The sequence below is a fragment of the Evansella vedderi genome, from assembly GCF_030813435.1.
GTDB lineage: Bacteria > Bacillota > Bacilli > Bacillales > Salisediminibacteriaceae > Evansella > Evansella vedderi.
The window spans coordinates 1-93779 of sequence record NZ_JAUSUG010000023.1; the positions used below are offsets into that span (position 1 = coordinate 1).

Here is a 93779-nt window from a genome sequence, read left to right on the forward strand (position 1 = left end):
CGGGTCACCAATAATGTGGAGGATTAGCTCAGCTGGGAGAGCACCTGCCTTACAAGCAGGGGGTCGGCGGTTCGAGCCCGTCATCCTCCACCATTAATTTTTATAACGCCGCGGGGTGGAGCAGTCTGGTAGCTCGTCGGGCTCATAACCCGAAGGTCGGTGGTTCAAATCCGCCCCCCGCAACCAAACCATAAACATCCTCGAGTAATCTACCATGTAGGTTTTGCGACGAGGAGCAAATACAAGTTTTTGAAGATAACTCTAAAGAATTAAATTAAATATTTTAACTTTAAACAAAAAATTATTAGGTCCCGTGGTGTAGCGGTTAACATGCCTGCCTGTCACGCAGGAGATCGCGGGTTCGATTCCCGTCGGGACCGCCATTTTAATTTAGTTTAATATTTTTTTGGCTCGGTAGCTCAGTCGGTAGAGCAATGGACTGAAAATCCATGTGTCGGCGGTTCGATTCCGTCCCGAGCCACCATTTAATGTGCTGGCCTAGCTCAATTGGTAGAGCAACTGACTTGTAATCAGTAGGTTGGGGGTTCAAGTCCTCTGGCCAGCACCATTAAATTTTTCTTGACTAATTGTCAATTTTTCTGTAACATGAAAATTGTCTCTTATGGAGGGGTAGCGAAGTGGCTAAACGCGGCGGACTGTAAATCCGCTCCCTCAGGGTTCGGCGGTTCGAATCCGTCCCCCTCCACCACTTTTAGGGGCATAGTTTAATGGTAAAACGAAGGTCTCCAAAACCTTTGATGTGGGTTCGATTCCTACTGCCCCTGCCATTATAAAGCCCTAACATTTAAAATTAATATGGCGGCTGTGGCGAAGTGGTTAACGCACCGGATTGTGGTTCCGGCATTCGTGGGTTCGATTCCCATCAGCCGCCCCATTTAAAACATTGGGCTATAGCCAAGCGGTAAGGCAACGGATTTTGATTCCGTCATGCGAAGGTTCGAATCCTTCTAGCCCAGCCATTTATTTGCGGGAGTAGTTCAGTGGTAGAACACCACCTTGCCAAGGTGGGGGTCGCGAGTTCGAATCTCGTCTTCCGCTCCATAATTAGGCGGCATAGCCAAGTGGTAAGGCCAAGGTCTGCAAAACCTTTATTCACCGGTTCGAATCCGGTTGCCGCCTCCAATAAAATACTTTAAAGTCCTTTATACCCTTGCCGGGGTGGTGGAATTGGCAGACACACAGGACTTAAAATCCTGCGGTAGGTGACTACCGTGCCGGTTCAAGTCCGGCCCTCGGCACCATTATATATATCTTTTTAGGACAAGCAATTTCAGTTTTGCCGGTGTGGCGGAATTGGCAGACGCGCGGGACTCAAAATCCCGTTCCTTCACGGGAGTGTCGGTTCGACCCCGACCACCGGTACCATCTACATAATTTGCATCAAGTTTAATAATTCATTATTAGCTCGTAATCCTTGATATATAAGGGTTTGCGAGCTTTTTCTATAAATTGAGTTTACGATAGAAAACGATTGATTTTGAATCGTTTTTACACATTTTTACACAAGATTTACACCACCATTTGCTCGAATGTGTGGACTGTTCCGAGCTCATCTTCCTCGCGTAACTCTTTGATGACGTGTGTGTATTGTTTTAAGGTGGTATCAATATCGCCATGACCTAGTCGTTCACTTACATAGTGAATGGAAACTTTTTTATACAATAAGAGACTTGCATGTGTATGTCTTAAGCCATGAATGGATATTGGTGATATACCAAGTTCCTGTAATGTTTTCTTTAGTAGATTGTTTGCATTAGTATTGCTTATTACTTTATATTTGGAACTAGGGCTGTAGAAAACCAACTGGTGTATATTTGTCGGCGTAGTTTTAAATAGCTTTTTAAAATGCGCCATCGTTTGGCTATCCATTTTTATCGTGCGATTCGATTGGTCATTTTTTGTTGGACCAAAACCTTCAGGATGTCGCTTTAGATAACCCCAGGTTTTGTTAATAGTAATTGTATTCTTTTCAAAATTAAAGTCTTTTCTAGTCAGTCCTACCATTTCTCCGAAACGAAACCCAGAGGTTAATCCTAAGAGTAGTAATGAATAACCCAATCCTTTATCAAGCTTCTTCCAGATCTCTTTTAGCAACAATTCGCTTTCCTTATAGCCTAGATGTTTCTCTTCAGACTTTTTAGCTGCTACTGTCCATCTGATTACTGCATTTCTTGTGAAGTCACGATGAATGATTTGCTCATCTACAGCATCTTTTACACAAGCACGTATATGAGTGTTTACCTTCTCTACAGTTTCTTTAGCTTTATTAGAACCGAACTGATTGATAAACATCTGGTAATCGTGTTTAGTAATCTCTTGTAGTGGTTTACTACCAAAATGCTCTTTAATAGCACGAGATGTATACTCATAGTGATTTCGTGTTGTTACAGAAATGTTCGTTTTATAAAGCTTAAACCATTTGTCAAAATAATCATCAATTGGAACTGGTTTCAAATGTGGGAGTAATCCTTTGTTCAATTGCGATTCTATCTCTGCAGCAGCTATTAGAGCTTCTTTCTTGGTTTTAAAACCTCCTTTTCGTATCGGTTTGGGTTTACCATCGACGATACGACTTATTATATATTGATAAGTTTTACCTCGTTTTTGAATGCTGGCCATTAATTTCCCCTCACTTTTTATTTGATAAGGATGGCCGGTCGAAATAGGTCACCCTTATCTTACTAAATTTTTAATGATTTTTCATTGGTAGTGTTACTAAGAGTAAATTTTCTTGAAATTTTGATCTAAGAACTCAGCCATTTTTGAGGCGTGGAAGGACCATGTTTGTCCTTTAACTTTCGGATAGAATACGAAGCCTCCATTCTCTACATCAAGTATTTTTCGAAATTGAGTGGGATAAAGAATATGTTCTTTAATCCATTCATTTTTACGGTTAATTCTTGCTTCAAGATCCTTCATTGACCAATAAACTCCGGTTAATTGGTGCTGCTTTAGTTCTTCCAGTTCAATTTTTGAGATAAGGACTGAGTCTGCTGGGATTGGAATCGTTAAGTTAACTGAGAGTTGTTGCATATAGTTCTCCTCCAGATTTTTAATGAGTTTTCGTATTAAAACGCTTTTATCTGAAGTGTTTTATTTGTTTTGTATATGCTCATTAGTTAGGAATATAAACAGCAGTATCCTTTCTTTGTGCCATATACTAAACTTTTCTTATGTGTTTTTCTCTAAACAAATAGCGCATCTGCTGATAAGTGCAGACTCCATGTAGGAAGTCTAACAGTGTCTTATCGCAAATGCGCTTTATCATAGTGTGTTTCATTTTTATTGTTTCTTAAGTGTTATTCAGTTTGTAAATTCAATTTATAGTATTTATTATTTTTTGTCAATATGGTTTGCTCAGAGCATCAATTAACTTATATATCGTTTTGGTGTTGTAAGGTCTTGACTGTAAGACTACTATTACAGTTAGAATTGATGTATAGAGTACTAGAACAAATTGGAGGGGAAATTTATGTCTGAGAATTTGAAAATGTCTGATGCTGTTAGGGTTACTGGAGTATCCAAAAGTCGAATAAATGAAATGATAAAACGAAAACTTATTAACCCGGAGAAAGACAATAGTGGGTATGTATTTACCGATGAACTAATAGGTTTGATCAAAATGTATAATGGTTTAAAAGTTGATATTAAGATGCCATACTCTACTATTAAATCGCTTAGTAGATTTCTCGAAGACTCACCTTCGTTTGCTGAGAGAATTAAAGAAATATATAAGATCTTTCAAAACTATGATTGTTCAGCAAATTACATGGCTACCAAGAAACATTTCTATTTTTATTGTAGCGGTTTGTTAGAGTCGGTTGATGAATTTGATGAGTTACTAGAGGAAATAATAAGTGAAAAAATATCATATCCAGAAAAAGAAACTCTAAAATCTTTGTATAATTATTTTTTTTACAAAGCGAATGTCATTGATGTATACATGGATCTTTATAATATTGAACAAGAATTTGAGTCGGAATTTTGGAGTCAAGATGTTGTGGAGGGTTTTGATGAATATATCTTCAATGTTGTTTTTAACAGACCTTTAATTACTGAAAAAATAAATGAACATCTTATGCGTATCTTGATGAAGGATCACTATAATTCTGAATCAAAAAACAACCCTCTCATAAAAAAGTTGACTCTTTTGTTAAAGAAGGTCAATAAATACCGTGATGATACAAATATTGATTATGATACATGTCAATATATATTTTCACATGCAATTATGTTATTAAGCTTCAATATCTTTGACGATCAACAATTATCTGAGCTGTGGAAAGACATAGATCATGTCAATCATTAGTATTGGAGGTTAATATGTCAATTATTAAAGGTGGTGCAGCAGGGTTTAATAGTGTATTATTTTATTCCGATAATTTTAGTTCTAAAGCAATAAGAGAAAAAGATGGAACATTAAAAATAGAATTATCTAATCGAAAGAGTGTCTCTAACTTTGAAAGGATGATAAAGCGAATACCCATAATTCGTGGATTATTCATCTTTGTGAAACCTGCTATCGTTATGTGGAAGGTTATTTTAATAGTTTTTCTTCCAGTTTTAGTTCTTCTTTTATTGAGCAGTGGTTCTTCAGAAAGTGCTACAAACAGTTCATTTATTCAAATCTTATCAATAATGACTAATGTCATAGATAATCACTTTTGGTTGCTAATTGCTATCACATTGATGATTTATGCAGCAATTATCAAACTTAGTGATCTTGGCAAGTATCATGGGGCTGAGCATATGACAGACTCCTGTTTTAATTCATTATCCAGCCTTGTTATATCAGACGTTGCTAAACAGCCGAGAATACATAAACATTGTGGAACTAACTTTGTAATCTTCTTATTTGTAGTTGTTTTTATACTCTCGTTCCTAATTTCAAATTATATTGTAATAGCTTTACTGAGTGTTTGTTTAGCGTATGAAGCATTTCTCATTCAGTCGAGAATTATGACACCTTTTTATTGGATTGGAGGTTTGTTTCAGTATCTATTCTTTACTTCTAAGCCCTCTACAGAGCATTTAGAAGTTGCCGTAGCATCATATGAAGCACTCATAGAAGCCGAAATAAAATATAGTAAGGGTAAGGCATAGTATTTGTATGGAAAACTATCGAAAAATCTGGAGACTTTTTTTCAATAAATAAAAATATTGACCCTCTATGGTAATCCTTGTATGATGAGTTTACACGAACAGATAAAAATGAATATAAAACACTCAGATAAAACGCTCAGGCGTCAAGTATTAAATAGTTCAACAGTTTTGTTGTGCTATTTATTATATTTTGACGTACTGGGCGTTTTTTGTTCCATTAAAAAATAAAAATTAGGAGGTTAAATTATGAATCTAGTCGATTTGTTGAATGAAAGACTTAACGAAAGTCCAGAAGAAAAAATGGTTCGCACCAAAATAGTGAGAGAGATGAATTGGAAAAAAGAAGGTGAAAAATTCTTAGAAAGAAGAAATAGATTAAATTTATTTCGAGCTGACATTTCTCGTGCGATTAATGTGAGTTCTTCAAGATTACGCCGCTTCGAGTTAGGAGAGGGAGTTAGGGAAGCAAGGCTAATTGCTAGAGCATATGCATTGGCTATAGAAAAAGAGGAGTTGAACATTGAAATAAGATTATTACGCCAACGATTGGCAACTCTAACAAATAAGGAAACTTAAAAGAACTGGTGAATAAATCTTAGAAACTAGGTTCAAACGGAAAAAATAATACTATTTTGAAAAAACGGAGAATACTAGATAAAATCAGGGTTCTTATTTCAAGCAAAATCCCTTATAATACGTAGCCTTATAGTTATTGAGTTCAGGGTAAAGAGGTTCAAGTATTCTGCACTCTATGTGTATTGTGTAAGAACGAAGAGGTAATAAATAGATTTAGCTCTAACCATGTGAAAATTGCAACGAGTTATTGTGCTTATAGCTTCTTTTGCTACGTAATACCTTTTTGAAAGCTCACATCAAAGGAGGAATCTTTATGCAATTCAACACCTATAAACTTAAAGCTGCTCGTTGCCTGAAAGGTTACAGCATAGAAGAAATGGCAAGACGAATTGGTATCGATGTACATGCTTATTGGCGTATCGAGAGTGGGAAAACTCAATTGAAGGTTCAATCTCTTCTAAAAATTGCTACAGTGCTTGAACAGCCTCTCACTTACTTTGTAGAAGAAGCTGAGGGGATTACTGACATAAAGGATCGTGTAACAGAACTACTAATCCTGTTTGATCGTTTAGATGATGAAGCAAGAGCACAATATTCAACATTAATACAATCGTTGGAATCAGTTTGTTAAACATAATTGCAAAAGATAAAAATAAAATTTGCAATTATTGTGAAGAAAAGACAATCTAACAAGTAACTTTAAAAGAAGTGCGAAATACACCGGGAAAACTAGAGGGGGAAGCGAAGGAATGATTGATACATTTGAGATTGCTTTATTAACGGGGTACTCAGCTATTAACCTATTAGAAACTGAGTTAGAAGAGGATATAAGGTTTAAGGGAAACTTTTGTAAGATCATTGATCCACTTGGAAAACCAGGAGTTAGAGCAATTAATATTACAAGATTAAAGAACAGCAAGAAATATAGGATAGCCATTGAGATAAATCCAACGGAGCTTATAGGAGAGGTTGCAAGCATTGAACTCTTCGATTGCAGTCAGGAGAATTTAGAATCCTTAGAAAAAGCGTTAAATGCAACACTAGAGTACATTCATCCAGAACTCGCACTAACAAATGAGAAATGGAAACTATCTCGAATTGACTTTGCACTACAGTTCTACACATCGCATGTAGAGTTGTATACTATACTTGAAAGTAAAGGCCCGATCCCTTATCGATTTAAAGGTCTACAGATGTCAGGAAGTACCTACAATAAGTGTAAAAGTTCCCGAATTAATGCCTATAGTAAGCAAGATCAGATGTCTAAAACAAATTGTCCAGTAAACTTAAAAGAAAAAGCTAAAGACCTGTATCGCTTTGAATATCAATGTCTAAACACGGATTACCTACTAAAAAAATACAACATTGAAAAAAGCAACTTGTTTGGCTTATTCCGTGAAGATATTGCTCAGGCTGTTTTGAAAAGACAACATGGACGTCACATTAAGACAGGTGACTACTACACATACAACGAAGCTGTGAAACTAGTCATGAAAATGAAAAAGCAAGAGAGATCAAAACAGACAGTAATAGAAGTATTGAAGTTTATTGAAGTTTCTGGATCCTTTCCTAATGCATTACAAGCAATCGAAACAGGTGCTGAGAGCGTACCAGACCCTTTTAGAGATGCAAATAGTCAATGTAGCTATAACACCCTTAAGGAGAAGTTTAACGAATTTGTCAGAGAACATTTATGTAAGGCTGGCATTAACCCAATTTTACTTCCTGTTGAAAGCAACATCTTATTCTTACCTAATACTTCAACCAAACTGTTTATAGCTTAACTTAACATAGATCCTTAAGGTATGTAGACTACCATAGGGGTCTATTTTGCTTATTTAACCAAAATTCATTTACCTAATGAACAGAAAGTAGTGTTTAAGGTGGACATCGAGGACCGCCTTAGCTATAGATTAAATACCAATTTACAATAAAAACTTTATTTGATCACGCACTTTCCTCTCTATCTCAAATAGAGAGAATTCATAACCAATGTAGTTGTATTGGTCTTCGACAAATTGCAAACTAGATGCGAGTCTAGGTACTGCTATCCCTATCCTTTATCAATGTGATTTTTGAGGAGTGGTCGACAATTAAAAGGTAAACATTCAAAGAAAAATCACCCTATTGCCCGTTACAGCTAAGGGTGATTTTGCTATTCAAAATGTTTAATTTAAGTAAATTGTTTTAATAGCCTACTCCTAATAGTTATTTAGAATAAGAAGCAAGATCAAGGCAACAACCTCTAAATTTCTATAATGATTACTTATCTACTAGAGAAATAAGTTATGATCAATAAGGACTTTAAAGAATACTAGAGCAATCATAATGCAAAACTTAATTAGGTGAATAAAATTCACTGAACTGTATGAAAAGAGTCAAATAAGTAGGTAAAACAACGTGCATTTATCGCACGTTGTTTTTATTCTTTTAAACGAATATCACAAGGTTCAATGACTAATGCAATATCTTCATATGTTAGAGTTGTATCTTGGACGAGCTCGTCTTTTAAAAAGCTTAGAAAACCTTCCTCATAAGACTTTAAATAGACTCTTGCAAGTTCGTTACCATCTTTGTCATAAAAGGCCACGGTGTCGTCTTGCTGAATTTCACGTATGCCAAACATAGGATAGTAAACAAGCTCCTCATCAAACTTAAACGGCTTCAGAGTTTGAATGAAACATTTAAAACAAGAGTGGACTTTTCCTTCGTTTTTTGAACCTACAAAAGCTTCAGTAATGCTAGAGTTACAGAAATGACAAGTATACATAGATAATTCTCCTTCCAATTGTTTGGTTTTTTTTGGATGTTAGTTATTATTAAGATATGAGTAGAATGCAAACACCTCCTTTCAAGGTGGTAAAAATACATTAAGAAGATGTTTATTGTGATTTTTGTTCATCACAATAGAAAGTATGAGGGGAAGGTTTTGAGGTTTAAAAAAAGCCATGTCTAATCGGTAGGATAAAAAGAGCAGAGAGAAATTTTATTTCCGTAGGACTCCTCCGTTTTCCCCGAAGGGGGAAATTCTTGAATAAATGCCAGAATTGTAATGTTATTTCACTCCATAATTGGCATACCCGGGGCTCAAATTTTACAAGACAATAAAATCACTAATACCTAGTAGGGTCAGAAAATTTTTATAATTTTCCCTTTTTATATTAGATTTACTAGTTGTACAAAAAAACTTTACATATATAGACAAAAATATCAAAATGAGAAATTAAAAAGAATTCTCTTTATTAAAGAGAGGCAGCAGAGGAATAAGAATTGGTTTTGAGCCAAATCTTAATGACACTGCTGTTTTTTAAATCTCAGAATAAATCTCCAAATATCAAAAGTAGTTTTGTTATTTTATTACTTAACTTTAGACAAGGATTCACTTAATATGTTCAGTTCACTAATGTCTCCTACTGAAAGCAAATGTGACTATTGGAAAAAATTATGTGGTTTAGTAGAATAAATGAGAGAGAATTGTAAATGAAAGAAAATAAAGTATAGGGAAAAAATAATAGAATATACGCCAAGTTTGAATAGGGGGCAAATATAAATGTTTGAAATTGAGGGTAGAGATATTAGTGAATTGAGTGACAGTGATTTAAGGTCGCTTATCGGACTTCTTTGTGAGGCCGAACTCCGTTCTATGAATTTACCAACAGCAGGTGTTACATGGGGTGGTCACCAAAATGCGAAAGACGGAGGAATTGATGTACGAGTTGAATTGACAGCTTCAGTTCATAGTGACGGGTTTATTCCTCGTTCTAACACAGGATATCAGGTTAAAAAGCCGGATATGCCTCGCAGTGCTATTTTTAAAGAGATGATGGTAAATGGTGAGCCGAAACAAGTTATTAAGGATTTAATAGCTTTAAATGGTGCATATATTATTGTAAGTAGTCAAGGGTCAACTGCTGACTCTGCTTTAAAAGATAGAAAAGATGCAATGCAGGAAGTGGTTGATAACTTTTCAAATACGACTAATTTTAAAGTCGATTTTTACGATCGTGAGCGAATAGCTGGATGGGTGCGAAGCTTTCCTGCTCTAAGTATCTGGGTAAGGGAAAAAATTGGAAGGCCAATTAAGGGGTGGAGGACTTTTGGGAATTGGGCCCGTACTCCTGGGGGGCTTAAAGAAGAATACATTCAAGATGAACAAATACGTCTATACAGCAGTGGTAATACCCACTTCGATGGGTTATCTGCTTTAGAAGGATTAAATAAACTAAGATCAATTCTAGAAAGGCCAAAGTCGAATATTCGTTTAGTCGGTCTCTCGGGTGTTGGAAAAACTAGATTAGTACAAGCCTTATTTGATGATAGAATTGGCAATAGCCCATTAAATCCCTCTACTGTTTTTTATACAGATATAAGTGATGGGCCTAATCCTGATCCATGTACTCTTGCTCAGCGTTTAGTAGATTTAAATAGTCATGCTACTCTTATTGTCGATAATTGCCCACCAGACTTACATAATCGTTTAGTAGCAGTAGGGGGAGAACCTAATAGTTTAATAAGCATAGTTACTGTTGAATATGATGTTCGGGAGGACCAACCTGAAGAAACTGAAGTTTTTCGCTTAGAGCCAGCATCTAAAGAGTTAATTAGTCATATTTTAAAGTTACGCTTTTCTCATTTAAGTGATGTAAATGCTAGTACTATAGCAGAATTCTCAGGAGGAAATGCACGTATTGCGATAGCTTTAGCCAATACTGTTAAAAGAGGAGAGAACCTTACGGGGTTAAGAGATAATGTTCTTTTTAATAGATTATTTGAACAAAGAAATGAACCCAATATCCGTTTATTACAAGCTGCTGAAGTTTGTTCATTGGTTTACTCATTTGATAGTTCAATAGATGAAACAGAAAGTAATGAGCTATGTACATTAGGGTCATTAGTTGGAATGTCAAAACAACAAATTTATGAAAATGTGAGTGAACTGAGACGTCGTGATCTTGTGCAAAAGAGAAGCATATGGAGAGCAGTTCTGCCTCATGCAATAGCAAATAAGCTTGCACAAAGGGCTCTTGAAAATATACCTATTAATATTATCTGTAATAGGTTTGAAAACAGAGAAAATGAAAGATTATTAAAATCTTTCTCAAGAAGGTTAAGCTTTCTACACGATTCTGAGGAAGCAAAAGAAATTTCAAATAGATGGCTGAAAGAAGGAGGACTTTTGGGCAGTGTTAGTAATTTAAATGAGCTTGGTATTAGTCTTCTCAAAAACATTGCTCCAGTAAATCCAGAATTAGTTCTTACTTCTATTGAAAAGGTTCTACTTTTAGAAGAAGCGAATACCTTCTTTTCTCGTGATAACCCTAAGTATATTGAGTTCACCAGGCTTCTTTGCTCTATTGCGTATGATAAAAATTACTTTGAGAGATCTGCTAGTTTGCTTTGCCGGTTTGCACTATCTGAAAGACCAAAAGAAAATGTTAACTCAATTAGAAGAATGGTGAAGACACTATTCCATATATACTTGTCTGGTACAAAAGCCGCACCTGAACAAAGACTGAAGGTAATTGACAAATTGGTGACATCTAAATTTCACGATGAGATGGAACTAGGTCTTTTATTGTTAGGGGCTGCACTAAAAACTGATAGTTTTATTTCCGATCATTATTTTGAGTTTGGAGCGCACTCTAGAGATTATGGACTTCAACCTACTACTATGAAGGAAATACAGCATTGGTATAGGGTTTTTATCCAATATTCTCTAAAACTTATTATGAATCAAAGTCCAGTTTCAGATAAAGTAAAAGTAATTCTCGGGAGGAAATTTGGTAGGTTATGGCTTAAAACACGTTTGTATGATGAACTTGAACTTTGTGCAAATAAAATATCTGAAAAAGGTTTTTGGGGTGAAGCATGGGTAGCTGTTAAATCTATTAAGAAACGGAACCAAGAATCTTTGGATTCAAGTATTGAATCACGCTTAGGTAAATTAGATCAAATTCTAAAACCAACAAGTTTAATTGAACATGTAAGACTTTATGTTTTATCTGAAGATTCTTTTGCTTTAGTCGATACTTTTGATGAAAATAATAGCGATGATGAAGATATTAAAATTGAGGATAATGCAAAATCTTTAGGTATCGAAGTTGGATCCAATCAAGAGATTTTAAAGGAATTATTGCCTGAAATTTTATGTTGTAATAACTGGGTGATGTTTAATTTTGGCCAGGGATTGGTAGAGGGAACATTGAGTTCTAAATTGATCTGGGAGGAATTTATAAGCCAATTACCTACTCTAGAAAGAACAAGTATAAACTATCAAGTAATTCGAGGTTTTTTAAATGCACTATCAAAGAGTAATCCAATTCTTTGTAACAGAATTTTAGATGATGCTTTGACGAACAAAATTATAGCAGAAGTATTTCCTTTGTTACAGACAAGTATTGAAATTAATGAAAGCGGTGTGAATAGGTTAATTAATTCGCTTGAATATGGTCATGCACCAATTTGGCAATATAGTAATTTAGGTTATGGCACAGCACGTGAAACTATTAATGATGTTGACTTTTATAATTTGATAAAGTTAATTTCTTCCCAACCTCAGGGTTTAGAAGTAGCTATTGACATACTTCATATGAGACTTCATGGACAAAAAAAGAAAGGTCAATATAATAAAACAATAATTGGATTGGGGCAAGAGTTGCTTTCTATGTATGAATTTCAAAGAAAGACTTCCAGAAACGACAGAAGTGATTATGAACTATCGCAAATTATTAAAGCCTGTTATGTTACTGAATGTGCCAAAAAGAATGCGGAAATCCTAGGAGAAAAATTAATAAAGGGTTTTAATAATTATGATATTTACTCTTGGGACTATATTCAAGTATTAGAAGCTCTGGCTGATACTCAACCAATAGCTTTTCTTGAGACATTTGTAGAAAGTAAAGAAGGTAGAGAAATAGATATGTTATTTCGTGATGAGATACGAACCAGGGCGAATCCAATTTCTAAAATTAATGAGGAAGTTATTATTGAATGGTGCGAAGCTAATCCTAAAACAAGATATTTATCATTGGCGAGAATAATTATGCCTTATTGCACTTGTAAAAGTGATAATAGTTTACAATGGACGCCTTTAGCATTAAAGGTCATTGATAAGTCCAATGAGCCTATCGAAATATTAGAAACTTTTAGTTATTCTTTTTTTCCAATGTCTTGGAGTGGGTCTCTAGCAGCTGTAATGGAAAAACGTTTAACTTTAATTGATGAGTTAAAGGTACATCCTGATAGAGCTGTAGTGAATTGGGCGACCAAACAACAATTAGTATTAGAGGGCGCAATTAGACAAGAGCGTGAGAAAGAATTAAATGAAGAAAGAAGAAGAAATGAGCGATTTGAATAGTCTTTGAGAAGTAGAAACTTTGTCAATAAAAAAACTCTATTCATTGTTACTAATAAGGCTTGTGAAGCACAGAGAAGGGCTGCCATTTGTTTATTTCGCTAAAAAAACATAAGAGTCGCCCACTCGCTTCCTATTTCCTAACATATTAGAGTACAATACATTCAAATGTCAAAATAGCCTTGTTCATATAGCTAATGTGAAATTATAAAATGTATATTATATATGATTTGCAATTTTTTATCCAGTTAGTCTTCGATAACTAACACTTCTCATATGCTTTTTATAGTTCATCCAAGATGACAATAACATAATCAATAGAGGAGAATTTAAAATAGGTATTTTGGAAAAGTATTTACATTTAAAAATATTAGGTTCATACCGTTGTACATTCTTTTGGTATAATGGACCTAATAAAATATGTTGATGTTTTAATTAGTTTTTATCAAAGGAGAAATATGAATGGAAAACATAGAGAGTATTGAAAAACGATTATGGGAAGCGGCCGATGATTTACGTGCTAATTCGAAGTTAACTTCTACCGAATATTACATGCCTGTTTTGGGACTTATTTTCTTACGGCATGCCTTTAACCGATATTTAAAGGTTGAAGCAGAGATCAAAAAATCTTTACCATCTAGAGGTGGAGTAACACGCCAAATTACCAGGGAAGACTTTTTAAGTAAAAATGCATTGTTCCTACAGGAAAATGCTCGTTTTGACTATTTAATAAACTTGCCAGAGGATCGAGATCGTGGGCAAGCAATTATAGAAGCTATGGATGCAATAGAAGAGGATTATGATGACTTAAAAGGGGTTTTACCTAAAGATTATCATATATTTGAGAATGATTTACTTACTAGACTATTAAAGGTATTTAATGATGAAGCTCTAAATGAAGTAAATGGTGACGTATTTGGACGTATATACGAATATTTCATCATGAAATTTGCCCTACAAGGGGCACAAGACAATGGAGAATTCTTTACTCCAGTTTCACTTGTTCAAATGATCGTAAATACTATTGAACCTGACCACGGCATTGTTCTTGACCCTGCATGTGGCTCCGGGGGGATGTTTGTACAAACAAGCCATTTCTTAGATGAACACGGACAAAATGCAAACTCTGCTGTTACATTCTATGGACAAGAAAAGACATCTACAACAATACGATTAGCAAAAATGAATTTAGCAGTACATGGGTTAGAAGGAAAAATTGCGGAGGCCAATACATTTTATGAAGATCAACATGAGTTGTTAGGTAAATGTAACTTTGTAATGGCGAACCCGCCGTTTAATGTTGATAAAGTAGATGCTGAGAAAGTAAAAACAGATCCACGATTACCTTTTGGATTACCGGGAGTAAGCAAGAGTAATGAAGTTAATAATGGTAACTATCTGTGGATGTCTTACTTTTATAGTTATTTAAATGATAAGGGTCGTTCTGGGTTTGTAATGTCATCACAAGCCTCAAGTTCTGGTGGTGGTGATAGGGATGTAAGGAGAAAAATTATTGAAACAGGTCATGTTGATATAATGATTTCTATAAGAGGTAATTTTTTCTATACCCGCACGGTACCTTGCGAGCTATGGTTTTATGATAAAGGAAAACCAAAACATATGAAAAATAAAGTTCTTATGATTGATGCTAAGAATATTTATAGGAAAGTAACCCGGAAGGTGTTCGACTTCTCACCAGAACAACTTAAGAACTTGACAGCAATCACTTGGCTATATAGAGGACAGGAAGAGAGATATTTAAATCTTATAAAAGATTATTTTAATAAGGTAATCTTTAGCATTAAGGCACTTCCAAGCGTGTTAAATGAATTTGAGATTTCGTACTCCCCACTTATCTCAAGATTAAGTACTTTTTCAAGCCTTGTCTATGACAGTAAAGAGGTAGATGATAGTAATAAAATAGCATTTACCAACAAGATAGAAGAGATAAATATAGCTACCAAAGCTTTTAAAGAAACTTATGCTAAGTTAATGCAAGAACTTGTTAAATGGGAAGAAAAATTAGGGGAATTAGGGAGCGATACCAATAGTTCGCAATTAAAGCTTTCAAAAATAATGGAGCCTATTTCAGTTGATATTAAAAAATTGTCAAAGCAAGTCGATGATAATTATAAAATACTAATGCGTACATTTGAGTTTGTTGAAAAGGAAATTAAGGCAAAGTTAGTTGATGCAGACTGGAAAAGTCGTGCTATAAATAAACAATTAAAAGAACTTAATTCACGTAAAAGTAATTCTACAGAAGAATTAAAACAAGTAAATTACTTCTTGCGTCAAATAAATTGGCTGCAATCTAAGTTTCCTAATGCAAAATATCAGGATATAGAAGGATTAGTTAAGTTAGTTGATCAATTAGAGATGGAGAAACAAGATTGGAGCTTAAATCCAGGACGTTATGTTGGCGTTGCACCAGAACAGGTTGACGATGAGTTTGATTTTGATGAGGTAATGAATGATATTCACTTGGAATTAAAAGGGTTGAATGATGAGGCGGAAGAGTTAGCAAAAATTATTCAATTAAATTTCAAGGAGCTAGGATTATGAAAAGAATAACTATTGGAGAAATAGCTGACGTAAAAGGTGGCAAACGTCTCCCAAAGGGAAAAGATGTACAAGATGAAGTAACAGAACATCCATATATTAGGGTGGTGGACTTAGGTGAATATGGCGTAAACTTACAGACAATAAAATATATTACTAAGGATGTTCATGAACAGATAAAAAAATATACCATTACTTCAAATGATATCTATATAAGTATTGCTGGAACAATAGGAAGAGTAGGAATTGTACCACAACATTTGTCAAATGCGAATTTAACTGAAAATGCAGCGAAAATTGTCATTAAAGACAAAAGGGTAAATCATAAATACCTGATGTACTTTTTAAAGAGTCCTTTGGGTCAAGGTCAAATAGCAAGTAAAACAGGTGGTACATCTCAACCCAAATTAGCTCTTTTTAGGATAAAAGAAATTGAATTTTTATTACCGGACTTAACAACTCAGGATAAAATAGTTTTTTTTCTTTCAGCATATGATGAATTAATAGAGAATAACTTGCGCAGAATTACACTTTTAGAAAAGTCAGTACATTTATTGTTTAATGAATGGTTTATTAAGTTAAGATTTCCTGGATATGAACATTCACAGATTACTGACGGCGTTCCAAATGGTTGGGAAAAAATTAGTGCAACAAGTATTATGGAAATCAATCCAAAAACAATCGTGGTAAAAGATAATATTAATAAATATGTAGAAATGGCAGCATTATCTGAAAACTCTATGGTTATAACAGAAGCCGGTAAAAGAGAAGGAAATAGTGGTTCAAAATTTCAAAATCACGATACTCTTTTTGCAAGAATAACACCATGTTTAGAAAATGGGAAAACTGGTTATGTTAATTTTCTTTCTGAAAATGAAACAGCGATTGGTTCTACTGAGTTTATTGTTTTAAGGGCAAAAGGTATACCTCCGGAGTTTGTTTACTGTTTAGCTAGAACATATAGTTTTCGAGAAAATGCTATTAAGAGTATGATAGGTTCTTCAGGAAGGCAAAGAGTACATGTAAGTTGTTTTGACGATTTTCTAACTTTAAAACCTACTGATACAATCTTGGAAATGTTTAGTGAACTTGCTAATCCAATTTTTAATCAAATAAAAACTTTAACATTAATAAACCAGAAATTAAGAAAAACACGTGATTTATTACTGCCGAAACTGATGAACGGGGAGGTTAAAGTATGAGTGGATCTATGTCTGAAGATAAGCTAGTACAAGAAACTACAGCAAATTATTTTCGAGATGAATTAAAATGGGATTCTGTGTTTGCTTACAATACAGAAATACTTGGACTAGACGGAACCCTAGGAAGAACATCTGAAAAAGAAGTGGTCCTATTACGCTACCTTAGACATGCACTCAAGACTTTAAATCCTGGGCTACCAGATGTAGCTTATGAAGATGCGATACATCAAATTACTGAATTAAATGTTTCAAAATCAATGATACAAGTAAATCGTGATAAATATTCCATATTTAAAAATGGCGTACAAGTATCTTATAGAAATAACAAAGGATTAATAGAGAAAAAAAGGCTTCGGGTTTTCAACTTTGGAGACCCGAGAGCTAACCATTTCTTGATTGTAAGAGAAATGTGGGTAAAAGGTAAGGTATATCGTCGACGTCCAGATATTATTGGTTTTGTGAATGGTATTCCCTTACTTTTTATTGAATTAAAAAATGTGCACCGTGATATTCGACAGGCTTATGAAGGCAACTTAAGCGATTATAAAGATACCATTCCCCATTTGTTTGATCACAATGCTTTTGTATTTTTAAGTAACGGTGATGAAGGTAAAATAGGGTCAATTTCGAGTAAATACGAGCATTTCAATGAATGGAAGCGTTTAAGTGAAGAAGATGCTGGTGTTGTAGATTTTGAAACATTACTCAAAGGAATGTGTACAAAAGAAAACTTCATGGACATATTTGAAAACTTTATTCTGTTTGATGATAGCTCAGGAAAGGCTATTAAAATTGTTGCTCGTAACCACCAATATCTTGGTGTAAATAGAGCGATTGAAGCAGTAAAGAATAGAGAATCATTAGATGGTAAATTAGGGGTATTTTGGCATACTCAAGGAAGTGGAAAGTCATACTCTATGGTTTTCTTTACCGAAAAAGTACATCGGAAAATAGAAGGTAACTTCACATTTTTAATTGTTACTGATAGAGAAGATTTAGATAGTCAAATTTATAAGACTTTTGCAGGAACAGGAGCTGTAGGTGATGAGAGCTCTAAAGCAGGGTCAGGCAAGCATTTAGAACAACTATTAAGCTCTGATCATGAATATGTTTTCTCAATGATTCACAAATTTAACCAAGAAGTAGATCCTAATAAGCCTTATTCAAAACGTAATGATATTATTGTTATCTCAGATGAAGCTCACCGTACACAATATGGCCGACTGGCTTTAAATATGCGAAATGCACTACCTAATGCACACTATATTGGTTTTACGGGTACACCATTATTTAAAGATGACCAAATTACTAAAAGGTTATTTGGTGACTATGTATCTACCTACGATTTCCAAAAAGCTGTTGATGATAATGCTACTGTACCGTTGTTTTATGATAACCGTGGTGAAAAACTCAATCTATCAACAAGGGATATAAACCAAAAGATTGCAGAGAAGTTAGAAGAGACGGAGCTAGATCAAGATCAACAGGCAAGATTAGAAAAAGAGCTGGCGCGCGAGTATCATATTCTTACTGCTGAGAAACGGTTAGAAGCCATTGCAAAGGATTTTGTAGAGCACTATTCAACTCGTTGGGAAACAGGAAAAGCAATGTTGGTTTGTTTAGACAAGATTACAGTTGTAAGAATGTATAATCTAATTCAAAAATATTGGAACGAAAAAATACAAGATGTTGAAAGAACTATAGGTACAATAGAAGACGAGCAAGAAGAAGCATTTGCTAAGAGGAAGCTCCACTGGTTAAAAGAAACAGAAATGGCTGTTGTGGTCAGTGAAGAACAAGGTGAAATTCAGAAATTTAAGAAGTGGGATTTAGATATTATTCCACATAGAGAAAAAATGAAAAACGGTTATGAAACTGATGATGGTAGACGAATAGATTTAGATACTGCTTTTAAAAATCAGAATCATCCATTACGAGTTGCACTAGTTTGTGCCATGTGGTTAACAGGTTTTGATGTACCAAGTCTCTCAACTTTGTATTTAGATAAACCATTAAGAGCACATACGTTAATGCAAACAATTGCAAGAGCAAATCGTGTTCATGAAGGAAAAAACAATGGTTTAATAGTGGACTACTGTGGAATTCTAAAAAACTTAAGAGAAGCCTTAGCCACATTTGCTACAGGACAAGAAGGCGGTAACGATGGTAAAGATCCAGTTAAACCCGATGAAGAGTTGCTAGAAGCTTTAAGGGAGACAATTGAGGCTACAAAAACTTATCTATTAACGAGACGGTTTAGTTTAGATAGTATGTCAGAGAAAAAAGGTTTTGACTTAATAGCAACAATAAATAAGGCAAAAGAAGCTGTTAATGAAAATGAAGAAACTAGAAAAAGGTATGAAATTCTCGCTCGACAAGTATTTAAAAAGTTTAAGGCTTGTATCAATATTAAAGAGGTTAACCAGTTTAGAGGTGACTATAATAATATTGATATTATTTACAAAAAACTACAGGATGATAAAGAAAAAGCTGACATTTCGGAAGTATTACGGGAAATGCATGCAATTGTAGATAAATCAATTACAATATCATCACATCAAATAAAAGAAGATAGCCGCTTATATGATATCAGTAATATTGATTTTGATAGGTTAAAAGAGGAATTTAAAAAATCACCTATCAAAAATACGACTGTTCATAATTTAAATGAAGTAGTGGAAAAGCGACTGAGTCAGATGATAAAGAAAAACCCATTACGTATCGACTATTATCAGAAATATCAAGAAATTATAAACGATTACAACAAGGAAAAAGATAGAGCGACAATAGAGGAAACCTTCGAACAAATCCTTAGATTCGTAAAGGATTTAAATGAAGAAGAAAAGCGTGGAGTTAAAGAAGGTTTGGATGAAGAAAAATTAGCACTCTATGATTTGCTTATTTCAGAAAAAAAGCTTACGAATAAGGAACGAGAAAAGATTAAAGAAGTCGGAAAAGAATTACTTGAAGTTTTGAAGGCAGAAAAGTTAAACATGAGTAACTGGAGAGAAAAAGAATCTACAAAAGCAGATGTGAAAACTTTTATCTATAACTATCTTTATGATGAGAATACTGGATTGCCAATAGAACAATATACTCCCGAAGATGTTGAGTATAAAGCTAACGTTGTATTTGAACATATATTTAATCAATATAGTAGCTCTAGTGATCATGTATATACTGCATAAAATTAATTAGGATAATCTAAATACAACTTAAATATTATTCGGACCCTATCTAAATCTGCAAGTGTTTTTAGTTTGCAATTTGAAAGTTATTAGCTTTAAATAGCTAATATAACCCTCTTTGTCAAAAGAGGGTTATATTAGAGAGTCTATTTTTCTGGCCATCCATTTGGGATTAACCCATTTTCTCCTTTTTTCCACCTATATCTAACAGAAGATTTATATTTATCATGATTTTTAAAATATGCATGCTCTAAAACTATAACCTGTAGGGATTCTTGTCTATCTACTTCTTTAAATAATAATTCAAAGAATTGTAATAAAGATGTCCTCTCATTATCAAGTTCTACTTCACCAGGCTCCTTATCAGGTGGAAAATATGGACGACTTAATTGATCAAACAGTAAAACTCCTGGAACTGGGGAGTTAACCTTAGCAAAATGTCGATGCATTGCTAACAAAAGTGAAACGTGTAATGAAAGGTAGTTCTCATCCGAACCTACATCACGCATGCTCTCACTGTGTGTAGAGAGAGAAACACCGACATTTAAGTTTTTCAAGTTTATATATACGGGAGAATCTTCATATCTTTTTTCAAAAGGTAAATCTTTAATTATACTGGTAGCTGTTAAAGAAATACGTCTCTCGATGTTATCTAATGCTTCTTTCTTTTCTAATAAATTTACTTCATCTTCCAATTTATTAAGTTTTTCCTTTAAGTTTGCTAATGTTTCCTTTTCCTTTAGTCCATTTTCATTAATATTATTCTCTATACTTTCCATGTATAAACTTATTCTACCAATCGTTTTATACCTTCGTTGTAAGATACTGAACTTATTGTGTGCATGTTCATTCTCTTTTACTAATGTTTCAATTTGGAGTTTATAATCTTCAACTTGTATTTCGGACTTTTCAACATCATTTTTTAGGCTTTGAATATATTTATCTAGTTTAGGTCTATCCCGTTCTACTTCTTTTAAATCATTATTAACGTTATTTACTAACTGTTTAATAGTTTTGATAGGAGCTACAACTCTTGTTAAATTACTATCGCACAAAGGACATGAATTAGGATCAGAAGGATTTTTAAATACATTGACTATTTCTAGTTTTCTTTTTTGTTTTTGTACTGTTTTATCAAAGTCATTAACTGCTTCCATTTTATTCTGTGCTGTACGAATTTTATTTTTTAACTCTACTATCCTTGCATGTTCTTCAGCTAAGAGCTTATAGAGTTCAGGTAATTTATCTTCTACAACTTCTGTATTTTGTGTAAAATCCCAATTCTGCACTTTATTTAATATAGACTCTAATTCTGCATTACTTACTGAATTTTCAGGTGCATCACATAAACCCAACTGGGCTGCTTCTTGAACTAGGCCTAATGCTTTAGAAGCTCCTCCATTCACTATACTAGATTCAATGATTAATTTCTTTTCGAGTCTTTCTACAAGTTTTCTAATTTTTTGATACTCTAACTCTGCCTCCAATGTTTTTTCATCAACAACTCCAAAGAAATAGGGGATAGACTCAATAATACTTATCTTTTTATCTGGTTCATTTGCACCTCTTAACAATGTATTTTTACTTATGATTACATCATCATCTTGTAACAAATAAGGCATTGTATTTCTTAAAGTTATTCTTCTGGAGATTGTACTTTTTCCAAAGGATTCTGAGTTTACATTACCAATACCTATTAAACGTTCAAAGTGAGCAAGTCCCCCTTCTAAATTTGTTTTTTTACTAAGATAAGAAGCATTTTCAGGTATTTTAATGTTTGAACCGATATCAAAATGCACTTCTTGACTTGACTTATAACCCGGCTTAGGAATTTTCCTATAAAAAGAAAATTGGGTACTTCCTTTTACCCATAGTATTCCTACCCAACTTAAACAGGATCGTACATAACTAGGTATATGACATTGACTTGCTCCCATAACGTAATCAATTATTTCAGGTATTGCAGATTTACCAGTTTGAGAATCGCCGGTGATAATATTAACAGTCTCTAATTCAAACGTAACTTCACTCTTTTCACCGTGATGACTATAAAGTATTATTTTTTTTATATTCCATCTTTTCATAACGATAACCCCATTACATTATAAATAATTATTGATGATTGAAGCTGGCCACACCAATTTCCAAATCTTTTAGAAATTAACATTATGTCTTTTAATTCTGATGCTTTTTCTGACTTAAGGATGTTATTTAATTTACTTTGAGTTAAACCTGAATTATTTGATTTTAGTTTACCTGTCTTATTATCAATATCTATTATTTTATTGTTGATTCCAAATATAATAGCATCTTTTGTAAAACTACTTGATGTTTCTATTCTTTGTGGTAATCCAATTAGAGACTGGGGTCCCCTTGATAGCCAGGTTAATAGTCCTGTTGCATTAGACGTACCTTTAAATGTTTCTCTTACCTTATTTGACAATGATATAGGTAGTGTTAATAAAATAATGGGAAATTCACAACCATCTTTATTCTGCTCTTCAAACCCTTTTAGAAATGACCAAAGAACTATAGAGCAAAGTGCGGGGTTTGTGGATGAGTAAATGTCAGTTGAAATCATTAATCTTACTCCTCACTGCTTATTCTTTCTTTAAAATTAATATGCCAACCTACTTCTAATTCCTCAGACAATTGTTGGTATGTACCTTGAACTAAAAAGGGTTGTTTCCAATTTGTTCGAATTGGAACTATGTCTAATGGGGCTTTATTATGTGACCAATCTAACAATTCTCGTCCTTTAATAATCAATTCATTTTCTTCCTTATCAGAAAGGTCTTCTCTCATCGGATGAAAAGTATCTCCCCATACCTTTATCAAACGCTTATCTAGTCTATCTAGGTCTGTACTGTTAACAAAATCCTCTTCTAACCACTTTTCTCTTTGGTTACGTGCTTGCCATCTTGAGATTGCAGCTCTTTTTTTTCGATATTCTCCTCCTTTTACAAGATCAATTTGTTTTGACATTATTTGACCAATCTCTTCTTCAACATTGATTTCATCTTCAATTTCACTAAAATCATCTGGGAGATTTTCCTCTTGAAAACTAGAAAGTAAAGTAAAGATGTGTTGAGTTAATTCTTCTTTTTTTATCTCGCGCTCAGTCTCATTAATAAGTCCTAACACAACTCTTCTATCCCACCATTCAATTAGTCTTTCAATTAGATTATTTCTTAAATTGGTTGGAACAGTATTTTTAATTCTTTTTTCTACCTCTATATTTATGTCGTTAACATTAAAATTATCTGCATGAATTGTTATCCTATTGACTAATTCTTCTTTTTGCTTAATTGTTAAGTTGAAAAATGCTTCACATCCTGCTGCTCTTTTGTTATAGGGTAATTCTTTTTTATCTTTTTTAGCTTTTTCTCTAGCTTCTATAACTCTTTTTGCTTCGGTTTCGAGTAGATCAATTACATCTTTACGATCCAATGCTTTATTAGAGAGTTTTTTTAAAGGACAGGTTTCCTCAATTTCGTTAGGTGTAACAAATATAAAGTAAGTGATTTCATCCATTTCTTGCTTTTCAAGTTTATTTGCCCAAATTCTAATAGTCTTCCACAAACCATCGTTCTTTTCATTTAATTTACTTTTTTTCAATACACTGTGTTTTATTTGATAAAGTTTCTTTTCTTCAGTAGCTTCTACATAGACATCATCTTCTGTTTCAATGCTAACTCTGTCATGATCACCAGCATCTAAGAGACATATTAGTCCATACATTCCTTGAAAATAATATCCTAAAAAAGAGTGATCAGCTGAATGAGGATTAGACATTTCATCACCACCATATATAATAGTATTTTACTAGTTACTATTATACAAAAAAATATTTGTAATATCTTGGTTTATTATCAAGAAAATTGCTAAAATAGATCATAATATGATTTTAATTGGAACGTATTAACTTAAAATACATTTGAGGGAGGAAATGATAATGGAGGAAGTAATAAGAAAATTAATAAAGAATATAGATGGTGAAATTGATATGAAATTTGATTATGAAAACGTAGACTCTAATATAAGATTATCTAAGGCTAGGTGGAAAGTCGTTTTTTATATTATACTATCTGATAATGAAGAAACTAATCTGTCTATGATAGACGAATATATAGCTAATTTAAGTGATATTGATAGCTTAATAGAAGAAAATAATACCGAGATATGGATAGGTAATGAATCATTGACTATCTATCACGAAGATTGGCCAAAAGAATATTACATTGAACTTGAAAAAAGTGATTTCACAACAATATTCAGTATTATAAAAGACTTTATTTCTTTAAAATATATACCGGTACTAGCATGCTATAGAGAAGATTACTTTGAAGTATTAATAAACCATTCTGAAATAGTATGGGGCGATGGTTTATCTCACATTTCTGTTGTTGCAGATAAAAAAGAAAATATTAAAGAAAAAATTTTTTATGAAATAACACCAATTTCGAAAGAATTCTCAACAATAATAATGAATAATCAATTTTATAGTCATATTGAAGTTGAAGATAGTTTTACCACATTAAAGGTTTATAATGTTAACACAAATACCAACATTTCTATGGACTCACAAGAAATTGAAGAAAAGCTATTATATTATGCTAAATGTATATTGTTTGACCTATCTTATAAATACTCAGTGACAATAACTTTTGAAGAATTGCCTATGGACGATGAAGACGAAGGGGACTTTGAATATATTTCTGAAGAATTAAATGAAATAAAAGCACCTTATTTAAAAAAAGAATATGATCCCGATTTGCTGGATTACTATCATAGAGCTTTGGAAATGTCAGAAAGTGAATTTAAATATTTAGCATATTATCAAGTATTAGAATGCATATTTGATGAAGTTTACTTGCATGAGACAGTGCAGGATGTAAAGCAAATTATGAATTCCAATTGGTTCTCCTCATATAAAGATAGTGATATTAGAGAAGTAATAGAAACAGTGGACAAATACAATAAATCAAAAAATGATAGAGAAAAATTAAAGTTGGTATTAGAGAGATATTTTAAAGGTGAGGTTCACGAAGAAGCCTATCTCTTAGCAAATAGAGACATTACTAAAATATTAAAGAATGAACTTAATAAAATTAGTCAAGATAAGGATGTAAAAGATTTACAAAAATTAGCAACAGTTCTATATGATTTTAGGTGTGCTTGTACTCATTCAAATAGAACATTCCCTTTTAGAGCTAGTTATGATAAGACGAATGAAGAGTTAAAGGTATATATTAAATTAATAAAGCAGGTTGTAGAAAAAGTTATTCAAAATTACGTATATATCTCATAATAATAGTTGTATGAGTTTTACTTTTATAGTTAAGAAATAAAAATGGGTCATATCAACTCAATACATGTGAAGTGTGGAAACTAAAGAAAAATGTAATTATTCACCAGGATTAAAGATTCAAATCCCTTTACACAAATTTTACACATCACCCACACAAAACCTTATAATATCAACACTTTAAGACCTATATCGACCCCGACCACCGGTGCCATTACAGTAAGTTAGGTTTAGTTTAATAATAATTAATGACTCACAAGTGTTGTAAATCAACGTCTGTGAGTTTTTTGTTTTTTGAGGAAAGGATATAGTTTAGGATACCTGTCCCAAGCTTTGGTAAAGGCGTTAGTGTACTAGAGCGACTTACTCCACTTTATGGTAACCAAGCTTTAAGGAACAATTGGTAAAGCGAATTTCGGTTAAAAATTATCGACCGTGAAGGTAATCAGTTAACCCTTGCTTGATACGAAGACAAGCAGGACTTCATGATAAACTGGCCAAACTTATGTAGCATATAAGAAAAATGTGTTATATAGGTAAACAGGGGGATGGTCCCCCGCTTGTTTAAAGCGTTAGTATACTGGAACCTGGTACCGTTTCCTACTATTGATAGTCCAAAGTTTCTACCGGTATGATATCTGAAACGAGTGGAGAATTTATTGAAAAAAGACAATATAAGTCAGTAAAACCATTTTGGAGTTTGCAATTTCGAATGACAAAGCCTTCGTATCCCTGATCAATAAGGGTGTTACGAAATTTTTCATTCGCTTCCTCCTTATTTAAAAGGATAGCCTCATCTTTCCAGGTGGGGTTCCTTTTTTTGGCATGAAAATAATCACAATATTTATCACGATCACTCATGAACAAATCATACGAATCAGCGGTAGTAGAATGATATACCTTAAGATTTGGTTCATCTAAAAATATTTTGTAAATAAAGCCAATCACTGGTTTTTCAACTTGAATGACCTTAGGTTCTCCGTCTTCCCAAAACTCCGTTTCTGACTTTTCATAAACAGTTTTCGTTCCTATTGCAAAAGGTTTTGCTGAATTAATATCAGATGTAAGCCAAAACCCAATTGTACCAACAACGTTATTTGCATTTTGAACCTTTATTTCTTTATTAAAATCTTCAATTTTATTCATGGCTCCAAAAAAAACGATCATTTTTATCCCTCCTCTTTTTAAATTACCCAAATCTGAGGGTAATAAGTATATTGCTGATGATGAAGCGGTTCGATTTGAATACATCAAGTGGATGAAAGGTTACGGGGGATGAAATTAATAAGTATGGCTTTATGGGTTACTGAGAAAAGCAGGTTTATTAGAACATATTGATCGTAATGTCATAGAGAAGTTTGATGACTATTATCCCTTAGAAGGTATAGAGTCGATATTTAACAAGGTATTCGATATCTTATTTAAATCGGAGGTATAATAATGACATACAGTATTGGTTTTTCGGCAGATGGTGCAGTTTTTTTGTTAGCTAGTAAGGAACCAATAAATAGGGAACTGGAAGATTAATGAAGTATCAATAGACAAGGAGGGCGTAATGGAAAAGCTCATTCTAAGTAGAAAAGGGTTTGATTCAGCCTCTGGCAATGGTTATTCTCCTTTTGATCCTAAAACAGGAAAATTTATTGTATTGCCTATTCCCGAGGACGAAGGAAAAGAAGGCTTATATAAATATAATGAATTATTCCTTGTTAATCAGTATTTTGAAGGTATAAATGCAAAAAGTCTTCAAGGACTAATCACCCATCCCAAAATGTACTTCGGAAATAACACAAAAAAAGAAGTGAGAAAGAGAAGTGCCCATTATGATCCAATTTTGGGGAGATGCCCTTGGTTAAAAAATGGTCCTGAGATTGGTGCATTTGGGCAATCAGAAGCAGCTGCTGGGCATCTAAGAAACACTCAAGTACAAGAAGGGAGTATATTTCTCTTTTTTAGTAGATTTATGCCAATAAAAGAGAGAGTTCATCCTCTTGACCCTATTGGAGCTTGGTCACAAGGTGCCTATTTTATCTATGGGTGGCTTAAGGTAAAGAAAGTAATAACTAAAGAAAACAAATCAGAACTACCTATTGAAGTTAGAGATAGACACCCCCACGGATCTGATTATGATTTTATGAACCGAGATAATAACACCATTTTTTTGGCAGACGAAAAATTATTTGAAGACATGGATATACCAGGTTGTGGTTATTTTCCGAAGCTAACCAGTGATTTGTTACTTTCCTCTGAATTACATAAAAACCAACCAAGTATCTGGAAAATACCAGCATTTTTCAATTCGGATGACTTTCGTCCGACTTACCTAAATGTAGAAAAAAACTTATCCACACGCTGGCTTGCGTGTCCTGATAATAGTAACTATTGCTATGTGCAATCAACAGGTCGTGGTCAAGAATATGTATCTAATTTAAAAGATCAAAGCTATAAATGGTTGCGTTCATTATTTACAAATAACTATAAGTGATGGATAAATTTTTTTAATGTTAGAAAAATACACAAAGAAGGTAACGCTAAATTAGGATTCCTGACTTTCGGCATAAACGAAACCTTTTTATGTTTGAAACGTAAAAGATGTATAACGATAAAGCTGAAGGTGATCTTAATGTATTTTCCATCAAAAAAAGACGTATGGTTAACCCTAATTGTTTGGGGATCGATCCTAGTGGTGGTAGTTCCAGCGATTATCGAGCAACAAATCGTTGGGCTATTTATTGCATTGCCGATAGCGTTCTTTATAGGATGGTTATGGTTTACAACGGGATATACGATTGAAAAGGCTAACCTTAAAATTAAATTTGGTCCATTTCGAAAAACGGTTCACATACAAGAGATAAGGAAGATCAACAAAACAAAGAACCCCATTTCTGCTCCTGCGTTATCCATCGATCGGATCGAAATTATCTACGGTAAGTTTAATGATATGGTGTTTATTTCTCCTAGAAAGGAACGTGAATTTGTTCAATTATTATTAAAGGAGAATCCGGATATCGTTTTGGATGAGAAACTGAAAGATATAATAGGGGAGTGATACTTTATCTAGGGTCAGTCCCATTTTTGAATATTTTTGTCTCATATCGGCATACTTAAGGAAAAAAGAGGTGCTTGTATGAAACGTATATTTGGGCTTTCTTTCATATTATTGTGTAGCGTCCTTTTTGTTATCTCATGATGCGCTTCCGATTATAGTACGAATGAACCGAACGTAAATGGTAAGATTACCAGTGCTAATGATAATACTCCAGCAACGAAATTTCCGGCACTTAAAGAATTAAGGGAATTTGACCTTGAAATTGACTTTGTAAATAGAGATGAGTTAGAAATGGAATACCATAGCAGGGGGGAGTTTCCAACAGCTGAAATTGAAAGGAGAACGGCAGAAGGAAGAGAAGAGGTAAAAGGGGAGGCAGCTTTAGAAGAAATCGAAGAGCTAATTCAGCAAATTTCTCTCCACTCAGAGCTTTTACCAGAAGAGGTAATAGATAAAATATTGGCTTATTTAAACATTTCGAAGGAAGAGGTTAAATCATTGGAACTAGAAGTGGACTTTAAAAAGGGTGATAAAATTAAAGGAGATATATAAAGTTTACGAGACCAGAACGATAAACAAAGAGAGAATGACAAAGGGTTCTCTCTTTTCTTCTGTCATAGCGTAAGGGATGGCAGTCTCCTCAATGTAATGAATGCAGTTTTCACTGATTACCAACCGTCCCCTTTTCTCCCCTTTCTGACCATACTTACCCTTATACATACAAGACTTGTAACATAATTCTTTGTTATCCTCTTTATCTTTTCGGAAATCAAGAATGTTATTATCAGAAGGCTCTTTTCGTAAACTTTGTTGCTTTTTTAGATAAGCTTGGAGAAGCGAAAGGCGGCGACTCCAGCGGGAAAAGCAACGGCTGAAGACCCCGCAGGGACGAGCGACTCTTCACGAGTAAGCTTCGAGTTGTCTCGACGAATGCATCTCCGAAGCGAAGCTAGTAGAGGAAGAGACACAGTTTTTTCCCGAGGAGGCTGAAGCGTTGCCCGCGGGAGCCAGGATGGCGACATTACGCCGTTGCCCACAGGACGTGGGCTTCCTTTAGGCGTAATTGGTCCGCCTGTAGCGTATCCAAGCTAAAAATTAATTTCTAAAAACAACAATCTAGAAAAGAGCCTATCAGAAAAAACAAACTATTCTAAATTCATATATTGTATAATTGAATGGACGATAAAGGAACAGTGGCCTCTGAGGTTATTTGTATATTGCTTTTATTCCCTTCGCTTCCCCTGTTGGTAAAATCCTAAACTACACAAGTTAAATTAATGAATAAGGTAAAGGTGGTAAGAAATGAATACAAAAAAAGACGAAAGAAAGATTCAATTAGAATATCTTGATCGTGGGTTAGTTGCAGTAGCCACGACAGAAGGTGTGTTTCTTAGTTGGAGACTGTTAGGAAATGAAGTTACAGGTTATTCTGAAAACGGTTTAATCGGAAACGATTTTAATGTTTATCGTAATGATACTCTTATTGCCACTGTAAGTGACAGTACGAATTTTTTGGACAAAGAAGGAACATCTTCATCAGCGTATCATGTATGTGCCGTTGAGGATGGTCAAGAAGTAGACAAAAGTAAACTGGTAACCCCTTGGAAACACGCTTATTACGATCTCCCATTACAAAAGCCAGCAGATGGGGTAACACCTGCAGGTGAAACTTATACCTATTCTGCCAATGACATGAGTGTTGGCGATATAGATGGTGACGGCCAGTATGAGTTTTTTGTAAAGTGGGATCCGTCCAATTCCAAGGATGTGTCACAAAAAGGATATACGGGGAATGTCTTTATTGATTGTTATAAGTTTGATGGAACATTGCTGTATAGGATTGACTTAGGTGTAAATATCCGTGCGGGTGCACACTATACGCAGTTTATGGTGTATGATTTTGATGGAGACGGGAAAGCAGAAATGATGATGAAAACAGCACCTGGTACAAAAATCATAAACGTTGATAAAAACGGGGAAGTCTTATCTGAAAACTATATTACTATCCCACAAGAGGATAAGGATGCTGGATATACGCATCAAGATGATTATCGTATGAGCAGTAAGGATTATTTTCATTATATTATAAACCTATTCATGGGATGGCATGAGCATGAAGAGGTTATGAATGGTAATTGGCCAAAAACACTGGAAGCATGCTTCGGAATAGATAACCTATATGAATATCCTCTTTCTTTCGAAGATGCAACGAAACTAGCAACCTATTTTATTGATGAATACGCTCCTAGCAGACATCAACGAAATAATCTCCGAGACTTTGAAGGTTTCATTCTTGAAGGTCCTGAATATTTATCTATTTTCGAAGGAGAAACTGGTCAAGAGTTAGAAACAATCCCTTATAAACCCGGTCGTCATGAAGATGGCTTAATGTGGGGAGATTATGCTATGCCACGAATTGAGCCTGGTAATCGTGTGGATCGATTCTTAGCTGGTGTTGCTTATCTTGATGGTGAAAAGCCATATGCGATTTTCGCACGAGGTTATTATACAAGAGCCGCTATTGTTTCCTATAGCTGGGATGGTCGTCAGCTGCAGGAGTATTGGGCAATGGATAGTGGTTGGACTCCAATGAATAATCCATTCAATGATAATCCTCACCCAAGAGATGGCACGTCGAAGGAATTTGGCTCCATTACAAATCAAGGTGCCCATTCCCTTAGTGTCGCAGATGTGGACGGTGATGGAAAGCAGGAAATTATTTATGGTTCTGCTACCATTGACCATGATGGCACGGTTCTTTACAGCTCAAAGGATGTGATGCCAGAGCAAAGTGCAGCACCAGGTACGATTGCGAAATTAGGTCACGGGGATACCTTGCATGTGGCAAATATTGACCCAGATAGGCCAGGTCTTGAAATATTCATGGTTCATGAAAATGGAAGGTGGGCCCCATATGGTTATACATTGCGTGATGCTGCAACAGGAGAGGTTCTATTGGGGGAATATGCGGATGAGGACCGAGACCGCGGGATTATTGGGGACGTGGATCCTGAGCATCGTGGATTGGAAACTTGGGCAAATGGCTTTGGTTTGAAGACGGCAAAAGGAGAGCAAATCAGTATGGATGCTCCTGGTACCAATATGAACATTAAGTGGTCAGGAGATATGACGACACAAATAGTAGAAGGTGCAATAAATGAAACACCTTCAATAGTAGATTGGAAGAAAGGTTGTTTGCTGACAGCAACAGACACACAAACAAATAATGGCACAAAAGGGAACCCATGCTTAGTAGCAGATATATTTGGCGATTGGCGAGAAGAACTCCTCGTTCGTAAAACAGACAGCTCTGCGATTCGAATTTATATAAATACGGAAATAACAAATCGAAAGCTATACACATTAATGCATGATGCCCAATATCGAACGGGGATTGCCTGGCAAAATACAGTGTACAATCAGCCTTCCTATCCAAGTTTTTATTTCGCATCGGATATTGATTGGGCGAACGTACCAATTCCAAACTATTGGGCACCACGTCTTGAAAAGACATTAAAATAAGTTTAAGGAAGCAGCGGGACGGATAGAGACTGGAGAAATAGGGTGCTTTTCCCTTTTTCTCCAGTCCGAATGGCAATGAGCTGAGCCGTTGCCAGCTCTTTAAAGCTTAATATGAGCGGTTTTCTCATATCAAGCGCGCAACGAGCGAAGCCATTGCAACAAAGTTTATATGCTTTTTCACTGGTTTTGGACGGATCTCTTGCTTCCAAATCGCACTCCTTTTTTGGTGAAAAAATGTATTTAATAAGTTATGGGGAATTTATCAGAAAAGTGGGTGAAATGAAGAAAAAACACAAAAGTCAATAAAGAAGAGATGGCAGGGGAATGGGGGATTACAAGCTACTACAAAATCCTGAATCGAAAATATTGATCTACGCTACTATTTCAAAGTGCGGGTGTTAACGTTGTTGGAGATAAGGGGAAGTTTGTATGTTTTTAACTACATAGCTAATTGGGGGATCAGTGTGCCTATTCCCAATTAAGGGGGCAGGCACCTTGTTCTGTTATCTTACTTTGATTTCACTTCTTAAATTTCCACTACTTACCCTACCATAATAATTTAGGATGTTTTTATAACATGTTCTCTCCTAACACACTTTATTTTTTCTTTATTAAATTATCTCTATCGGATGCTAGGGGAGATTGTTCCATCCATCCTTTTTCCACCATCAATTTAGCCCCTTCACTTGCATATTCGATTGCTTCACCAAATAGACGGAGAAATGCAAGTCCTACATCTTTTCTTTGACTTTGGGCAACGGCTAATCCATAGTTCCCTATTCCAGCAGTTCCTACTAAGCTCACCTGAAACAGCATTAGTCTATCGGAAAAGGGTGACACTGTAGATTCAGTGATTTCACCATCATAGGTTTTAACGGTAGGGATATCGGCTTCCAACAATAGGTCATTAAATAGTTTAACATTTTTATGTGCCGTTTCTTTTCCTTTTAAGAAGTAATCCCGGACTTGTTTATCACCAGCAATCTGTGAAAACGCCATGTTTGTTGCTTTTCCAAGGGCATTTCCTTCTGCAATCGTGAAAATTTGGGTTATTTCTTGGGCTGATAATGGACGTTTTGAGTCGAAGAAGTTGCCGAAAAAGTTATCGTTGTTCACAAACTCCACACTGTTAGGAATAGGTACATTAGGCGGTCGAGTATATAAACCTTTTGAGAGCATCAAATCAGTCGTTGTTAGTTCAATTTCTTTTAAATTATCAGCCATATCTTTAAAATGATTTTTAATGTCATCTCTCGTCACTTCGGTAAATGCCGTAGTATAAGTGATCAAAGCAAATTTCGCTACATTTTTAATAAAATTGGTATAGTAAATATCAGAAAATAGCCTTGGAGCATCTAAGTTGACATCCTCTATTTGAGTTTCCCTTGGGATAGGGAAGCCTTCTTTATTAAAAATAGTAAGATACAATTCCATATGTTTTTTCGCCAACGAATGACAAGTGTTTACAAGAGCTTTAATATCGGGATCATCCAAGTGTTGTAAAAAATATTTAAACATATGGTGAACCATCGTTTCCATTAAATAAACATTCCAAAGGCTCGCCATTTCAAAAGAAGTTAAGTTAGTGCTCAAATGAGAAATTGCAACATCTTCTTTCATTATAAACCCCACTTTGTATTCTTATTTGTTTTAACAATAAAGTTTGTTAATTATTTACAATTTATTTCCCGTTTATTTTTTAAGGTTCACATTAAAATGAGTCCAAAATGAAGTGAGGAGAGAAGTCCAACATGAGCTATTGAAAGAACAGCGTATTAGATTGAAGCGTAAGGTGTTTAGGTTATCAGTTACTAGTATGGGTTATTTTACCAATTACAAAAACCAGTAAAATATATCGGAAATCTAGAAAAAAATAAATGACTTTTTCTCTTTTTTTTGAAAGCGTTTTATTTTACACTTCTATTATTACATTGCCATGTTGCTTTTGTTTGAAATCAAAAAAGTAGATTACTTATGGAAATTATTAGAGTGCTAACTTTCGCGAGAGGTGATTAATTTGAGAGTAGTTGGAAATGAGCGAACTTTTTTTGGAGAAGGTCCATTTTGGGATCATGATAATCAATGTCTATATAGAGTGGATATAACTAACAAGAGGATTATTTCCGTTAATCTCATAACGGAGGAGGAAAAAACGTTTGAATTTCCAGAACCAGTAACTTCCATGGTGAAATATTCAAAAGATGAATTAATTATTACGATGAAAGATGGTCTTTACTTATTTCACACAAAGGATGAAACACTAGAGGCCTTTGTAAAACCTGAAGGTTTAAATGAAAAATTACTACTAAATGATGCCAAATGTGACCCAGAGGGAAGACTCTGGGTAGGTTCGGTGAATGATGATTTCAAGCTTTATAAGGAACACATTATCTCAGAATTTATAGGTGGAAATGCAACGTTATATAAAGTAGATACAAACTTGGATGTTCAGCCAATGAAGGATAAAGTTACTGTATCTAACGGAATGGATTGGGATAGAGAACGTAACTTTTATTACTATGTTGACTCGGCTACAGAAGGAATATCTCGTTTTGACTACGATCCTAAGACAGGGAAATTAAGCAATGAAGAAGTTGTATATAAATTTAACGAGCTCGATGGTTTTCCAGATGGTATGACAATCGACCAGGAAGGGATGCTTTGGGTCGCCCTCTTTAAAAGTGGGCAAGTAGCAAAGAAGAATCCTTCAAATGGGATCATCGCAAAGATTAATCCATTCGAAAAGAAATGGGTAGATTCCATTACTGTGCCAACCACACATGTCACATCATGTGCTTTTGGCGGCGAAGATTTATCCACCTTGTTTATTTCTACAGCGATAGACTTATTGCCAGAAGAAGAACGAAAAAAACAACCACTAGCAGGCCGGTTATTTGCCGTAGACCTTGATGTGGGGGGATATGCGCCAAATGTATTCCGTAGCAATGTAACGTTTAATCGAAGGTAATTGGTGAGTGGTTTGATTATTTACAGCCAAAAAAGCTAGTTTGGACGGATCATCCTTCCTATACTAGCTTTTTTAATTTCCTTTGCTCTAATAGAAACGGTAAAAGAAAAGGTGACTTCAAAGGTATAGCCTCATTGCTGGAGTTTGTTCATAATTCTACTTTTTTAATGTCTAGTGAGAATGAAATAGTGAACAAATAATGTGGTAATATTTTACTATGGAGCACGGGCCTGTTAACTATTATGGGTTCTTTTTCTTTTCTTTGAAAAAACCAATAAAAATTATTCAAATAAGAATGAAAAATCAATAATTTTTCACCTTACATTCAAGGTTATAATCGAATAAACTCATTAGTAATCAAGTGTTACAATCTTTTTTCTTTGATTTGTACAGAGTTATTTTTATACGAATCATTGCCAACGAACTAAATATTAAAAATTATCAGAATTTATTGACACATGTCTAACGTTCCAAGTAAAATTATAGTTGGTAAATGGAAGCGCTTAAAAAAGGTATTTTATAATAAGAACAATGTCTAATGCGTTAACTAAAATTCTAGTATGCTAAAGTTTCAAAATATTTTGCGAAGTGGGGTTGTTAGGATGGGAAATATTTCTACTAGTAAAGTTCAAACGGGGGACTATCAAACATTTTTCTACGAAGCTGGGGAAAAAACAGCACAAACGGTTATCTTTCTTCATGGAAGTGGGCCGGGAGCAAGTGCAAAAACAAATTGGGAAGGTGTTTTACCTGCTATAGGTGAACATTTTTATGCAGTAGCTCCTGATTTGCTAGGATTTGGTGATACGGATCATCCAGAAGAATATCCAGAAAATGGAGCGAAATGGATGTCTGCAAGAGTAGATCAAATAATATCTCTAATGGATACGTTAGAAATAGAAAAAGCTCACTTAGTTGGGAACTCTCTTGGTGGAGTTATTTCCCTTAATCTATTAATGTATGCTCCAGAGAGATTTAATAAAGTGATCTTAATGGGGGCAGGTGGTGGGTTAACGGAACCTACACCAGAACTTGGGAAACTTGCAAATTTTGCAAGTGATCCAAGCCCAGTAAATTTTAAAAATTTACTACGTTGGTTTTTATATGATGAGACATTCCTTGAGGCGGAGTTAGACAAAATTGTTGCAGAAAGAATGGAGAACTTTAATAGACCTGAGGTACGTAGATCCTATGCAGCCAACTTCAAGAATTCTCACTTATCCGATATGCTTGTTCCTCCTTCAGCACTGAAACGAATGGAAAATGAATTTCTTTTAATTCATGGACACGAAGACCGATTTGTTCCTCTTGAAAGCAGCTTATATGTAATGAAATATTTGCAAGATGCACAATTACATGTGTTTAAGCGTTGTGGACATTGGGCTCAAGTGGAACAAAAGGATAGATTTATTAAACTCACTACTGACTTTTTCAATGATGAGTTATAACATGGTTACAAAAAATTAGAAAAGGTGTAGCAATTATGAAAAAAGATGAAGCTTATCGATACATTAAGAATCTCATAATCCAGGGGAAGTGGCATCCAGAAAAAAGCATCAATGTGACAGAGCTTGGAGATTATTTAAATATGAGCCGTACACCTATACACAGAGCTTTATCACAGTTAGCAGAAGAAGGATATTTGGACATTATTCCTCAAGTTGGGGTTTTCGTAAAGAGACCTGATCCAAAAGAAGTGCTTGAGCGTGTCTATGTGTGTGCTAATTTAGATGCCCTAATGACGGAAGAGGCAGCAAGATTAATGAATAAAGAGGATTTAGCCTACTTAGAAAAATTATTACAAACGATGGATAACCCTCATCTGTCACCTGAAGATTATGCCGCACTCAATATAAAGTTTCATAAGACAATATATCATGCATCAGGTTACTCGTATACGATTAAATTAGCAAAGCAGCTGTGGGATTATTTAAATTATTTAGGTACACCCGAATTATTATTTATTTCAGACAGAAGAAAGCGTTCACAAGTAGAGCATTGGTTAATCTATTACGCCTTAAAGGACAAAAACAGTAAATTAGCAAAAGAATTGGTGGAGCTTCATATGCGCCGTGTTGCAGATGTTATCGATGAAGTAATAACTAAATCAAAACAGGCAGTGTCATCTTAAGTTAAAAGTTGTAGGCGAGAAATTGAAAAAAAATTTAGGAGGGGTATCATGGAACAGAGTGTATTGGAAATCAATAAGGAATTAGTTACGAGGGCAAGAAATCTCATACCAAAACTGAGGGAGCATAGCAATGAGATTGATAAGAACAGTCACCTACCAGATGAAATCGTAGAGTTATTGAAACAGGAAGGTCTTTTAAAGGTCCTCCGTCCAAAAATGTTTGGTGGATACCAAACAAACATGAGAACATTTACTGAAGTTGTTACAGAAATTTCCCGGGGGAATGGAAGTGCAGGCTGGTTTGCGTGCCTTAGTAATATAAGAGATTATATGATTTCCTATGTCTTTGGTGAAAAAGCATTGGATGAAATCTATGGCCCAGGAAAAGATGTGGTATTAGCAGGAAATTTTAAGCCGATAAAATGTGAGATTAGAAAAGTAGAAGGCGGCTATTACATTGAAGAAGCGCAATGGCCTTTTGTATCTGGTAGTCCACATGCTGACTGGTGTTATTTTGGATTTCCATTAGATGACGGCAATGGTGGAATCGAAATGGCCATCATGGTTGTGCCAAGGCATGAATTAGAAGTTTTGGATGACTGGTTTGTAATGGGACTAAGGGGTTCCGGCAGTAACAGTGTGAAAATCAAAGATGTATTCGTCCCTGAATATCGTGTGTCATTAGATCGCTTAGCAAGTAAACGTCATTATATGATTGAACCGCTCAGAGATGTCCCTTTATACAGGACGCCATTTGTTCCATCACTAACGCTGTCGATTGTCGGACCTGCATTAGGGCTTGCACAAGCTGCTATGGACTTCCATATGGAGCGTGTGGAAAAGGCGGGGATTGGAAATACATTCTATACAAAAATGAATGAGGCAGCAGTTACCCACTTACAAACAGCACAGGCACAATTAAAAATTGATTCAGCAGAACTTCATTTGTATCGGGCTGTTGATAAACTAGATGCTTATTCAGAAGAAGATCGCACGATGACAATGGAAGAAGTTATTCAAATGAAAGCTGATTTTGGTTATGTCAACCAACTCTGTAAGGAAGCAATTGATTTAATGGTTGCTGGGGCAGGGTCCGTGTTTACTTACGAAAATAATCCATTCCAGCTGGTTTACAGAGATTTCTTAACGATGCATTTACATGGATTTATTACTCCTTCAAGTTTAATTGAAACATATGGTAGAGTGTTGTGTGGGCAAGAACCTAATACGTATTTTGTATAATTTCTAGTATTCTATTTTAGGATTTAAATCTTTACGATAAATTATTGGAATCTTCAAAATGTTGTAAGCGTGTTCAAAACAATAAAATTTTAGGGAGGTTATATTATGAGTTTACCAGAAATCGCGAAACTAGGACATGTGGCATTAGTAACGACAGACATGGAGAAGTCACTATGGTTTTTTAAAGAAATTATTGGTTTAGAAGAGACAGAAACGGTAGATGGAACCGTGTATATGCGTGCATGGGGAGACTTTGAACACCACACACTTTCATTAACGGAAGGGGAAAAGTCACGAGTAGATCATATTGCTTGGAGGACGAAGCGTCCAGAAGATGTTGAAAGATTTGCAGAACTTCTTGAAGAAGCAGGTGCTGAAGTGAAATGGGTAGAAGCTGGAGAAGAAGCTGGGCAAGGAAGAGCCATTCGTTTTAAATTACCAAGCCAACATAGCTTTGAAATCTACTATGACGTTGAAAAACCATTGGCAGAACCTTCGAAACGATCTGTTCTGAAGAACCAAACATATAAATCATGGGCAAGGGGTATATCACCACGAAGAATTGATCATGTCAACCTATTAACATCTTTAAAAGCAAACGAAATCTCAGATTTTCTACAAGAAAAACTTGGCTTTAAAATGCGTGAATTAATTAAAGCACCAGATGATTCCTATTTAGGTACATGGTTAAGTGTTACACCACTAGTTCATGATATTGCCATAAGTCATGACCCATTTGCTCCGACCACACATCAGATACATCATTTTTCTTATTGGTTGGACAATGCACAAGATTTGTTAAGAGCAGCGGATATTTTAACAGAGCACGGTATTGAGTTTAAAGGGCCAGGGAAGCACGGTATCTCTCAAGCGATGTATATTTATGCTATTGATCCAGGTAGTGGCGTACGTGTGGAGTTATTTACGAACGGATACCTTATTTTCGAACCAGATTGGGAGCCAATCGAGTGGACATTAGATGAAATGGATGTTGGTTTTACATTCTGGGGAGATCAAATGGACACTAAACCAGAGAATAACCCTACAATCGAAGCATAAGGGTTACGTTATTTTATAGAATCATAGTTTAATAGTCGAGTTGGAAAGGGGTATCTAGTGTGGATGATCGTCAATTTCGAAATGCAATGGGTAAATTTGCAACTGGTGTTACTGTAGTAACTACCGAATTAAATGGGGAAGTACATGGCATGACCGCAAATGCCTTTATGTCCGTTTCCCTTGATCCTAAACTTGTTGTTGTTTCTATAGGAGAAAGAGCACGTCTTCTTCCAAAATTAAAGGAAGCAAATAAGTTTACAGTAAATATTTTAGCTTCGGATCAGCAAGAAATTTCAATGATTTTCGCTGGTCAATTAAAGGATCAGAAGAAGACTGTTTCCTTCGAACGGCTTGAAGGTCAAGCAGTTATTCCAGGTGCATTAGCACAAGTAGTATGTGAAGTATCTGCTGAACATGTAGAAGGGGACCATACGTTATTTATTGGAAAAGTTATCGATATTCGTTTGGAAGAAGGAGATCCACTTGTTTTCTTTAGTGGTCGCTATCGAACATTAGCAGAGGAAACAAACTAAGACTCTTAAGAGGGAAAAGGAGCATTTCCAATGGATATACAAAAAGCAGCAAATGCGCTATTGAAAGCGGAAATAACAAAACAGCCCATTGAACCATTCACATCATCAGCAGAAGAAATTTCTGCTGATGATGCTTACCTTATTCAATTAGAGCAAATACGACAAAAGGTGGAAAAAGGTGCTGTTATTGTTGGGAAAAAAATTGGCCTTACAAGTAAAGTAATGCAAGAAATGTTCAATGTGAATGAACCGGATTATGGTCATATTCTTGATAATATGGTTTACAAAAATGGAGAAACTGTTTTACTTGATAGTTTCCTACAACCAAGAGTGGAATTTGAAATCGCCTTCGTTTTAAAAAAGGATCTAACGGGTCCAAATGTGACTGTCGATGAGGTGATAGACGCCGTTGATTATATCGTACCTGCTATTGAAATTATTGACAGTCGTATAAAAGATTGGAAATTTAAATACGAAGATACCGTTGCTGATAACGGATCTTCTGGTGGTGCAATTGTTGGTGGAAAACCGATTAAATTAAGTGATGTTGATTTACCAGCTATTCGTATGAATGTATATAGAAATGGGGAATTGATGGATACAGCAACAGCAGAAGCTGTAATGGGAAATCCCTTACACGCTGTTGCATGGCTTGCAAACGCCCTTAGCCGTTATGATATATCTCTTCATAGGGAAGAAATCATCCTTTCTGGTGCCCTTTCAAAGGCAGTTCCTATTCAAGATGGCGATACTTTTATAGCCGAATTTGATCATATTGGAGCTGTATCTGCAACATTTAAAGAAGGAGGGCAATAAAAATGACGAAGTATAAAGTCGGGATTATCGGATCAGGTAATATTGGTACTGATTTAATGTATAAAGTGGAACGATGTGATCATTTAGAAATGAGTGTTATGGTTGGCATAGATCCAACATCGGAGGGGCTTAAGCGTGCCCATAACCATGGTTACGTGACCATTGATAATGGTATCGATGGCCTTCTTGAACAACCTGATTTAGTGGATATCGTTTACGATGCTACTACGGCAAAGGCTCATAAATCTCATAGTGAAAAACTCATAGCAATTGGTAAGAGGGTGATAGATTTAACCCCGGCAGCCATTGGGCCTTTTACTGTACCTCCGGTAAATTTATTACAAAACCTCGATCAGCGGAATGTTAATATGGTCACTTGTGGTGGTCAAGCAACGATTCCTATTGTCCATGCAATTAATCGTGTTAGCCAAGTAGAGTATGCGGAAATCGTTGCAACCATTGCAAGTAAAAGTGCCGGTCCAGGAACGAGGGCAAATATCGACGAGTTTACAAGGACGACTTCTAGAGCATTAGAGATTGTCGGTGGTGCTAAAAAGGGGAAAGCGATTATTATTTTAAACCCAGCGGAACCTCCTATCATTATGCGTGATACGGTTCATGCCCTTGTAGCAGAAGTAGAAAACGAAGAAGAAATTATCACATCCATCGAACAAATGGCAGAAGAAGTGAGGACATATGTACCTGGTTATCGTCTCCGTGGGAAGCCTATGTTTGATGGTAAGAAGATTTCCGTATTTATCGAAGTAGAGGGGGCAGGGGATTTCTTCCCACCATACTCTGGTAATTTGGATATTATGACAGCTGCCGCAGCTCAGGTAGGGGAGGAACTAGCAAAACAGTTGTCTAGAGAGGCTATCAAGTAAAGGAGGTATAAAGATGGGAAAACGCAGTTTTGAAATTTTAGATGTAACCCTTCGGGACGGAAGCCATGCAATGAAGCATGCATTTACGGAGGAACAAGTAAGAGAAACAGCAAGAGGTCTTGATCAAGCTGGTGTTACTTACTTTGAAGTTACTCATGGCGACGGTCTTGGTGGATCGTCTTTGCAATACGGGTTGTCTGCTGTAGATGAATTAAAGCTAATTGAAGCAGCGGTAGAGGAATGTAAAAGTTCGCAAGTATCCGTTTTATTACTTCCTGGAATAGGGGTTAAAGAGGATCTTCAAGAGGCGGTTAAAGTTGGGGCAAAAATGGTACGTGTAGCAACACATGTGACTGAGGCAGATGTTGCAGCACAGCATATCGCTCTAGGACGTGAACTAGGGTTGAAAACGATTGGCTTTTTGATGATGGCCCATATGGCACCCGTTGAGAAAATTGTGGAACAAGGAAAGTTATTTGAGAGTTATGGAGCGGAAGTAGTATATGTTACCGACTCTGCTGGATACCTCTTGCCCCATGAGGTAAAGGAACGAATCGCCGCACTGAAAAATGAGCTCACCTGTGAAGTTGGCTTCCATGGCCATAATAATCTTTCTATGGCAATGGCTAATACTATAGCAGCAGTTCAAGCAGGGGCAACCTATATTGATGGGAGTCTCCGTTGTCTAGGTGCAGGTAGTGGGAATACACAAACAGAGGTAATGGTAGCAGTATTAGAACGACTGGGATATAACACAGGAATAGATTTATATAAAATTATGGATGTAGCAAATGATGTGGTTGCAAAATATATGCATCGACCCCAAGAAGTGACAGGATCTAGTTTAATTATGGGCTATTCAGGTGTTTACTCTAGTTTTCTTCTACATACGCAGGCAGCTGCACAAAAATTTGGTGTTGATGAACGGGATATATTAGTAGAGTTAGGAAAGATGAAAGCAGTTGGAGGCCAAGAGGATTTAATATACGACGTAGCTCAAAGATTTGCACTAAAAAAAAGTTCTCTCGTGTAATAACCTATGAAATACTTGTTGTTATGGGGGAATTTTCTATCTATCTAAATCCTTACTTCTTAAAAGGGAGGATATTATGAACATTCATTTAGATGAATATCAAAATGTCGTTAAAGATGGAAATAAGAAGATTTTATCTACCACTGCTGGATTTGGGCTTCTTCGTAAGGGATTGATTGAAAACTTAGGGCAAAAAAGAGCAAAAGGTTTTCTTCTTCGCTATGGGTGGAGTTTAGGTGTAAGTGTCGCCCAGGAAGCGATGAAACAAAGCTCCGACATTGTTGAATTAATCAAACAAGCATCCACCTTACATTTGAATACTGGACATATTAGTGATATGAAGTCTGAAAGATTTATTGAAACAGACGATTCGGGGAATATAAAGTCCATTCGTGCACATGGAACGTGGATGGATTCTTTTGAAGCAAATGAGCATCTTAAGCACCATGGTATATCTGACTCCCCCGTTTGTCATACGTTGACCGGATATGCCAGCGGTTATATGACTACGATCTTAAATAGAGAGATCATATTAATCGAGACTTCCTGCATTGGTAACGGAGATGAACAATGTAGATACGAAATGAGACAATTGGAAGATTGGGGAAGTGAAGTAGAAGAAGAACTTGCCCTTTATAACGAAATGAATATTATAGAAGAGTTGAATGAGACATACGAACAACTGTTGGAACAGAAAAATTATATTGATAAAGTAGCAAAATTCCATACAAAATTAACGGAAAGTATTTCGGATGGAAGGAATTTACAAGATATTGCTGATACAACGTTTAAATTGTTAGGGATTCCCGTATCTATTGAAGATTTGAATTTCCAGAAAATTGTCTACTCGGGGACGAATGAAGAAGATTATGTCCAATTAAACCAAGACTTATTGAAGTATTTAAATAATAAATTGTACAGGAATCATCATTCATTTCCTTTATATAAAGAGACAATTCGGTTAAAAACAAAGTTACAAGATCGTCTTATTACTCCTATCTATGTTCAAAAAAAGGTTATTGGATATTGCACCTTTTATCAATTTATCGATTCAACCACCATTTCAGAGAATGATGTACTATTCGTAGAAAGAGTGGCAAATGCAGCTTCTTTATATTTATTAAATGAAAAAACTAGTTTTGAAGCGATTGAAAAAATGAAGGGATATTTTTTAGAACAAGTTTTGAAGAGGCAATTTATGTCTAAAGAGGATGTCATTAGTCGTGGTAGATATATGGGAATAGATCTTCATTCTCCATTTTATATAGCTGCAATTGATTATACGGAAAAGAGAAAATTAGTGAAGAATAATCCGGATCATTTTGATCTATTTTTGGAAACCATTGTAAAATTCCTTGATATTAAAGGATATAAAGTACTAATTGGTCAGCATGAAGGACACATAATCATGCTATTACCTGAAGTAGACAATAAAATATCTATATTTGAGTCCATTTTAAAACATATAGAAAAGAGCTTTCCTAACTATCGATATCAAGTTGGAATTAGTGACAAAGCGGATGATATTGACGATATACTAGACTATTTGGAAGAGGCACTTATCGCTTTACGCATGTCTACAGATCAAAAGATTATTTACTTTAAAGATTTAGGGATAGTAGGTGTGTTAATTAATTCAAAGAATGTAAGCGGTATTAAAAAGATAGCAAAACAAGAGCTAGGGCCCCTATATAGTCTACGAGAAACAAAAAAGAAGGAGTTATTAAAAACACTTTATGTATTTCTCGCAAATGGCGGGAAACTACAGCAAACTATGGATGACCTTGCATTATCCATGAGTGGGCTTACGTACCGTGTAAATAAAATAGAGCAGATGATTAATAAGGATTTACGGGACCCTACTCAAAGCTATCAACTCTTGCTTATTTTGGATTCACTTATTGCTTTAGGGGAGTTGGATTTGTAACCCATCCTAGCTGTAGTGGACAATAGTAACAATGTCTAAGGCGAAAAATTATTGTCAAGGACGTTGTTACTATATCTATGATTAGAATTACCAAGGGCTGCATTAAGTTGCTAGCTTTATTTTTTTATTTATTATTAGAAGAATCTCCACCCTTATGTAACCCCAGCGTTAAAACTAAGAACTCTTAATAAATAGCAGACTCATATTTAGTTTAAATGGAAATCCAATAAAAAATATTGAAAATTCATAAGAAAATGACTAGTTTTTCTCCTTTAAATTGAAAACGCTTTATTATACACTTCTGTTATTACTAAGATTAATATGATGGAAATAAAGTAAATGCTAAATAGCTTGTTTTTATTTTAGTTTGCTTATTCATTTAGTATTTATAGGCGAAGTTAATTATTTATTAACTTTGTTAACATTATTAAAGTTCAAAAATTCTAAATGTTCAAACTTGATAAGGGGGTAGGAGAATGGGGGCATTTATTATTAAAAGGTTGTTTCAAACTATAGCAGTTTTATTTTTTGTTACTTTAATTGTATTCATGATAATTCAAATATTACCGGGTGATCCAGCTCAAACGATGCTTGGCGCTGATGCAAGTCAAGAACAAATCCAAAAATTACGTGAAGAATTAGGATTAAATGACCCATTTATTGTTCAGTATTTTAACTGGGCAGCTGGAGTAATAGGAGGGGACTTAGGGCATTCCATTTTTTATAAAGAAACAGTTATCAACTTAATGAGTTCACGATTTCCAATTACTCTAACCATTGGTATATCTGCGTTAATAGTTACAGTGATAATTGGTATTCCATTAGGAGTAATTGCAGCGGTTAATCGAGGTGGAGCTATTGATTCAGTTGTAGTAGTTCTATCGAATATTGGAATTGCTACACCAAATTTTTGGTTAGGTATTTTAGGAGTATATTTTTTAAGTTTAAAGTTAGGCTGGTTGCCAGTACAAGGCTATGTATCGCCATTTACGGATCCTATAGGTGGATTGAAAACAATCATAATGCCTGTACTTGTTTTGGCGGCTACAACAATTGCATCAGTAATGAGACAAACGAGATCAGCAATGCTTGAAGTAATACACCAAGACTTTATTCGGACTGCAAGGTCAAAAGGACTTAAGGAAAGGTTCGTCATCATTAAGCATGGTTTACGCAATGCGCTAATACCAGTTATTACGTTACTAGGATTACAGTTAGGGAATATAATTGGCGGTACAGTCCTGATTGAACAAGTATTTAATATACCAGGAATGGGATCTCTTTTAGTCAGTTCTGTTTTTATGAAGGATTTTATTGTCGTTCAAGCATGTGTACTAGTTATTGCTGTATTAGTTGTTTTTGCAAATTTATTTGTTGATTTAGCTTATCGATTGATTGACCCACGTATTAAATATAACTAAATAGAAAGGTGTGAATAAATACTGTGGAAGCTACTCAAAAAGTAGAAATAAATGTTCCCCGTAGGAAAAGTGAATTTCAAAAGTTTATAAAAGTGTTACTAGCTAGGAAAGTAGTTGTGATAAGTTTAAGTATCCTTTTCTTATTGGTGGTAGTAGCTATATTTGCTCCTTGGATTGCTCCTTACAATCCATATACTCAAAACATAGCAAATTCGTTACAACCACCAAGTAAAGAACATATATTAGGAACGGATCAATTAGGTAGAGATGTATTAAGTAGAATTATTTATGGTTCGAGAGCTTCCTTAATTGTAGGATTTTCCTCTGTAGCTTTAGCTGGTGTTATTGGGAGTACATTAGGCTTGGTTGCTGGATATTTCGGAGGAATTCTTGATTCGATAATAATGCGGTTTATGGATGCTTTACTTGCTATTCCTCCAATTGTTTTAGCACTTTCATTAGGAGCTGCTTTAGGGGGCGGTTTAGTCGGGGTAGTTGTTGCGTTAGGTGTCGCACTAATCCCCACGTATGCACGTTTAATGCGTGGCCAAGTAATGGCTGTTCGAGAAATGGATTATATAAAAGCTGGTGAAATAAGTGGTATTAGTAACTTACGTAATATCCTAGTTCATGTAATGCCAAATTGTATCTCACCAATAATTGTATTAGCTACATTAAATCTAGGTATAGCGATATTAGCAGAAGCAGGACTTAGTTTTCTTGGGTTAGGTGTAAATCCACCTCAAGCAGCATGGGGATCAATGGTAAATGACGGATATCAATATCTATCTAGGTTACCAGGGCTATCATTTGCTCCAGGTTTATGCATTGTTTTAGTAGTTATGGCATTTAACATCGTAGGTGATGCATTAAGGGATGCACTAGATCCGAAGCTGAGGGGCTCATTATAGCTTTATAGACGATAAGTAAGGTGAATTTTTCCATAGATAGCCGTCTAGTCAAAGGTACGTTTAAGCGGTGTCAATGAGATCCGTGGTTGCCTTACGTTTTCATTTATAAATTACGGTACAGCCTATCTTAACAGAGAATGGAGGTAACAATAATGAGTCATTTATTAGAAGTAAAGAACTTAAAAACCTATTTTAAATTAAATGATCAAACGGTAAAAGCAGTGGATGATGTTTCTTATCATGTAAATGAGGGTGAAATTGTTGCTATTGTTGGAGAAAGTGGTTCAGGAAAGTCTGTTACTCAATACTCTGGTATAAAATTGATCCCACAATCTGCAGAAATTGTTTCAGGTGAAGTTATTTTTGAAGGATCAGATTTACTAAAATACAAAGAGAATAGCGAAGAGATGAGAAAAGTTCGTGGAGGGAAAATTGGAGTCATTTTTCAAGAACCTATGACATCATTAAATCCCGTATTAACGGTCGGAGAACAAATAATGGAATCGGTTATGCTTCATAAGCAATTTTCTCGAAAAAGAGCAAAGGAAAGAGCAGTTGAATTATTAAATATGGTAGGAATTCCTGATGCTCAAGAACGAGTAAACCATTTTCCTTATCAATTTAGTGGTGGTATGCGTCAGAGAATTATGATTGCAATGGCTATGTCGTGTGATCCTAAACTATTAATAGCAGATGAAGCAACAACTGCTTTAGATGTTACTACTCAGGCACAATTGTTGGAGTTGTTAAAAGATATTGTAAAGAGAACGAATACATCAATTATATTAGTTACTCATAATTTAGGAATTGTTGCACGCTATGCAGATCGCATCTATGTTATGTATGCAGGAAGAATTGTAGAATCAGGTGAAAATAAGGATATTTTTATAAAACCAAAACATCCTTATACAATCGGCTTACTAAATTCAGTACCAAGACTAGATGATCCGAAAGATCGTAAACTAATACCTATAGAAGGATTACCTCCTGATTTAGCAAACAAACCAAAAACTTGTTCCTTTCTTGATAGATGTCCTTTTAAAATGGAGGCTTGTGAATATTCTCCTGCTCCTCAATTGGTTGAGGTAGATAAAGGACATTATGTGTCTTGTTACGCAGATATAAAAGGGAATGATTGGAATCTTAAATTTGAAGAAGAGTTTGCTAGTGCAAGCGAACAAGTAATTATGAAAAAGGAATGGAAATCCAAAGAGAATAACGGTGTCATCCTTGAAGTGCAAAATTTAAAAACATATTTTCCATTTACTAAAGGAATATTTAATAGAAAAATAGCGGATATAAAAGCGGTGGATGATGTTTCTTTTAAAGTTTATAAAGGTGAAACTTTAGGATTAGTTGGAGAGAGTGGTTGCGGGAAAACTACAGTTGCAAGAAGTATTATACGTATGTATGAGCCCACAGACGGTAAGATTATTTTTAATGGTACAGACATTGCAAAGATGTCTAAACGAAATCTGAAAAATATTAGAAAAAACATGTCACTCGTTTTTCAAGATCCTAGTAGTTCACTAGATCCTAGACAAAAGGTGTTTAATATAATTGGCGAACCTTTAATCATCAATAAATTAGTAGATAGTAAAAAGGAATTACATGAACGGGTTGAAGAATTAATGCGTCTTGTTGGGCTAGATCCTAACTTAAAAGATCGAGTACCACATGAGTTTAGTGGTGGACAACGACAACGTATTGGAATTGCCCGTGCTCTAGCGAGTAACCCTTCTTTTATTGTATGTGATGAGGCTATTTCAGCTTTGGATGTATCAATTCAAGCACAAATTATTAATTTGTTAGAAGAGTTACAGGAAAAGTTAGGATTAACTTATTTATTTATAGCACATGATTTATCTGTAGTTCGTCATATCGCTGATCGAGTTGCAGTTATGTACTTAGGAAAAATAGTGGAGATAGGTGATTGGAAATCTTTATATGATAATCCGAAACATCCATATACAAAAGCTTTATTAGATGCGGTTCCAATACCTGATCCACTCATTGAAGAACAACGGGAACACAAAGTGTTAAAAGGAGAAGTTCCAAGTTTATTATCAAGGCCTAAAGGATGTGTTTTCTCTAACCGTTGTCCAATTGCTACCGATGAGTGTAGAGAAATGGATCCACCACTAAGTGTAGAAGAAAATGGTCATGGTGTGGCGTGCATAAAAGTGTAGCGTGTACTAGGTAAAATGTTTTTTGTTTATGTGAATAAGGAGGTGTTAATTAAACCCTATGAATACTAATGGTTTGCAAAACGTATTCTGAAGATTCAGTCTTTTGTGATGGTTAAAAATTTATTGGTGTTTATTAATCGTGAAAGAACAATGAATTTTAATTATTAATAATTAGGGGGCGATACAAGATGAAGAGAAGGAATGTAAATTTTGTATTATTTATTATCACCATGATTATTTTCGTACTAACTGCTTGCTCTGATGATAGCAGTACTGAGGTTGTAGAAGGTGGAGAAGAAAATAAGGAGCAAGGTGTAACAGAAACAAGTGAAAATGACAAGTATGGAGGGACAGTGAAAGTCCGAATTGCACAACAGCCAAGGAGTTTTGGATTTCCTCCGGCAATAGCAAATAATCCGACACCTTCCATTCCCGTAGCATTACCTGCATTGGAAACTCTCGGTCGTTTTGATCAAGATGGTAATGTTCAGCCATGGCTTGCCAGAGACTGGGATATGGATGATGAGGCAGAAACAGTAACTGTTTATTTAGAAGAAGGTATTAAATTCCATGATGGTACGGATTTTAATTCAGAAGCTGTTAAGTGGGTCTTTGACCAGATAATTGATACTCACCCTTCATTGTCTGCCATTGACAGCGTGGAGATAATAGATGACCATACTTTAGTTTTTCATTTTGAAGAATATATTTCTGGTGCTCATATAAATATGTTTACCATTGTTCCAATTGGTTCTCCAACTGCATACGAGGAATTAGGTGAAGAAGGGAACTGGAATCACCCAGTTGGTACAGGGCCATTTAAGTTTGACAGTATGGAAAATAATCATTATATCAAATTTGTTAGAAATGATGATTATTGGATAGATGGATTACCTTATTTAGACAGTTTTGAATTTAGAATTATTCCAAATGAAACAACTGCTATAAATACATTTTTAGCAAATGAAGTAGATATTGCCTTACATTTAGGAGCTAATAGTATCGCCGAATTAAATACCTCTTCAGATATTTTAGTGGTTGATCCGACAACTTCAATTGGTCTAAGGGGGATAGGTATTATACCAAATACGAGTGACCCAGATTCTCCATTAGCAGATATTCGAGTTCGAAAGGCGATATCGCACGCGATTGATAGAGAACAACTTGCTGAATCGATTTTTCATGGATATGCTACAGCATCAAATCAACTCACTTTACCTAATTCATGGAGCTATAATCCCGATTTAGATCCATTTGAGTATAATCCAGAAAAAGCTAAGGAGTTATTGGCAGAAGCTGGTTATCCTGATGGGTTTCAAACAACCATATATACACAAAATGTGAGAAGCTTTTTAATGCAAGCGGTACAAGGGTATTTAGCCGAGGTGGGAATTGAAGTTGAAGTGGATGTAGTTGAGCAAGCTCGGTTTATGTCCATGATCTATGAAGAAGGATGGGATGGATTTACAGAGTTTATTTACTATAGTGCAGGTGATGAGTTAGGTACATTACTAAGACCATTCTTTGGTCCAAGTCCAGTTTTGTGGGGAAATATAATAGGAATTCCAGAAAATGTTGTGGATTTAGTTGTTAATTTTGATCTTGAGATGGAGGAAAATAATCGTCAAAGATTAGCTCATGAACTTCAATCTGCAGTTATGGAAGAACATCATCTGTTTACACCATTATTTATTACACAAGAACCGTACTTGAAGTACAATTATGTACACGATGATGGGTATTATACGCTACGTGCCGACTTCTTTACTCCTGAAAAATTATGGATCGATAAATAATTTCAAAGTATGAGGATGAATCAAAAGGTATGATAAAGTAATGTAGAACTCGATGGTACGTTCATTACTAGTTTGAAATGACAAACCTATTTCTATCAACCTTTTTAATAGAGTGTAAAGCCATCGTATCGGAAGTTGAGCCATAAGGTAAAATCAGCCTTATGGCTCAACTTAATAATAAAAATGATTTTTCATTAATTTCTGTATTTCTATTCTTCCTATTTCCACCTAATTTCTTGCGGTTTTGTCGATAAGAACTATGTTAGACAGAATAACTTGAGAAGAGCATTATCTGTAGTGCCAGGAGGTATATAAAATGGCTAAAATAAATGAGACAATTAAAGGTAGTTATAAAAATAAAGACAAATTGAATGTAGTCTATATCGTATTAGATGACTCTGGATTTTCGGACTTTGGTTGTTTTGGATCAGAAATAGAAACACCAAACTTAAATTGGTTAGCTGAAAATGGACTTAGGTTCACTAACTATCATTCACCTCCCACCTGTTCACCAACACGATCCTCTTTGCTAACTGGCCGAAATCATCACGCAGTTGGGATGGCAACTGTAGCAAATTTTGATTTTGGCCCTGAATTTCCTAACAAACGCGGGAGAATAGTACCAGAAGCTGCAACTATTGCAGAAGTATTAAAGGGCAATGGATATAACAATTATGCCTTAGGGAAGTGGCATTTATCACCATCACACCAAGCAACACCTGCTGGTCCATATGATAATTGGCCTTTAGGTAAAGGGTTTGATAGATTTTATGGATTCCTTGAAGATTCTACTGATCAATATAAACCAGAAATGGTTAATGATAATACGTTCGTAGAAGACAACGAAGAGGGTTACCATGTATCAGAAGCGATTGTAAACAAAGCCAATCAGTATATTACTGATCATGTATCCATTGACCCGAATAGGCCATTCTTCCTGACTCTCAATTTTGGAGCACAGCACCAGCCGGTTCAAGTGTTTAAAGAGTATATAGATTTATACAGTGGAAAATATGATGTAGGTTGGGATGTCATTCGTAAACAGAGATTTGAAAAGCAAAAGGAGTTAGGAATTATTCCAGAAAACGCGGAATTTATCGCAAGAAATCCAGGAGTCAAAGCATGGGATGAATTAAGCTCAGAGGAACAGAAGGTTTTTGCGCGCTTCAAAGAAGTTTATGCAGGATTTTTAACACATACAGACGAACAGATTGGGAAACTTTTGGATCATTTACGAGCTGTAGATGAGTTAGATAAAACTATAGTTGTTGTTATATCTGATGATGGGGCTAGTTCTAGAGGTAGTACGAATGGATCCGTTAATCATACACTTTCCTATAATGGTATTGACCAAGATTTTGACTATATATTAGAAGATTATGATGATATGGGATCAGAAAAATCAAAAATAGAATTTCCAAACGGCTGGGCACAAGTGAGTAACACCCCTTTTAAGTTTTATAAAGCCACAACATTTGAAGGGGGATTACGGAATCCTTTAATCATTTATCATCCAACAAAAATTGAAGAAAAAGGTGGAATCCGTAATCAATATCTCCATGTAAGTGACATAACTCCAACGATATATGACTTATTAGATGTAAAGATGCCTGAAGAAGTAAAAGGTGTTAAACAAATGCCTCTTCATGGGCAGAGCTTTCTACAAGCTTTTCATAATCCCGAAGCCAGAGGGAGAGAAATACAGTATTACGAACATAATGGAATGCGGGCGATCTATTATAAAGGTTGGAAAGCAATTGGTATTCGTCGTCCAGGACAGCCGTTCGAAAATGATCCGTGGCAATTATATCATGCAGAAGTAGATTGTACAGAAAATCATAATTTAGCGGAAACAAATAAGGAAAAGTTAGTGGAATTACAAAAAATTTGGGAAGTAGAAGCAGAAAAATATAATGTTTTTCCAATGAGTGATGCAGGACCAGATGGTTTTTCCAAGATTGCTGATGATACATTACGGGCTAGAAATTATTTTGTGCTCTACCCTGGAATGTCCCATCTACCAGAAGGTGCAGCCCCATTTATAATAAACCGTTCGTATTCAATTAGGGTGCCAATTGAAAGGAAATCAGGAGCAGAAGAAGGTGTATTAGTTGCCCTAGGTGGCAGTGAGAGTGGGTATACATTGTATATAAAAAATAATCGTCTTGTCTATGAATATAACATTGGAACGATGCTGTACCGAGTGGAATCAAGAGAGGATGTTCCTAAGGGAGAAATTACGGTAGAATTATACTTCAAACGTACTGGAAATTATAAAGGAGTAGCTTCTTTATATATAGACGATTGTAAAGTTGGAGAAGGGGCAATCGAACAAACACACCCTTATAAACTATCATTTGAAGGCCTAGATATTGGAAAGGATAGTAGGTACCCTGTAAGTCCAGTTTATCGGAACTTAGGAGAATTCTCTTTCACTGGGATTATTAAAAAAGTAATTTATGATATTGTAGCGGAAAAGTAAAACAAATATAACGAGACCAAAAATGATAAGTTTTTGTAACTTATTTCCTTTTTGGTCTCATTTTCACTATGAAAAAAATTTATTTTTCACAGAAAGAGGGTTTATATTGTCACTAAGTATGAACATAATACAAGCTATTCGTCTCAGACAAGAAAAGGGGATTCCAGAGAGTATTCGTGAAAAGGCGAAACTGCATATTTTAGATACGCTTGCCATTTCATTCGCTGCATACAAAGGCGCACCAATTGCAAGGAAATCTATATCTAGTATTCTTTTAGGGTCAGGAGGTGGCCGGGGTCGTATTCTTGGAAGTGAGCAACTACTACCTCCAGCCTATGCGGCGTTTGCTAACACCGTTTTAGCACACGCCTTAGACTATGATGATATTAATGACGAAGCGAGAATTCATCCTACACCAATCATACTGGCCGCTTCCTTAGCTGCCGCTGATTTAGAACAGGAGGAAGCAACTGACCTTGTTGCTATGGTAGCTCTGGGGAATGAACTGCTTTGTCGCCTTGGTTATGCCATTGAACCTAAAGGTATTGGTACCGATTCCAATTGGTTTTTATCGCAACTATTTGGTTATATTGGAGCAGCAATTACAGCAGGACTGGTCCTCCGTTTAGATGATTCTCAAATGGCTCATGCAATTGGTCTAGCCTATATGCAAGCAGCAGGTGGAAAGGAAGCAGGAGTAGGAGTTGGGTCTGAAGCGAGGTCCATTTATCCTGCTTTTGCTTCGATGGGCGGTGTTCAAGCGGCGTTCCTTGCCCGAGGGGGAGTAACAGCACCATTGAGCAGCTTGGATGGGAAGACAGGGCTTTTTCCTATTTATTTTGGAAAAAACTTAAGTGATACTCAACGAAATATATTGTTAAATACAGAAACATGGGCATTTTCTTCTACTTCTATTAAGCTATATCCTAGCTGTCGTTACTCTCACTCTTATATCAAGTCAGCTTTGCTACTTCGAGAGGATGTGAGACTCGATCAGGTCGAAAAGATAATTATAGGGGTAAATGAAACGGCACGTATGTTATGCCAACCCTTAAAGGAGCGTTGTTACCCTCAGACACTACAAGATGCAAAATTTAGTATTCCATTTATGGTTGCTTTTGCTTTCGTTCACGGACGGGTTGACTTGAACAATTTAACGGAGTCTGCTCTTCATGATTCATTAGTACTACGTATCGTTGAGCTTATTGAGATTGACGATACACAACCTAATAAACTAGGATTGCCTTTAGGGGATATAACATGTTTGAGCTCTCAAGGAGTATTTAGCCGAAGGGAAACTATTGAAACGGAAGTAACCTTCGATGTAGTTTATAATAAATTTTTACAATGTTGTTATTTTTCCGAGATAGAAGATCCAAAAAAATTGTGGCGTACGCTTTATCATAATATGGATTTTAACTTGCTAGATAAAGTACCTATTTTTGAGTCTTTCGGAAGCGGAATTCAATAAAAAGTATTGGAAAAGGAATGAATCTCAACTAATTTTTAGTCTAGAAAATGTCTCTAGAATTTTCTAAAATTTCAGTAATAACAGTCATTATACATGTTTAAAATGAGGTATTACATATAGGAAGTTTTTTTCTTATATATGAAGAGGAGGAGATATATTGTGTCTACAGTTCAACAAACGTTACTAAAAACGGACAATTTTACAACGTATTTAAATCGGACGGGGGAAGGAAATGAACAAGCTATTTTATTTCTTCATGGTTCAGGTCCCGGTGTCACGGCTTTGGCTAACTGGAAATATGCTCTAAAAGCATGCAGTGAAACGTATGATTGTCTTGCACCTGATTTATTTGGATTTGGACAGAGTAGTCATCCAGAGAATCTTCCGAAAAACAGACAAGGTTGGATGGATTGCTGGGTGAAGCAAATGATGGAGTTGCTTGATAATCTAGGTCATAAAAAAGTCCATGTTGTTGGGAATTCGTTAGGATGTTCCATTGCATTGGAATTATTACTAGAGTATCCTGATAGATTCGATAAAGTTGTGTTAATGGGTCCTGGTGGCACTCCAAACACAAAATTAAGTCATGAATTAGCACGTGCAAAAGGATTTTACGATAACCCTTCAGAGAAAAAGTTAAAGCAAATTCTGAGTTGGTTCGTCTACGATGAAAAGAAAATGGCTCCTGAAATAGAAGGCCTTGTAGCTTCCAGGTTTGAAACGGCAATGCGACCAGAAGTACGTCGCTCCAATGATTCTATTTTCTCTACGGCTGCAGTACCAGTTCCCGTGACAGCACTCAACAGAATCGTAAATTCTGTTTTACTCGTACATGGTCGTGATGACCGAGTATGTTCTGTGGAATCTAGTTACTATCTATTGTCTCACTTGCCTAATGCCCAACTTCATGTTTTTGGGAAATGCGGACATTGGACACAAATAGAACATCATGAAAGCTTTAATAATTTAATACTAAACTTTTTTTCTAGTACGATTTAATGTAATAGAGGGGGATAAAAATGAGTTTACCTGAGATTGCAAAGTTAGGTCATGTTGCACTAGTTACACCTGACCTAGAAAAATCACTATGGTTCTTTCGAGATGTTATCGGATTGGAAATAACGGAAGAAAAGGAAGGAACGGTTTATTTACGGGCGTGGGGAGATTTTGAACATCATACACTATCTTTGACAGCAGGAGACAAGGGGTATATTGATCATATTGCATGGAGGACAAAACGCCCAGAGGATGTGGAAGGATTCGCTGATTTACTTGAAAAGGCCGGTACAGAAGTGACGTGGAAGGAAGCTGGCGAAGAAGCAGGACAAGGAAGAGCGATTCGATTTAAACTACCGAGTCAACACTCCTTTGAAATTTACTATGATATGGAAAAACCAAAAGCAGATGAAAAATCGAGGTCAGTATTAAAAAATCAATCACATAAGTCCTGGAATCGAGGTGTGTCCCCAAGAAGGTTTGATCACGTAAATATTGCTACATCGATGGATGTTGCCGACATAATCGATTACTTAGGAACACAATTAGGGTTTAAGCTCCGGGAATACGTTAAGTACAATAATAAAGGTGTAATGGCTGGTTGGATGAGTGTGACACCATTAGTCCACGACATTGCGGTTATTTCAAGGCCAAATGCGGAAACACCGAATCAATTACATCACATCTCCTATTGGGTAGATAATGCCCAAGATATTTTACGGGCAGCTGATATTTTAAAAGAATCAGGGATTAATTTTATTGGACCTGGTAAACATGGCATTTCCCAAGCCTTTTATTTATATGTGATCGACCCTGGAAGTGGTTGTCGCTTAGAGCTCTTTAGTGGTTCTTACTTAATTTTTGAACCAGATTGGGAACCTGTTGAATGGACAGAAAAGGATCACTCTATTGGCAATACGTATTGGGGAGATACTGTCATGGATAAAGAAATGAATAAACCTACCATTGAAGCTTAATAGAAAAGGTAAATTACCATGATTTATAGCCCTCTTTTGAGATGTAGCAAAAGCTATTTTTCTCAAAGGAGGTTTTTTTACAAGAATTTACGAGAAAGTAGGTAGTAATAATGAGTGATTCAGTGAAGTTTGAGACGGATATTGTTGTCATAGGTGCTGGAAATGCTGCCATGTGTGCGGCTATTGCAGCTCAGGAAAATGGGGCAGATGTTATCGTTCTTGAAAAAGCTCCAGAATCAGAGAAGGGTGGAAACACAACGTACACCCATGGCTCTATTCGTTTTGCTTATAATGATGTAACCGATCTCCAAGAGATAATGCCGGACTTGAGCGAAGAAGAGTTGGCAATAACGGACTTTGGTTCGTATCCAGAAGAGGAGTTCTTCGATGACATGTGCCGTGTAACGAATTATCGGACGGATCCTGAACTAGCATCTGTATTAACGAGCAAGAGCTACGAAACGATGAAGTGGCTCCATTCTCACAAGGTAAGATTTATTCCTATTTATGGACGCCAAGCATTTAAAATAGATGGAAAGTTTAAGTTTTGGGGTGGCATGATCGTTGAATCGGCTGGGGGCGGCCCCGGTTTAGTGGAATCCTTGCATAAAGAGGCCAAGCGCTTAGGTGCCCAAGTGCTATTTAATGCGATGGCAACGGAGCTTATTCATGATGACGATGGCGTTCATGGAGTGATGTTTAAACATCATGGGAAAACAAAAGCGATTCATGCTAAGTCGGTGATCATGGCCTCTGGAGGATTTCATGCAAACCAAGAGATGCGAACACGTTATTTAGGTCCAAAATGGGATCTTGCCCATGCGCGTGGAAGTCGTTACAACACAGGAGAAGGTATTCAAATGGCATTAAATATTGGGGCATCACCTTACGGAAATTGGTCAGGTGCACATGCTGTTGGAGGAGACCGCTACTTACCAGATTATACGGAAGGGTTTCAAAAACTAAGTTATCCCTTTGGAATTATGGTGAATGCAGAAGGGAGGCGCTTTGTGGACGAAGGAGCAGATTTTCGTAACTATACGTACGCCAAATACGGGAAGCTAATTCTAGAACAGCCGGGTCAATTTGCATGGCAGATTTTTGATAAAAAGGTTTCTCATTTACTACGAGATGAATATAAAATCAAGCAGGTTACCAAGGTGAAGGCAAATACATTAGAGGAGTTGGCAGAAAAACTTGACGGTGTGGATGCGGAATCATTTTTACGAGAAATCCATGAATATAATGCTTCTATTCGTGACGATATTCCCTTTAATCCAAATATTAAGGATGGTCGTAGAACGGAAGGACTGGGTGTACGAAAGTCTAATTGGGCAAATCGTATTGATGAAGGCCCATTTGAAGCCTATGCCGTCACCTGTGGTATTACCTTTACATTTGGAGGATTGAGAATTAATACAGAGTCGGAAGTGCAAGATATCCTTTCCCAATCTATCCCAGGTTTATATGCAGCAGGAGAGCTCGTTGGAGGGCTTTTCTATTTTAATTATCCAGGGGGAACAGGATTAATGGCTGGGTCGGTCTTTGGCAAAATTGCAGGTGAAAATGCTGCTAAACTTGTGAAGAGAGCAAAAGTAAGATAATGGATTCATTTGCATGAAAAACTAATAAAGATTATTGAATAGACGAAGAAAATCCAATTATTTTTCCCCTTTCATTTATATTCTTAATTTTCTAATATTTAGAAAAGGGATATTTAATGTATTGTCTATTAGAAGGAGAGGTTGTTTTATGACAAAAGTAATGGAGATAGATGTATTGCTCCAAAGGGCAAGGGAAATGGTCCCAGGTTTGCGAGAGAGAGCAAAAGAAACAGAAGAAATGCGTCGTATACCAGAGTCCACTATGAAGGAGTTAAAAGAGGCAGGACTATTTAAGATGCTTCGGCCAAAAAAATATGGCGGTTTTGAAGCAGATATGAAAACGTATTCAGATGTGGTTGTTGAAATATCAAAGGGATGTGGATCAACAGGCTGGATTGTAGCCCTATGTGCCATACGTGAACTTATGGTTGCTCAATCTTTCTCTGAAAAAACCCATTTAGAGATTTTTGGTCAAAATGAGGAAGATGTGTTGTTTGCGGGAGTCTATGAGCCAAGAAAATGTTTGGCACGTAAAGTAGATGGTGGCTATATCGTTGAAGAAGGATTTTGGATGTTTTGCTCAGGGTCGTTACATGCAACATGGGGTTACTTTGGCTTACCAATTACAGACGAAAATGGGAAGCTAGTGGATCAAATTCTGCTAACCCTTCCATTTAATGAAATGGAAATTATGGATGATTGGTACACAATGGGCCTCAGGGGGACAGGAAGCAACAGTGTAAAAATGAATAATGTGTTTATTCCAGATCACCGTGCTACATCGTTTGTGGAAGCGTTAGAAGGGAGTTTTCAATCAAAGCATTTAAGGAGTATTCCATTATATAATACCGCACTTTTTCCAGCATTAATTTTATCATTAGGGTTACCAGGGTTAGGGTTAGTGAAGCATGCCCTAGAATTTTTCCAAGAAGTACTTCCAAACCGGAAGGCTGTGCATATGGGGGTTGACTATATAAAGGATGCAGCAAGTACCCATGCCATCGTTGCAGATGCTTCCCTCAAAATTGATTCTGCTTCCATGCACTTTTACCGCGTTGCTGACGAACTAGACAAATGGGCGGAAAGTGGGAAATACATGGACCGCCATGAAAGGGTAAAGGCTTTAGCAGACATTGGCTATGCTAACCAACTGTTGAAGGAAGCACTTGATTTATTGTTGCTTGGCAGCGGTTCAGGGTATGTATATGAAGGACACCCTCTTCAACGAATTTTCCGTGATTTTATGACGTTGTATTCCCACAGATCCCTTTCTCCAACGGTGACAAAAGAGAATTATGGAAGGGTTTTGTCTGGTTTAGAATCGAATGCAATCAGATATTGAGAATAGGTTTGATTTCTTCCGGGGGGTGTCATGAAACATTTTTGACACACCCCTATTCTATTTTCATAGATTTCTATTCAACTTTAAAAAAAATCCACCTTTATTCCTTATAAAACCAATAAAAAATAGCGGAACGAACGTGAAACTTCACATGTTTTTACTCTAGAAACGATAGATGGAATTTTCTAAAATTTATGTAAGAGTTTTAGGGCATGAAAGATTTCCAACTAGAATGACAACATCTATTAGTTAGGAAACTTTTATGAATAGAGGGGGAGGATTCATGTTTACTACTACAGTTGAAAAAAATACTAATCTTGTACAAAAGGCACGCTCCTTTGTACCAAGATTGCGGGGACGAACCAAGGAAACAGAGGCCATACGAAAAATTCCTGATTCCACAATCAAAGAATTAAAAGATACAGGCTTATTCCACATTTTACGCTCGCAGAGGTTCGGTGGGTTTGAATCAAATATGAGAACATACACAGAATGTGTAACGGAGATTTCTCGGGGCTGTGGATCAACTGGATGGGTTTATGCTCTTTGTTGTATTCGGGAATTAATGATTTCGGAATCATTTTCAGAGAAAACACATGAAGAAATTTATGGATCAGGTGAAGAGGTTATTTTTGCTGGGGTATTTGAACCTAGAAAAATCAATGTTCGCCGGGTTGAAGGCGGTTACATGATTGAAGATGGGTTTTGGCCCTTTTGTTCAGGCTCTCTTCATGCAACATGGGGATACTTTGGAATGCCCATAGTAGACGAAGAGGGAAAAGTAGTGGATCAAGGATTAATTACAGTTCCTATGTGTCAAGTGGAAATCGCAGATGATTGGCATGTCGTTGGTCTCCGTGGAACTGGTAGTAACAGTATTTATATGAAGGATGTGTTTGTACCAGATCACCGTGTAGTATCCTTTACGGAAGCTATTCGTGGAAAGTTTCAATCCAAACATTTAAGGGATATTGCCCTCTATAATACGGCTTTATTCCCTGCACTGGCAATGTCATTAGGTGTACCAGCATTAGGGATGGCGAAAGCTGCATTAGAATTATTCACTGAAAAACTACCTTACCGGAAAGCAGCCAATTTAGGAGTGGAAAACTTAATGGATGCTACTGTTACTCACCACCAGTTAGCAGATGTATCACTTAAAGTGGAAACAGCTGCGATGCACTTTTACCAGGTTGCTGACAACTTAGATGCTTGGGCAGCAAGTGGAAAATATATGGACAAATCGGAAAGGGTAAAGTCATTAGCGAACATCGGATATGCAGTGCAGCAGTGTAAAGAAGCCATCGATATTATCATCCTTGCTAGTGGATCAGCAATTGTCGCGGATGGGAATCCAATTCAGCAAATTTCACGAGATTTTTCAGCATTATATACACACCGAACTATTTCGCCAGTAACTTCGAAAGAAAATTACGGTCGAACCCTTTGCGGATTACATTCAAATACGAAAAATATTTAACAATATACGAGTTGGAGGAAGGAAAATGAGATTGCCTGAAATTGCAAAGTTAGGACATGTAGCCCTTGTAACCCCTGATTTAGAAAAATCTCTCTGGTTTTTCCGCGATGTCATCGGTTTAGAGATAACAGAGCAAGTGGGGGATACGGTTTATTTACGGGCATGGGGAGATTTCGAGCATCACAGTTTATCATTAACTGCCGGGGGAACTGGATACGTAGATCACATAGGATGGAGAACGAAGCAACCAGAGGACGTGGAAGGATTTGCTGAACTAATTGAAAAAACTGGAACAAATGTAGAGTGGGTAGAAGCTGGAACAGAGGCAGGGCAAGGAAGAGCAATTCGTTTTAAGTTGCCGAGTCAGCATACATTTGAAATTTACTACGATGTGGAAAAGCCAGAAGTGGAGGAGAAACGTCGATCCCTTTTAAAAAATCAATCATATAAATCATGGAACCGCGGTGTTTCTCCGAGAAGGTTTGACCATGTTAACATCCATACATCAACGGATGCATCGTTAACTTATAAATTTTTAGAAGAACAGCTAGGGTTTAAAATGCGAGAGTTTCTTCGTGATGATGATCATAATACGCTAGCTGGCTGGATGAGTGTCACACCTTTAGTACACGATGTGGCAGTATTAGCAAAGCCGCAAGCGCCTACTCCTGCAAGATTGCACCATATTTCATATTGGTCGGATAATATGCAAGACATTTTGCGAGCGGCGGATATTCTATGTGAGAATAATATCGATTTTATCGGACCAGGGAAACATGGGATTTCCCAGGCAATGTATTTATATGTGATGGATCCAGGGAGTGGATGTCGCGTGGAACTATTCAGTGGGGGATATTTAATCTTTGAACCAGATTGGGAGCCAATCGAGTGGACGATGGCGGAAAGATCCCTTGGAAATACGTATTGGGGAGATTCTGTTCAAGATAAACCGGAAAATAACATTACGATAGAAGCGAAGTAATTCATTATTATTAATGATTATGTTTAAGGAACAAAAATAATTTTGAGGGGGGAGTTGTATGAGAACAATATATTTAAACCCCGAGAATTTAGCTGAGTGGCAAAAAGCAGCCAAGCCAACCGTTATGGCTTTAGGGTTTTTTGATGGTCTTCATAAAGGTCATCAAAAAGTGATTGAAACGGCGAAGAAAATCGGATTGAAAAAAGGTCTATCTGTATCTGTGATGAGCTTCTTTCCTCATCCGAAAACAGTGTTATCAAAGGGGAAAAAACAATTTAACTACTTAATGCCACTCTCTATGAAGGAGAAAGTATTACAGACACTTGGGGTAGATACATTCTATATCGTTGAATTTGATAGAGAGTTCTCCTCTCTTTCCCCAAAACAATTTGTTCATAAATATCTTATCAACCTTGGTGTGGTTCATGCAGTGGCTGGGTTTGATTATACCTATGGATTCAAAGGTGAAGGGAATATGGATCGGATCCGGAATGATTCTGGAAATGCTCTTGAAGTATCAAAAGTAGCAAAAGTAGAGTGCAAAGGGGAAAAAATAAGTTCCACATGTATACGAGAAAAACTACTAACTGGAAATATAAACGATCTTCCCAGTTTTCTTGGAAGGTTGTACGAAGTGGAATGTTGTTATGATGGTAAATCCCTTCATCTAAAGCCTTATTACACTCTACCTGCTTCCGGGAGATATATAGTGACTTTCCATACTCGTTTTCTTTCTAAAGAAGGAGAAGTGATTGTTTCGGAAAAGGGTGACATTATAACCCAAAGTGATTTCTCCACATTTCTGCGACCTCAACAGAATGTGACGATTACTTGGCTAAAGCGAAGTGGAGAGATAAAGGATTATCCATTATATAAAAATGAATGGAAGTATTCTGAGGTACATTACTCATCTTTATAGTTAGAAAAAGATAAATGAAATAATAAGTAGAAAAGGTGATTAGTAGGTATGACTAATTCAACGAAAACGGAAAAATTTCAATATTTATTGCAACAACCATCGTCATTTATTTTACCAGGAGCTTATGATTCTATGTCCGCTAGATTAATAGAAGAAATGGGATTCAGCGCCATTTATGCAACAGGTGCCGGAATATCCAATGCCCAACTAGGTTGGGCTGATGTAGGATTAACCTCGTTAAAAGAAATAGTAGATATTGTTGGAAGAATGACGGATGTAACGACCGTCCCTATTGTTGTAGATGCGGATACTGGTTTTGGCAATGCCATAAATGTCATACGTACTGTCCGTGAATTTGAAAGAGCCGGAGTGGCCGCGATACAAATGGAAGACCAAGTATCTCCAAAGAAGTGCGGACATTTCAATGGAAAAGATGTGATTTCAAAAGACGAAATGGTCAACAAAATAAAAGCAGCTGTGGATACGAGACGAGATGAAAATTTAGCAATTATCGCACGAACGGATGCATTAGCGGTGAATGGAATAGGAGATGCGCTCGAACGGGCTCATGCCTATGTAGAAGCAGGAGCGGATGTACTCTTTGTGGAAGCGCCAACGACTTTGGAACAGCTAGAACAAATAACCACGTCACTAAAAGGTATCCCGCAGATTATTAATTTAGTGGAAGGCGGGAAAACCCCTTTATTGTCATTAGACGAAGCAGAAAAGCTAGGATTTAAAATCATGCTTTGTGCAAATACTGTTCTTCGATCTGCGATTAAGGGGATTACCAATTCGCTGAATGTATTAAAGGAGGAAGGTTCACAAAAAAATCTTTCCGACTTGATTTGTACGTGGGAAGAAAGGCAGTCACTCTTTAAACTCCATCAAGTAAAAGAATGGGAAAAAGAGTATCTATATAATTTAAATCAAAAATAGTAAAGGTGGTAATAAGAATGGAAAAGTTTGTAGAATCAAAAAATATCAGTTTAGAACTGGCGAACAAAATGTTAGAGGCAGCAAGGGCAAAAGGAGAAGAGTTAGGAATGCCATTTAGTATTGCTATTGTAGATAAACCAGGTAATTTAAAGGCATTTCAAGCGATGGATGGTGCACCAGTATTAAGTTTAGATATTGCTCAAAATAAAGCGTTTTCTGCAGCAGCCTATAATCGAGCAACACACGAATGGTATGACAGGTTAAAAGACGATCCACCACTTCTTCATGGACTTGTTCACACTCCAAGGCTCGTTATTTTTGGGGGAGGGTATCCCATTAAAGTGGATGGAGAGCTTGTTGGAGGAATTGGTGTCAGTGGTGGTCACTACACACATGATATGCAAGTATGTGAAGCGGGTCTTAAAGTATTAGAAAACCTAGACTAAGGAAGTGGGTATGAATGGAATCCTATGATTTGATTATTTTAGGTGGGGGCTTAGCTGGTATGTGTGCTGCTGTTGAAGCAGCAGCACATGGAGCCAGCGTCCTGCTCCTTGAGAAACAAGATGAATTAGGGGGAAGTACCGTTCTCAGTTCCGGATATATGGCCTTTGCTGGTACAGATATGCAAGCAAAGGAAGGGATTAGTGACTCCACTCAGTCACTTATAGAAGACATGTTGGAAGTGGGGGGGGGAGTAAATGATCCGTCCCTTATCGATATGTACGGTGAACATCAATTGGAAACGTACCATTGGCTCATGGAACATGGGGTAGAATTCAGGACACTGCAAGCGGTGAGCGGCCACAGTGTACCACGGGGGCATACGATTGATCCCCATCAAGGTATCCAGTCCCTTTATAAACGAACAAAGGAGCTTTCCCACGTCACGATAAAATTTCAAGCACCAGCGAAAAGGTTGTTAAAAAACAACGATGGAAGAATTGATAAAGTTTTATATGAAGTTGATGGAGAAACACAGACGGCGCAAGCAATTAAAGGAGTATTAATAGCATCTGGAGGGTTTGCGAAAAGCGAGGAACTCTTAAAGCTATTTGCACCTCATCTCGACGGTGCTATCCGAATTGGTGGGGAAGGTAATCACGGTGACGGTTTAAAAATGGCCTGGGAGCATGGAGCTTGGGCTTTAGATCTCCCCTATTTAAGTGGAACATACGGGTTTCATCCATCTGCAAATAGTCGAGTAAAGTCACAAGGGTTAGCCTATTATAAGGGAGGCATTATCGTCAATCAAGAAGGGAAACGATTTGTGAATGAATCTCTCTCTTATAAATTATTAGGGAATGCTGCACTGCGGCAACCGGATGGAATCTCTTATCAAATTTGGGATAAAACAGTCATGGATCAAGCAGTAAAAGATGATCCATTATATGATTTTGAACTGCTGAAACGTAGACGGTTGTTATATGAAGTAGATTATCTAGAAGAGCTGGCAGACTGTATTGACGTACCACTAGAAGTACTAAATGAAACGATCAAGACGTATAACGAAGGTATTCAAACTGGAGCCGATCCAGATTTTGGACGTAAATCGTTGACGCACAACTATGGGAAACCAACACCGATTGAAAAATCCCCTTTTTATGCGTTTGAGTCAACGGTAGCCATGCTAGCAACCTATGCAGGAGTAGCAGTAGATGCCAAAGGAAGGGTGCTAAATTCCTTTGGAGAACCTATTTCAGGCTTGTTTGCAGCCGGTGAGGTGACAGGAGGATTCCATGGTGCAGGGTATGTCACCGGATCATCTCTCGGTAAGTGTGCTATCTTTGGCCGATTAGCTGCCCTCGAAGTGTTAAAAAATGAAACAGCTGCTATTTAACAAGGATAAACGAACCATCATTTAAAAAAATTTCGATAGTTTTTTTACAAGGAGGGATGCACGCATGAAAATCTGGCATCAAAGTTTAACAAGTATTGAATCCGTTATTCCTTATAGGGATGCTGTTATCAAACATATCGACCGAGTAGCTCGCCCAGATGTAGAAGTGGTATTACATGGGATGTCCAAAGACACATATCCTACCAACTATCCAGGACACTTTATTACTTATTCTTACTTGCAAAATTTGCATAGAGAACAATTCATTCGAGGTGCGTTAATGGCAGAAAGTGCAGGGTATGATGCCATGTTTATTGGTACCATTCCAGATGTGGGCTTATTAGAAGCGAGAACCCTCGTAGATATCCCTGTTGTTGGTTACGGCCAAGCGTCGTTTCACATGGCTTCGATGTTAGGAGATCGTATTGGGATCGTCAATTTTTTAGAACCCCTTGCAGATGAACTCCGAGAAAATGCAGAGCGGTACGGTCTTGGGAAAAAACTCGGTCCAATCATCCAAACGGAAGTTGGATTCAATGAGGTATTAGCAGGCTTCGAAAATCCGGAGCCGGTTATCGTATCCTTCCAAAAAGCGGCGGAAAAAGCGATTGAGGAAGGGGCAGATGTGATTGTTCCTGGGGAAGGTCCGATGAATGTCTTCCTTGCAACCAACGGAGTCTCCCGAATCGGGGATGTACCTGTTGTAGACTCTTTTGCCGCAGGGGTTAAGTTGTGTGAATCTTTAGTCGATTTACGGAAAAACTCGGGTGTTTATATGACTCGCCGAGGATACTACAATGCGAAACCACCGAAAGAAGCAGTGGCAAGGCTCCGGGAACTGTACGGATTGGAAGCTATTCCAGACCCTAAAAAAGACGATGGTCTCCCAGTAAGGGGCAGGAAAAATACTTCAGCCGTTACTTGATCGTTAGAGGGGTCTTCCTTAAACAGAGCCTTAATTTAGTAAACAAAAAACAAGTTTTTCATAGATTTTGTCGTTTGACGTTCGTTTTATGTTTTTCTAATCAATTGAACAGTAAGGGGTGAACGAGATGCATATCGTCGTGTGCTTGAAACAAGTGTTAGACCCAGAAATTCCACCAAAATATTTCAAGATAGATCCTGAAACAAATCGGCCAGAAGATGATGGGGATATGGTCATGGATTCCTACGCAGAGAATGCCCTCGAAGCAGCAATACAGTTGAGAGACAGTGTAGAGGAAGCAAAAGTAACGGCCCTTTGTCTTGGAGATGAGGAATCAGAGGATGTGCTTCGTCGAGCACTTTCTTTTACCGCCGATCGTGCTGTGCGGGTGTGGGATGATGAATGGGAAGATCTTGACGGGCAGGCAGTTGGACATATTCTCGCACAAACGATTAAGACAATTGGAGGTGCAGACTTTGTACTAACGGGCTACCAAGCCAGTGATATTGAAGAAGGCATTGTGGGACCTGTAATAGCAGAAGAATTAGGATCTTCCTGTATAACATTAGTATCTGATTTAGTTTGGGAAGAAAACACATGTAAGGTGACATATGAAACGGAAAGAGGCTACGGAGTATTGGAAGTACGATCACCAGCTGTATTCACCATTGTTAGCTCGGAAAAAAATGTTCCCCGCTTACCAAAAGTGAAAGATGTCAGACTAGCAAGGAGTAAACCAATTGAAGAAATAGAAATGGAAGATTTGGAATCACTAGATATAGAGCGTTGTAAGTCATCCTTAAAGCTGGAAAGGGTTTATGTTCCTAGTAGAGAGGTGGCATGTGAGATTCTCCCTGGAGAAGATGGTCCTGAACTTGCGAAAGAATTGGCAGATAAGATGGTAGAACTAAAGGTGTTGTAGGAGGTTTTTATCCATGAGCAAAGTGCTTGTCTATGTAGATCAGCTAGAAGGGAATCTTAGTTCTAATGCTCGGGAAGCGTTGACATTTAGCAAGGGTCTCGCTAATTCTTTCGCTGGCAATGTTACTGCCGTTGTTATTGGTTCTAACGTAGAAGCGGCTGCAAACGAAGCGATTGCCTGCGGAGCAACCATCGTTTACCGAGCGGAAGATCCTCTATTAGCTGATTACGAAGTCGATCTTTATTTAGAAGCTTTATATACTGCTTTCCACCAGTCAGATGCAGACATTCTTATCCTTCCTTTTGACAGGAAAGGGAAGGACCTTATTGGCCGGCTAGCTGCCCGGGTTCAAGCTTCTGCAATTACAGAAGTTTTAGATTTCACTGTGGAAGATAACGACATAAAGTGGATCCGACCTATTTATGGGGACAAGGCAGTGGCGGAATATAAAGCTACCCGAAAAAAAGTAGTTGTTGGAATTAGACCAAAGAGTCATGAACAAGCAGAACCAGATAATGCAAGGGCAGGAGAAATTATTCCCGTTCATTTAAATCTATCCAATGATATTGTCGTGAACAAATTGATCGAGAAAATGGAATCTAGCTTATCAGATGTACGATTAGAGGATGCCAACATCATTGTTGCCGGCGGTAAAGGGTTAGGGGAACGGGAAGTATTTGAGGACTTACAGGAACTGGCAAATGTATTAGGTGGAGTTGTAGGTGCCTCCCGTGCAGCTTGTGACGCTGGATGGGTTCCTACAAATCTCCAAGTTGGTCAAACAGGAGCGGTCGTAGCACCTGACTTATATATTGCTATCGGTATCTCCGGTGCCAGCCAACATCTATCTGGTATCACTAGTGCCAAAACAATAGTCGCCATTAATAACGACCCTGACGCCCCTATCTTTAAAAGGGCAAATATCGGGATTGTTAAAGACTATAAAACCGTTTTACCAACCCTCATTGAAGAACTGAAAAAGAAACTTGGAAAGGAACACAAAACACACGCTTAATAAATTCCTTTCTTTTAATAGAGTGGCCCTGTTAGTTTTAATGTTGATTTTCGCTTCAGGCACTCCCTTGCCGCGGGTGTTCTGACGAGCCTCCTCGGTCGTACCGACCTGCGGGGTCTCGTCTAGACCATACTCCCGCAGGCGTATCGTGCCTTACGCTACAATCAACTTAGTAAAAAATCAACATTGATCTTTAACACAGCCAATAGATTAATATTTTTACAAAGAGGAGGAAAGAGTTATGGGAAAAGAAGTGGATTATGACATTGTCGTCATTGGATGTGGAGTTGCAGGAACATCAGCAGCCTTAGCAGCAGCAGAAAAAGCGAAGGAAGAAGGGGAAAAACTTTCTATTGCTTTGTTAGAACGATCGGATTTTGATCATCGAGGAGGAAATTCTCGTTGGACAGCTTCCTACATGCGAATGAAAAACCTCGATGAAGTGGCAGATAACTTTGTGGAAGATATGATGGCTTTTTCTGATAACTATTCCGATCGAAAATACATTGAAACCCTTGCAGCAAACGCTGGAAAAACATTACGTTGGGTACAAGAAAAAGGAGTAGACTTTGATTATTTACCAACGATGTTTTTAACTTCCTCAAAGCCACGATTGTTACCAGTTGGTGGCGGCCGGGCAATTATCGATACATTGGCTCGGAAAGCAAGTGCCCTTGGTGTAGAGATTATTTATGAAGCTACGGTATGGGATTTAGTTCTAAACGAAGAAGGTGCAGTAAGCGGACTAAAGGTCCGTGTAAAAGGAGGGGGATCACTTCATCTAAATGTAGGTGCTGTTATCCTTGCTGCAGGGGGCTTTCAAGGAAATCAAGCATTGATGTCAAGGTATATTGGAAGAGATGCCCATAAAATCCGTACCGTTGCCGAAGGTGGTTTATTCAATAAAGGGGAAGCCATCGAAATGGCAATGAAGATTGGAGCTCGAGGAGCTGGTCAATTTGACTCCTTCCACGCGGAACCTGTGGACCCAAGAAGCAAACGGGAGGAAGCTGCAGTCATGACATTCCCATATGCGATTTTAGTAGATAAAAATGGGCAGCGTTTTGTGGATGAAGGGCGAACGACAATTGATGAACAGTATGAAGCTGTTGCACGGACGATTTTCTACGATCTCCCAGACCATATTGCCTATATGATTAGTGATCAAAAAATGTATGACATTCCAAACTACGAGCAGGCATTAGAAACGGATAAACCTGCAATCGAAGCTGATACCCTCGAGGAATTAGCAGAAAAATTGGAGATTCCTGCTGATAAGTTAGTAGCTACCGTCGAGTCTTATAACAAAGCTTGTCAACCAGGGGAATTTCGTTGGGATAAAAAAGACGGAAAAAAAGCAATAGGAATTAATCCTCCTAAGTCAAACTGGGCGATCCCGATTGACAAAGGACCATTTATTGCCTACCCAATTGTTTGTTCCAACGTATTTACAAACGGCGGTATTGCTACTGATACGGATGGCCGTGTCTTATCACAAGACGATTATCCGATTCCAGGCTTATATGCTGCTGGGGAAACGGCAGGCTTATATTATGGGAAATATCCAGGTGGTACATCCGTTTTACGAGGTTTAGTGTTTGGAAGACGGTCGGGGATGCATGCCGTTTCGTATGTATGTAACCCAGAAAAATTAGAAGTTTGATAGACAACAGGGTGACCGAATGGCTCGGGCGCCCTTCCTAGTTCCTAAACACAAAAAGGTTTTGCAGGAAAGGGTGATACACTTGGAATTGAAAGATAAGGTAGCATTGGTGACAGGGGGAGGCAGAGGAATTGGCCGGGAAACATGTATCCTATTAGCCAAACAAGGTGCCAAAATAGCCGTTTTTTCAAATAATCTACAAGAGTGTGAGGATACAGCCAACTATATTATAGAAGAAATCGGTGGAGAAGCCATTTCCATTCAAGGAGATGTACGTTCAGAGGTTGACGTCAGTCGTACAGTGAGGGAAACGCAAGAAAAGCTGGGATCCGTGGACATTTTAGTAAATAATGCTGGAGTCATGAGTTTAAAACCGTTTGTGGAAACGGATGTAAAAGAATGGGACTTTGTTCAAGATATTAATATTCGTGGCACATACTTATTTGCCCGTGCGGTAATACCAGAAATGATAAGGAAAAAAACTGGGGTTATCCTTAATATTTCTTCTATTTGGGGAACAAAAGGCGGACCAAATCGTAGTGCCTATATTACTTCAAAGTATGCGGTTATTGGTTTTACAAAAGCTTTGGGGGAAGAGATGAAGCCATACAAGGTGAGGGTGAACGCTGTATGTCCAGGACCAGTTGATACAAAAATGATGGAAGAACTAGCTCCGGATGTGAATAAGGAGAATTGGTTACACCCTAAAGATATCGCACATGTCATTGTTGATTTATGCTTGCCGCACTCCGTTGCAGTAACAGCTACTGCAATCGAAGCATTTGGAAGTGGCCGCCCTGTAGGGATATAAGTAAGGGATGAATGTAAAAAAAAGAGTTTAGGAGAACGGGAGTGAATTTGATGAACATAATTGTACTAATGAAATCGACTTTTGATACAGAGGAAAAAATTATTATTAGTGACGGTCACATTGACGATAGTGAAGCAGATTACATTATAAATCCATACGATGAGTACGCAATTGAAGAAGCAATCCTTTTAGGTGATGAGCATGGCGGCGAAGTCACCGTCGTCACTGTCGGGAGCGAGGAAAGGGAAAAAGAGCTTCGCACCGCTCTAGCGATGGGGGTAGATAAAGCCGTCCTCATCGATAATGAGGAAGTGGAAGCAACCGACCAATTTACGACTGCTACTATTCTTGCCGCTTATTTAAAAGATCAGGAGTTTGATATTATCCTTGGAGGAAACGTAGCGGTTGACGGTGGTACAGGTCAAGTGGGTCCCCGTGTTGCAGAACTATTAAATATTCCTCAAGTTACCACCATTACAAACCTTCGGGTGGATGGGACGAAGGCAACAGTTGTCCGTGATGTGGAAGGGGACGAAGAAACAGTAGAAGTTTCCTTCCCCCTTCTTGTTACGGCACAACAAGGCTTGAATGAGCCACGTTATCCTTCCCTTCCAGGCGTTATGAAGGCAAAGAAAAAACCATTAGAAACACTAGATTTAGATGACCTTGATTTGGAGGAGGAAGAAGTTGAAGCAAAAACAAAAACAGTAGAAATCTTCCTGCCGCCACAAAAACAAGCAGGAAAAATATTAGAAGGGGAAATGCACGAGCAGGTGCAAGAGCTTATCACTCTATTAAAATCAGAAAAAAAAGTCATTTAATAGGAGGTAGCAACATGGTAAAAAAAGTATTAGTGATTGGGGAAATTCGAGACGGAGAGCTTCGGAACGTTTCCTACGAATCCATTGCAGCAGCTAAACAAATGGCAGATGGTGGAGAAATTGTTGCCGTATTATTAGGGGATACAATAGGGGAACAAGCAGATGAAATGATTTATTTCGGTGCAGATCGTGTTGTTAAAGTGGAACACCCTGATTTAAAAACCTATACGACGGATGCCTATCGCCAAGCGATATTACAAGTTTTAGAGGAGGAGCAGTCTGACGGGGTTGTAATGGGACATACAGCCATGGGAAAAGATCTATCTCCTCGAATCGCAGCAAAATTAAGCACAGGCTTAGTTTCGGATGTCGTTGATGTGGAAGTGGTAGGCAGTGAGCCTGTCTTTACCCGTCCAATATATTCCGGGAAAGCTTTTGAGAAAAAACGTGTAGATGAAGGTATTGTCCTTGTGACGATTCGCCCTAACAATATCGAACCGTTAGAAAAAGACGAGTCACGTACTGGCGATGTGAAAAATTTACCAGTGGAAATCAAAGATCTCCGTACAGTGGTGAAAGGGGTTGTTCGCAAAGCCACCAGTGGTGTCGACCTTTCCGAAGCAAAGGTCATCGTTGCTGGTGGTCGTGGGGTAAAGAGTGCAGAAGGCTTTAACCCCCTTGAAGAACTCGCTGAATTATTAGGTGCGGCAGTCGGTGCCTCCCGTGGGGCTTGTGACGCTGAATATTGCGATTACTCCTTACAAATTGGGCAAACAGGGAAGGTGGTTACACCAGATCTCTATTTTGCCTTTGGTATTTCAGGAGCAATCCAACATTTAGCAGGAATGTCGAATTCCAAAGTGATCGTTGCTGTTAACAAGGATCCGGAAGCCCCTATTTTTGAAGTAGCGGATTATGGGATTGTTGGTGATTTATTTGAAGTAGTTCCACTATTAATCGAGGAATTAAAGGGTGCCCTAGTAAATTAATAATATATTTTTATTATAACAAGTTAGGTTTGAGGCTGACATTCTCTTTTATGGGATGGGCAGCCTTACTTTATATTAATTTATGATAAAAATAAATTAAATTGGAGTGAAAGTTTTCATGAATACAATACAAATAATTAATCTAATGTTCTTCCTATTAGTGACGGGATATGCTTTTTATTTATTTGCCGCATTAGTTCGGGCACGGTATGAATATATCAAACTAGGAAAAAAAGCGGAGTTTGATCAAACATTCAAGGACCGTTTTAATAACGTTCTAATAAATGTCTTTGGTCAGAAAAAACTGTTAAAGGATAAAAAGAGTGGTATTATTCATGTCATGTTTTTTTACGGGTTTATACTTGTTCAATTTAGCGCCATTGATGTTATTTGGAAAGGATTGGCCGTAGGTTCACACCTGCCTCTTGGTCCCGTGTATCCATTTTTCACTTTTTTCCAAGAACTGATCATTGTAATGATTTTAATGGCGGTTATTTGGGCATTTTATCGTCGTTATATTGAAAAGTTAACTCGCTTAAAACGTGGGTGGAAATCAGGTTTAGTACTTCTATTTATTGGAGGGTTAATGGTTTCAAAGCTAGGTGCCAAAGGGATGGAGATAGTTTGGTTAGATAAATCAGTCACTGGCTTTGAACCGATTGCTTCAAGTGTAGCTTTGCTAGCGCAAGGTATAGGTCCCAGTGTCGCGGCAGTACTATTCTTTGTTTTTTGGTGGCTTCATCTATTAATATTGCTAACGTTCCTAGTCTATATTCCACAATCGAAGCATGCCCATTTAATAGCAGGACCAGTAAACGTTTTTTTAGGTAGAACGAATAAAGTTGGTCAGCTTGCAAAAATAAATTTTGAGGATGAAACACAAGAAGTTTTTGGAGTAGGAAAGGTAGAAGATTTCAATCAAAAACAATTAATAGATTTATATGCCTGTGCAGAATGTGGCCGTTGCACCAATATGTGCCCCGCAACAGGGACGGGAAAGATGCTTTCCCCAATGGATTTAATTCTAAAAATACGGGACCACCTTACAGAAAAGGGAGCAGCCATTACATCCCAATCACCTTGGTTGCCGGCCTATGCCTTTAGTCACACGATTGGAAACCAAAATGCATCCCAAACTGCTGCTAATGAAGAAGTGGCAGCAGGCTATGATGTAAGCTTAATTGGTGATGTTATTACGGAAGAAGAAATTTGGGCTTGTACCACATGCCGAAACTGTGAAGATCAATGTCCAGTGATGAATGAACATGTGGATAAAATCATTGACCTGCGTCGTTATCTTGTTTTAACAGAAGGGAAGATGGATACCGATGCCCAACGTGCCATAACCAACATAGAGCGCCAAGGGAATCCGTGGGGGATCAACCGTAAAGAACGGGACAACTGGCGGCTAGGTCGAGACGATATTCACGTCCCGACGGTGAAAGAAATGCAAAAAGCAGGGGAAGAATTCGAGTATCTTTTTTTCGTCGGATCCATGGGATCTTATGATAATCGAAGCCAAAAAATAGCCCAATCATTTGCAAAGGTGTTAAACGTAGCAGGGGTGAAATTTGCCATTATTGGAAGTAAAGAAAAAAACTCAGGGGATACACCTAGACGTATTGGGAATGAATTTTTATTCCAAGAGCTTGCATCAGCAAATATCGATATGTTCCAAAAATACGAAGTGAAGAAAATTGTAACAATTGATCCCCATGCGTACAATACGTTTAAAAATGAATATCCTGAGTTTGGATTGGAAGGGGTAGAAGTGTATCATCATACAGAACTTCTTGCCCAACTTATGGAGGAAGGAAAAATTGTTCCAAAGCACGAAGTTCATGAAACTATCGTTTACCATGACTCTTGTTATTTAGGGCGTTATAACGATGTTTACAGTCCTCCTCGTGAAATTTTAAAGGCGATTCCGGGAGTTGAAGTGGTTGAAATGGAGCGCAATCGTGAAAATGCCATGTGCTGTGGTGCTGGTGGAGGAATGATGTGGATGGAAGAACATTCAGGGGAACGTATAAACATCGCCCGCACCGAGCAGGCGCTAGCAGTGAACCCGAGTGTTATAGGCAGCGGTTGTCCATACTGCTTAACGATGCTAAGCGATGGAACGAAGGCGAAAGAAGTGGAGGATCATGTGAAAACGATGGACCTAGTGGAAATACTAGAAAGGTCATTGTAAATTCCTAAATTAATTAATGGATGTACCTTGAACAAGTTTGCCTAAATACATGACCGAATGATTCAGCTGATCTAGCTTCTTCTCAATGCGGTAAAGTGAGTAGAATGTAACGGCAATGGAAAAACCCGTATTCACTAACAAGACTCATCCGTAGTTCCATTTCTCCTCACCCCCTTCAACTATAAATAGTAGTAAGAAAAACGGAGAGGTAATCCCCTCCGTTTTTCTATTTAGAGCGTGTTCAAAAGGGGAAAAAGCACCCCTTTTGAACAGACGCTTATAGTAAAATGTCCACTTGGTCTACTCTACGTTCTACTACGCGGGCCCTTCGTTTTCCAACTAGCCCTCCGTCGAAGGTTGCAAATACGTTACTTGCAATGATCGTATCCATCGCTTGAGCTACCGATTGTGGGTTGACTGGCTCTATTGGATCGTCGATAGAAATAGTCGCTGCTTTCCCATTCTCATTGGTAAAAATAAGTTCTAATCGTTTTGTCATGTGTTTTCACCTCCTCTTCTAACTGACCTCGTAAAATCCTACTGAATTAATTCGTACGTGTTGCTTCGTTCTACCTTCTCTAATTCATTCTTTTGAAGAGAAGCTAGTGCCATCGCAGCTTGGAATAGCTGCGTGCTTTCTGCCTGAGGGACGATATTGCGATAATGCTTCGCTTTGAAAACTGGTTCTCCCTCATCGTTATAGCCCGTAACAAAATGTAAAGATAATCGACTAAATACGATATCACCCATGCTTTTCACCCCCTTTCACCTACTATGTAGACTTGAGAAGGCAAAAAGGAGGAGACTATTTTAAAAAAATGAAAATTTTTTCGTTGTTTGTGAACATTTTGTGACATAAAGGGAAACTTTTTTTGATTTTTTAAAAGTTTCCTCCTCCTTTTTGACGTTTCAAGTCTACATAGTAAGCGAAGGATAGAATATTACAAACGAGGTGGTTGGGTAATGGAGAAATTAAAGCGATCTGTCATCAAAGAGGAATAAGCAAACTGGTAGATAATGGGTGGCTAGATGAGAGGAAGAATCCTGCTATTGGTTGGGATCATACAAAGCAGTATCGAGTGAATCTAATAAAACTACAAAGGGATCTGTTAGAGAAGGGGTACGTCTTACAAGATTACAAGATTAATCTTCAAGACTTCATGCCCCCTACTTAGGAAAAATTACAAATGGAAGGGTCAAAAAGGAAAATAGGAAGTGGCGAAAACTTCTCTATGATTTTTCAAAATGAAAATACAATACCAGAGATTACTACAGAAATTACTACAGAGATTACAACAAAAGACATGATCGCTGAGATCGTCACCTATCTCAATGAAAAAGCATGGGAGAACTTCCAAATGAATTCTAGAAAAACACAAGAGCTCGTAAGAGCGAGAATAAGAGAAGGATATCGTTTAGAAGATTTCCAACAAGTCATCGATAACAAATGCTCAGATTGGTTACTAGATAAAAAATTGAGTAAGTTCCTCCGTCCAGAGACATTATTCGGTACTAAATTTGAAGCTTATCTTAACGAACAAAGTACTGCCGTTGACGAAAGTGAGTTTGATCGCTATGTAAGGGGGGGAGAATAGCCATGGAGAAAAGGGAAACAGCCCAACTACTAATAGAAATTGATCGATTTTCTCAAGGGAAGATGAAGCTAGAAGGAGCAACGTGGAGGCATGGCATTGACTAATGAAAGCACAAGACGACAGTGAAGTGATCCGCCGCTTAGACCAACATGTGTTGCAATATAAATACCCCCTAACGATTGACGAAAATGCCCTAAGAAAAGCTAATTACAATTATTGGAATGGGTGATAGAATAAAAGGAACAGTATTGAAAATTTTGGAGGGACTTATGGGAAAAAGTCAGTATATTAGTTTTGCCATTATCGTTGGATTGGTTATTGCAGTGAGTATATTCTTTAGAGACCCTGTGGAAGAGGTTAGTGAGGTTGTTGAAGGTGATGAGGAAACCCTAACAATAATAGAGGAATTAGAGCAGGAAGTTGCAGAGTTACATGTACATATTGAAGAATTAAATGAGGAGTTTTCCGAATACCGGGTAACCTCGATTAATGAGAAAGCAGCATTACAACAAGATCATGCAACGGTATTACATGAGATGTTCCATCTATATGAAATGCTGGTAGATAGTGAAATTATTATGAACTATTACCATGATGGAGCAGAAATGAAGTATAAGGAAGTGGGGAATAGTGAAATAGTATATGTTGCTGACTACGGCAATAGTCAATACAATTTAACTGTAATTACTAGAGGTAGTCAGTATGGAATAAGTCTTTATTTGTACGAGCCTTCTCCAGAGGACGGGATCAATTGGAGCAGTGGAACGTTGAATTCGGTCTCTCAGCATGGTGGCATTATTACGGATGAGGAAATTGCCAGAGTCTCCGTGAAACAGCAGTCAGGGCAACAAGAGGCAACCATTAAACAAATGGAGGACGTAGTAAGAGTTTGGTTTGCGTCCTTTGGTGATTGGGAGAATCGTGATTTGACAATTGAAGCATTCGATAAGGATGGGTATGTCCTTTGGAAAGGAGGATGGGATGAAGGTCAATATTTCAGTGGAAGAACGGATAATTAGGGTTGCTTAAATGAACACGTGCTCTTGAGGTACGTGTTTTTTCTTTGTGAAAGGCTGTTTTCGTAAACATTCCCGATCAGTTGATCAGTTTGATAAAAAGTACTTAAGCGTGGTATAAGTGTAGAAGAAACAGGGACATTAATTTTGAGATAACCGTTTGGCCTGGTATCCCATTATGAGAGGATTTGAATTTAATTATGACAGATAATTTTTGGCGTGATCTCCCACGACCTTTTTTTATACTAGCACCAATGGAAGAAGTGACAGATGTTGTTTTTCGCCATGTAGTGAGTGAAGCAGCTAGACCTGATGTGTTTTTTACAGAGTTTGCAAACAGCGAGAGTTATTGTCATCCGGATGGAAACAAAAGTGTACGTGGGCGTTTGACTTTTACAGAGGATGAACAACCAATTGTCGCCCATATATGGGGGGATAAACCTGAGAATTTTCGACAAATGAGTATTGGTATGGCTGAACTCGGGTTTAAGGGTGTGGATATCAATATGGGCTGTCCTGTACCTAATGTGGCTCGGCACGGGAAGGGAAGTGGCCTTATCCTTCGACCAGATGTTGCCGCAGAATTAATACAAGCAGCAAAAGCAGGAGGATTGCCAGTAAGTGTAAAGACAAGGCTTGGTTTCACAGAAATAGACGAATGGCGCGAATGGCTGACACATATATTGAAACAAGATATCGTTAATCTTTCCATTCATCTGCGAACAAGAGAGGAAATGAGTAAAGTAGCTGCTCATTGGGAGCTGATCCCCGAGATAAAGAAACTTCGAGACCAGGTAGCACCAGAAACACTCTTGACCATCAATGGTGATATTCTTGACCGTCAAACTGGCTTGAAGCTCGCCCGTCAATATGATGTGGATGGGGTTATGATTGGCCGTGGTATTTTCCATAATCCATTTGCCTTTGAAAAAGAGCCGAAAGAGCACAGTAGTAAGGAATTACTCGATCTTTTACGATTGCATATGGATCTCCATGATAAATATTCCCATTTAGAGCTCCGTCCGTTTAAAGCCCTTCATCGCTTTTTCAAGATATATGTCAAAGGATTTTCCGGAGCGAGTGCATTAAGAAATCAACTAATGAGCACAGAATCAACAGATGAAGTGCGTGAACTGCTCGATAACTTTGAATTGGGACAAGGGGATAGGGACAAAGGGACAGGTAGAGGCCACTGAAAAAGGGTGTTTTTTCCTTTTTTCAGTGGCCTCGACGCAATCAGCGAAGCCGTTGCAAGTTTTTGCCTGCTATGAGTGGTTTTTTCATAGCAGGCGTGCAACGCGCGGAGCGATTGCTATTTCTCAGCGAAAAAAAGTGGTGCTTTTCCACTTTTTTAGTCCCTCTAAGCAGTGGGCGAAGCCGTTGCAATTTAACTATCCGAGTTTTTCAGCAGCCTGAACCTATCCACGTGTCCCAAAAAAATATACCCGCAATCAACGAATGCGGGTAAGAATCTCTTATTCAATCGACAAAATCTATTAAAACCTAGGTGGTGACAGGCACCACTAATTACTAAACGGGAGATGTGAGCTGTGAAGCGTAATTTTTAGGTCGCCATCGTCATTTCTTGTAAAAGCAAAAGTGTACTCTACTTCTACAGGATCTCCGCCATCAGCTGGTGTAAAGTAATATACTCCCATAGTTACAGCTTTATTTCCTACAATTTGAACCCCTTCGTTTTCCCAACGTACATCTAACCAAGGAGTAATTGCAAAACCACTATCCTCGGAAATATCTCCACCTATGAAATATGACAAAGCACTTTCAAAGGTACCACGGTGACGTTCTTCTAAAGCTAAAGTTGGTTTGAAAAGAACTTCGCCCATGTCATAACCATAGAAACGTTCGATATGCTCAATAGCAGCTGCTTCGTAGTCGCCACCCTCGCTGTATACTTCACCGATATGAACAATTCCTTCTCCCCAGTTTACCTGGAATTCTAGAACTTCCTCTTCTGTGATTGCTTGTGGAGCAGGACTAAACGGTAAATGAGAGCTGTGAAGGATAATTTTCATGTCGCCATCATCATTTTTTGTAAAAGAGAAAGTGTATTCTACTTCTACAGGCTCTCCACCATTAGCTGGTGTGAAATAATATACACCCATACTTGTAGCCTTATTTCCTTCAATTAAAACTCCTTCATTTTCCCAACGTACATCTGACCAAGGAGTAATAGCGAAACCGCCATCCTCAGCAATGTCTCCGCCGATGAAGTAAGATAAAGCACTTTCAAAGGTACCACGGAAACGTTCCTCTAAAGCTAAAGTTGGTTTGAAAAGAACTTCACTCATGTCATAACCATAGAATCGTTCGATATGCTCAACAGCAGCAGCTTCATAGTCGCCACCTTCGCTGTATACTTCACCAATATGTACAATTCCTTCTCCCCAGCTTTGCTGAAATGCTAGAACTTCCTCTTCTGTAATGCTATGCGTTAATTCTACTGTTTCTTCTACAGAATCAGCATCAGCTACGTTGTCATTCGAGCATGCAGTTGTAGTTAGTAGTGCAACTGACAATAATGCAATACCCATCATTTTAAATCTTTTCATCATTTCCCCACCTTTTTTATTTTAAGTTGATAACTTTTAGTTAACTATATTAATATAGTTAACTAAAATGCAACAACAGAAATAATAATATCAGTTATATAATGCAAAAACAACTATTTTTATAGAAAAATATGGTTGAATTTTATTCATTCAATTTAAAAAGATTTTGATAAAATGTTTTGATATAATTTAAGGAATCGAAAAAAAATTATATGAATAGAAACATTTTAGTTGCTAAGGTGGGAGAACGAGCCAATGCCAGATTTTAAGAGAAGACTTAAGAGGTTGAGAAAGCAAAATAATTTAACTCAACAAGAAGTTGGAGATAAAATACAAGTTTCTAAAGTTGCGGTTTCTGGTTATGAAAATGGGGTACGTACCCCAGAGATCAGTACATTAAAGAAGATAGCTGATTTATTTAATACATCAATTGATTATTTAGTAGGCTATTCCGATATCCCAGAGAAATCCAGCGATTATATTAATCCGACGGTTACTCATTCTGTCTCTGATACTGGGATACTTGAAGGTAGATATAAAATAATTATTGATGATGAAGAAGTTGATGAGGAGCTAATAGAGGAAGCCATAGATTATATTAGAGCAAAGCGGATTATGCGGGACAAAAGGACAGGTAGAGACCACTGAAAAAGGGCGTTCTTTGAGCCCACTGAAAAAGATCGCTTTTTATCTTTTTCAGTGGTCTCGAACAGGTACCGCGTCCCACAGATGAACGGGGCAATGAACCTATCCCCGTGCCCCTTCAAAAAAGGTTAATCATTTGACGCATCGGCTAAACCGTAATAGTATTATGGTATGGTAGACTAGCCTTAAATCAATATCGGGGGTACTGGAATGAAAATATTCGTAACACTGCTTTTAGTTCTTGCAATTATTTCGCTCGTCGTTGGAGTAAAAAAGAAGCAGCGTAACATGATCATAATCTCTAGTTTAGCAAGTGTTGGTTTTCTTGTATTGTATATGGTTTTATTTCGGTTTTAACATAGACTGTGCTAAATTATAATATCGTGCTAAGCTTAGAAAACGTGTGAAGGCGTCATTACGAGTTATTGTAATGATGCTTTTTTTTGTAGAAAAAGTATCCTTTGTCTTTCGTATTTGACCATTACTACGTAGCAAAGGTAGGTAAATGTAATAAGGAAGCACACTTCATAATTAAAATTGATATGTGCTTTTGACTTTTTTATGTACTTTTACCTATAGAAACCAATAGTAAAAGTTGAGTTATGATAGCCAGATTAGGTAATTCCAACAATGGTCTATTGACACACATATTAGACATTGGCTTGTTGTGAAAATCATATCAATTAAAATAAGAAAACCAAAATACAATTGATTAGTTAATTTATCGAATGCTATTTATGAAATGATTGGAGGAAAACCTTGTGACAGCACAAGAAAAAATGGTTACTGCAGATCGCACAACCTATGTACTATCTGGCCTTCACTGAGCAGGCTGTGCTGCTCAGGTTGAGCAGAGAGTTTCAGAATTACCAGGCACAATGAAAGCGACTATTAATTTTAGTGCTTCTAACCTAATTGTTGAAGGAAACGTGCCACACGAAAGTGTTATAAAAGAAGCAGAAAAAGAAGGAGTTACTGCAAAACCGATGGGAGCAAAAGAAAATGATGAGCCTAGACCTTTCGTTCAAGCGCATAAAGACTTTGTTATTACAGGTCTATCTGTCCTTCTTTTTCTTGCAGGGTTGATTTTTGGGTTTACTGGCTATGAAACTTTGAAAATATCGTTTTATGCCCTATCTATTATTATAGGTGGTTATAAAACTGCACGTAGAGCATTATATGGACTGAAAAAGTTAAATTTTGATATGAATGTTTTGATGACAATTGCTGTTGTTGGTGCAGTTGCCATCGGGGAATGGGTAGAAGGTGCATTAGTCGTTATCTTCTTTTCCCTTAGCAATACACTATCTGTCTACACGTTGGAGAAAGCTCGTAATTCCATCAAGGCCTTAATGGGTCTTACACCAAGAGAGGCAAACATTATTCGAAATGGCGAAGAAATTCATCTTGCCGTTGAAGAAATCCAAATTGATGATGTTATGGTTATTAAGCCAGGTGAAAAAATTGCTATGGATGGAGTCGTTGTTAAAGGTAGATCCTCGGTTAACCAGGCAGCTATTACGGGTGAATCCATGCCTGTTGAAAAGGAAGTTGGGCATGAAGTTTTTGCCGGCACGATTAACCAACAAGGATCTATTCAGGTTCAAGTAACAAAACGGGTAGAAGATACAACGTTGTCAAAAATCATTCACCTTGTTCAAGAAGCACAAGGAAAACGAGCAAAAAGCCAAGAGTATATAGACAAATTTGCAAGTATCTATACACCGGTTGTTATTGCGCTTGCAGTGTTGCTTACGATTATTCCACCATTATTTTTTGGAGGAATATGGGGTGATTGGATATATAGAGGATTAGCTCTTCTTATTGCGGCATGTCCGTGTGCACTTGTCATCTCAAGTCCTGTATCGATTATCTCAGCGATTGGGAACTCAGCTAAAAATGGTGTATTAATCAAGGGTGGTGTGTTCCTTGAAGAAGCCGGAGCTATTGAAGCCATTGCCTTTGATAAAACGGGGACATTAACTCTTGGTCGTCCTGAAGTTACAGATATCGTAGCTGTAAATGGTACTTCCGAAAATGAATTTTTAGCAATTTCTGCAGCACTGGAAAAATATTCAGAGCATCCATTAGCAGCAGCTATTGTCCGTAAAGCTGAACGCGACAAAATTACATTGCCTAAAGCTGAAGATTTCTCCGCAATTACGGGAAAAGGTGCTATAGGGAAGATAAATGGGACTGTCTATTACATTGGAAATTCCCGTCTTTTCAATGAATTAGGTACGGATGTACATGTCGTTCAAGAGGATATTAAACGACTGCAAGAAGAAGGAAAGACCGCGATGATTTTAGGAACGGAATATAAGGTATTAGGGATTATTGCTGTTGCAGATAAAGTACGAGAAATAAGTAAAGAGGCGATTTTACGCTTAAAATCAGCCGGAATTGAGCGCACCATCATGCTGACAGGTGATAATCAGGTAACAGCCAAAGCCATCGCAGAGAAAATAGGTGTTGATGAGTTCCGTGCCGAATTACTTCCAGAAGATAAAGTGAAAGCGGTGAAAGAGCTTCAGAAGAAATACGGTAAAATTGCAATGGTTGGTGACGGGATAAATGACGCACCTGCGTTGGCTACTTCCAATTTAGGAATAGCAATGGGGGTTGCGGGGACAGATGCCGCTCTTGAAACTGCCGACATTGCACTGATGGCGGATGATTTAACGAAATTACCATTTACGGTCCGTTTAAGCCGTGCAACGTTACGAAATATTAAGCAAAACATTTGGTTTTCAAACGGAATTAACTTTATTACATTGATCCTTATTATACCTGGGTTTGCATCACTGTTATTTGTAGTGTTAGCCGATGTATTAGCTGCTGTTTTTGTTGTATTAAATGCAATGAGGCTTTTGAAAATCAATCCTATGAAAAAGAGTTAAAAAGGAACATAACAAAGCAGCCCCCATTGCAGCATCATAAGTTGATGGGGGCTAGTACCCTCTCTTAATGCTAGTTTCAGTTCATCTTCTTTTAATGTTCGACGAGCGAACCTTGCGAGATTAACAGGATCATCCTCTCCATCTGGAATCGCTCGAAGCATTTTTGGAGATGAAACACCCATAATTTCTGAAACAACAGAGCCATTTGGATTTTTACACCTTGTTGCGCAGTACAATACTACTATTCAATAGAAAGTGGTATTACACAATTGGCACGATTTTGGAAGACCAAAGCCTAATTCCTCGGTAAAGGTTTAAGGAGGATTAGGCTTTTTCACTTCAAAATTGTTGACAGAAACGTGAATCGTTCCTTCATGATGACAGACGGGGAGTGGAAATATATATGGTATGAAGTACTTTTTCATATCCTTGAGGATCCGAATGAAGTTTCAAACCTTGCTCATAAGAATTTAGAAAAGAGGCTGAAGATCGGAATAAGTTAATTGATATATTAGCTGCACATGAACAGGATCCCGCTTACAAAGACATGGAATTAAAGGCAACATCCCCAGGTAAAAAAGCACCGAAAAATTTGCAGCCTCAGATCAATTCCTTATGGCATAGGAAAGTCCCGTGGGATACCATTCATAGTCTTCAACGACAAAATATAGGGAGCTGGTTCAATTTGTTTAATTGAATACTATGCTCCTTTTTGTGTTTTTATTGTAAAAGTGGGCTTGACTATCATATCAACAATTAATAGGTGGTGTTCGTTGAAAAAGAATTCCCTTTTTGGTGGGGAAGATGTTTGGCTATGATGTGAAAAAATGAAGGGTATTTTCATAAGGTATATGATATTGCAACGGATTTGTGTGTGATGCTCTGTGAGAAGTATGGTTTATCAGGTTTAGGCTTTTTATTAAGAATAGACTTGTTTTTATCAAGATTGGAGTAATAGTTCAATTTATTTCAAAAAGAAATCTGTCTGTCCTAATAAAGCTCAACATTTACTGTTAGTTTCTAAAATTAATATTAATGTGTAATACATTTTTTGGGGAATGATTAACGTAAATATTTGAAACATTCAAAACATTTCATAATATGAAATTTGTCTATCGATTAATGATATGTATTTTTAGTAAATTGATGGTACAAAGTAGAGAACTGCAAAAGGGGATGATAAAAAGCAAAAAATTCTCTGATAAAAAATTAAAAAATTATTAGTATCCATAGTCGTGAAAATATGGTCAAAGGAGAATGATATAAAGATGGGTATTCGTACAGGTGAAGATTACATTAATGGATTACAATCGAAAAAACCAGAAATTTGGATGGAGGGCCGCAGAATTACGGATATCACAAATGAACCGGTATTTAAGCAGCCGATTAAAGAAATTGCCAAATTATATGATATGCAGCATGATTCCGAATATCAAGACAAAATTACAAGCATTTGTGAAGAAACAGGTGAACGAGTATCTAACGCTTTCATCGTACCAAGAACGTATCATGATTTAATGGCACGTAGAGCGTTATATGAAATTTGGGCAAAGGCAACTTTTGGTTTAATGGGTAGAACACCAGACTTCTTGAATGTAACAGTAACGGCAATGGCAAGTACTCCCGAATTTTATGCGAAATATAACCCGCAATGGGCAGAAAATATCCAAAACTATTATAGATATATTCGTGATAATGATCTGTTTTTAACACATGCGATTATGAATCCACAAACAGACAGAACAAAGACATCTAAGGACCAAAAAGATCCATATACGTATTTAGGTGCTGTTCAGGAAACAGAAGAAGGTATTATTGTTCGTGGTGCCAAAATGTTAGCTACTCTTGCACCAATTACGGACGAAGTTATTATTTATTCATTTCCAGGATTCAGACCAGGGGAAGAAGATTATGCAATATCTTTTGCGGTTCCAATTGATACACCAGGATTACGTTTGATTTGCCGTGAACCAGTTCAAGACGGAAAAAGGTCAATTTTTGATCACCCATTAGCATCAAGGTTTGAAGAACAGGATGCAGTCCTAGTGTTTGATGATGTTTTAGTTCCTTGGGATAGAGTATTTATATATAAAAATATTGAAGCGGCAAATAGAATCTATTCGGACACGGGTTTAAGTCAAAATATGCATCAAGCAACAGTAAGAGGATTGATTAAACTTCAATTTGCACAAGAAGTTGCCTCGAGTATTGCAGATTCAATCGGTGTCGATGGATTCTTGAATGTTCAAAACCAATTAGGTGAACTGGTACAGTCTGTTGAATCCATTAGAGCATTATTACGTACAGCAGAAAATGAATTCACTGTAAGACCGAATGGGGAAGTAGTACCTAATCCAATTCCATTAGAAACTATTCGTGGTATTTTACCGAAAGCGTATCCACGAGCCATTGAAATAATTCAAACGATCGGAGCTGGTGGATTGCTCGTTCCCCCTACACAAGCTGACATGGAGGCTTTGTCTGATGATATTGAGCGATATTATGGCGGTCGTGAAGGCGTTTCTGGGGAAGAGCGTTTACATTTATTTAAACTTGCTTGGGATCTTACAATTGAAGGATTTGGTCAAAGACTAGTGCAATATGAACGTTACTACTCAGGTGATCCAGTTCGAAAGTTAGGCATGTTCTACAATAATTATAAGAGACAAAATCCTTCTTTTCCACTTGTTGACCGTGCATTGGCAGAGTCTAAAGCAAATGATAGCAAAAATAAAGTAAACACTAAATAAGGTTGATAGACAGATGGGTATTCAACGAGAGAAAACAATCTTTAATTGGCAATAAAAGGATTATTAAAATATATTAGTTGTAGAAAGGGAGACTTTATTCAATGAAAATAGTAAGTTTTCGTCATGGAGAAAAAGAAAGTTTTGGAGTAGTAATTAACGATGGAATAGTTGATTTAAAGAAAAAACTTAATAATGAATATTCAGACCTTAAAACATTTCTTGAAAAGGGGAATTTGGAAGACATAAATATTGACGTTAATGATGTTCAGTATCCATTAGATGATGTATCACTGCTGCCGGTTATTCCGAACCCAGAAAAAATCGTTTGTGTTGGTTTAAACTATCATGCCCATGTAGAGGAATGTGGTGAGACGGAAACAGCAACACCGGTGATCTTCTTTAGATATCCTAGTTCTCAAATTGGTCATGAAGAGAATCTAATTCTTCCAAAAGAATCTTCACAACTAGATTTCGAGGGAGAAATTGCTGTTGTAATCGGAAAAAGCGGAAGGCGTATTAGCGTGGAAGATGCTTATAACCATATTGCAGGATATTCTTGCTATAATGACGGTTCTGTACGAGATTGGCAACTTCGTACTAGCCAATGGGGCCCTGGTAAAAACTTTGACGGAACAGGCGGTTTCGGACCTTGGTTGGTTACAAGAGATGAAATTAAAGATGGTGAAGTACTATCATTAGAAACTAGAGTAAATGGGGAGGTAATGCAAAGTTCTACTACTAATTTGCTTATTTTCTCTATTCCTAAATTAATTTCATTTATATCAAATTTTACAACTTTAAAGCCTGGAGATGTTATCGTAACTGGAACTCCTGGTGGAGTAGGGCTAAAGCGGGAGCCCCAATTTTTCTTAAAAAACGGAGATGTTGTTGAAATAGAGGTTAGTAAAGTTGGAACATTACGAAACACGGTTAAGGCTGAGTAACACATTTAATATTGTGGTATCAAAAATTTTATATTGAGGAGAAGATATTATGTTAAAACCTAGTAAACTTGGTTATGCTGAACTTGCCGTTAAAAACATGGCAGGAATGGAACATTATTATTCAGAGATATTAGGATTTACGCTAATGGAGGAAGATGAGGAAGGGAGAAAATACTTTAGTTCAGGTCTTGATCATCATAATATTATCTTAACACCTGTAAATGACAGCAACTTACTATCAATAGGCTTTCAATTGGATAAGGATATTTCTCTTATTGAAGCACAAAAGGAACTAAACAAGCATGGCGTTTCTTCCAAGCTAAAGTACGATACTCAACCTGGCATAACAGAGTTGCTTGAGCTTAAAGATCCTGATGGTTTTACTGTACATCTTTACTCAGATACTGCTATGCCAGCACCACGTTTCAAAGAAAAAGGTATTATTCCAAATAAGCTAGGACATTTAGCATTAGCTTCCATGGATCCGTTAAAAACGGCTGATTTTTATAAAGATGTATTAAAATTCTATTATACGGATAAAATCGATGAGCGAGCAAATTTTCTAACATGTAATAATGATCATCATGTTTTAAACATTTCAAACCTTGGGAAGCGGATTGGTCAGCCCAACCTTTATCACATTGCCTTTGAATTGAGAGATGCTAGTCATCAATATCATGCATTAGATGTTTTGGTAAAAAATGGTATTAAGGTTCTTTGGGGTCCAAACCGCCATACAGCCGGTCATAATATTGCCGCCTACCACCATGATCCAGATGGAAATTTAGTTGAATTATTTATTGATATGGATCAATTAATTCCGGGTTTAGGCTACTTCGACCCACGTCCATGGCATGAAGATTTCCCAATGCTACCAAGATACTGGGATGACAACTCTCAATGGGGTACAAAATTTGAAGAAACATTATTGGACTATGCAGTAAAGAAATTCGAGAAAGTTTCTAACTCGTAATGTGTTTATTATTTTGAAATATACTTGAATATAAAGGTAGAGCATTTTAATTCACAATACTCCGAATAATGGGTACTAATACTAATAAAACATTATTCAGTTTTTTGTACTCTTGAGAGCGTGTTCAAAAAGCTCCAAAACCTACCTTTTTGAACAGACTCTCTTAAAGAAAACATGTATTAAGTGACATAGAACTTTCAACCCTGTTATCTCATTAATTGTCCTTTCATTGTAAATGGATATAAGCTTATAGAAACCAGAAAATCTTAGAAAGCAACTCAAAATAATTTTTATCAACGAGAAAAATAGAGGTGGGAGCATAGCTACCACCTCTATTTTTTAATTAGCTTTTTGTTTGTTGTTGATATGCAGCTCCAAATTGATATAATATCGCCTCGGACCCATGCTTTCCGATTAATTGGAAACCAATCGGGAGTCCAGATTTAGATAGTCCACATGGGATAGATAATCCGGGGTTACCAGTATAGTTAGTTGGTGCAGTAAGTCTTAAAACAGCACTTCTTACAGTTTCAGAATGAGTCCCTATCATGACTTCTCTTTGGTTAATGTCGGTTGGAAGAATAGGGAGGGTCGGAGTTAATAAAATATCAACATTGTTAAATATTTCATTAAATTTATTTGTTAACTCCATTCTTTTTTGCTGTGCTATGACATATTGATAGGCTGGAAGGTTTTTACTATATTGTAAACGCTCAAAAACTTCTTCATCATATTCAGAACCGCGTGTTTGGATATTTGTCTCATGCACTGCATGAGCCTCAGCCTGAATGGTTATTACTTGATACTTGGCAATATCCTCAATTTCTTGAATCTCTACCTCCTCAATAAAAGCGCCTAAGTCTTGATACACCTTTATCACTTTTTCAATAGCTTTTGAAACTTCTAGATCGATGTTTTGGAAGTAATAAGAAGGAAGGGCAATTTTTTTGCCTGAGATGCTTCGCCCGATAAAACGAGTATAATCTTCTTTAGTTTTGTGAAGCGAATAAGGATCATTTGTATCGTAGCCTGCAAGAATGTTTAACATAGCGGCGTTATCTTTTACTTTCTTTGTCATTGGTCCAATATGATCCAAAGTATATGCTGTACTATATACTCCATATTTACTGACAAGGCCAAATGTTGGCTTCATTCCTACAACGCCGCAGGCAGCCGCTGGGATTCTGATTGAGCCGCCTGTATCAGACCCTAGCGCAACGTAAGCCATATCTTTTGAAACAGCAACGGCAGATCCACCACTAGAGCCACCCGTAATTTTATTGGGGTTATAAGGATTTCGACACGGTCCGATTAAAGAGCGATCACCAGTTGGCCCATATGCAAATTCATGGGTGTGCGTTTTACCTATAATAATAGCACCGGCATCTTTTAATTTTTGTACTACTGTTGCATTGAATTTTGGAACAAAGTCTTCAAAAATCTTTGATCCCATAGTCGTACGAATTCCATCTGTAAAAATCACATCTTTAATAGCAACTGGAACCCCATGCAACGGTCCTCTTATATTCCCTTTGCTAATTTCCTCTTCTGCACAACATGCCTCTTCTAGTGCCTCCTCTTCACAAATAGTAATAAAGGCATTATAAATTGAATTATCATTTATGTTTCGTAAACATTGCTCAACACTTTCCCTAGGTGATATTTTTTTAGTAATAAATGATTCTGATAAAGTTAATAAATCCATACTTTCCTCCTTGTTTAAATGTAAGTTGTTAGTTTTTAACGTATTGTAATAAAAAATTCCGAAGATTGAAATACCATTGTTTAAAATAATGAAATCTATGATTTTTTTGACTACTGAGTATTAATAAACCAATTGCAGCAGCCTAATTAATAGGTCCTGTACAGGATAACGTTGATTGTAGCGGAAGGTGCGAGACTCCTGCGGGAAAAGCAACATGTTTGTCATGCGACGAGTAATCGCAGGAGCAGCTGAAGACCCCACAGGGAGCCAGGATGGCGACATTACACCTAAGAGCAGCCCACAGGACGTGGGCTGCTCTTAGGTGTAATTGGAGGAGGCTGAAGCGTAAATTTGTAATGCATATATTATCTAAATTATTTAAAATTTCAATATTGAAATGCTGTTAATGTTTTTTTGTGATGTTCTTCTATACATAAGTGTGGGAGGGGAAAGGTCATCCCCCCTATGTATTACGCCAAAGGCAATAGTTACTCAAAAAGGTTGACTTTTATGAGGGGCATCATTACCAAGGGTCTACAATTTTTTAGAACCCCCGTCGAAAAACGGCTTTATGATAGAGTACTACAAATTTAAAAAACAGCAATGGTTATCTCAAAACATTTGTTTATAAAGGTCGGAGAAAGCAAGAACGTAGGAACCGTATCCATAAGATTATACACTTTAAAAGATTTTTTCTAAAATGCTATTTGCAAACCAATAAAAAGAAGCAGTGTGCCTTTTATTAGATTCATTCTATTCGCGATAAACGGTTTGCTCACTAAAAAACTGCGCAATTTTTCCGAAAATATACTAATGAGAGAAAAAATAACCAGTGCTTGAACTAAGAAAATCAAACCTAAAATAAGCATTTGTGCAGATACATTCATTGTTGAAGGTACAACAAATTGTGGAAGTAAAGCTAAAAAAAATATGGAAACTTTGGGGTTTAATATATTCATCAATATCCCTTTTTTGTACAACGAAGGATAATTCATTGTCTTTTGGCTCCCGTTTAAGAAAACGGAATTTTTTTCCTTAAACGACTGCCAAGCTAAATAAAATAAATAGGTTGCTCCAGCATATTTCACAATAGAAAAAGCAAATGACGATTGATAAACGATTGCGGAAATACCGATTGTCGCCGCAGTAATATGAAAAATTAACCCTGAGCAAAGTCCTAAGGCGGTTGCGATACCTGCCATTTTATTTTGCGAGATACTTTGTACTATTACGAACAAAATATCTGGACCAGGCATTAATGTAAGAAATATAGCTACCCCTAAAAAAGAAATTAAAACCATCATGTCCATTCTTTTATTCCCTCCGTATTCTAAATGTATTAATTTTCTGTATTTAAAATAGGTGTCGTTCCTCAACTTTTCTTGCATTAAGGTTAATGGTTATAAAATTATAAATCAAGCAAGTACAATTGATTTTTTAAAAGATATTAATATAGAGACTTTTTACCAGGTCGGGAAGCACTATAACCATTATGATAGACAGTCTCCATATTTAACGGGGATTTTATAATATTTCATCATTTTAAACATGTATATCGAAGCATGTTGGTGTTTAGTGTATATTTATAAGTACCACGAGGTTTGAACGATTGAATGATGTAGGATATAGAGTAATTAAGTTATATCCTTTACTTAACAAAATAGTTGAACAAAAATATAAAAATATTTGTGAGAGAGGGGAAGAAGATATGAAAGTTCATCAGACGAAACAGCTTAAATTATCTGCGTCGGTAGTTGCCATCGGTGCTTTTGATGGGATACATCTTGGACATCAAGCTGTTATTCGAGAGTTGGTTAAAAAAAGTCACTTGGAAGGGGTACCAAGTGTAGTGTATACATTTTATCCACCTCCTAGATCATACTTCCAAGGGGCTAAAATTCTGACAAAGCCGAGAAAAAAGATTGAATTAATACAAAATTTAGGTGTAGATCAACTTGTTCTAGCAGAGTTTAATGAGAAATATCTGCAAAGAACTGCAGAAAACTTTGTTAACGAATTGTTTCTATTGAATCCTAAAGTAATACTCGTAGGTGATGACTTTCGATTTGGCTATAAACGTATTGGAGATGTTCAATTATTAAAAAAATACTTTACAGTTCAGTCGGTTGAACCTATTTATTGTATTAATGGAGAAAAAATATCTTCTACAAAAATCAGAGAATTAATGGAACAGGGTGAATATAAACAGGTAGATTCACTTTTGGGAAGGTATAATGAAGCAATTAAGGCATAGAAAATGCTTATCAAATTATATTAATGACCAAAAGTGACATTGTTTTAGTCATATAATATTAAACCTTGATAATATTAGTGAAAATTTATTAGAGATTAAAGCTCTTTTTAAGTTTCGCTATTTTAAACACTTTTCCTGTATCCTTTGTTTTTATAAATTATCAAGTGATAGAATCTGCATTATTTAGAATATTTTATCAATAATGTTTTTCTTTAAAACTAATAAAAAGTAGGAGGAATTTTTATGCCCAAGATTATTATGATTTCAGGTAGTCCATCAAAAACTTCGCGGTTAAACGGTATTTTACAGTACATTGAATCGGTGGTAAAGGAAAACGGGAAGGATGTAGAAACACTTCACGTAGTAGATTTACCACCAGAAGATTTAATTTATACTCGTTTTGGTAGTGATGCTATTGTTGCAGCAAATAAGAAAGTGGAAGAAGCGGATGCTATCATTGTAGCTAGCCAAATATATAAGGCGTCTTATACAGGTATTCTGAAAACCTATTTAGATCTGCTACCTCAAGATGGATTGAAAGAAAAGATAGTTTTGCCACTTGCTTTAGGGGGAACACTTGCACACTTTTTAACCATTGACTACAGCTTTAAGCCTGTATTAACCGCATTAGGCGCTAAGAAAGTGTTAAATGGTCTGTTCTGTCTAGATTCTAACGTCCAATGGAATGATCAACAAGATATAGATTTTGAAGAAAAAACAAAAGTACGAATAGACAAAGCTCTTTACCATTTAATTGAGGAATTGAATTAAGAGTAAAAATAAATCGGCTTGATGCTTAGAATTCCCGTCATAAATAAGGGTCATTTTACAGCATCTCCGCAGCGTTTATTTAGTAGGTATTCTTTAACCAGACGGCAGAAAAAGTTCTCTTTGAGAAAGATAGAAAAGAAGTGGGTTGAATGTGAGTACGATATAATTTATCAAAAACAGCCTAAAATTGTGTTAAGAAAATTTCCATTTATACGTAAAAGAATCAATTTCATAATTCACTTTATTAAATAGCAAAACACTCTCAGAAAAACAGTTATACCTTTTAAAAATTTGATCTATTAACTTTGGTGTTGATTTTCGCTTCAGGATGCTCCTGCGCCACTTCGTTTGCTCGTCGCAGGTAAAGAGTGCTCGCTTTCCGCGGGCAACGCTCGATATGAACGAAACTGTCAAGGCTCCCTCTCTAAATTAGTAATGCGACTATTTTTGGATACTCTTAAGAAGAGGAGCTACTTTTTGGCTCCTTCC

General features: G+C 36.9%; 78 protein-coding genes and 13 tRNA genes. 74 read left to right on the forward strand and 17 right to left on the reverse strand.

Annotated elements, in window-relative coordinates:
• Nucleotides 1-17 precede the first annotated feature (17 nt).
• From J2S74_RS22085 to J2S74_RS22145, 13 genes are all read left to right on the forward strand, one after another.
• Nucleotides 18-93: transfer RNA gene (locus J2S74_RS22085), tRNA-Val, on the forward strand.
• A gap of 16 nt (nucleotides 94-109) precedes the next feature.
• A tRNA-Met gene (locus J2S74_RS22090) sits at nucleotides 110-186 on the forward strand.
• Nucleotides 187-307: 121 nt separating this feature from the next.
• Nucleotides 308-383: transfer RNA gene (locus J2S74_RS22095), tRNA-Asp, on the forward strand.
• Between the two features lie 25 nt (nucleotides 384-408).
• A tRNA-Phe gene (locus tag J2S74_RS22100) sits at nucleotides 409-484 on the forward strand.
• An 8-nt stretch (nucleotides 485-492) separates the two neighbouring features.
• Nucleotides 493-568: transfer RNA gene (locus J2S74_RS22105), tRNA-Thr, on the forward strand.
• 56 nt (nucleotides 569-624) lie between these two features.
• Nucleotides 625-709 (forward strand) — tRNA-Tyr (locus J2S74_RS22110).
• A 5-nt stretch (nucleotides 710-714) separates the two neighbouring features.
• Nucleotides 715-788 (forward strand) — tRNA-Trp (locus tag J2S74_RS22115).
• 31 nt (nucleotides 789-819) lie between these two features.
• Nucleotides 820-895: transfer RNA gene (locus J2S74_RS22120), tRNA-His, on the forward strand.
• Between the two features lie 10 nt (nucleotides 896-905).
• Nucleotides 906-980: transfer RNA gene (locus tag J2S74_RS22125), tRNA-Gln, on the forward strand.
• A 7-nt stretch (nucleotides 981-987) separates the two neighbouring features.
• A tRNA-Gly gene (locus tag J2S74_RS22130) sits at nucleotides 988-1062 on the forward strand.
• Nucleotides 1063-1068: 6 nt separating this feature from the next.
• Nucleotides 1069-1143: transfer RNA gene (locus J2S74_RS22135), tRNA-Cys, on the forward strand.
• A 30-nt stretch (nucleotides 1144-1173) separates the two neighbouring features.
• Nucleotides 1174-1262 (forward strand) — tRNA-Leu (locus J2S74_RS22140).
• Between the two features lie 37 nt (nucleotides 1263-1299).
• Nucleotides 1300-1386, forward strand: a tRNA-Leu gene (locus tag J2S74_RS22145).
• 144 nt (nucleotides 1387-1530) lie between these two features.
• Here the strand turns inward: J2S74_RS22145 and J2S74_RS22150 are convergent.
• Complete coding sequence (locus tag J2S74_RS22150; protein ID WP_307330237.1) at nucleotides 1531-2640, reverse strand: site-specific integrase; 1110 nt, start codon at nucleotides 2638-2640, stop codon at nucleotides 1531-1533.
• A gap of 96 nt (nucleotides 2641-2736) precedes the next feature.
• Nucleotides 2737-3054, reverse strand: coding sequence for a DUF771 domain-containing protein (locus J2S74_RS22155; RefSeq protein ID WP_307330240.1), 318 nt, complete (start codon nucleotides 3052-3054; stop codon nucleotides 2737-2739).
• 439 nt (nucleotides 3055-3493) lie between these two features.
• Here J2S74_RS22155 and J2S74_RS22160 point away from each other — a divergent pair, with 439 nt between their 5' ends.
• From J2S74_RS22160 to J2S74_RS22180, 5 genes are all read left to right on the forward strand, one after another.
• Nucleotides 3494-4330 carry a hypothetical protein gene (locus tag J2S74_RS22160; RefSeq protein ID WP_307330243.1) on the forward strand — a complete coding sequence of 279 codons (837 nt, stop codon included), beginning with the start codon at nucleotides 3494-3496 and terminating at the stop codon, nucleotides 4328-4330.
• A gap of 14 nt (nucleotides 4331-4344) precedes the next feature.
• A complete protein-coding gene (locus J2S74_RS22165; RefSeq protein ID WP_307330245.1) occupies nucleotides 4345-5124 on the forward strand; it encodes a DUF1385 domain-containing protein in 780 nt (259 codons plus the stop codon).
• 246 nt (nucleotides 5125-5370) lie between these two features.
• Nucleotides 5371-5700 carry a hypothetical protein gene (locus J2S74_RS22170; protein WP_307330248.1) on the forward strand — a complete coding sequence of 110 codons (330 nt, stop codon included), beginning with the start codon at nucleotides 5371-5373 and terminating at the stop codon, nucleotides 5698-5700.
• A 313-nt stretch (nucleotides 5701-6013) separates the two neighbouring features.
• Nucleotides 6014-6331 carry a helix-turn-helix domain-containing protein gene (locus tag J2S74_RS22175; protein ID WP_307330251.1) on the forward strand — a complete coding sequence of 106 codons (318 nt, stop codon included), beginning with the start codon at nucleotides 6014-6016 and terminating at the stop codon, nucleotides 6329-6331.
• Nucleotides 6332-6449: 118 nt separating this feature from the next.
• Nucleotides 6450-7484 (forward strand): hypothetical protein, encoded by a 1035-nt coding sequence (locus J2S74_RS22180; protein ID WP_307330255.1) that lies wholly within the window; start codon nucleotides 6450-6452, stop codon nucleotides 7482-7484.
• A 638-nt stretch (nucleotides 7485-8122) separates the two neighbouring features.
• Here the strand turns inward: J2S74_RS22180 and J2S74_RS22185 are convergent.
• Complete coding sequence (locus J2S74_RS22185) at nucleotides 8123-8470, reverse strand: hypothetical protein (RefSeq protein ID WP_307330257.1); 348 nt, start codon at nucleotides 8468-8470, stop codon at nucleotides 8123-8125.
• 780 nt (nucleotides 8471-9250) lie between these two features.
• Between J2S74_RS22185 and J2S74_RS22190 the strand changes: the two genes are divergently transcribed.
• The 4 genes from J2S74_RS22190 (at nucleotide 9251) to J2S74_RS22205 (ending at nucleotide 20006) form a co-directional block, all read left to right on the forward strand.
• Nucleotides 9251-13057, forward strand: coding sequence for a hypothetical protein (locus J2S74_RS22190; protein WP_307330259.1), 3807 nt, complete (start codon nucleotides 9251-9253; stop codon nucleotides 13055-13057).
• Between the two features lie 459 nt (nucleotides 13058-13516).
• On the forward strand, nucleotides 13517-15619 hold the full coding sequence (locus J2S74_RS22195) for a type I restriction-modification system subunit M (RefSeq protein ID WP_307330262.1): 2103 nt from the start codon (nucleotides 13517-13519) through the stop codon (nucleotides 15617-15619).
• Nucleotides 15616-16818 (forward strand): restriction endonuclease subunit S, encoded by a 1203-nt coding sequence (locus tag J2S74_RS22200; RefSeq protein WP_307330264.1) that lies wholly within the window; start codon nucleotides 15616-15618, stop codon nucleotides 16816-16818. Before J2S74_RS22195 ends, J2S74_RS22200 begins: the two co-directional genes overlap by 4 nt.
• On the forward strand, nucleotides 16815-20006 hold the full coding sequence (locus J2S74_RS22205; protein WP_307330266.1) for a type I restriction endonuclease subunit R: 3192 nt from the start codon (nucleotides 16815-16817) through the stop codon (nucleotides 20004-20006). Before J2S74_RS22200 ends, J2S74_RS22205 begins: the two co-directional genes overlap by 4 nt.
• Before the next feature lie 146 nt (nucleotides 20007-20152).
• On the opposite strand, the gene J2S74_RS22210 is transcribed toward J2S74_RS22205, so the two are convergent.
• The 3 genes from J2S74_RS22210 to J2S74_RS22220 are packed head-to-tail and all read right to left on the reverse strand — an operon-like array spanning nucleotide 20153 to nucleotide 23801.
• Nucleotides 20153-22090 carry a DUF3732 domain-containing protein gene (locus J2S74_RS22210; protein ID WP_307330270.1) on the reverse strand — a complete coding sequence of 646 codons (1938 nt, stop codon included), beginning with the start codon at nucleotides 22088-22090 and terminating at the stop codon, nucleotides 20153-20155.
• Nucleotides 22087-22587: a three component ABC system middle component gene (locus tag J2S74_RS22215; protein WP_307330273.1), complete on the reverse strand. Its 501-nt coding sequence runs from the start codon at nucleotides 22585-22587 to the stop codon at nucleotides 22087-22089. Before J2S74_RS22215 ends, J2S74_RS22210 begins: the two co-directional genes overlap by 4 nt.
• Nucleotides 22588-22592: 5 nt before the next feature.
• A complete protein-coding gene (locus tag J2S74_RS22220; RefSeq protein WP_307330276.1) occupies nucleotides 22593-23801 on the reverse strand; it encodes an ABC-three component system protein in 1209 nt (402 codons plus the stop codon).
• Between the two features lie 160 nt (nucleotides 23802-23961).
• On the opposite strand from J2S74_RS22220, the gene J2S74_RS22225 reads away from it, so the two are divergent.
• The gene (locus J2S74_RS22225; protein WP_307330278.1) at nucleotides 23962-25317 is read left to right on the forward strand and encodes a hypothetical protein; all 1356 of its coding nucleotides are present in this window, start codon (nucleotides 23962-23964) and stop codon (nucleotides 25315-25317) included.
• A 600-nt stretch (nucleotides 25318-25917) separates the two neighbouring features.
• Here the strand turns inward: J2S74_RS22225 and J2S74_RS22230 are convergent.
• A complete protein-coding gene (locus J2S74_RS22230) occupies nucleotides 25918-26481 on the reverse strand; it encodes a hypothetical protein (RefSeq protein WP_307330280.1) in 564 nt (187 codons plus the stop codon).
• A gap of 388 nt (nucleotides 26482-26869) precedes the next feature.
• Here J2S74_RS22230 and J2S74_RS22235 point away from each other — a divergent pair, with 388 nt between their 5' ends.
• From J2S74_RS22235 to J2S74_RS22245, 3 genes are all read left to right on the forward strand, one after another.
• Nucleotides 26870-27799, forward strand: coding sequence for an Nmad3 family putative nucleotide modification protein (locus J2S74_RS22235; RefSeq protein WP_307330282.1), 930 nt, complete (start codon nucleotides 26870-26872; stop codon nucleotides 27797-27799).
• Nucleotides 27800-27937: 138 nt separating this feature from the next.
• Nucleotides 27938-28363, forward strand: a complete 426-nt coding sequence (locus tag J2S74_RS22240; RefSeq protein WP_307330283.1) for a PH domain-containing protein — start codon at nucleotides 27938-27940, stop codon at nucleotides 28361-28363.
• A 186-nt stretch (nucleotides 28364-28549) separates the two neighbouring features.
• Nucleotides 28550-28915, forward strand: a complete 366-nt coding sequence (locus tag J2S74_RS22245) for a YusW family protein (RefSeq protein ID WP_307330453.1) — start codon at nucleotides 28550-28552, stop codon at nucleotides 28913-28915.
• 3 nt (nucleotides 28916-28918) lie between these two features.
• On the opposite strand, the gene J2S74_RS22250 is transcribed toward J2S74_RS22245, so the two are convergent.
• Nucleotides 28919-29083 carry a hypothetical protein gene (locus J2S74_RS22250; RefSeq protein ID WP_307330286.1) on the reverse strand — a complete coding sequence of 55 codons (165 nt, stop codon included), beginning with the start codon at nucleotides 29081-29083 and terminating at the stop codon, nucleotides 28919-28921.
• A gap of 582 nt (nucleotides 29084-29665) precedes the next feature.
• On the opposite strand from J2S74_RS22250, the gene J2S74_RS22255 reads away from it, so the two are divergent.
• Entirely contained in the window at nucleotides 29666-31885 is a 2220-nt protein-coding gene (locus J2S74_RS22255; RefSeq protein WP_307330288.1) for a rhamnogalacturonan lyase, read from the forward strand.
• A 2-nt stretch (nucleotides 31886-31887) separates the two neighbouring features.
• On the opposite strand, the gene J2S74_RS22260 is transcribed toward J2S74_RS22255, so the two are convergent.
• Nucleotides 31888-32094: a hypothetical protein gene (locus tag J2S74_RS22260; RefSeq protein ID WP_307330291.1), complete on the reverse strand. Its 207-nt coding sequence runs from the start codon at nucleotides 32092-32094 to the stop codon at nucleotides 31888-31890.
• A gap of 388 nt (nucleotides 32095-32482) precedes the next feature.
• Nucleotides 32483-33505, reverse strand: a complete 1023-nt coding sequence (locus tag J2S74_RS22265; RefSeq protein WP_307330294.1) for a DUF3231 family protein — start codon at nucleotides 33503-33505, stop codon at nucleotides 32483-32485.
• 397 nt (nucleotides 33506-33902) lie between these two features.
• On the opposite strand from J2S74_RS22265, the gene J2S74_RS22270 reads away from it, so the two are divergent.
• From J2S74_RS22270 to J2S74_RS22435, 34 genes are all read left to right on the forward strand, one after another.
• Nucleotides 33903-34853: an SMP-30/gluconolactonase/LRE family protein gene (locus J2S74_RS22270; RefSeq protein WP_307330296.1), complete on the forward strand. Its 951-nt coding sequence runs from the start codon at nucleotides 33903-33905 to the stop codon at nucleotides 34851-34853.
• Between the two features lie 602 nt (nucleotides 34854-35455).
• Nucleotides 35456-36301: an alpha/beta fold hydrolase gene (locus J2S74_RS22275; protein WP_307330301.1), complete on the forward strand. Its 846-nt coding sequence runs from the start codon at nucleotides 35456-35458 to the stop codon at nucleotides 36299-36301.
• Between the two features lie 35 nt (nucleotides 36302-36336).
• Nucleotides 36337-36984, forward strand: a complete 648-nt coding sequence (locus J2S74_RS22280) for a GntR family transcriptional regulator (RefSeq protein WP_307330304.1) — start codon at nucleotides 36337-36339, stop codon at nucleotides 36982-36984.
• A 48-nt stretch (nucleotides 36985-37032) separates the two neighbouring features.
• The gene (locus J2S74_RS22285) at nucleotides 37033-38226 is read left to right on the forward strand and encodes an acyl-CoA dehydrogenase family protein (RefSeq protein WP_307330307.1); all 1194 of its coding nucleotides are present in this window, start codon (nucleotides 37033-37035) and stop codon (nucleotides 38224-38226) included.
• Nucleotides 38227-38331: 105 nt separating this feature from the next.
• The gene (locus J2S74_RS22290) at nucleotides 38332-39285 is read left to right on the forward strand and encodes a VOC family protein (protein ID WP_307330309.1); all 954 of its coding nucleotides are present in this window, start codon (nucleotides 38332-38334) and stop codon (nucleotides 39283-39285) included.
• A 59-nt stretch (nucleotides 39286-39344) separates the two neighbouring features.
• Complete coding sequence (locus tag J2S74_RS22295) at nucleotides 39345-39818, forward strand: flavin reductase family protein (protein WP_307330312.1); 474 nt, start codon at nucleotides 39345-39347, stop codon at nucleotides 39816-39818.
• A 30-nt stretch (nucleotides 39819-39848) separates the two neighbouring features.
• Nucleotides 39849-40634 carry a 2-keto-4-pentenoate hydratase gene (locus J2S74_RS22300; protein WP_307330315.1) on the forward strand — a complete coding sequence of 262 codons (786 nt, stop codon included), beginning with the start codon at nucleotides 39849-39851 and terminating at the stop codon, nucleotides 40632-40634.
• A 2-nt stretch (nucleotides 40635-40636) separates the two neighbouring features.
• The gene (locus J2S74_RS22305; RefSeq protein WP_307330318.1) at nucleotides 40637-41518 is read left to right on the forward strand and encodes an acetaldehyde dehydrogenase (acetylating); all 882 of its coding nucleotides are present in this window, start codon (nucleotides 40637-40639) and stop codon (nucleotides 41516-41518) included.
• A gap of 13 nt (nucleotides 41519-41531) precedes the next feature.
• Entirely contained in the window at nucleotides 41532-42551 is a 1020-nt protein-coding gene (dmpG, locus tag J2S74_RS22310) for a 4-hydroxy-2-oxovalerate aldolase (RefSeq protein WP_307330324.1), read from the forward strand.
• Nucleotides 42552-42627: 76 nt separating this feature from the next.
• Complete coding sequence (locus J2S74_RS22315) at nucleotides 42628-44478, forward strand: XylR N-terminal domain-containing protein (protein WP_307330327.1); 1851 nt, start codon at nucleotides 42628-42630, stop codon at nucleotides 44476-44478.
• A gap of 476 nt (nucleotides 44479-44954) precedes the next feature.
• A complete protein-coding gene (locus J2S74_RS22320; RefSeq protein ID WP_307330330.1) occupies nucleotides 44955-45899 on the forward strand; it encodes an ABC transporter permease in 945 nt (314 codons plus the stop codon).
• Nucleotides 45900-45922: 23 nt separating this feature from the next.
• Nucleotides 45923-46810, forward strand: a complete 888-nt coding sequence (locus J2S74_RS22325) for an ABC transporter permease (RefSeq protein ID WP_307330333.1) — start codon at nucleotides 45923-45925, stop codon at nucleotides 46808-46810.
• Between the two features lie 152 nt (nucleotides 46811-46962).
• Nucleotides 46963-48999 carry an ABC transporter ATP-binding protein gene (locus tag J2S74_RS22330; RefSeq protein ID WP_307330337.1) on the forward strand — a complete coding sequence of 679 codons (2037 nt, stop codon included), beginning with the start codon at nucleotides 46963-46965 and terminating at the stop codon, nucleotides 48997-48999.
• 188 nt (nucleotides 49000-49187) lie between these two features.
• Nucleotides 49188-50795 carry an ABC transporter substrate-binding protein gene (locus tag J2S74_RS22335; RefSeq protein WP_307330341.1) on the forward strand — a complete coding sequence of 536 codons (1608 nt, stop codon included), beginning with the start codon at nucleotides 49188-49190 and terminating at the stop codon, nucleotides 50793-50795.
• Nucleotides 50796-51111: 316 nt separating this feature from the next.
• A complete protein-coding gene (locus J2S74_RS22340) occupies nucleotides 51112-53277 on the forward strand; it encodes an arylsulfatase (RefSeq protein ID WP_307330344.1) in 2166 nt (721 codons plus the stop codon).
• 118 nt (nucleotides 53278-53395) lie between these two features.
• Nucleotides 53396-54748 (forward strand): MmgE/PrpD family protein, encoded by a 1353-nt coding sequence (locus tag J2S74_RS22345; protein WP_307330347.1) that lies wholly within the window; start codon nucleotides 53396-53398, stop codon nucleotides 54746-54748.
• Nucleotides 54749-54907: 159 nt separating this feature from the next.
• Nucleotides 54908-55747, forward strand: a complete 840-nt coding sequence (locus tag J2S74_RS22350; protein ID WP_307330350.1) for an alpha/beta fold hydrolase — start codon at nucleotides 54908-54910, stop codon at nucleotides 55745-55747.
• A gap of 20 nt (nucleotides 55748-55767) precedes the next feature.
• Nucleotides 55768-56721 (forward strand): VOC family protein, encoded by a 954-nt coding sequence (locus J2S74_RS22355; RefSeq protein ID WP_307330352.1) that lies wholly within the window; start codon nucleotides 55768-55770, stop codon nucleotides 56719-56721.
• A 110-nt stretch (nucleotides 56722-56831) separates the two neighbouring features.
• Nucleotides 56832-58325 carry an FAD-dependent tricarballylate dehydrogenase TcuA gene (gene tcuA, locus J2S74_RS22360; RefSeq protein WP_307330355.1) on the forward strand — a complete coding sequence of 498 codons (1494 nt, stop codon included), beginning with the start codon at nucleotides 56832-56834 and terminating at the stop codon, nucleotides 58323-58325.
• Between the two features lie 148 nt (nucleotides 58326-58473).
• Nucleotides 58474-59667, forward strand: coding sequence for an acyl-CoA dehydrogenase family protein (locus J2S74_RS22365; RefSeq protein WP_307330357.1), 1194 nt, complete (start codon nucleotides 58474-58476; stop codon nucleotides 59665-59667).
• Between the two features lie 283 nt (nucleotides 59668-59950).
• Nucleotides 59951-61147: an acyl-CoA dehydrogenase family protein gene (locus J2S74_RS22370; protein ID WP_307330360.1), complete on the forward strand. Its 1197-nt coding sequence runs from the start codon at nucleotides 59951-59953 to the stop codon at nucleotides 61145-61147.
• 25 nt (nucleotides 61148-61172) lie between these two features.
• Complete coding sequence (locus tag J2S74_RS22375; RefSeq protein WP_307330362.1) at nucleotides 61173-62129, forward strand: VOC family protein; 957 nt, start codon at nucleotides 61173-61175, stop codon at nucleotides 62127-62129.
• Nucleotides 62130-62187: 58 nt separating this feature from the next.
• Nucleotides 62188-63048, forward strand: a complete 861-nt coding sequence (locus tag J2S74_RS22380; RefSeq protein WP_307330365.1) for an FAD synthetase family protein — start codon at nucleotides 62188-62190, stop codon at nucleotides 63046-63048.
• Between the two features lie 48 nt (nucleotides 63049-63096).
• Nucleotides 63097-63987, forward strand: coding sequence for an isocitrate lyase/PEP mutase family protein (locus J2S74_RS22385; protein WP_307330368.1), 891 nt, complete (start codon nucleotides 63097-63099; stop codon nucleotides 63985-63987).
• A 17-nt stretch (nucleotides 63988-64004) separates the two neighbouring features.
• Nucleotides 64005-64433, forward strand: a complete 429-nt coding sequence (locus J2S74_RS22390; RefSeq protein ID WP_307330371.1) for a GlcG/HbpS family heme-binding protein — start codon at nucleotides 64005-64007, stop codon at nucleotides 64431-64433.
• Nucleotides 64434-64447: 14 nt separating this feature from the next.
• The gene (locus J2S74_RS22395) at nucleotides 64448-65827 is read left to right on the forward strand and encodes an FAD-dependent oxidoreductase (RefSeq protein ID WP_307330374.1); all 1380 of its coding nucleotides are present in this window, start codon (nucleotides 64448-64450) and stop codon (nucleotides 65825-65827) included.
• Between the two features lie 64 nt (nucleotides 65828-65891).
• Nucleotides 65892-66752, forward strand: a complete 861-nt coding sequence (locus tag J2S74_RS22400; RefSeq protein WP_307330378.1) for an aspartate/glutamate racemase family protein — start codon at nucleotides 65892-65894, stop codon at nucleotides 66750-66752.
• Between the two features lie 127 nt (nucleotides 66753-66879).
• On the forward strand, nucleotides 66880-67674 hold the full coding sequence (locus tag J2S74_RS22405) for an electron transfer flavoprotein subunit beta/FixA family protein (protein WP_307330381.1): 795 nt from the start codon (nucleotides 66880-66882) through the stop codon (nucleotides 67672-67674).
• A gap of 13 nt (nucleotides 67675-67687) precedes the next feature.
• Nucleotides 67688-68689: an electron transfer flavoprotein subunit alpha/FixB family protein gene (locus J2S74_RS22410; protein ID WP_307330383.1), complete on the forward strand. Its 1002-nt coding sequence runs from the start codon at nucleotides 67688-67690 to the stop codon at nucleotides 68687-68689.
• Nucleotides 68690-68930: 241 nt separating this feature from the next.
• Nucleotides 68931-70352, forward strand: a complete 1422-nt coding sequence (locus J2S74_RS22415; protein WP_307330386.1) for an FAD-dependent oxidoreductase — start codon at nucleotides 68931-68933, stop codon at nucleotides 70350-70352.
• Nucleotides 70353-70425: 73 nt separating this feature from the next.
• Nucleotides 70426-71163: an SDR family NAD(P)-dependent oxidoreductase gene (locus J2S74_RS22420; RefSeq protein ID WP_307330388.1), complete on the forward strand. Its 738-nt coding sequence runs from the start codon at nucleotides 70426-70428 to the stop codon at nucleotides 71161-71163.
• Nucleotides 71164-71213: 50 nt separating this feature from the next.
• Nucleotides 71214-71984, forward strand: a complete 771-nt coding sequence (locus J2S74_RS22425) for an electron transfer flavoprotein subunit beta/FixA family protein (RefSeq protein ID WP_307330389.1) — start codon at nucleotides 71214-71216, stop codon at nucleotides 71982-71984.
• A gap of 14 nt (nucleotides 71985-71998) precedes the next feature.
• A complete protein-coding gene (locus J2S74_RS22430; RefSeq protein WP_307330391.1) occupies nucleotides 71999-72973 on the forward strand; it encodes an electron transfer flavoprotein subunit alpha/FixB family protein in 975 nt (324 codons plus the stop codon).
• 118 nt (nucleotides 72974-73091) lie between these two features.
• Nucleotides 73092-75167 (forward strand): (Fe-S)-binding protein, encoded by a 2076-nt coding sequence (locus J2S74_RS22435; protein ID WP_307330393.1) that lies wholly within the window; start codon nucleotides 73092-73094, stop codon nucleotides 75165-75167.
• Between the two features lie 9 nt (nucleotides 75168-75176).
• Here the strand turns inward: J2S74_RS22435 and J2S74_RS22440 are convergent, their stop codons facing one another.
• The 3 genes from J2S74_RS22440 to J2S74_RS22450 form a co-directional block, all read right to left on the reverse strand.
• The gene (locus J2S74_RS22440) at nucleotides 75177-75302 is read right to left on the reverse strand and encodes a YvrJ family protein (RefSeq protein WP_370876051.1); all 126 of its coding nucleotides are present in this window, start codon (nucleotides 75300-75302) and stop codon (nucleotides 75177-75179) included.
• 142 nt (nucleotides 75303-75444) lie between these two features.
• On the reverse strand, nucleotides 75445-75666 hold the full coding sequence (locus tag J2S74_RS22445) for a DUF2922 domain-containing protein (protein ID WP_307330399.1): 222 nt from the start codon (nucleotides 75664-75666) through the stop codon (nucleotides 75445-75447).
• A 38-nt stretch (nucleotides 75667-75704) separates the two neighbouring features.
• A complete protein-coding gene (locus tag J2S74_RS22450; protein WP_307330402.1) occupies nucleotides 75705-75917 on the reverse strand; it encodes a DUF1659 domain-containing protein in 213 nt (70 codons plus the stop codon).
• 206 nt (nucleotides 75918-76123) lie between these two features.
• On the opposite strand from J2S74_RS22450, the gene J2S74_RS22455 reads away from it, so the two are divergent.
• The 5 genes from J2S74_RS22455 to J2S74_RS22475 all read left to right on the forward strand — a co-directional run bounded on the left by J2S74_RS22455 (nucleotide 76124) and on the right by J2S74_RS22475 (nucleotide 78974).
• A complete protein-coding gene (locus J2S74_RS22455; protein WP_307330404.1) occupies nucleotides 76124-76342 on the forward strand; it encodes a hypothetical protein in 219 nt (72 codons plus the stop codon).
• A gap of 12 nt (nucleotides 76343-76354) precedes the next feature.
• Nucleotides 76355-76762, forward strand: a complete 408-nt coding sequence (locus J2S74_RS22460) for a conserved phage C-terminal domain-containing protein (protein WP_307330408.1) — start codon at nucleotides 76355-76357, stop codon at nucleotides 76760-76762.
• A gap of 103 nt (nucleotides 76763-76865) precedes the next feature.
• Nucleotides 76866-76991, forward strand: coding sequence for a hypothetical protein (locus J2S74_RS22465; protein WP_307330411.1), 126 nt, complete (start codon nucleotides 76866-76868; stop codon nucleotides 76989-76991).
• 40 nt (nucleotides 76992-77031) lie between these two features.
• A complete protein-coding gene (locus tag J2S74_RS22470; RefSeq protein ID WP_307330415.1) occupies nucleotides 77032-77781 on the forward strand; it encodes a hypothetical protein in 750 nt (249 codons plus the stop codon).
• Nucleotides 77782-77978: 197 nt separating this feature from the next.
• A complete protein-coding gene (locus J2S74_RS22475) occupies nucleotides 77979-78974 on the forward strand; it encodes a tRNA dihydrouridine synthase (protein WP_307330419.1) in 996 nt (331 codons plus the stop codon).
• A gap of 327 nt (nucleotides 78975-79301) precedes the next feature.
• Here the strand turns inward: J2S74_RS22475 and J2S74_RS22480 are convergent, their stop codons facing one another.
• Entirely contained in the window at nucleotides 79302-80348 is a 1047-nt protein-coding gene (locus tag J2S74_RS22480; RefSeq protein ID WP_307330421.1) for a metal-independent carbonic anhydrase family protein, read from the reverse strand.
• Between the two features lie 255 nt (nucleotides 80349-80603).
• On the opposite strand from J2S74_RS22480, the gene J2S74_RS22485 reads away from it, so the two are divergent.
• The 3 genes from J2S74_RS22485 to J2S74_RS22495 all read left to right on the forward strand — a co-directional run bounded on the left by J2S74_RS22485 (nucleotide 80604) and on the right by J2S74_RS22495 (nucleotide 83893).
• Nucleotides 80604-80996 (forward strand): helix-turn-helix domain-containing protein, encoded by a 393-nt coding sequence (locus J2S74_RS22485; protein ID WP_307330425.1) that lies wholly within the window; start codon nucleotides 80604-80606, stop codon nucleotides 80994-80996.
• A gap of 207 nt (nucleotides 80997-81203) precedes the next feature.
• Nucleotides 81204-81350: a hypothetical protein gene (locus tag J2S74_RS22490; protein ID WP_307330427.1), complete on the forward strand. Its 147-nt coding sequence runs from the start codon at nucleotides 81204-81206 to the stop codon at nucleotides 81348-81350.
• 422 nt (nucleotides 81351-81772) lie between these two features.
• Nucleotides 81773-83893, forward strand: a complete 2121-nt coding sequence (locus J2S74_RS22495) for a heavy metal translocating P-type ATPase (protein ID WP_307330456.1) — start codon at nucleotides 81773-81775, stop codon at nucleotides 83891-83893.
• On the opposite strand, the gene J2S74_RS22500 is transcribed toward J2S74_RS22495, so the two are convergent.
• Nucleotides 83890-84075 (reverse strand): hypothetical protein, encoded by a 186-nt coding sequence (locus J2S74_RS22500; RefSeq protein WP_307330429.1) that lies wholly within the window; start codon nucleotides 84073-84075, stop codon nucleotides 83890-83892. The two genes, J2S74_RS22495 and J2S74_RS22500, sit on opposite strands and share 4 nt — an antisense overlap.
• Nucleotides 84076-85161: 1086 nt before the next feature.
• Here J2S74_RS22500 and hpaB point away from each other — a divergent pair.
• The 3 genes from hpaB (at nucleotide 85162) to J2S74_RS22515 (ending at nucleotide 88560) form a co-directional block, all read left to right on the forward strand.
• Nucleotides 85162-86643 carry a 4-hydroxyphenylacetate 3-monooxygenase, oxygenase component gene (gene hpaB, locus J2S74_RS22505; RefSeq protein ID WP_307330432.1) on the forward strand — a complete coding sequence of 494 codons (1482 nt, stop codon included), beginning with the start codon at nucleotides 85162-85164 and terminating at the stop codon, nucleotides 86641-86643.
• Between the two features lie 101 nt (nucleotides 86644-86744).
• Nucleotides 86745-87587, forward strand: coding sequence for a fumarylacetoacetate hydrolase family protein (locus J2S74_RS22510; RefSeq protein ID WP_307330435.1), 843 nt, complete (start codon nucleotides 86745-86747; stop codon nucleotides 87585-87587).
• A gap of 49 nt (nucleotides 87588-87636) precedes the next feature.
• Entirely contained in the window at nucleotides 87637-88560 is a 924-nt protein-coding gene (locus J2S74_RS22515; RefSeq protein WP_307330438.1) for a VOC family protein, read from the forward strand.
• Between the two features lie 343 nt (nucleotides 88561-88903).
• Here J2S74_RS22515 and J2S74_RS22520 read toward each other — a convergent pair whose 3' ends face one another.
• Both J2S74_RS22520 and J2S74_RS22525 read right to left on the reverse strand, forming a co-directional pair.
• On the reverse strand, nucleotides 88904-90265 hold the full coding sequence (locus J2S74_RS22520) for an amidase (protein WP_307330441.1): 1362 nt from the start codon (nucleotides 90263-90265) through the stop codon (nucleotides 88904-88906).
• Between the two features lie 695 nt (nucleotides 90266-90960).
• Nucleotides 90961-91575 carry a LysE family translocator gene (locus J2S74_RS22525; RefSeq protein ID WP_307330444.1) on the reverse strand — a complete coding sequence of 205 codons (615 nt, stop codon included), beginning with the start codon at nucleotides 91573-91575 and terminating at the stop codon, nucleotides 90961-90963.
• Nucleotides 91576-91973: 398 nt separating this feature from the next.
• On the opposite strand from J2S74_RS22525, the gene J2S74_RS22530 reads away from it, so the two are divergent.
• Nucleotides 91974-92519 carry an FAD synthetase gene (locus tag J2S74_RS22530; protein ID WP_307330447.1) on the forward strand — a complete coding sequence of 182 codons (546 nt, stop codon included), beginning with the start codon at nucleotides 91974-91976 and terminating at the stop codon, nucleotides 92517-92519.
• A gap of 243 nt (nucleotides 92520-92762) precedes the next feature.
• Nucleotides 92763-93290 carry an NADPH-dependent FMN reductase gene (ssuE, locus tag J2S74_RS22535; protein WP_307330450.1) on the forward strand — a complete coding sequence of 176 codons (528 nt, stop codon included), beginning with the start codon at nucleotides 92763-92765 and terminating at the stop codon, nucleotides 93288-93290.
• Nucleotides 93291-93779 lie beyond the last annotated feature (489 nt).

Excerpts from the sequence above, each read along its gene's own strand:
- J2S74_RS22370 (WP_307330360.1), top strand. The coding sequence starts at position 59,951 with ATGTTTACTACTACAGTTGAAAAAAATACTAATCTTGTACAAAAGGCA.
- J2S74_RS22180 (WP_307330255.1), top strand. The coding sequence starts at position 6,450 with ATGATTGATACATTTGAGATTGCTTTATTAACGGGGTACTCAGCTATT.
- J2S74_RS22410 (WP_307330383.1), top strand. The coding sequence starts at position 67,688 with ATGAGCAAAGTGCTTGTCTATGTAGATCAGCTAGAAGGGAATCTTAGT.
- J2S74_RS22470 (WP_307330415.1), top strand. The coding sequence starts at position 77,032 with ATGGGAAAAAGTCAGTATATTAGTTTTGCCATTATCGTTGGATTGGTT.
- J2S74_RS22205 (WP_307330266.1), top strand. The coding sequence starts at position 16,815 with ATGAGTGGATCTATGTCTGAAGATAAGCTAGTACAAGAAACTACAGCA.
- J2S74_RS22375 (WP_307330362.1), top strand. The coding sequence starts at position 61,173 with ATGAGATTGCCTGAAATTGCAAAGTTAGGACATGTAGCCCTTGTAACC.
- J2S74_RS22430 (WP_307330391.1), top strand. The coding sequence starts at position 71,999 with ATGGTAAAAAAAGTATTAGTGATTGGGGAAATTCGAGACGGAGAGCTT.
- J2S74_RS22445 (WP_307330399.1), bottom strand. The coding sequence starts at position 75,666 with ATGACAAAACGATTAGAACTTATTTTTACCAATGAGAATGGGAAAGCA.
- J2S74_RS22500 (WP_307330429.1), bottom strand. The coding sequence starts at position 84,075 with ATGGGTGTTTCATCTCCAAAAATGCTTCGAGCGATTCCAGATGGAGAG.
- J2S74_RS22280 (WP_307330304.1), top strand. The coding sequence starts at position 36,337 with ATGAAAAAAGATGAAGCTTATCGATACATTAAGAATCTCATAATCCAG.
- J2S74_RS22400 (WP_307330378.1), top strand. The coding sequence starts at position 65,892 with ATGAAAATCTGGCATCAAAGTTTAACAAGTATTGAATCCGTTATTCCT.
- J2S74_RS22290 (WP_307330309.1), top strand. The coding sequence starts at position 38,332 with ATGAGTTTACCAGAAATCGCGAAACTAGGACATGTGGCATTAGTAACG.
- J2S74_RS22275 (WP_307330301.1), top strand. The coding sequence starts at position 35,456 with ATGGGAAATATTTCTACTAGTAAAGTTCAAACGGGGGACTATCAAACA.
- J2S74_RS22525 (WP_307330444.1), bottom strand. The coding sequence starts at position 91,575 with ATGGACATGATGGTTTTAATTTCTTTTTTAGGGGTAGCTATATTTCTT.
- J2S74_RS22185 (WP_307330257.1), bottom strand. The coding sequence starts at position 8,470 with ATGTATACTTGTCATTTCTGTAACTCTAGCATTACTGAAGCTTTTGTA.
- J2S74_RS22355 (WP_307330352.1), top strand. The coding sequence starts at position 55,768 with ATGAGTTTACCTGAGATTGCAAAGTTAGGTCATGTTGCACTAGTTACA.
- J2S74_RS22450 (WP_307330402.1), bottom strand. The coding sequence starts at position 75,917 with ATGGGTGATATCGTATTTAGTCGATTATCTTTACATTTTGTTACGGGC.
- J2S74_RS22435 (WP_307330393.1), top strand. The coding sequence starts at position 73,092 with ATGAATACAATACAAATAATTAATCTAATGTTCTTCCTATTAGTGACG.
- J2S74_RS22200 (WP_307330264.1), top strand. The coding sequence starts at position 15,616 with ATGAAAAGAATAACTATTGGAGAAATAGCTGACGTAAAAGGTGGCAAA.
- J2S74_RS22305 (WP_307330318.1), top strand. The coding sequence starts at position 40,637 with ATGACGAAGTATAAAGTCGGGATTATCGGATCAGGTAATATTGGTACT.
- J2S74_RS22215 (WP_307330273.1), bottom strand. The coding sequence starts at position 22,587 with ATGATTTCAACTGACATTTACTCATCCACAAACCCCGCACTTTGCTCT.
- J2S74_RS22475 (WP_307330419.1), top strand. The coding sequence starts at position 77,979 with ATGACAGATAATTTTTGGCGTGATCTCCCACGACCTTTTTTTATACTA.
- J2S74_RS22315 (WP_307330327.1), top strand. The coding sequence starts at position 42,628 with ATGAACATTCATTTAGATGAATATCAAAATGTCGTTAAAGATGGAAAT.
- J2S74_RS22465 (WP_307330411.1), top strand. The coding sequence starts at position 76,866 with ATGAAAGCACAAGACGACAGTGAAGTGATCCGCCGCTTAGACCAACAT.
- J2S74_RS22220 (WP_307330276.1), bottom strand. The coding sequence starts at position 23,801 with ATGTCTAATCCTCATTCAGCTGATCACTCTTTTTTAGGATATTATTTT.
- dmpG (WP_307330324.1), top strand. The coding sequence starts at position 41,532 with ATGGGAAAACGCAGTTTTGAAATTTTAGATGTAACCCTTCGGGACGGA.
- J2S74_RS22155 (WP_307330240.1), bottom strand. The coding sequence starts at position 3,054 with ATGCAACAACTCTCAGTTAACTTAACGATTCCAATCCCAGCAGACTCA.
- J2S74_RS22395 (WP_307330374.1), top strand. The coding sequence starts at position 64,448 with ATGGAATCCTATGATTTGATTATTTTAGGTGGGGGCTTAGCTGGTATG.
- J2S74_RS22515 (WP_307330438.1), top strand. The coding sequence starts at position 87,637 with ATGTTAAAACCTAGTAAACTTGGTTATGCTGAACTTGCCGTTAAAAAC.
- tcuA (WP_307330355.1), top strand. The coding sequence starts at position 56,832 with ATGAGTGATTCAGTGAAGTTTGAGACGGATATTGTTGTCATAGGTGCT.
- J2S74_RS22330 (WP_307330337.1), top strand. The coding sequence starts at position 46,963 with ATGAGTCATTTATTAGAAGTAAAGAACTTAAAAACCTATTTTAAATTA.
- J2S74_RS22170 (WP_307330248.1), top strand. The coding sequence starts at position 5,371 with ATGAATCTAGTCGATTTGTTGAATGAAAGACTTAACGAAAGTCCAGAA.
- J2S74_RS22240 (WP_307330283.1), top strand. The coding sequence starts at position 27,938 with ATGTATTTTCCATCAAAAAAAGACGTATGGTTAACCCTAATTGTTTGG.
- J2S74_RS22380 (WP_307330365.1), top strand. The coding sequence starts at position 62,188 with ATGAGAACAATATATTTAAACCCCGAGAATTTAGCTGAGTGGCAAAAA.
- J2S74_RS22365 (WP_307330357.1), top strand. The coding sequence starts at position 58,474 with ATGACAAAAGTAATGGAGATAGATGTATTGCTCCAAAGGGCAAGGGAA.
- J2S74_RS22415 (WP_307330386.1), top strand. The coding sequence starts at position 68,931 with ATGGGAAAAGAAGTGGATTATGACATTGTCGTCATTGGATGTGGAGTT.
- J2S74_RS22235 (WP_307330282.1), top strand. The coding sequence starts at position 26,870 with ATGGAAAAGCTCATTCTAAGTAGAAAAGGGTTTGATTCAGCCTCTGGC.
- J2S74_RS22230 (WP_307330280.1), bottom strand. The coding sequence starts at position 26,481 with ATGATCGTTTTTTTTGGAGCCATGAATAAAATTGAAGATTTTAATAAA.
- J2S74_RS22190 (WP_307330259.1), top strand. The coding sequence starts at position 9,251 with ATGTTTGAAATTGAGGGTAGAGATATTAGTGAATTGAGTGACAGTGAT.
- J2S74_RS22320 (WP_307330330.1), top strand. The coding sequence starts at position 44,955 with ATGGGGGCATTTATTATTAAAAGGTTGTTTCAAACTATAGCAGTTTTA.
- J2S74_RS22490 (WP_307330427.1), top strand. The coding sequence starts at position 81,204 with ATGAAAATATTCGTAACACTGCTTTTAGTTCTTGCAATTATTTCGCTC.
- hpaB (WP_307330432.1), top strand. The coding sequence starts at position 85,162 with ATGGGTATTCGTACAGGTGAAGATTACATTAATGGATTACAATCGAAA.
- J2S74_RS22485 (WP_307330425.1), top strand. The coding sequence starts at position 80,604 with ATGCCAGATTTTAAGAGAAGACTTAAGAGGTTGAGAAAGCAAAATAAT.
- J2S74_RS22165 (WP_307330245.1), top strand. The coding sequence starts at position 4,345 with ATGTCAATTATTAAAGGTGGTGCAGCAGGGTTTAATAGTGTATTATTT.
- J2S74_RS22385 (WP_307330368.1), top strand. The coding sequence starts at position 63,097 with ATGACTAATTCAACGAAAACGGAAAAATTTCAATATTTATTGCAACAA.
- J2S74_RS22150 (WP_307330237.1), bottom strand. The coding sequence starts at position 2,640 with ATGGCCAGCATTCAAAAACGAGGTAAAACTTATCAATATATAATAAGT.
- J2S74_RS22160 (WP_307330243.1), top strand. The coding sequence starts at position 3,494 with ATGTCTGAGAATTTGAAAATGTCTGATGCTGTTAGGGTTACTGGAGTA.
- J2S74_RS22285 (WP_307330307.1), top strand. The coding sequence starts at position 37,033 with ATGGAACAGAGTGTATTGGAAATCAATAAGGAATTAGTTACGAGGGCA.
- J2S74_RS22460 (WP_307330408.1), top strand. The coding sequence starts at position 76,355 with ATGGAAGGGTCAAAAAGGAAAATAGGAAGTGGCGAAAACTTCTCTATG.
- J2S74_RS22480 (WP_307330421.1), bottom strand. The coding sequence starts at position 80,348 with ATGAAAAGATTTAAAATGATGGGTATTGCATTATTGTCAGTTGCACTA.
- J2S74_RS22335 (WP_307330341.1), top strand. The coding sequence starts at position 49,188 with ATGAAGAGAAGGAATGTAAATTTTGTATTATTTATTATCACCATGATT.
- J2S74_RS22250 (WP_307330286.1), bottom strand. The coding sequence starts at position 29,083 with ATGTATAAGGGTAAGTATGGTCAGAAAGGGGAGAAAAGGGGACGGTTG.
- J2S74_RS22530 (WP_307330447.1), top strand. The coding sequence starts at position 91,974 with ATGAAAGTTCATCAGACGAAACAGCTTAAATTATCTGCGTCGGTAGTT.
- ssuE (WP_307330450.1), top strand. The coding sequence starts at position 92,763 with ATGCCCAAGATTATTATGATTTCAGGTAGTCCATCAAAAACTTCGCGG.
- J2S74_RS22510 (WP_307330435.1), top strand. The coding sequence starts at position 86,745 with ATGAAAATAGTAAGTTTTCGTCATGGAGAAAAAGAAAGTTTTGGAGTA.
- J2S74_RS22225 (WP_307330278.1), top strand. The coding sequence starts at position 23,962 with ATGGAGGAAGTAATAAGAAAATTAATAAAGAATATAGATGGTGAAATT.
- J2S74_RS22195 (WP_307330262.1), top strand. The coding sequence starts at position 13,517 with ATGGAAAACATAGAGAGTATTGAAAAACGATTATGGGAAGCGGCCGAT.
- J2S74_RS22405 (WP_307330381.1), top strand. The coding sequence starts at position 66,880 with ATGCATATCGTCGTGTGCTTGAAACAAGTGTTAGACCCAGAAATTCCA.
- J2S74_RS22340 (WP_307330344.1), top strand. The coding sequence starts at position 51,112 with ATGGCTAAAATAAATGAGACAATTAAAGGTAGTTATAAAAATAAAGAC.
- J2S74_RS22345 (WP_307330347.1), top strand. The coding sequence starts at position 53,396 with ATGAACATAATACAAGCTATTCGTCTCAGACAAGAAAAGGGGATTCCA.
- J2S74_RS22390 (WP_307330371.1), top strand. The coding sequence starts at position 64,005 with ATGGAAAAGTTTGTAGAATCAAAAAATATCAGTTTAGAACTGGCGAAC.
- J2S74_RS22425 (WP_307330389.1), top strand. The coding sequence starts at position 71,214 with ATGAACATAATTGTACTAATGAAATCGACTTTTGATACAGAGGAAAAA.
- J2S74_RS22265 (WP_307330294.1), bottom strand. The coding sequence starts at position 33,505 with ATGAAAGAAGATGTTGCAATTTCTCATTTGAGCACTAACTTAACTTCT.
- J2S74_RS22255 (WP_307330288.1), top strand. The coding sequence starts at position 29,666 with ATGAATACAAAAAAAGACGAAAGAAAGATTCAATTAGAATATCTTGAT.
- J2S74_RS22520 (WP_307330441.1), bottom strand. The coding sequence starts at position 90,265 with ATGGATTTATTAACTTTATCAGAATCATTTATTACTAAAAAAATATCA.
- J2S74_RS22175 (WP_307330251.1), top strand. The coding sequence starts at position 6,014 with ATGCAATTCAACACCTATAAACTTAAAGCTGCTCGTTGCCTGAAAGGT.
- J2S74_RS22210 (WP_307330270.1), bottom strand. The coding sequence starts at position 22,090 with ATGAAAAGATGGAATATAAAAAAAATAATACTTTATAGTCATCACGGT.
- J2S74_RS22300 (WP_307330315.1), top strand. The coding sequence starts at position 39,849 with ATGGATATACAAAAAGCAGCAAATGCGCTATTGAAAGCGGAAATAACA.